The sequence below is a fragment of the Streptomyces sp. NPDC002680 genome (assembly GCF_042889145.1).
GTDB classification, from domain to species: domain Bacteria; phylum Actinomycetota; class Actinomycetes; order Streptomycetales; family Streptomycetaceae; genus Streptomyces; species Streptomyces adonidis.
Window position 1 is genome coordinate 580,796 of the sequence record NZ_JBIAQP010000002.1, and the last position, 115,343, is coordinate 696,138.

The window sequence follows — 115,343 nt, forward strand, 5'->3', positions numbered from 1 at the left end:
CCGAAAGTGTCCAGCATATCGGGAACTGGTGTGCGGGAACAGGTGTTTCCGCAGGTCGGGGCGGTTTCCTCCGCGTCGTCGGGCGACATGGCCTGATCCTATCGCTCGCCGTTCGAAGGCCCCCGAGAGTGATCCACACCGCACATTCGGCAAGGATGGGGTGACATGCCGGGGCTGATCGCGAGGATGACGCCATGAGTGACTGGGGAATCGCACTGATCGCCGCGGGATCGGCGATCGCGGGCAGTGTCGTCACCGGCTGGTACGCCCGCGGCGCGGGGATCCAGCAGGCGGCGGCCGCACGTCACGCGGGCGACCGCCAGGCGGAGGCGCTCCTCGAATCGGTACGCATGACGCTCCGCGCCGAGACGAGTCACCGCGAGTTCACCCTCCGCCGCCAGACCTACGCGGAGTTCCTCGGCGCCGCGGAGGCCAGGATCCTCACCGAACGGAACGGGCGGGGCCAGGCTGACGACGACGTTCTGCTGCAACGAGCCCTGGGCGGGGTGCTCCTGGAAGGTCCGCCGGAGGCCGCCGAGGCGGCTCAGCACCTCGTCGACTGTCTCCGGAGCCACGAGAGACCGGACGAACTGCAACGCGCGAAGCTGGCCTTCGTCTCCGTGGCGCAGCGGGCAGGCGGCGCCGAGAGCGTCAGCACTCGACATCCGTTGTGAGGTAGCCGTCCAGCTCGGTGAGGTAGGTGTCCTTGACGGCGTCGGGCAGCCAGGCGATCTCGAACGCGTTGCGCTGCAGTTGGACCAGCTCTGCCGGGGTGAGCGGAGTGGTGGCCTGCACCGCGAGAAGATTCTCGGTGACGTAGCCATTCATGTAGGCCGGGTCGTCGGAGCTGATGGTGACGCGTAGTCCGCCGTCGAGCATCTTGCGGACGACGGCCAGCCCGTCGGAGCCGCGCACGTAGCTGTTGGAGATCGGGCAGACGGTCAGGCCCAGGCCGCGCGCCTTGATCTCGTTCTGGAGGTCCTCGCTCTCCAGACAGTTCACGCCGTGGTCGATCCGGTCCACCCCGATGACGTCCAGGCACTGGCGGATGTTGTCGACGGAGTTCTCCTGGTCCACGTCGCAGTGCATCGTCAGCTGGTAGCCCTCCGCTCGTGCCCGTGCGAAGACGGCGGCGAACTTGGCCGGCGGGTTGCCCCGCTCGTCCGAGTCCAGCCCGACCCCGATGATCCACTCCTGGTAGGGAAGGGACTCCATCAGCGTGGCCATGGCGTACTCGGCGGAGAAGTCCCGCATGAAGCACATGACGAGCTGTGCCCGCACGTCGAGCAGCCGGCGCGCGTCCATCAGCGCCCGGCGAAGCCCGCGGATCACCGTGCCGAAGGTGATGCCGCGGGAGGTGTGCGCCTGCGGGTCGAAGAAGATCTCCGCGTAGCGGATGTTCTGTTCCTGCGCCTTGTTCAGGTACGCCCACGCCAGGTCGTAGAAGTCGGCCTCGGTCAGCAGGACCGACATGCCCTCGTAGTAGCAGGCGAGGAACGACGGCAGGTCGTGGAACGCGTAGCCGGCCCGCATCTCGTCCGCGTCGGCGTACGGCAACGTGACGTTGTTCCGGGCGGCGAGGGCGAACTTCAGCTCCGGTTCCAGCGTGCCCTCGATGTGCACATGCAACTCGCACTTGGGCAGATGCGAGATGAACTCAGTCAGGTCTGTCACGAGTTCTCCGTCGAATCGGGGAGGCCACGCCCCCGGGAAGGGGAACGAGTTGCCTCGGTCGGAGTCATGTGCCCGGGCGGATGTCGGGCGCGAAGCGGGCCAGGGCAACCGTCTCGATGGCCGCGATGATGTTGTAGGCAAGTGCGGATACGGCGGTGAGGACTGCGACCGAGGCCCATAGGTGGTCGTAGTCGAAGGTGGAGGAGTCCTTGAGCATGGCGTAGCCGAGGCCTTGTCCGGTGGAGAGCCATTCGGCGAGCATCGCGCCGATCAGGGCTCCGGGGACGCCGACGCGGGCGCTGGCGAAGAAGGCGGGGACCGCGCTGGGCAGCATGACCTTGCGGGCGATGGTCCAGCCTCCGGCGCCGTACGCGCGGCACAGGTCGGCCGCCTGGCGGGAGGCGGAGCGCAGGCCGAAGGTCATGGTGACCAGAGCGGGAAAGAAGACGATCAGGCCGCTGATGACGGTGGTGGCCATCAGGCCGCGGCCGAAGACGAGGGTGATGAGTGGGGTCATCGCCACCAAGGGCACGGACCGCACGACGACCGCCATCGGCAGTAGCGCCTGCTCGACGCTCCGCAGCAGGACGAAGACGACCGCCACCCCCACCGCCGCCACGAGCCCGGCGACGAAGCCGAACCCGGCATCGAGCAGCGTGCGGCCCAGACCGGAGGAGACCAAGGAGCGGTGGGCGTTCGCGTCCGCGCCCGTGAACAGGTAGTGGAAGATGTCGATCGGTGACTTGGCCACCAGCGGGTCCAGGTCGTAGACCTGCAGGAAGACGATCCACAGGACGATGACGGCCGTCATCGTCACGACCACGTTCATCAGCGGACGCAGCACGCCCGCCGTGAAGCGCAACGCGGGTGCCGTCCGCGTCTCCGTCGCGGTGCTCATGCGTGTCCGCCTTCCACTGTCGTCGTGCGCGACCACGGCAGGGCGTAGCGGGAGATGAGCCCGACCACGCCGTACGCGATGCCCGCCACCGCTCCCGAGACCAGGGCGATGCCCCAGGTGCGGGGCACGTCGAGCTGCTGCTGGGCGATGGTCATGGCGATGCCGAGGCCGCTGTCGACGCGGCCGAGGTACTCGCCGATGATCGCGCCGAGCAGCGCCGCCGGACCGGCGATCTTGAGCGCGGCCAGCGTGCTGGGCAGCGCGGCGATCAGACGGACCCGCAGCATCTGCTGCCAGCGCCCGCCGCCGTAGGCGCGTACCAGGTCCAGCGAGGCCGGATCGGCCGAGCGCAGCCCGAGCAGCGCGCCGATGAGGGTGGTGAAGAAGACCGACAGCCCGGCCATCGCCGACATCGGCTTGTCCCCGTCCAGGACGAGGGACAGGATCGGGCCGATCGCCACGATCGGCAGGCAGTAGGAGGCCACCGCGATCTGAGTGACCACCCGCTCCAGTACGGGCACCAGCAGCACCAGCACCGCCAGGCCCAGGGCAAGCGCGTTGCCGACCAGATACCCGGTCAGGGCCTCGCCCACGGTCTGCGTGACATGCGGACTGTAGAAGGTCCAGCCGTCGTCGAACACGCTCGCCACCACCGCCCAGGGGGTGGGTACGCCGTCCCCCGGGCCGAAGACCGTGGTGGACAGCAGCGACCACGCCCCGATCAGAGCCGCGATGCCGACGGCCCCGCCGGTCCAGGCGGAGCGCCCGGCGCTCATGACGCCTCCGCCGCGGGCTCGGTGTCGTCGGCGGGGGCGTCGGTGCGGCCGAACAGGAGTTCCGACAACTGGTCGGCGTATGCGTGGAACTCGGCCGAGCGCATCATCTCCGGGGTACGCGGCCGGGGCAGGTCGATGGTGACGACCTCCACGATCCGGCCGGGCCGGGGGGACATCACGGCGACGGTGTCGCTGAGCAGGACGGCCTCGTTGATGGAGTGGGTGACGAGCAGGGTGGTCACCGCGCGGGCCTGCCAGATGCGCTGGAGTTCGAGGTTGAGCCGCTGGCGGGTCATGTCGTCCAGGGCGCCGAACGGCTCGTCCAGCAGCAGCACCTTGGGGTCGACGACCAGCGAACGGGCGATGGCGACGCGCTGCCGCATGCCGCCGGAGAGCTGGGCGGGGCGGGCCTTCTCGAAGCCTTCGAGGCCGACCAGCTTGATGAGGTCGGAGATCGCCGCCGGGTCGGGCTTGATTCCGCTGATCTCCAGCGGCAGCCGTATGTTGGCGGCGACCGAGCGCCACGGCAGCAGCGCGGCGTCCTGGAAGGCTATGCCCAGGTGGTGCCGCTTGCGAGCCGCCTCCGGGTCCTCGCCGTGCACGAGCGCCGTACCGGAGGTCGGGCTGTCGAGCCCGGCGAGGATCCGCAGAACGGTCGACTTGCCGCAGCCCGACGGCCCGAGCAGCGCGAGGAACTGGCCCTCGGCCGTGTCCAGGTCGACGCCGGCCAGTGCGGGTACGTGGCGTCGGCCGAGCTTGAACTCCTTGCTCAGCCCGCGCAGGGACAGTCCGGTACCGGCACCGGAGGGTGCGTCGTCGGATGCTTCGGGAACAGCGGCGGCGGTACTCATCAGTTGGCGACCTCGGTCTGCGGTGTGCGGGTACGGGTGCGGGTACGGGTACGGGTACGGGAAGCCGGTACCGGTGGGCCGACGGAGCCGCACCGGTACCGCCGGAGCCTCAGACGAGGCTGGTGTCCTCCTTGTAGACCTCTTCGAGGATCGAGAGGTCGAAGAGCTTGTCGGCGGTGATGTCGAGGCCGCCGTACTTCAGTGTCTTGAGGTTCTCCTCGATCAGCTCCGGCGTGACCGTGAACAGGCCGTTCTTCTGGGTGTCGGCGCTCACGAGCAGCTTGTTCTGGTCCGCGGACTCAAGGGTCTGCTCCTCGGTCGTCAGTCCGAGTCCCTTGCCGTACGTCTCGGCCGCGAGCTTCGCGCCGAGCGCCGGGTCGGCGATGCTCGCCTTCCAGCCCTTGATCTCCGCGCGCAGGAACGCCTTGAGCAGGTCGCGCTGCTTGTCGATGGTGTCCTGGCGGACACAGTAGGTCTCCGAGACCAGCGGGTAGCCGGTGTCGGCGAGCAGCATCGTCGAGACCTTGAAACCCTTCAGTCGCAGCGTGTTCGGCTCGTTGGTCACGAAGGAGAACCAGCCGTCCACGGTGCCCTGGGTCAGGGGCAGCGGGTCGAACTGCACCGGCACCTTCGTGATCTTCGACTCGTCCAGCCCGGTGGCCTTGACGTACGCCGCCCACACGGACTCGTTGCCCGCCTGGACGCCTATCTTCTTGCCGTACATGTCCTCCGGCTTGGCGATCGGGTCCTTGGCCATCGACATGATGCAGAACGGGTTCCTCTGGAACTGCGCGCCGATGATCTTCAGCGGTGCACCCTTGGAGACGGCGGCGCCGGTGATGTCGGGGGCGCTGATCGCGACGAGCGCCTTCTTGGTCACGACGTCCGTCTCCATCGGCGTCGCGGACGGGCCGCCGCCGATCAGGGTGACCTTCGAGAAGCCCTCGTCCGTGTAGTAGCCCTTGCTGTCCGCGATGTAGCTGCCCGCGAACTCGACGTTCTTGATCCAGGACAGCCGCAGCGTCAGCTCACCGAAACCCTTGGAACCGGACGACGAGGACGCGCTGGAGGACGACGAGTCGGAGTCGCCGCATGCGGCGAGCAGCGGGCCGCCGAGCATCACGGCACCGCCGAGTTGCAGTCCCCGCTTGAGGAAGAGACGGCGGTCGGCGGCGGCGAACGCTCTGCCGTCGTTGCTCGAACTTCTGGTCATTGCACGCGTTCCTTTCACTGGCCGGGTGGGTACCGGCTCATGGCGGACATGAAGAACCTGGATGGGGCGGAACCCGGATGGGGCGAAGCCCGTACGTTCGCCCTCGGCAGGTAACGGAACTGCCGGGGCGAAGCGTTCGGTGTGCATCTGGCCGGGCTGCCGGCCGGCGGCGGACGCCTTGGCCATGACGTGGGTCATGAAGCCGTCGAGGGTCTTCACAGCAGGCCCCTACGCGCTGAAGAAGTGGCTCAGGCCCAGGTCCCGCAGTCCGCGCCGGTAGGCGATGGAGCTCCGGTCGGCCGGCACGCTGACGCCCACCCGGTAGGACACCAGGGGCACGTCGAGCAGGCGTACGGCGGCCGGGGCAGGCCTGGGCAGAGCAGTGGTCATGCGAAGGTCCTTCTATGAAACGCTGCCGGAACGGCCCAGCAGGCACCATGAGGCGCAGACGCCAGGACGACGGCGTCTGGAGAAGTACGTGGGGAAAGCGCGTGGCGACGAGCCGGTCCAGGGAGAGCGACACCGCGGAACCACAGACCGGGCAGGGCGATCGGCCCGGCCAACGGTGCGTGGGTCAGGCGTGAGAGCCCTCGGACGCCGAATGTGAACCGTGCGCCACGCGTCCACGCGTCCAGGCCGACTGGTGGACACGGCACCGGAGGTCCATGCAGCACTCGCTGACAAGGCTCATCGCGTTTCCCTCCGTGCTCAGCGCCGACTTCCTCCTGCCGGACGACCAAGGCGAGAGTGACCCACGGAGATTGCCCAGCCATTCCGTGTTTGTTACTTATGGATTCCATGCCTGGATTTGCCCGAGGGCGCTGGGGCGAGCTCTCCCTCGGAACCCGGCAGCGACGCCAGGGCCTACGCCCTCAGCACTCGATGATGTTCACCGCGAGGCCGCCGCGCGCGGTCTCCTTGTACTTCACGCTCATGTCCGCCCCCGTCTCCTTCATCGTCTTGATGACCTTGTCCAGGGACACCTTGTGCGACCCGTCCCCCCGCATCGCCATCCGCGCCGCCGTGACCGCCTTCACCGCGGCCATGCCGTTCCGCTCGATGCACGGGATCTGGACCAGGCCGCCGACCGGATCGCAGGTCAGGCCGAGGTTGTGCTCCATGCCGATCTCGGCCGCGTTCTCGACCTGCTCCGGGGAGCCGCCGAGCACCTCCGCCAGCGCGCCCGCCGCCATCGAGCAGGCCGAGCCGACCTCGCCCTGGCAGCCGACCTCCGCGCCGGAGATGGACGCGTTCTCCTTGAACAGCATGCCGATCGCGCCGGCGGCCAGCATGAAGCGGACCACGCCGTCCTCGTCGGCGCCCGGCACGAAGTTGATGTAGTAGTGCAGGACCGCCGGGATGATCCCCGCCGCCCCGTTCGTCGGGGCCGTCACGACCCGGCCGCCCGCCGCGTTCTCCTCGTTCACCGCCATCGCGTACAGCGTGATCCACTCCATCGCGCGGGCCAACGGCTCGCCCTCCGCCCGGAGTTGACGCGCCGACATGGCCGCGCGGCGGCGCACCCGGAGCCCGCCCGGCAGGATGCCCTCGCGGGACATACCGCGTGACACGCAGGCCTGCATCACGCGCCAGATGTCCAGCAGCCCGGAGCGGATCTCGTCCTCGGTGCGCCAGGCCCGCTCGTTCTCCAGCATCAGCGCGGAGATCGACAGCCCCGTCTCCTTCGCCAGGCGCAGCAGCTCGTCGCCCGTACGGAAGGGGTACTTCAGCGGGGTGTCGTCGAGCTTGATCCTGTCCGCGCCTATCGCGTCCTCGTCGACGACGAAGCCGCCGCCCACTGAGTAGTACGTCTTCGAGAGCAGCTCGGTCCCCGAGGCGTCGTACGCCCACAGGGTCATGCCGTTCGCGTGGTAGGGGAGTGTCTTACGGCGGTGCAGGACCAGGTCGTCGTCGAAGGAGAAGGCGATCTCGTGGTCGTCGAGGAGCCTGAGCCGGCCCGACTCCTTGATCTGCTCGACCCGGACGTCCGCGCCCTCCACGTCCACCGTGCGCGGCGAGGCGCCCTCCAGGCCGAGCAGCACCGCCTTGGGCGTGCCGTGGCCGTGGCCGGTCGCGCCGAGCGAGCCGTACAGCTCCGCCCGGACCGACGCCACCGCCCCGAGGACCTCCTCGTTGCGCAGCCGGCGGGCGAACAGCCGGGCCGCGCGCATGGGGCCGACCGTGTGGGAGCTGGACGGGCCGATACCGATCGAGAACAGGTCGAAGACCGAAACGGCCACGGTGACTCCTCAGAGAGGGCGGGGGCACACGTCGTCGGGTGCCCCCGCCAGGAAGAACTACTTGTTCAGGCCGGGGTACAGCGGGTGCTTGTCGGCCAGCGCCTTCACACGGGCCTTCAGAGCTTCTGCGTCGGCCTCCCCGAAGGGAGCGGGCGCCTTCAGGGTCTCGGCGATGACGTCCGCGACCTCCGCGAAGTCCTCGGCCGTGAAGCCGCGGGTCGCGAGGGCCGGGGTACCGATCCGCAGCCCCGACGTCACCATCGGCGGACGCGGGTCGTTCGGGATCGCGTTCCGGTTGACGGTGATGCCGACCTCGTGGAGCCGGTCCTCCGCCTGCTTGCCGTCCAACTCCGAGTTGCGCAGGTCGACGAGGACCAGGTGGACGTCCGTACCGCCGGAGAGGACGGACACGCCGTGCTCCGTGACGTCCGCACGCACGAGGCGCTCGGCGAGCAGCTGCGCGCCCTCCACCGTACGCCGCTGGCGCTCCTTGAAGTCGTCCGAAGCGGCGACCTTGAAGGACACCGCCTTCGCCGCGATCACGTGCTCCAGGGGGCCGCCCTGGAAGCCCGGGAAGACGGACGAGTTCAGCTTCTTCGCGAACTCCTGCTTGGCCAGGATGATCCCGCCGCGCGGGCCGCCCAGCGTCTTGTGGGTCGTCGAGGTGACGACGTCCGCGTACGGCACCGGGTTCGGGTGCAGCCCCGCCGCGACCAGCCCGGCGAAGTGCGCCATGTCGACCCAGAGGTACGCGCCCACCTCGTCCGCGATCCGGCGGAACTCCGCGAAGTCCAGCTGCCTCGGGTACGCCGACCAGCCCGCGATGATCACCTTCGGCCGGTGCTCCTTGGCGAGCTGCTCCAGCTCGGCCATGTCGACAAGGCCGGCCTCGTCCACGTGGTACGCGACCACATTGAACTGCTTGCCGGAGAAGTTCAGCCGCATCCCGTGGGTGAGGTGGCCGCCGTGCGCCAGGTCCAGGCCGAGGATGGTGTCGCCGGGCTGGGCCAGCGCGAACAGCGCGGCCTGGTTGGCGGAGGCGCCCGAGTGCGGCTGGACGTTGGCGTACTCGGCGCCGAACAGCTCCTTGACCCGGTCGATCGCGATCTGCTCGGCGACGTCGACGTGCTCGCAGCCGCCGTAGTAGCGGCGACCCGGGTAGCCCTCGGCGTACTTGTTGGTGAGGACCGAGCCCTGGGCCTCCATGACCGCGACCGGAGCGAAGTTCTCCGAGGCGATCATCTCCAGGGTGGACTGCTGACGGTTCAGCTCGGCGTCGACGGCGGCGGCGACCTCCGGGTCCAGCTCGTGCAGGGGAGTGTTCAGAAGCGACATGGGGTCAGTACGTCCTTACGTCCTTGGCCGGGGATATCGGCTCGGGGATCTCAGCTGCCGGAGAACGCGGTGTACTCGTCCGCGGAGAGCAGGTCGCCCGGCTCCTCCGCGACGCGCACCTTGAAGAGCCAACCGCCTTCGAACGGGGCGGAGTTCACCAGCGACGGGTCGTTGGAGACGTCCTCGTTGACCTCGGTGACCTCACCGGAGACCGGGGAGTACAGGTCGCTGACGGACTTGGTCGACTCCAGCTCACCGCAGGTCTCGCCCGCGGCCACCGTGGCACCTACCTCGGGAAGCTGGACGTACACGACATCGCCGAGCGCGTTGGCCGCGTGCTCGGTGATACCGACCGTCGAGACGCCGTCCTCGGCGCCCGACAGCCACTCGTGCTCCTTGCTGTAGCGCAGCTGCTGGGGGTTGCTCATGGCCTGAATTCTCCTGTACGCGGGGGACTGGTCATGCATGGGGTACTACAGGGACTGCCCGTGAGCAGCCATGACACGCGTTGCTCATGACGGGGTGCCGGGGCGAGAGCTACTTCTGACGCTTGTAGAACGGCAGCGCCACGACCTCGTACGGCTCGTGGCTGCCCCGGATGTCCACGCCCACGCCCGCCGTGCCCGGCGCCGCGTGCGTGGAGTCGACGTACGCCATCGCGATCGGCCTGCCGAGCGTGGGGGAGGGGGCGCCCGAGGTGACCTCGCCGATCACCCGGCCGTCGGCGACGACCGCGTACCCCGCGCGCGGGACGCGACGCCCCTCGGCGACCAGGCCGACCAGGACCCGCGGCGGCTCGTACGAGGCACGCTCGGCGGCCTCGCGCAGGGCCGCGCGGCCCACGAAGTCGCCCGCCTTGTCGAACTTGACGACCCGGCCGAGCCCGGCGTCGAAGGGGGTGAGGGAGGTGGTCAGTTCGTGCCCGTACAGCGGCATGCCCGCCTCCAGGCGCAGGGTGTCCCGGCAGGACAGGCCGCAGGGGACCAGCCCGGCGGGCGTACCCGCGTCGGTCAGCGCCTGCCACACCTTCTCCGCGTCGCCCGGCGCCACGAACAGCTCGAAGCCGTCCTCGCCGGTGTATCCGGTGCGCGCGATGAGGGCGGGGACACCGGCGACCGTGCCGGGCAGGCCCGCGTAGTACTTCAGGCCGTCGAGATCGGCGTCGGTGAGGGAGGCGAGGATGCCGGGGGACTCCGGGCCCTGTACGGCGATCAGCGCGTAGGCGTCCCGGTCGTCGCGGACCACCGCGTCGAAGCTGTCGGACCGCTCCAGCAGAGCATCGAGCACGATCTGCGCGTTGCCGGCGTTGGCCACGACCAGGTATTCGGTGTCCGCCAGCCGGTAGACGATCAGGTCGTCGAGGATGCCGCCGTCGGCCCGGCAGATCATCGTGTAGCGGGCGCGGCCCACGGCTACGGACCCGATGTTGCCGACCAGCGCGTAGTCGAGGAGGGCGGCGGCCTCCGGCCCGGTCACGGTGATCTCGCCCATGTGCGAGAGATCGAAGAGACCGGCCCGGGTACGCACCGCGACATGCTCGTCGCGCTCGGAGCCGTACCGCAGGGGCATGTCCCAGCCGGCGAAGTCGGTCATCGTCGCGCCGAGCGAACGATGCAGGGCATCGAGCGCGGTCAGACGCAGGACAGGGCTACTGCTCATCGGTTGTGCTCCCAGGGCATGACGGCGAGGTCGTTCCTCCCCATCTGTCATCGGAACCTGAGAGGTTCGCCATGAAGAACATGGCTTGCACCGTGGGTGGAGCCGCTGGTCACAGGACCGGCGGCCCGCTTTTCAGATGTGCCTCGCCCGCGCGGTACGGGGCCTGAGAGATTCAAGGGAGGGACTTGCTCCTTCGGCGCCCGGCCACCCGTAGGTGTCCGGAACTCTCCCGCGCGGATTCAAGCGGCCGGTATGCAGTTGGCGGGCACATCATCGCACGCATTGCCTCGGCACGGCAGGGGGACCCTTCACAGAGGGGGCACAGTCGTGCCACAGGCACACATACGGCCCTGTAGCAGGCCTGTTGCAGTAATCGGACCCAAACGAGAGACACCGCGTATTACCTTCTCTTTACACTCGACGGGGACGGTACTTCCCGACCCCATGGGAGGACGATCACGGTGAACAGGACCACGGCGTACGCGACGACCTCAGCCCTCGCACTGACCGACGCGCTGCCCACGCAGCCCGCCGCCCCCGCCCGGGAGGCGTGCGCCCCGCGCCCGGCACCCGTGATCCGCGATCTGCGGGAGCGCTCGGGCCACAGCCCGCACGGCCTCACCTTCGGCGCCCGCGACCTCGTCGTGGTCACCGGCCTGCCCGGCAGCGGCAAGTCCACGCTGATGCGCCGGGCGGTGCGCGGCCCCGGCATCGACTCCCAGAACACCCGCGACCGCTGGGACGCCCGTACGCCCTCCTTCCTCCCCTACGCGGTCTACCGCCCCCTCGTCCGTCTCGCCCACTACGCCGGACTGCGCCGCGCCCTGCGCTCCGGCGCCGGGGTCGTCGTGCACGACTGCGGTACGCAGGCCTGGGTGCGCGGCTGGCTGGCCCGTGAGGCCCGCCGTCGGGGCGGCACCCTCCACCTGCTCCTCCTCGACGTCACCCCGGACGAGGCCCTGGAGGGCCAGCGCGAACGCGGCCGGGGCGTCTCGCGGTACGCGTTCCTGCGCCACCGCCAGGCCGCCTCGCGGCTGCTGCGCTCGGTGGAGAAGGGGAACCTGCCGGAGGGCTGCGGCTCGGCGGTGCTGATCGACCGGGACGCGGCGGACACCCTGCGCAGGATCGACTTCGCGGACTGATGTCCGTACCCGCCGGGGCCGGTTAGGGTTTTGCCCATTAAGGGACTCAAGGCAGCGGTTCACAGCAGGCGGTAGGCAGCAGATGGACATCCCGGCGGACTTCCCCCCGGACTTTCCCGGGGGTTTCCCCGCACAGGCGCACCCCCATTCGCACGGCGGGTGGCCCGGCAACGAGCTGGAGGAGGTGCTCTCGGCCTCCCTCGGCGTCCCCGGCGCGGGCGCTCGCATCGTCGAGGTCCTCGGCCGGAGCTTCGTCTGGGTCCCCCTCCCGTCCGGCGGCGGCCCCTACTCCGGCCCCCTCGACCTGCCCACGATGGACATCGGCGGTCAGGCGTACGTGCCGGTCTTCAGCTCGGAGGAGCAGTTCCGGCAGGTCGTCGGCGGCCACCTGGCGTACACCGTGGCCCCCGCCGTCGAGTTCGCCCGGGGTCTCCCGCCCCAGGTCGGCATCGCCATGAACCCGGACGGCGTGGTCGGCGTTCCCCTGCCCCCGCCGGCCGTGGCCGAACTCTGCCGCTCCGGCCGCACCGTTCTCGACGGCGCGGGCGGCGGCCGGGTCCGCCTCTACGAGCCGAACTGGCAGGAGGATCCGGTCGACTTCCTCACCGCCGCGGCGACGGAGTTCGCCGGCACGGGCGTGGTCCGAACGGCCCGCCGCTGCCTGGCGACCATCGAAACCTCCGCCCCCGTCATGTTCATCGGCGTGGAACTCTCCCCCTGGGACCCGGTGGCCCGCACAATCCCCATGGACGCGGTAGGAAGAGCCCTGGGCCAAGTGGGCTCCCCCTGGCCGGTGAACCTGGTCTTCCTGGACGCGGCCCAGGACCCGGTGACGGACTGGCTCAGGGACCGAGTCCGTCCCTTCTATCAGCACGGCTACTGACAAACAGGCCTAGGGGCACCCCCTAGGGGCGCGGGGAACTGCGCGATCAGCCACAACGCACCCGCACTCCGCCGACAACACCAGGCCCCGAGCTCTCAACGGCCCAACCAGCGGAGCGCATAAGCTAAGAAACGCACAACCCGGTAGGGGAAACGAAGGGGCGGTAATGGTGAGCGCGTCGGGCACGGCCGCGGCCGGTCAGGTCGAGCACATGCTGCGCCAAGTCACGCCCGGGCGCTATGACGCCTACGAGGCGCTCCTGCGCGCCCTCGCGACCCCGTCCTCCGGCCAGATCTGGATGCTGCTCTGGCACGGCCAGGCCGGCTCCCCGGACGCCCAGTACGGAAACATGCAGGTCGAGGGGTACGGCTACGCCCCCTGCGTGACCTCCGCCCAGGAGCTGTCGGTCAGCGGCTGGAACAGGTCGTACGAGGTGGTCGACGGCCTCGACGTGGCCCGCACCCTCTACCCGGACCAGTACGGCCTCTGGCTCAACCCGCACTCCCCGGGCGGTGGCGTCGGCATCCCCTGGCTCGATCTGCGCCGCATCGCGACGGGCCTGGAACGCCAGCCCGCGGGGCCTCTGCGGCTGGCCGAACCCGGCATCGAGATCCCGCAGTTCTACGCCCTCCTCTCGCAGAACGCCCACCGCACCCCGGCCGTCCGCTCTCTGCGCCGCGCCTGGGTGCAGCCGGCGCTCGGGGCGCCGTATCTGGCCATCGGCCTCGATGTGTACGACACCTCGCCACCGGCCGTGGACTCGGTGCGCGCGATGATGCAGCAGTCGATCGGGGCGGTCCCGGACGGGCTGCCGGTGTCGACGGTCGCGATGTCGGACGAGCAGGACCCGGTCGTGATGTGGCTGCGCGCGAACGCCCGCCCGTTCTACGACCGCGAGGCCCACGCGATCGCCGCGCCGCCCCAGGCTCCGGCCGCGGGGTACGGGTATCCGCCCGCGCGCGGTCGTTACTGAGGGGACCATCACGCGGACGGCCGAATCCGCGCGCCACGGTCTTCGCGCGTAGATAGCGACGGATCGTCGCGATAGTGTCCGTATGTCCCTTCTGTCTCAACTGCCCCGCGTCCGACGGGCGTTACCCGCTGTTCGGATAACGGAATCCCCAGGACAGCATCACGGTTGCGCATACTTTCGCCGACAGACCTTCCGTGTGATCGCCGAATCGCTGAAGACTCGCCTGTCAGACGATGGGGGCATCGGTCCGAGTGGCCGACAACGCATGGTTAAGTCGACTAATCAGCACAGATTGTCAAGCAGGACCAGCCGGTACCCGGCGAGCAAGTGAATCAAGCCGCGGACACGCGGCAGGCGTAGGCCGGTCACCACCGGCGAGAGGGGTCGGGTCACTGTGACCGCACCGATCGAGACCACCGCAGCGGAAGCCGAGGCGCAGCCGGAGGCTGTGCTCGCCGGTGCCGGTAAGGGGCAGATCGAGGGCCGTTCCCTGGGACAGATCGCCTGGTCCCGGTTCAAGCGGGACAAGGTGGCGGTCGCCGGCGGTGTCATCGTCATCCTGCTGGTGCTGATCGCGATCCTCTCCCGGCCCATCCAGGCACTGTTCGGCCTCGACCCCAACGCCTTCAACCAGGACCTGATCGACCCCAACACCTCCCTCCCCAAGGGCGCCTGGGGTGGCATGAGCTGGGACCACCCGCTCGGTGTCGAGCCGAAGTTCGGGCGCGACATCGCCACCCGCATCCTGGAGGGCTCCTGGGTGTCGCTGGTCGTCGCGTTCGGCGCCACGATCCTGTCCAACGTGATCGGCACGGTCCTCGGAGTCGTCGCCGGCTACTACGGCGGCCGGGTCGACACGGTCATCAGCCGGCTGATGGACACCTTCCTCGCCTTCCCCCTGCTGCTCTTCGCCATCGCCATCTCCGCCACGCTCCAGGGCGGCGCGTTCGGCCTCGAAGGGCTCCCGCTCCACATCAGCGTGCTGATCTTCGTCATCGGCTTCTTCAACTGGCCCTACCTGGGACGCATCGTCCGCGGCCAGACGCTGGCCCTGCGTGAGCGCGAGTTCGTGGACGCCTCCCGGGGCATGGGCGCCAAGGGGCCGTACATCCTCTTCCGGGAGCTGCTGCCGAACCTGGTCGGCCCGATCATCGTCTACTCGACGCTGCTCATCCCGACCAACATCCTCTTCGAGGCCTCCCTGAGCTTCCTCGGGGTCGGCATCCAGCCCCCGCAGGCTTCCTGGGGCGGAATGCTCAACCAGGCGGTCGACTTCTACCAGGTCGACCCGCAGTTCATGATCGTGCCCGGTCTTGCCATCTTCGTGACCGTCCTGGCGTTCAACCTGCTCGGCGACGGTCTCCGGGACGCTCTCGACCCACGCAGCCGCTGATGCGGCCGCGGCGGGAGTTCAGCAAGTTTCCAACAATGGAGGAGAAGCAGACCATCATGCGAAGGTCAGCGCTGGCCGCGGTTGCGGCGATCGGAACTGTGAGCCTGCTGCTCGCAGGCTGCAGCAAAGCCGAAGACGATTCGACGGACAGCACCAAGTCGGCTGGGGCCAACGCAGCGACCAAGGATGTCGTCAACGCGTCCACCCAGAAGGGGGGCACGGTCACCTACGAGTACTCGGACGTCCCGGACTCCTTCGACCCCGGCAACACGTACTACGCGTACATGTACAACTTCAGCCGGCTGTACGCCCGCCCGCTGATGACCTTCAAGCCCGCCGCGGGCGACAAGGGCAACGAGCTGGTCCCGGACCTCGCCGCGAGCGCGGGCGTACCGAGCGACGGTGGCAAGACCTGGACGTACAAGCTCCGCTCGGGGCTGAAGTACCAGGACGGCACCGCGATCACCTCGAAGGACGTCAAGTACGCCGTCGAGCGCTCCAACTTCGCGCGTGACGTGCTCTCCCTCGGCCCGAACTACTTCCAGCAGTTCCTGGACGGCGGCGACAAGTACAAGGGCCCGTACAAGGACAAGAGCGCCGAGGGCCTGGCGTCGATCCAGACGCCGGACGACACCACGATCGTCTTCAAGCTCAACCGCGCCTTCCAGGAGTTCGACTACCTCGTCGCGACTCCGCAGACGGCGCCGGTGCCCCAGGCCAAGGACAAGGGCATCGACTACGTCAAGAGCATCGTGTCCTCGGGCTCGTACCAGTTCGCGAGCTACGACGAGGGCAAGCAGGTCACCCTCGTCCGCAACAAGAACTGGGACGCCGCGACCGACCCGCTGCGCAAGCAGTACCCGGACAAGATCGTGGTCAACCTGAAGGTCAACGCGGAGACCATCGACCAGGACGTCCAGGCCGGCAACGCGATCGACCTGGGTGGTACGGGTGTCCAGGCCGCGACGCAGGCCGAGGTCGTCAGCAACGCCGACAAGAAGGCCAACACCGACAACACCTACGGTGGCCGTCTCGTCTACATGGCGATCAACACCAAGCTGAAGCCGTTCGACAACGTCGAGTGCCGCAAGGCCGTGCAGTACGCGATCGACAAGGTCTCGGTGCAGACCGCCGAGGGCGGCCCGATCCGCGGTGACATCGCCACGACCGTCCTCCCGCCGGACATCCCGGGCTACGAGAAGGCGGACGTCTACGCCACCGACGGCAACAAGGGCGACGTGGCCAAGGCCAAGGAGCACCTGCAGGCCTGCGGTCAGACCACGATCAACACCAGCATCACCGCGCGCAGCGACCGTCCGGCGGAGATCGACGCGGCCACCGCGATCATCAACTCGCTGAAGGCCGCCGGCATCAACGCCACGATGAAGCAGTTCCCGTCGGGCAAGTACTTCACCGACTACGCGGGTGTCCCGAAGTGGGACGCGGACAACAACGTCGGTCTGATGATGATGCAGTGGGGTTCCGACTGGCCGTCCGGCTACGGTTTCCTGCAGCAGATCCTGCACGGTGACGCCATCGGCGCCTCGGGCAACACCAACCTCTCGCAGTTCGACAACAAGGACGTCAACGAGCTGCTGGAGAAGGCGATCGGCACGGAGGACAAGGCCGCGCGTGACGCCATGTACACCGAGGTCGACAAGAAGACGATGGACGAGGCCGCTCTCGTCCCGCTGACCTACTTCAAGGTCCTGCTGTACCGCCCGGCCAACTTCACCAACCTGGTGTCCACGGCGGCCTTCAGCGGTCAGTACGACTACCTCAACATCGGCACGACCAAGAAGTAGCCCCGGAAGGCAGGTGAAGGCATTGGTGCCCGCGGGCTTCGCAGCCCGCGGGCACCAGGCCGACCCCCGTGATCTCGTACATCCTCCGTCGGACGTTCGCGGCAGTGATCCTGCTGCTGGTCGTCACCGCGGTGACCTTCGCCATCTTCTTCCTGCTGCCACGGCTCGCCGGCCAGACCGCCGACCAGCTGGCCCAGCAGTACATCGGGAAGAGCCCGTCGGCGGCGGACATCGCTGCGGTCAAGAGCAACCTCGGTCTGGACGACCCCCTTTATCTCCAGTACTGGCACTTCATCAAGGGGATCGTGACCGGTGCCACCTATGACCTGGGGCCCACCACGACACAGTGCAACGCGCCGTGCTTCGGCTACTCCTTCAAGACCCATGTCGAGGTCTGGCCGCAGCTCACCTCCCGCCTTCCGGTGACGATCTCGCTCGCCGCCGGCGCGGCGGTGATCTGGCTGGTGTCCGGTGTGGCGATCGGTGTCATCTCCGCGCTGAAGCCCGGCTCCTTCTTCGACCGGTCCTTCATGGGCGTCGCCCTCGCCGGTGTCTCGCTGCCCATGTTCTTCACGGGCAACCTGGCACTGCTGCTCTTCACCTATCAGTGGCCGATCTTCGGTAGGACGTACGTTCCCTTCACCGAGAATCCGGCCCAGTGGGCGAACACGCTGTTCCCGGCGTGGTGTTCGCTCGCCCTGCTCTACTCCGCCATCTACGCGCGGCTCACCCGCTCGGGGATGCTGGAGACGATGAACGAGGACTTCATCCGTACGGCCCGCGCCAAGGGCCTGCGGGAGCGCAAGGTGGTCGTCCGGCACGGTCTGCGGGCCGCGCTGACGCCGATCATCACCGTGTTCGGCATGGACCTCGGCCTGCTGCTCGGCGGCGCGCTGATCACCGAGACGGTGTTCTCGCTGCACGGTGTCGGCGAGTACGCGGTGCAGGGCATCAAGGACAACGACCTGCCGCCGATCCTCGGCGTCACCCTGCTCGCCGCTCTCTTCGTCGTTGTCGCAAATCTTCTGGTGGACCTGCTCTACGCGGCCGCCGACCCGCGGGTGAGGCTCTCGTGACCGAACTGTCCAAGACCGGCGCCGCGGTGGGCGAACCCTCGCCCTCGAACGCGCCCAGCGCCTTCCTCGAAGTCCGCGACCTCAAGGTGCACTTCCCGACCGACGACGGCCTGGTCAAGTCCGTCGACGGACTCAGCTTCCAACTGGAGAAGGGCAAGACCCTCTCCATCGTGGGCGAGTCCGGCTCAGGCAAGTCCGTCACCTCGCTCGCGATCATGGGCCTGCACCGGCTCGGCGCACGTGGCAAGAACGTCCAGATGTCCGGCGAGATCTGGCTCGACGGCAAGGAACTCGTCGGCGCCGACCCGGACGAGGTGCGCAAGCTGCGGGGCCACGAGATGGCGATGATCTTCCAGGATCCGCTGTCCGCGATGCACCCGTACTACAGGATCGGCAGCCAGATCGTGGAGGCGTACCGCGTCCACCACGACGTCAGCAAGAAGGTCGCCCGCACCCGGGCGATCGAGATGCTCGACCGGGTCGGCATCCCCGAGCCCGGCAAGCGCGTCGACAGCTACCCGCACGAGTTCTCCGGCGGTATGCGCCAGCGCGCGATGATCGCGATGGCGCTGGTCAACAACCCCGAGCTGCTCATCGCGGACGAGCCGACGACCGCCCTCGACGTGACCGTCCAGGCGCAGATCCTCGACCTGATCCGCGATCTGCAGAAGGAGTTCGGCTCCGCGGTCGTCCTCATCACCCATGACCTCGGCGTGGTCGCCGAGATCGCCGACGAGGTCCTGGTGATGTACGGCGGCCGGTGCGTGGAGCGCGGCCCGGTCGACGAGATCTTCGAGCAGCCGCAGCACCCGTACACCTGGGGTCTGCTCGGTTCCATGCCGCGCATCGACCGCGAGACCTCCGACCGGCTCATCCCCGTCAAGGGCCAGCCGCCGAGCCTCATCAACGTCCCCTCGGGCTGCGCCTTCCACCCCCGCTGCCCGTACGCGGACATACCCAAGGGCGACGTCACCCGTACCGTGCGCCCGGAGCTGCAGCAGGTCGAGGGCGGGCACTTCTCCGCCTGCCACCTCTCGCAGGAGGACCGTACGCGGATCTGGACCGAAGAGATTGCGCCAAAGCTGTGAGTGATACCGAGAAACTGGAGCAGGGGTCGGCGAAAGCGGCCGATGAGCGCGAGGTGCTGCTCAAGGTCGAGGGCCTGGTGAAGCACTTCCCCATCAAGAAGGGGATCCTCCAGCGCCAGGTCGCCGCGGTGAAGGCCGTCGACGGCATCGACTTCGAGGTGCGCAAGGGCGAGACCCTCGGCGTCGTCGGCGAGTCGGGCTGCGGCAAGTCGACCATGGGCCGGGTCATCACCCGGCTCCAGGAACCGACCGCCGGCTCGATCCACTTCGAGGGTCAGGACATCACACGGCTGAACGCGGCCGGGATGCGTCCGCTGCGGCGGGACATCCAGATGATCTTCCAGGACCCGTACGGCTCGCTGAACCCGCGCCACACCATCGGCTCGATCGTCTCGGCGCCCTTCCGGCTCCAGGGCGTGGAGCCCGAGGGCGGGGTGAAGAAGGAGGTCCAGCGCCTCCTCGCGCTGGTGGGTCTGAGCCCCGAGCACTTCAACCGCTACCCGCACGAGTTCTCCGGCGGCCAGCGCCAGCGCATCGGCATCGCCCGTGCGCTCGCCCTCAAGCCGAAGCTGGTCGTGGCCGACGAGCCGGTCTCCGCGCTGGACGTGTCGATCCAGGCCCAGGTCGTGAACCTGATGGACGACCTCCAGCAGGAACTCGGCCTGACGTACGTGATCATCGCGCACGACCTGTCCGTCGTACGCCATGTCTCGGACCGGATCGCGGTGATGTACCTCGGCAAGATCGTCGAACTCGCCGACAAGACCTCCCTGTACGAGGCGCCGATGCACCCGTACACCAAGGCCCTGATGTCGGCGGTACCGGTCCCCGACCCCAAGCGCCGGGGCGCCAAGAGCGACCGCATCCTCCTCAAGGGCGACGTCCCGTCCCCGATCTCCCCTCCCAGCGGCTGCCGCTTCCACACCCGCTGCTGGAAGGCAACGGAGATCTGCAAGACGACGGAACCCCCCCTCCTGGAACTGAAGCCCGGCCAGCAGGTCGCCTGCCACCACCCCGAGAACGCCGAGGACCAGGCCCCCCAGGACACGGTGCTGCTGACGGCGGCCAGGGAAGCGGTCGAGCTGGTGACTCCGGCCGCGGAGTCCAACCCAGGGGCGCGGGGAACTGCGCGACCAGCCCCCACGGACCCGCAGCCGAAGGACGAACCGGAAGACGCCCCTCAGGAGTCAACAGACAAGTAGGGCATGACGAGTTGGCAAAGTCATGCACATGTTCGAACGGGAGAGCGCAGAGTCGTACGTGTAGGTCCTATCCGACCGTTACACGCTCGAAAGGGACGACTCATGCCGCTCTCCCGTTCGGCACGTTTAGGGGCCGTCGCCACCGCGGCGGCCTCCTTCCTCGTCATCGCCGCCTCCTCCGCCCCGACCCCCGGCGCCGACGGCGTCGGCGACTCCTACTTCCCCCAACTCGGCAACGGCGGCTACGACGCCCGCCACTACGCCCTCGACCTCGCGTACGACCCGGACACCGACCGCCTCGACGGCCGTACGACCATCACCGCCCGCGCCACCCAGAACCTCTCGTCCTTCGACCTGGACCTCCAGAAACTCGACGTCACGAAGGTCGAAGTGAACGGCAGACGCGCCCAGTTCACGCGTGAGGGCGACGAGATCCGCGTCACGCCCCGCGGCTCCCTGTCCAAGGGCCGGGAGTTCAAGGTCGCCGTCACCTACGGCGGGGTGCCCGAACCGCTCGGCGGGCCCATCGTGTTCGGCTCCCAGTACGGCTGGATGAAGACCACCGACGGCGTCTTCGTCGCCTGCGAACCCAACGCCGCCTCCACCTGGTTCCCGTCCAGCGACCACCCCTCCGACAAGGCCGCCTTCGACATCCGGATCAAGGCGCCGAAGGGGCTCACCGCCGTCTCCAACGGCCGACTGGTGTCGACGTACGACAAGGGCGGCTCGACGTACACCCACTGGCGCGAGAAGAAGCAGATGGCGACCTACCTCGCCACCGCCACCATCGGGAAGTTCGACGTGCGGACGGGGGTCACGCCCGGCGGGACGCCGATCTACGTGGCCATCGACCCGGTGCTCGCCAACAGCAACAACGTCGACGTGTACGCGGTGACCGCCGAGGCCACCGACTACTGGTCGAAGGTCTTCGGGCCGTATCCGTTCGAGGAGACCGGGGCGATCGTCGACGACATGCCGGCGGCCGGGTTCTCGCTGGAGACGCAGACCAAGCCGGTCTACTCGGCCGTGCGCAACGAGACGACCATCGTGCACGAGCTGGCCCACCAGTGGTTCGGCGACTCCGTGTCGACGGAGCGCTGGAAGGACATCTGGCTCAACGAGGGCTTCGCGACCTACTCCCAGTGGCTGTGGGCCGAGTACAAGGGCACCCGCTCGGCGCACGACTCCTTCCTCGCCGGGTACAACGCCCGCCCCGCCGAAAACCCCTTCTGGCAGACCGTCGTCGGCGACCCGCAGCGCGACACCATGTTCGCCTCGGCCGTCTACCAGCGCGGCGCGATGACCCTCCAGGTGCTCCGCGAGCGCATCGGTGACGCGGCCTTCTTCAAGCTCCTGCCGACCTGGACCAAGCTCCACCGCTACGGCAACGCGAACACCGACGACTTCGTCCGGCTCGCGGAGAAGATCAGCGGGCAGCAGCTCGACGACCTCTTCCAGACCTGGCTGTTCGCGACAGGCAAGCCCACCCTGTAGACCGTCCCCGGCGACAATACCGGGGTGATCCAGCAGCTCTTCAGCTCCTCCGTCCAGCACGCCCTCGACCTCGTCGGCATCTTCGTCTTCGCGATCTCGGGCGCCCTGCTCGCCGTGCGCAAGAACTTCGACGTCTTCGGGATCGCCGTACTCGCCGAGGTCACCGCGCTGGGCGGCGGGCTGCTGCGGGATGTCGTCATCGGGGCCGTGCCGCCGGCCGCGTTCACGGATCTCGGGTACTTCCTGACCCCGCTGCTCGCCGCCCTGCTCGTCTTCTTCCTCCACCCGGAGGTGGAACGCATCCAGGTCGGCGTCAACGTGTTCGACGCGGCGGGGCTCGGGCTGTTCTGTGTCACGGGCACGGTGAAGGCGTACGACTACGGCCTGGGCCTCACCGCCTCCGCCGCCCTCGGTCTCGCGACCGCCGTGGGCGGCGGAGTGCTGCGTGACGTCCTCGCCAACGAGGTTCCCTCGCTGCTGCGTTGGGACCGGGACCTGTACGCGGTCCCGGCGATCGTCGGTTCCGCGCTGACCGTGCTGTGCATCCGCTACGACGCGCTCACCTCGCTCACCAGCGGGCTTGCGGTCGTCACGGCTTTCGTACTGCGGCTGCTCGCGATGCGGTTCCACTGGCGAGCGCCGCGCGCGTGGAACCGGCGGTCGACGGCGCGTGAGGACGAGTAGTCCGTCCGGAAGACGTCGAGCCGGTCGTGTTCGACGTACTGCCGGTGGTCTTGTGGCCGCCCGCGTCGAACTGCTGGGTCAGCCAGCGGAACACCGTGGTGATCTGGGGCCGCCACAGCGCCATGTTGTGGCCGCCCGCGCTGCGCGGCAGATAGACGACATCCACCGTCGTCGGTGACTTCGCCACCCGCTGGAGGGCCATGCCGGCCTCGTAGCCGTCGCCGGACTCGCCGGAGACATAGAGCGAGATCGGGGGCGCGACGCGGTCGTGCTTGAGGATCAGATACGGGTTGTTCGCGGCCCGCAGCTGCGGGGTCTGCGCGGCCAGGGACAGGGGCTCGCCGATCGGGTCGTTGTAACCGGACATCGACACCCCGGCCCGGTAGCGGTCGGGGTGCGCGACCGCGAGCTTCGCCGCGCAGTGCGCCCCGGCCGAGTACCCGGCCACCGCCCAGCCGCCCGGTCCGCTTTCGGCGCGGAAGTTGTCCGTGACCATTTTCGGTACGTCGACACTGAGCCAGGTGTCCGCGTTGACCCGGCCCGGGATGTTGGCGCAGCCGGTGTCCGCGTCGGCGATGAGAGTCGTCCGCGGCGAGACGAGGATGAAGGGCGTGACCTGTCCGCTCTTCATCAGCGGCAGCAGTTGCTGCGGCGCGTGCAGGGAGCCGAACCAGGACTTCGCCGAGCCCGGGTAGCCCGGCAGCAGTTCGACGACCGGGAACCTGCGGTGCCGGTAGGCGGCCTCGTGGTACTGCGGGGGCAGCCAGACGTAGACCTCGGCGTCGACGCCCGAGACCTGGCCCTTGAGGTCGGTGACCTGGACGCCGCCGGCCGCGTGCATGCCGGGCCCGTTGGCCTCGCGGAACGTCTGCTTCACCTTCGGCAGCTCGCGCAGCGCGATACCGCCGGTGCCGTCGGCGCCGAGATCGGCGGCTGCCTGGACGTGGTCGCCCGTGCCGAGGAGGTCGCCCCAGTTGTCGTACAGGTTGTTGGAGTTGTTCACCAGCAGGAAGACCAGCGTGACCGCCGTGGCCTGGGCGAACAGCACCATCAGCAGCCGGGCGGTGCCGCGTACCAGCGCGGGCCCGCGCACCCGGGACCAGAGGGCGAGAGGCAGCAGTACGGCGACGGCGGCGAGGGCGATCGTCGTGATGAGGAACGGCGTACCGGTGAGGCTCATGTCTGGGAGGAGGGTGATCGGGCGGGCGGGGTCACGTCCTCGCGCAAACCCTTACCCAAGACATTCCGGACACTTACCAAGCGCAGGCGGTGAGGAGTTCGGCGGCAAAAGCTACCGCTTAGTATTTCTCTGTTGTACCGTTCACGCATGCCAGAAGCAGCTTCCGCCCAGGCCGCGCGGGCCACCATCGGCGACAGCGAGTTCGACCGCGACACCGCTGTCACCCGCCGCGAGACCGGCGTCTACGACATCGACCTCAACGTCGGCTGGACCATCCAGAACGCCCTCAACGGCGGCTATCTGCTGGCCGTGCTGGGCCGCGCCCTCTCGGACGCCCTCCCGCACGCCGACCCCTTCACCATCTCGGCGCACTATCTGACCGCGTCCCGTCCCGGTCCGGCCGTCGTCCGCACGGACGTGGTCCGCACCGGCCGCAGACTGTCGACCGGCCAGGCCTCGCTCCTCCAGTACGACGACGAGGGCCAGGAGGTCGAGCGGATCCGTGTCCTCGCCTCCTACGGCGACCTGGACGCCCTTCCCGACGACGTCCGGACGACCGCCGAGCCGCCCGCGATACCGCCCATGGACCAGTGCTTCGGCCCGCAGGACGCGCCCGACCGGGTCGCCGGCCGCTCCGCCATCGCCGACCGGCTGTTCCTCAAGCTCGACCCGTCCACCCTCGGCTGGGCGGTCGGCGCACCCTCGGGCAAGGGCGAGATGCGGTCCTGGTTCGGCCTCGCCGACGGCCGCGACGCGGACCCGCTCTCGCTGCTCCTCGCCGTCGACGCGCTGCCGCCGACGGCGTTCGAGATCGGCCTCTCCGGCTGGGTCCCGACGGTCGAACTGACCGTGCACGTACGCTGCCGCCCCGCCCCGGGCCCACTGCGGATCGCGATAACGACCCGCAACCTGGCCGGCGGCTTCCTGGAGGAGGACGCGGAGATCTGGGACAGCACGGACCGACTGGTCGCCCAGTCACGACAGTTGGCCAGCGTGCGGCTCGGGTGAGGTGCGTATGGCCCGGGTGAGGTGTTTGGCTCGGGCCAGGTGTACGGCTCGGGTGAGGCGTGCGGGTGGGTGACCGGCGCCTGCTTGTCGGCGCCGGTCGGGCGGCGCGGGCGGGTGGCCCCGGCCCGGTGGTGTCGGCCGGTTGTCGTCTCGGGTCCGCAACCGCGTAGGCCGTGGTGCCGACGACCGTGAGGGTCAGGGCCGTCCAGTGGATGGCTGGCGCCCGCTTGTCGGCGCCGGTTGGGTGGCCCAGTGCTGTGGCCCGGTACCGCCTCGGGCCCGCGACGGCAGTACGCCGCGGTGCTGGCGATCCGTGAGGGCGAGGGCTGTCCAGGGGTGGACCGGCGGCCGCTGTCGGCGCCGGGGCTGTGGCCCGGTTCGGTCAGTGTCTCGGGCCCGTGATCGCGTAGGCCGTGGTGCCGGCGACCGTGAGGGCCACGGCCGTCCAGGTCGCCGTTGCCGTGCCGGAGGGCAGCAGCATCCAGGTCGCCACCCGTATCGGCGTGTTCGTCGGGGGTGGGGCGACGAACGCGAGCGAGAGCCAGGCGAACGGTAGCGTCCAGGCGTACTGGGCGCCCGAGAGCGCCGCGCCCAGGGCTGCCAGGCCCATCAGGCCCGCGGTGTCCCGGACGACGAACGCGGGCGTGGCCGTCTCCCCGCCCATCGCCTGCACGGCCAGCAGCGCCGCTGCGACGACCGCACCGGCGAGCAGTACGTGCGCCGCTCTGCGGGGCACCCAGCGGATCGCGGCCGTCCGGTCCAGGGCGAGGTCCTGGCCGCCGAGCCCGATCGAGGCCGCCATCGCACCCGTGGCCAGGACGAGCACGATCGGCCGGGGATCACCGGACCCCTCGCCCCCGTCCCGGGCGAGCGCCCACACCGCCACCGTGCTGATCAGCACGGCGGTCAGCGACGCGGGCACCTGCCGTGAACGCGCGTACAGCGTCAGCCATCTCACCGGCAGCCGTGCTGTCGTCACCCCTCTCAACGGGACGCACCGCCGGACAGCACCTCGAACGCGTCGGCCTTGCAGGACAGCGCGGCGGCGCGCATCGCGTTGATCCGCGCGAGCTGTTCGGCCCGTGGCATCGCCATGAGCTTCTTCCACACCGGGCGGCTCTCGACGAGCGGGTCGCCCGAGAAGGAGTCGGTGCCGTCGAGCCGCTTGAGGTCCCCGAGGACCCAGCCCGCCGCGACGGTCTGCGCGATGTCGTCTCCCCCTACGCTGCTCCAGCCGACGGGGGAGCACCCCGGCACCATGCCCTTGGCGACCAGGGCCCGGGTCAGCTCCTCGCCCTTCGCGGCGGTGACGAGGTCGTCGTCGAAGTCGAGCAGGACGGTCGTACGGGACCACTTCGGGGTGGAGCCGTGCGGCAGTACGGCCGTGTTCTCCCGTACCGAGACCGGCGCTTCGGCGCCCAGGGCTGTGCGCAGCAGGCGCAGTGCCTCCTTGCCGGGGCCCGCCAGGTCGGCGAGCCGGTCCTGGTGTGCCTTGGTCACGCACACCGGGCCGTCGCACACCGACTCGGCGGCCGCCTTGTCGACTATGTACATCCGGCGCGGGTCGGAGGGCAGGACGAGCAGGGCGATCGCCGCGCTCGCGAGGACGGGCGTCAGGGCGGTCAGCCGGGCGCGCGGGGTGACGGCGACCAGCAGCGCGAAGCCGGTCGCGGCCATGCCGAGCAGCCAGACGGTCTGCCCGAGGTGCACGGAGGCGGAGAGCGTGACGATCACGCTGCGTACCTCCTCCACCTCCGGTGACAGCAGCGAGATCCGGTTCGGCTCCGTGATCGTGAACCCGTCCGCCGTGGGCTTGTCCGTCCGGCCCAGCGACATGTGCATGAGGGCCGTGAACACGAAGGCGGTCATGGCCAGCGCGGGCGGGGTGAGCACGGACGGCACGGCCCGCCCGGCGCCCATGCCGAGCACTGCACCGGCGACGAGGAAGCCTGCCCCGATCAGCGAGATCGGCAGCCAGCCGAGGTGCGTGTACTCGGTGTGCGCGAGCACCTGGACCCCGCCCACGAGGACGAGGAGCGCGAAGGCCGAGGCCAGCGTGAGCGCCGTCGTGCCCGCCAGCAGGGCCGCGCGGTACCGGGCGGGCCGCGGCGTGCTCGTCAGCAGCTCGGACATCTTCGAGCGGTGGTCGCGCAGGCCTTGCAGTGCCCCGAGGCCGACGGCGATCGGCCACAGGTAGAACAGCAGGGAGCGCGTCCACATGGCCAGGGACGTCCACTGGGCCGTCCACGCCGTGGTGCCCCGCCACCACGTGCCGTCCAGCAGATACAGGAACGCCAGCGCGGTCGTCAGGACCACGAGACCGGCCCAGGGGGCGACGGAACGCCTCAACTCGATACGCAGCACACGGGTGTTCACCAAGTGCCCCTTACCTGTTCGGGGTTGAGGAGCAGCGCCGAGTAGCCGCGCTCCAGTGGGCTGTCGCCCGGGTGCTCCGGGCCGCCCATCGAGGCCAGTTCGTCCGGCGGGCCCTGGAAGACCAGCCGGCCCTCGGCGAAGACCACCACGTCGGTGCAGGCGGCGGCGACGTCCTCCACCAGGTGCGTCGAGACGAGCACGCAGGTGTCCGTGCCCAACTCCTGGAGCAGCTCCCGGAATCGCAGCCGCTGCGCCGGGTCCAGACCGACCGTCGGCTCGTCGAGGAGCAGGATCGTCGGGTCGTTGACGATGGCCTGGGCGATACCGACCCGCCGGACCATGCCGCCCGACAGCGCCTTCATCCGCTCGTCGGCACGGTCCGCGAGGCCCACGCGCTCCACGGCACGCTGCACCGCCCCGGGGATCTCCGCCTTCGGCACCTCCTTCAGCCACGCCATGTACTCGACGAACTCGCGCACGGTGAAGCGCTTGTAGTAGCCGAACTCCTGCGGCAGATAGCCGATCCGACGGCGCAGCGCACGGTGTTCACCCATGCCGGCCACACCGCCCACGGACTCGCCGAGCAGCTCCAGGGTGCCCTCGGTGGGGCGCAGCACGGTGGCCAGCGTCCGGATGAGGGTGGTCTTGCCCGCCCCGTTGGGACCGAGCAGACCGTGGACACCGGTGCCCAGCGACAGATCGAGGCCGTCGACGGCCATCCGTTTCCTGCCGACCCTGACCCTCAGCCCGGTCGCCAGAATTTCCCAGGCGTAGGTGGTCGGCGCGATGTCGGCCGCGCTCACGGCGGAGGTCATGGTCGGTCCTGCCTTTCTGATGGTCATCGATGCGCTCCCAGCACGGAGTACGCGCCCCTGCGGGCGATCACGACCCCGATGCCGAGGACGAGGAGCAGCCCCCACACGGGCAGCCCGTCCGCCCGCAGGACGAGGGCCGTACGGCCGGCGGCCAGGGTCGGTGCCACGACCACGGCGGCCCATACGGCGGCCAGCGCGACGGCGGCCCGGGTCACCCCGACGACACCGCCGAGCGCCAGGGTCGTCGCCGTGAACGCCAGACAGGGCAGCAGCCACTGGGCCACCATCACCCCCGTCACCCACCCGCCCACCAGCAGCGCGGGCACGACCACACCGAGCACGGACGCGGTGCGCCGCAGCACCAGTTGGAGCCCGGCCCTGGGCACCGAGGCGGTCAGTTCGTACGCCGGGTCGAGCCCGCGCGACCAGGACGCCGCGACGCCGAGCACGGGCAGAACGGGCGCGAGCAGCAGCACAAGCGAGACGTCACCGGAGCCGGAGCCGGAGCCGGAGCCGGAGCCGGAACCCGAGCCGGAGTCCGCGAGGTCGAGCAGCAGGGCCACCAGCGTCACGGCCACGACCATGGCCAGCCACGGCACCATCGTGGGCGTCATCCACCGCGACAGCCGCCCCGACCAGCGCCGCCCGCGCGGCATCGGGGCGGTGGCCGCCAACTGCGGTTCGAGGCCGGACCACACGCTGCCGACCAGCGCCGCCACTGCGGGCACCCCGGCGCCGACGGCGGCGGAGAGCCGGTCCCGGCACTCCCGGCACATCTCCAAGTGGGCCTCCACGGCCCACACTTCGTCGGCGGCGAGGCCGGTGCCGCCGCGTGCGTACCCCTCGATGATCCGCGCCGACGCGTGTTCCACACTTTCCCCACTCATGCCAGCGCCCTCCGCATCGCGATCCGGGCCCGGCGGGCACGGGTCTTGACCGTGCCCTCGGGCAGCCCGAGCAGGACCGCGGTCTCCCGGACGGACAGCCCGTCGAGCACCATGGCCTGCAGTACCTGTCTCAACTCCGGCGCGAGGCACCGCAGTGCGTCCCCGACATCACCGCCGACGGTCTCGGCGAGCGCCAACTCCTCGGCGGCGGGCGCCACTTCGGGCCCGGAGGCGGCCGGTGGCGGCTCCGCGTGGTGGGCCCTGCGCCGGAACGCGTCGACCAGGCGCCGCGCCGCGATCGTCCACAGCCAGCCGACGGCCGTCCCACCGACCGCGGCCCCCGCGAACGCACCCGCCGCGCGCCACACCGCCAGATACGTCTCCTGCATGACCTCGGCGACGATCTGCTCGTCCGCACACCGCCGACGCAGCCGCACCGCGAGCCACGGCGACGTACGCCGGTACAACTCCTCGAACGCGCCCCGGTCGCCCTTGGCCACCAGCCGCACGAGACGCTCCTCGTCCACCTGATGCAGCGCTGCTGCCCTGACTGATCTCACACCGGCTAGACGCCCGAGCGGGCCCACGGGTTTTCCTCTGGACGTGACCCCCGTCACGCAGGGGGTGGCGCTCTCATGCTTCTGTCACGGCCCTGTACCAGCGGGTAGTTGGCCGTTGAGGAGAAAGGCCAGGTCAGAGCCGTTCTTATAGGGGCGCTTTGCCTGACGCACAGGCAGGGAACAGGGCGGGCCCAAGGAAGCGCTAGGTGCCGTTGATTCGATGCCCGCCTCGAAACTCCCTCATCTTTCCTGGAGTTGTTTCTCATGAAGCGTGTGCGTCTCGTCCCCGCCGTTGCCCTGCTGGCGCTGTCCCCGCTGGTCCTCACCGCCTGCGGTTCGGGTGACTCGTCGACCTCGACCAGCGGCAACTCCGGCACGTCCAGCCAGAGTTGCCAGGCACCCTCGGGCGCCCCGTCCGGCGCCCCATCGGGTGCCCCCAGCGGCGCCCCGACCGACGGCGCGTCAGGAGCCCCATCGGGCGCGCCGACCGGCGCGGCCCCGTCCGGCGCCCCCTCGGGCATGCCGTCGGGCGGCCCCGGCGGTGGCGGTGGCGGCCAGGGCGGCGGCGGTGGCTGCGGCGGCGGCCCGGGCGGCGGTCAGGGTGGCCAGGGCCAGCAGGCCCAGCAGCAGGGCTGACACGCCGTAGGGGATACGGGTACGACATGAGGCGGCGCGCTCGAATCGACGGGCGCGCCGCGTCCTGCTTTTAGGGGCGCGGGGAACTGCGCGACCAGCCCCCACCGGCCCGCAGCCGAAGCACCAAACTCCGCCCCGAACAGTTCACCCCAGCCAGTGCCGACGCCCGATGGCAATCAACCGCATCCGCCGCGTGGCAACCTGGGCCACCTGGTCGCGCTGCGCTGCCGGCGCGTCCAGGGTCTCCAGGAACTGCGACGCCGTCATCAGCATCTGGTCGACGTACAGCCCCGCCAGCATCAGCAGATCCTCCTCCGTCCAGCCCGCCGACTCGGGCTGTTCCGCGAGCGCGTCCCGTACCTCCTCGGCGAACCGGGCCAGCTGGCCGTGGATGGCCTCGCGGACCGGCTGGACCCCGCCGTGCCGCTCGCGCGCGATGAAGCGGACGTGCGCGGGCTGTGCCCGCACATGACCGGCGATCAGGTCGACCGCGCGGACTATGCGGTCCTCGCTGTCGCCCGACCCGGACACCGTCGTGGCGATCATCGGGTGCAGGCTGCCGAGCGCCTCCTCGACGAGGGCGACGCCCAGGTCGGCCGTGGAGCGGAAGTGGCGGTAGAAGGCGGTCGGGGCGACTCCGACGGCACGCGTGACCTCGCGCAGGCCGAGGCTGCTCAGGCTCTGGTCCTCCAACAGGGCGAGCGCCGCGTCCAGGAGCGCCTGCCGGGTCTTCTGCTTCTGGGCCTGTCGGATGCCGAGAGTGTGACTCATGCCATGCAGTTAACAACTGTTCTCTGTAATTGAAAAGCCGGGCGGCGCGCTAGACTCAAGAGTCAGTGAACAAGTGTAACTACAACCGTTCACTGAACTGTAACGAACGAAAGGGATCTCCTCCCATGTTCTTCCTCGTGGCCGTCCTTCTGCTGCTGGGCATGATGCTGGGCACCGTCGCCCACGTCCCGGTCTCGTTCACCGTCCTGGCCGCCGCCGGCATCGCCGTCTGGCTCGGCATCTTCGCGCTCCGTGAGCGCCTCGCCCGTCGGAGCTGATCACCATGCAACTCACCGCGTCGGCCACCGGCCGTACCGAGCGCACCGGCCCCCGCGACGCCGACGGCATGGCCGTCGCGTCCTTCGTCGTCGGACTGCTGGGCCTGCTGGTCCTCAACATCTTCCTGGGCCCCGTGGCCATCGTCCTGGCCGCCGTCGCCCTCTGGCGCGGTACCAAGCGGCGCGGCCGGGCCCTCCTCGGCCTCGGTCTCGGCATCGCCGACCTGGTCGTGCTCGTCACCCTCATGCAGCTCGACCACACCGTCTCGTGGAGCTTCTGACCGGGGTCCACCCGTTTCTCCGTCGGCACGGCGCCGTAGAATCACGACACCATGGCATACCTCGACCACGCCGCGACCACCCCGATGCTTCCGGAGGCGGTCGAGGCAATGACCGCGACGCTCGGCGTCACCGGTAACGCCTCCGCTCTCCACGCGGCCGGCCGCAGAGCGAGGCGTACGGTCGAGGAGGCCCGCGAGACGCTCGCCGAGTCGCTCGGCGCCCGGCCCAGCGAGGTCGTGTTCACCTCCGGCGGCACCGAGGCCGACAACCTCGCCGTCAAGGGCCTGTACTGGGCCCGCCGCGACGCCGACCCGGCCCGTACGCGCGTCCTCGCCAGCCCCGTCGAGCACCACGCCGTCCTCGACGCCGTGCACTGGCTCGGCGAGCACGAGGGCGCCGACGTCGAGTACCTCCCCGTCGACGCGTACGGCCGCGTCCACCCCGACGCCCTGCGCGAGGCCGTCGCCCGCAACCCCGACGACGTCGCCCTGGCCACCGTGATGTGGGCCAACAACGAGATCGGCACGATCATGCCGGTCCGTGAACTCGCCGACGTGGCAGCCGAGTTCGGCGTCCCCCTGCACGCCGACGCCGTGCAGGCCTTCGGCCAGGTGCCTCTCTCCTTCGCCGACTCCGGGCTCGCCGCGATGACCGTCTCGGGCCACAAGGTCGGCGGCCCGTACGGCATCGGCGCGCTGCTGCTCGGCCGTGAGTACAGCCCCGTACCCGTGCTGCACGGCGGTGGTCAGGAGCGGCACGTACGCTCCGGGACCCTCGATGTGCCCGCTGTCGCCTCCTTCGCGGTGGCCGGGCGGATCGCCGCCGAGCAGCAGGAGTGGTTCGCGCACGAGATCGGGGCGCTGCGGGACTCGCTGGTCGCGGAGGTGCGGCGGGTGGTGCCGGACGCGATTCTGGGCGGCGATCCGGCGGACCGGCTGCCCGCCAACGCGCACTTCACGTTTCCCGGCTGTGAGGGTGACTCGTTGTTGCTGCTGCTGGACGCGCAGGGGATCGAGTGCTCCACCGGCTCCGCCTGTACGGCAGGGGTGGCGCAGCCCAGCCATGTCCTGCTGGCCACGGGTACGGATCCCGACCTGGCTCGGGGGACGCTTCGGTTCTCCTTCGGCCATACCTCCACGCAGGCGGACGTGGAGGCGGTGGCGAAGGTGATTGGGCCTGCGGTGGAGCGGGCCCGGGCTGCCGGTTTGAGCTGAGCGCTCCGCTGGGCAGGCGGTTCCTTTGTCCGCGGGCCGGTGGGGGCTTGTCGCGCAGTTCCCCGCGCCCCTTTGGGGCGCGGCTCAGCTCAGGTTCGGTATCGGGTTCACCAGGGCCGCGCCAGGCGCCAGTTGGCTTGCCGCTGCTTCGCTGCTGCCCGGCCAGATTGCCGGGCAGTGGGTGTTCGGTGCCGGGGGTGTCAGGGTCGTCAGGTAGGTGTCGGTTGCCTCGCGCATGCATGGGCTGCGCCAGTACGTGATGTGGCCGACACCGTCGTACGTCAGGAGCCTTGCCTCGCGGCCCATCTGGCGGGCCGCGTTCGCCGCCCAGGCGTGCGGGGTGGCCACGTCGTAGCGGCTGTTGGTCAGCAGGATCGGTGGGGTGCCGTTCACCCGGAGCGGGTGCTGCGGGTTGGCCACCCGGTCCGTCCAGTTCTGGCAGCTCGTCATGTAGGACCAGCCGAGCGACGCCACCCGGGTGAGGGGCGCGATCCGGGCCAGCTCCGCCTTGTACCGGGCCGTCGTCTCGTACGAGGGAACGTCCAGGTCGAAGTCCTGGCACAGGACCGGGTCGTAGGTGAACGCCACCGGGGTGCCGGCCGCCGCCGTGACCGTCTCCGTGTCTGCGGTCGCCGTTGCCGGGGCCTCGGCCACCACGGTCATCTTCGAGAGGATGAAGGCGAACGTGGCCCAGTCGTCCGGGTCGTACATGTAGCTGTAGGCGGAGCTCAGGAGTGTCGAGGCGGGGAAGGGCCGGTTCGAGAGGGTGTAGATCAGGCGGCCCTCCTCGGCCGCCGCGTAGTACGCCGCGAAGAGGGCGCGCACGTCCTGGCCGTACAGATCGCAACTCGGCGTGCGCTCGCACCAGTCGGCGAACTCGCCGAACGAGGCCTCCAGGGTCTCCGTACGGGTCTTGAGGATGCCCCACGCGCCCAGGCTGTGGTCCATGTTCGAGTCCAGCACCATCGCGCGGACCCGGTGCGGGAACAGTTCGGCGTACTGCTGGCCGATCAGCGTGCCGTACGAGCCGCCCCAGTAGCTGATCCGCCGCTCGCCGAGAGCCGCGCGGATCGCGTCCATGTCCCGGGCGACGCTCTGGGTGTCCATGTGGTCGGCGAGCGGTCCCGACACCTCGCGGCAGTTGTCGGCGAGGGCGCGGTTGGCCTCGCGGAGGGTCTGGAACGAGGCCTCGTCCGTCGGGCTCAGCGCGGCCCGCCGGGCGTCCACCCTCTCCTTGTCGCAGCGCATCAACGCGCTGGCGCCGATACCGCGCGGGTCGAAGCCCACGAAGTCGAAACGGGCGGCCAGTTCGGGGGAGAAGGAGAACGGCGCGCTCAGGCCGAGGTTCACCCCGGACTGGCCGGGGCCGCCCGGGTTGAGCAGCAGCGGGCCGAGCCGCCGGTCGGGGTCGGTGGCCCGGTGCCGGACGAGGGCCAGGTCGACGGTCGTGCCGTCCGGGTGCTGCCAGTTCACCGGGACCGCGAGGGTCCCGCACTCGAACTCGCCCTCGCCGTACGGGGATTCGCAGGATTGCCAGGCTATGGAGCCTGCCGGAGAGGCAGGGACGGCCGCGGTGGCCGTGCCGGTCAGTAACTGGCCGAGGAGCGCGGAGGCCGCCACGGCGACGGCCGCGAGCCTGCGTCTGGATGTGTATGTGGGGGCTGACATGGATCACAGCATGACCTCAACTGCCCCACAGCCCAAGGAAACTGACGGATCGTCAGGAAGTTCGTCACCGGACTCGATCGAGTGTCGACACTCGGACTGATTCCTAGGGATCTCGTTCGATATCTGCGCTAACTGTCGACAGTGTGGTGCTTGTTGGTCTACCTTCCGCAGCAGGCTGCCGCCGGCACTTCCACTGCCGGCGGCAACCGTCCCAGGGGAGGCGGGAAGGTGCTAGCTGTCCATCACCATGAGGGCCGCCATCATGCCCTCGTCCTCGTGCTGAAGGAGGTGACAGTGGAGCATGTACATGTAGGTGTCGTCGGTGAAGTCCGTGAACTTCATCGCGATCTTGATGGAGCCACCGCCGACCACCTCGTAGGTGTCGAACCAGCCGAGGTCGACGCCGGTGGGTTCCTCGCCGTTGATCTCGATCAGCTGGAACGGCACGTCGTGCAGATGGAACGAGTGTTCCAGCTGGGTGGAGTTGGTGATCGTCCAGATCTCCTCGGCGTCGAGCGTGGTCATGATCGTGGCCATCGAGTCCATGGTGGTGCCCGCGGAGCCGTTGATGGTCATCAGCTGGCCGCTCTGCCCGAGGGTGATCGTGCGGGCGGCGAAGTCGGTCGTGTCGTACCGGGTGATCGTGTTGAGGGTGGTCGGCAGGTCGTCCGGGGTGTCGGAGGCGTCCGGCGTGACGGTCAGGAAGTCGTACGTGCCGCTGCCGCCCCGGATCCAGCCGGTGGTGACCACCGTCTGGAGCGTGACCGCCGCTTCGAGGTCGAGGACGAACTCGGCGCGGGCGCCCGCCACCAGCCGGATCGAGGCCACCTCGGTGGCCTCGGTGAGATAGCCCTGGTCGGTGGCGACCTGGGTCAGGGTGCCGCCGTCGCCGCGCTGGATGGTCAGGATGTCGGAGGGGGAGGCGTTCAGGACGCGGAAGCGGGTGCGCTTCTTGGTGGCGGTGAAGCCGAGGGTCGTCGCGTCCACGTTGGTGCCGTTGCACAGCAGCGGGTAGCTGTTGCCGGAGGTGAGGTAGCCGGTGATGTTGTATTTGATGTCACCGCTGGTGTCGACCGCCAGGCACTGCAGGATGAGCGGGATGTCGTCGACGCCGTACTCGCTCGGCAGCGCGGCCGAGGCGTCCGAGCTGTCCTCGACGATGATCATCCCGGCCAGGCCGTGGACGACCTGCTCGGCCGTGGTGCCCAGGGCGTGCGGGTGGTACCAGAGGGTCTTGGCCTCGTCCTTGATCTCGAAGGTCGGCGACCAGGTCTCGCCGTCGGCGAAGGCGTTCTGCGGGCCGCCGTCCATCTTGGGCGGGATGTGGGCACCGTGGAAGTGGACGCTGGTGTCGTCGCCCAGGTTGTTGGTGATGTTCAGCAGGACCGTGCTGCCGTTGGTCCACTTCATGGTCGGGCCGAGGAGCGACCCGTTGTAGCCGGCCGTCGTACTCGTGACGCCGCTGAGCACCTCGGCCGTGCCGGTCTGTGCGGTCAGGGTGAACGTCGTGGTGCCGTCGGCGGTGGTGCCCTCCAGCAGGTCCGGGATGTTCAGGGTGGTGTCGGCCGCGGAGGCCTTGAAGGTGTTGCCGTCGGTCAGCAGGGCGAAGGTTCCCGTCGCCGCGCCGACGGCCGCGAACCCGACCCCGGCCATGCCGCCGAGGAACTTCCGCCTGTGCAGGCCCTTGCGGTGTCGTTCGCCCTTGTCGCCGACCCGGTCGCGCTTCGCGTGGGCACCCTTGCGCTGCTGTTCCGTCGAGTCGACGGGCTCGTTTGTGTGGCTCATGGCAGCGGAGCCTTGGCCTAAGGACTGTGTAAAGACTGAGGCGAACCTAGGAGGTCCCGCACCAATCTGTGGAACCTGAAATCACCGGGCGGATCATCAACTCCATGAGAGGTGAGGCGAGTTGGCGTCCCGCTGGTCAGGATCGGCGGGCGGGACACTTCGGGCGGCCTGCTCTCATCAAAGGCTCATGATCCGAGGTGTGTGATGTGTGTCACGCTGATTGCCGGGTGAGCGCAGTGGTCGCCCGGGCGACGAGCCCCATGTACTTCTCCCAGTCCCAGCCCTTCCCCGGGTCGGTGTGGTCCGTCCCCGGCACCTCCACGTGCCCGATGATGTGCTCCCGGTCGACGGGTATGCCGTACCGCGCGCAGACCCTCGCCGTCAGCCGCGCCGAGGCCGCGTACATCGCGTCCGTGAAGTCCTCGGGCTTCTCCACGAAGCCCTCGTGCTCGATGCCGACGCTCCGCTCGTTGAACTCCCGGTTGCCCGCGTGGAACGCCACGTCCAGCTCGCGGATCATCTGGGTGACGTGCCCGTCCTTGCGCACGATGTAGTGCGCCGCGGCCCCGTGTGCCGGGTCCTGGAAGACCTTCACCGCGCTGTCGAAGCTGCCCTGGGTGACATGGATGATCACCCGGTCCACGGCGTAGTCGTCGGGCCGGTCCGCCATCCGCCAGTTCGCCGAGGAGGCCGCCACCCAGCGCGCCCCCGCGTAGTCGACCTCGCCCTCCTTGCGCGGCTTCGTCACACCGGGCACCCGCCACCACATCCGCCCCAGCTCGTCCCGTGCGAGCACGCCCGTGGCGACGGCGGCCACCGCCCCGCCGATGAGCAGGGCCCGCCGCCCGATCCGCCGGTCGCCGTCCTTCGCGGCGGCTCTCCGGTGACCCTCGCTGCGCGACTGGCGGGGCACGTCCTGCGGAAGGCCGCGGCCGGTCTCCCGGCGAGCCTGTGTTTCCTCCATGTGATCGCAACGGATACTCGCGCGCCCCGGTTCCCCGCGCCCCTTACCCTGGAAGGGTTATGACTCACACCTCGCAGCAGCCCCTCCGCGTACTGGCCGCCATGTCCGGCGGCGTGGACTCCGCCGTAGCCGCCGCCCGGGCGGCGGAATCCGGCCATGACGTCACCGGCGTCCATCTCGCCCTGTCCGCGAACCCGCAATCGTTCCGCACGGGCGCGCGTGGCTGTTGCACCATCGAGGACTCCCGCGACGCCCGCCGCGCGGCCGACGTCATCGGCATCCCCTTCTACGTCTGGGACCTCGCCGAGCGCTTCCGCGAGGACGTGGTGGACGACTTCGTCGCCGAGTACGAGGCGGGCCGCACCCCGAACCCCTGCCTGCGCTGCAACGAGAAGATCAAGTTCGCCGCGCTCCTCGACAAGGCCCTCGCCCTCGGCTTCGACGCGGTCTGCACCGGCCACTACGCGCAGGTCGTCACGCTGGCCGACGGCACCCGCGAACTGCACCGCGCCTCGGACATGGCCAAGGACCAGTCGTACGTCCTCGGCGTCCTCGACGACCGTCAGCTCGCCCACGCGATGTTCCCCCTCGGCGACACCCTCACCACCAAGGACGAGATCCGCGCGGAGGCCGAGCGGCGCGGTCTCGCGGTCGCCAAGAAGCCCGACTCGCACGACATCTGCTTCATCGCCGACGGCGACACCCAGGGCTTCCTCGCGAACCGGCTGGGCAAGGCCGAGGGCGACATCGTCGACGAGTCCGGCGCGGTCGTCGGCTCCCACGAGGGGGCGTACGGCTTCACCATCGGCCAGCGCAAGGGCCTGCGCATCGGCACCCCGGCCGCCGACGGCAAGCCGCGCTACGTCCTCGACATCTCCCCGGTCGACAACACGGTCACGGTCGGCCCGGCCGCCTCCCTCGACGTCGACGCCCTCACGGCGATCAGGCCCCGCTGGTGCGGAGCGGCACCCACCGGCCCCGGCACCTACACCGCCCAGCTGCGTGCCCACGGCGGCGAGACCGAGGTGACCGCCGAGCTGGTCGACGGCACCCTGGAGGTGACGTTCACCGAGCCGGTGCGCGGGGTGGCGCCGGGCCAGGCGATCGTCCTGTACGACGGCACACGCGTCGTCGGCTCGGCGACGATCGCCACGACGACCAGGGCGACGGCGGGCGTGTCCTGAGCCGACGTACGACCGGCGCCCTCATCCCCAGTGCAGGGGATGGGACAGCGTCACCCCGTGCGTGGCGAAGTCGATGGTCACGCGGTCGCGGTCGGCGATCGTGAAGCCGTGGTGGAAGCTGCTGCGGTCCGCGCCGAGGTAGACGTAGTGCACCCGGCCGGGGTGCAGCAGCGACGCGTTGGCGAAGAGCCCGGCCGTCATGTCCCGCAGCCCGTAGTGCAGGGCCTTCACCCCCGTGGTGAACGGCCCCTGCCAGGCGGCCTCCCCGTCCCGCTCGACGGTCACCTGCCCGGTGACCTGCTGCGGCGGAGTGCCCAGGAAGAGATACGGCGCGATGCCCGCGTCGCACAGCTTCGCGTACGACAGATGCCCCGCGTGCCGCTTGAACCGCCCGATGTCGGTGAGGTCGTTGCCGAAGGTGTACCCCGCGTACTTCGGGGTGCCGTCGGCGTCCCCGACGTACACGAGGACGACCTCCGCCTCCTCGGTCACCGCGACGGCGTCCTGCGGCACGCGCAGCGGCTCGCCGGAGACCTTCAGGACCTCGCCGAGCCCCTTGAAGAACCAGTTGGGCTGGGTCGGCGCCCCCGAGTCCGCCTTCACGTTGTGGGTGGCCATGAACCCGCTGACCAGCGCGTCCCCGACCGAGTCGGGCAGCAGCGGTGGCCGGAATCGTACGTCCGTCACGGCCGCGGTCACCGGCTCGCGGCCCTCGGTCAGCGCGGCGAGCAGGGCAGGGGTGTCACCGGCGGCGGCAAGAACCGCGGCACGCGGATCGACGCCGGCGAGCGGAAAGAGGGCGAGAACGGTGTCCTCGGGCCCACCGAACCCGACGTACCGCTCACCTTCGTACAAGCACTCAAAAAGGACGGTCATGGGTTGCTCTCCTCCAGGCGGAACGGATGACATGCGGGACGAGCCCACGCCCTTGATGGGCGCAGCACTCAAGGGGCGCGGGGAACTGCGCGATCAGCCCCCACCGGACCCGCGGCCGACAACCTGCTCACCGCCGGAGGCAACACGCAGCCACGACTGCCTGTCCGTCCAGGTCAGAGCAGTCCAACGCGAGGCCCGCCCGGTCAGGCGCAGACCGAATCCCGCCCCCTCGAACGGGCCGATCGTGTTGGTACGCCGGTCCACAACCGGCCACGGAGCCACAATCGCGTCCGCCTCCGCGAAGAACCGGTCGGACTGCCCGCCCTCGACAGCCAACGCATCCGGACTGCGCAGGGCCAATGCCCGACTCGCGTTGATCAACGGCCCTGTCTCGGCGACCTGCACGCCGATCTGGAAGCCCAGGCCCTCGGCACGGGCGTACTCGACCAGCCGGGCCGAGGCGAGCAACCCGCCGTTCTTGGACACCCGGACGTTCACCGCGTCGCAGGCGTCGGCGGCCACGGCGGCCCGCGCGTCCGCCGCCGTGCACACCGACTCGTCGAGCAGGACGCGGACGCTGGTGGCCCGGCGCAGAGCGCGGAGATCGGCCCAGGAGCGGCGGGGGAGAGGCTCCTCGACGAGGTCCACGCCCGCTTCGCGCAGCCGGTGCGCGTGCGGCGCGGCCGTTTCCGGCGTCCAGCTCATGTTGGCGTCCACCATCACCGGCACGTCCGCGCCGAGCCGACGCCGGATCGCGACCACCGTGCGGATGTCCCGCTCGATGTCGTCGGACGCCTTCACCTTCACGAAGTGGAAGGGCCCGCGCGTGTCCAGGAACTCCTCGACACCGATGCTCAGATCCAGCACCTGGGAGACGGGGACGGACGGCAGCTCGACGGCCCCCGGGAACACCAACTCGCCTACAGGGACGGCCAACTGACGGCACAGCAGATCCAGTACGGCCGTCTCCAGCAGGCACACCAGGTTGGTGCCGGGGGCCGTCCCCAGGGTGTGGGCGAAGAGTTCGGGGAACGTCGACTCGAAGCCGTCGGCGCGGAGTTGGGCCGCGAGGTCCGCCGGGGGCGTGGTGCACAGGCGCCCGAACAGCGCGTGCAGCGGGACGCGTTGCAGGGCCTCCGCCACACTGTCGGTCGTCTCGCCGGTGACGTACGAGCGGGGCGCGCACTCCCCGATGCCTGTCACGTCGTCGACGGTGAGGCGCAGGACCAGGCTGTCGCTGGTGCGGCGGCGGGCCGCCGGGTGGTCGAAGCCGATGCGCATCGGCAGCGCCACCCGGTACAGCCGCGCCTCAGACGCCACGGTCCAGCCCCTGGAGCAGGGTGTGCGTGGACGTCCAGTCGACCAGACTGCGGCTGACGTCCGTGTAGAAGAGATAGTGCCGGTCGGTGGGGAACTGGACGACCAGACCGCCGTCGGAGAACAGCCCCTGGAAGACCTCACGGGTCGCGTCGAGGTCGACGATGGGGTCCGTCAGCCCGGACACGAACGCGGCCGGTACGTCAGGGAGTTGGGGGCGGCCGGGGTCCAAGTAGAGGCTCTCCAGAGCCAGTAGGACCGCCCGCGACCGGCGGGTGAGGGTCCGGGCGGCCAGGTCGTCGTTGTCGATGAACTCCCGGTAGCGGGGGTCGTCCGTGAAGTCGGCCGACTTCAGCCCCGCGTCCCACGGTTCCGTGCTCGTCTCGGCGGTCAGCGCCGCCCGCTCCCCCTCGCCGAGCACCGCGTGCAGCCGGCCCAGCCAGGTCGAGCAGAAGACCGTGGCGTCGTAGCGGACGGTGAAGTCGGGGTGGTGGAGGAGTGCGGCCAGGAAGGAGCCGCCGAGGCAGTGCCCGAACAGGGTCAACGGGACGTCGTCGCCGATCAGTTCACGGGTGTGCGTGATCGCGGTGACGTAGTCGGCGACGATCGTGCCGACGTCCGGCACGTCCTGGCGTTCGCCGCCGCTGATACCGCTGCCGCGCCGGTCCAGCACGAAGAAGGCGATGTCGTTGTCGGCGAACTGCGGTCCCACGTCCCACAGCCAGCCCGCGTGGGACTGAAGCCCGTGGAAGTAGAAGACGGCGCCTTTGGTCTCCCCGCGCGGACGCCAGAGGTGCAGTGCGAGGTCGATGCCGTCGACGGAGAGTGTGATGATCTCGCGGCGCACGTTCTGCGGTGGCCTCTTCGTCTCGATCACCGGGGTACTCCCGCCCCGCCGACCAGGTCGGCGACGAAGTCGGTGTCCTTCTGGAAGGGGCTGTACTTGTACTGGGTGGCGTTGCCGAGCTGGCGCCGGGACTCGGTGTAGGCGGCGATGGTGTCGCGGCCGACCGTGCGGAACTCCAGGGCGCCGAGGCGTCCGCTGGTGCGCTTGCTCGCGTACTCGATGTTGATCGTGGCGAGCGCGCGGTCCACGGCGTCGGACAGCCGGTGGTCCAACTCGGTGCCGGGGCGCGGGACTTCGCCGACCACGACATAGTGCGGGGGCTCGGCCCAGCGGGGCCCGCAGAGATAGAGGCCGCCCGCGAGGCCGTACGCGGTCAGCGCCTGTTCGATCGCCTCGGTGACCTGGACCTCGGTGATCTTCTCGCCGGTGAAGGAGTGGAAGACGCCGTCGCGGTGCACGAAATGGACCCACGGGACACCGTCGCGGATCGTGTCCACGCGGTAGATGTCGCCGCTCCAGAGCCGGTAGAGGCCGTTGCCCTGCGTCATGATCAGGTGGTAGTCGCGGCCCGCCTCGACCTCGTCGAACAGCAGCGTGTCGATGTGCTCGCCCGCGTCCAGCAGTCTGCCCAGCTCCACCTCAGCCGGCACGAACTCGAAGAAGGCCTGGCCGACCGCGAGCGGCTGACTGTCCAGGGAGCGGTCCACGGGCAGGGTCGTGACCCCCTCCGTACCGCAGCTCATGAACGGCATCGCGCGCGCCCCGGGCAGCACCGCGTCCAGCTTCGACCGGTAGAGCCCGGCGGAGGACGACAGCCAGCAGCTGTACGCGCCCAGCGAGGGCCACACGTCGGTGAGGGTGAACTCGCCCTGGTCCAGGACGGATTGGAGGTGCCGGGCGGCTTCGGGATCCGGGTCGCCGTACGGGCGGCCCGCCAGGGTGCCGGCGGCCAGGTCGCGGACGAGTTCCGGGCCGTGCTCGGCGATGAGGTCGCGCAGCGAGATCAGGGTGCTCGGGTTGATCGCCGACACGAACCGCAGGCGTCGGCCCACGAGATGGCGGATCCGGTGGTACATCCGGCCCGCGTGCGAGGAGGGCGCCTCCAGGCCGAACCAGGGTGCCATCGCCCAAGGCGGGTTCCAGTCCCGGCTGTTGATGCGCGGATGCCGGTTGCTGATCGCCTGGTACTGCACCCCGTACAGGAAGTCGTCGACGTTCTCGTGGACGGTCTGGGTGTCGAGGGTGGCGTACGGATCGTCGAGGATCGCGGGGTGGAGGTCCAGGTAGGTGCCCCACATCGCCTGCATCGCCGGAATCCGGTACGTGAGCAGCCAGTGCAGGGTGTACGGGACCCGCTTGGGCGACCCGGTCGTCCCGCTCGTCTTCAGCCAGCGCAGGACCGGGCTGCACGACAGGACACCGCCCTTGGTCCGGGTCTCGCGGTCGATCTCGGCCGCGAAGTCGTCGTAGCGCCGGACCGGGAGGACGTCCCGGAAGCTCTTCGGGTCGGACTCGACGGTGTCGTAGCCGCGCTCCTTCCAGTGCAGGGAGTTCCGGCACACGTCGACGATGTCCGCGAGGACCCGCCGCTGGGCCGCCCCCGGGTCCCCGAGGTCGCCCAGCAGCGCCGCCCGGGCCCGCCGGCACTCCTCCTGGAAGGGGACACGACGCCTGTTCCAGTGCTCTTCCCAGTGCTGCGAACCGCCCACGACTTCAGCATCTCCCTAAGCTTGTCGGCTAGTTTCGAGAACCTGTGACACCACCGGGATCGCCGGTAGCGGGGATTGGGGGGATTGGGGGGCGCAGCCCCCCTTCAGGGGCGCGGGGAACTGCGCGACCAGCCACGACGGCGCCGCAGCGAACTGACAGCACCAGCGGAGCTACACGGCGAGCCCGCGGAAGCGCCCCGCATGGAAAACCAGGGGCGCCGCCGCCCCCGTAAGCGCCCCCTCGATGACGGCGGCAACGACCAGTTCGTGGTCGCCCGCCGGATGGATCACGGAGATCTCGCAGTCGAGCCACCCCAGCACCCCCGCGGGGACGGGATGACCGGCCCGCGTGTACGCCCACTCCCGACCGGAGAAACGATCCGCCCCGCGCTCGCTGAACAGCCGGCACAACTCCGCGTGCCCCTCGCCGAGAATGCCGACCGCGAACCGCCCGGCCGCACGGATGCCGGGCCAGGTGGTCGAGGAGCGGCCCGCGCACAGGGCGACGAGCGGCGGCTCCAGCGACACGGACGTGAACGAGTTGACCGCCATGCCCACCGGGCCGTGCGCCGCCTGCGCGGTGACGAGCACGACGCCGGTGGTGAAGCGGCCGAGAATGTCGCGGAACGAGCGCTGATCAAGGGGTACGGAGGTCGGCGCGGACTGTTCCGGCATGCGATGTCTTCCCCTCGGTCAGGACCTGGGAGCCGGCTACTTCGCCCGCTGGGCGATCGCCCAGTCCACGGCCTCCTGCGGACGGGCGGCGGCACCGGTGATCCGCGGGGCCACCTGCCGGGCCAGCAGCTCCAGACTCCGGTTGGTGTTCTCGTACGAGGTCCAGTCGGCGACGTACACCAGCAGCGAGCCGAAGCCGCCGGTCGCCTCCTGGATGCGGCGGACGCCGTCCACGACGTCGTCGACCGAGCCGACCAGCGCGCCGCCCGCCTCCACCCGGGCCTCCAGGGCGGTCTCCCGGGAGGCGCCGGGCGCCAGGACGTCACGGCCGGCCGCCTTGGCGAAGTACTCGAAGAGCCAGCGGTCGTAGCCCTCGCGGACCTCGGCGAAGGCCTGCTCGCGGGTCTCGGCGACATGGACGGGCAGGGCGACCCGCCAGTCCTCGCGGCGCAGCGTCTGCCCGTACTCGTCGGCCGCCTCCTCCGCGTGCTTCCACTGCTGGGCCAGGCCCATGTGCTCCGGGGCGCCCGGCGTCAGCAGCGCGAACGGCAGCGCGAACGAGGTCATGCTGAGCCCGTAGCGGCCGATCAGCCGGGGGCTGGTCACCGAGGTGCCGGAGGTGGCCAGGGCGACCTCGATCGGGCCGGGGCCGAAACGGGGCAACTGGAGCTTGGCGTCGACCAGTTCGTACCAGTCGGTCTTCTGCGTGACCCGCTCCTCGCCGTTGACGAGTTCCAGCAGGGTCGGCAACGCCTCGTCGAGCCGCTTGCGCTGCTCCTTGCCGTCCAGGCCGAACATCGTGGCGTCGAACGGCACCCCGGGGCCGACGCCCAGGATGTAGCGGCCCCGGGTGAGGTGGTGCAGATGGACGGCACGGCTGGCCACATGGAAGGGGTGGTGCCCGGAGAGCGGTACCACCCCGTGCGCCAGCCTGATCTGCCGGGTGCGCTGGCTCGCGGCGGCGATCAGGGTCTCCGGGGCGCCGACCAACCCCCAGCCCAGCGTGTGGTGTTCGCCGAACCAGGCCTCGTCGAAGTTGAGCCGGTCGGCCAGTTCGACCAGGTCGAGGTTGCGGTGGATCGCCAGATGCGGATCCTGGCCCGTCTCGTGAACGGGGGACAGGAAGAGGCCGATACGGCTGTGCACTGTGTTCCTCCAGAGAGCCGGTACAGGTCAGTTCACTTGGTAGACCGCGTCCTTGAGGGCGCGTGCCCGCTCGTAGTCGGCGTCGAGCAGGGTGTCGTCGGGGGAGGTCAGATAGATCCGCAGGGCGGCTGTCATCAGGTCGTTCGTGGGCCGGATCCGGGACCCGGGCCTGTACTTGACCGCGGTGACGACCGTGCTCGGCAGCGCGTCGATCGCCGCCACCGTCTCCTGGTCCACGGCCGACACGACGCCGTCCAGGACGGTGGGCGCGTTGTAGGTGTAGGCGGACTGGAGCTTGCGGTACACGCCGTCGCCGTACCGCTCGACGAACTCCGCCGGGCGGATGTACGCCAGCGCGGACAGCCCCGCCTGGTTGTGGCCCAGACACAGGTCCTGGAAGGCCGGGTTCAGGTTGCCGTTGAGGCGGGTGGCGATCTCCACCAGGACCGGGCCCTCGTCCGTGACGATGACCTCCGCGTGCGTCGGCCCCCAGCGCACGTCGAGCGCCGCGAGGACCTCGGTGACATAGGTGATCAGGGCCGGCACCGGGTCGGCGTCCGGGGCCACCAGGATGTCCCGGTTGTAGATGTTGCGGCCGGTCGGCAGCAGCGTCTTCTCGTACTCCCAGACCCCGCACACATACTGGTGACCGTCGGCGCTGACCGTGTCGACGATGTACTCGGTGCCCTTGAGGTACGACTGGACCAGCGCCTCGGTGTTGGCGTTGCCGAAGATGGTCCGCCCGGCGAGCACGCTCTCGGCGGCGGTACGCGTCTCGGCGGCGTCCTGGCACACGAACACCGCGTCCGAGCCGGCCGAGTCCAGCGGCTTCACGACCACCGGCCAACGCCCCTGGTCCTCCGCCCACTTGACGATCAGTGAGGCGTCGTCGCTCTTGAACTGGTCGGCGCAGCGCACCCCCGCCCGGCGCAGCGCCTCGATCATCTCGTACTTGTCCCGGCGGGCCACCGACAGCGCGGTGCCGTTGGACTTCACCCCGAGCGCCTCACTGAGCCGGTCGGCGGCCCGTACGGCGGACTCCTGGCCCGGCACCACGGCCGCCGGGGCGTGGGCGCGCAGCAGCCCGGCCAGCTCGGTCTCGTCGGTGCTGACGAGGTTCTGCTCGTACGCCGTCAGGTCGGGCGCGAGCATCGTCGGGATCAGTTCCGCCGTGGTCTGCGCATGGATCACGCGGGCGCCGAGGGCGGTGAACGCGGCCGGGTAGAAGTTGCCGGCGGAGTAGCCGTCGACGACCACGGCGACGGTCGCGACGGCCTCGGCACCGTCAACTGCGCCTGTGGCCTGGGAAGTTGCTGCCTGGGAAGCGGGGGTCTCGGAAACGCTCATGCCTGTCCTTCGGATGGTTCGGGTATCTCGCGGGGAGTTGCCGCGACAAAGCGTGCCAGCCTGGCGATGCCCTCCCGAATCGCGTCGGGAGCGAGGTTGCTGAAACCGAGCCGGATCTCGCGGTCGCCGCCGCCTTCGAGGTAGAACATGCTCATCGGCGCCCAACTCACCCCGAAATCACGGGCGGAGCGCTCCATGGCCGCCAGGTCGGCGGTGAACGGCACCTTCAGCACCAGGAAGAAGCCGCCGCGCGGGGTGTTCCAGGTGACGCCGTGCTCACCGCCGGCCGGGAACTCCGCCGCCAGCGCGTCCAGCACCGCGTCCAGCCGCTCCAGGTAGACGGCCGCCAACTCCCGGGTGGCCGACCGCAGATCGTAGTTCTGCTCGACCAGGAAGCCGCCGATCACCGCCTGCGAGAGGGTGGAGGAGCCGACGCTGTACATCGCCTTGGCCTTGGACAGGGTCTGCGCCAGCGTACGAGTGGTGACGCCGGTGTCGGTGGCCTCGGTGACCTCCTGGTCGGCGACCAGATAGCCGAGCCGGGCGCCAGGGAACGCCGACTTCGCGAACGAGCCGAGGTAGAGCACCCGGCCCCGGGCGTCCAGGGACTTCAGGGTGGGCATCGACTCGCCGTCCCGCGCGAACAGCCCGTAGGGGTTGTCCTCCAGGATCAGGAAGTCCTCCTCGGCGGCGACCTCCAGCAGCTTCTCGCGTGCCGCGAGCGGCAGCACCGTGCCCGACGGATTGGAGAAGTCCGGCACCAGATACAGGGCGGCCGGCCGCTTTCCCTCGGCGCGCACGGCACGGGCGGCGGCGCGCACCGCCTCGGGGTCGAGCCCCTCGGGGCCCTCCAGGACGCCCCGTACGGGGATGTCCAGCATCCGGGCGGCGCCCAGGATGCCGACGTACGCGGGGGACACCGACAGCAGGACGTCGTAGGGGGAAGCGAACAGGCCGCGCAGGGCGACCAGGGCGGCCTCCTGGAAGCCGTGTGTGATCATGATCGCCTCGGGCGGGACGTCGATGCCCTCGTCCTGCTTCAGCATCAGGGCGACCTCGTCCTGGATCAGGCCGTTGACAGGCCCGTACTGGAACAGCAGCCGGGTGATGCGATGTTCCGGTACGCCCTTGTCGCGCAGGTGCTTGATATAGCGCTCGGTGTAGAAAGTGAGATTGGCCAGATCGTGGTTTCCGTCGTAGGGCGCTCCCGAGGAGAATGAGAGAGCTTCGGGGAAGCGCAGTGCCGTCTCGCTGAGGATGCGCATGGAGTCCATGCCCGGATCGGCAATTCCGGCGTGCAGCGAGTCGAGGGTGAAATAGACCTGGGTCATATCAGTGGGCTCCCTCAACGGCCGGAACTTCCTCGGCCGACGCGATTGTTGACGCATTCTTTGCCGAGTTCACCGCGGAGATCCAGCTCCCCTTCCCCGGTTCCCATTCCTGAATTCGGGTCCTGGCCACCACGCCACCCTTGACATAGGGCTCCTCGTCGAGAATCCGCTGGAGTTCTTCGCGGGATTCCACTTCGTACACCAGAAGCCCGGAGTTCTCACCGACGAGCGGTCCGCCGAGCAGCAGGACACCGTTGTCGGCCAGCCGGTAGAGGTTCTCGGCATGCGCCGGATGCAGGCCCTGGCGGCCGGCCCGGTCGACGTTGTACTCGAATTCGACGACAAACTTCGCCACACCCAGCTCCTTGCGGTGAGAATCAGGACTGACGCGCGTAGCGCGACCTCACATGTAGAGGCCGCCGTTGATGTCGATCACGGCCCCGGTGGAGTAGCCGGCGCTCTCGGAACACAGGTGCAGCACACTGCCGACGGCCTCGGCGACCGTGCCGTAGCGCCCCATGGGCAGCCGCCCGAGGACGTCTCTCTTCGACTCCTCGGTACGGCGTTCGAACGCGCCGGCGACCCGGTCGGTGGCGATCGGCCCGTGCGCGACCACGTTCGCGACCACTCCGGTGCCGGCCAGTTCGTACGCCAGCTGCTTGGTCATACCGATCACGGCGGCCTTCGCGCCGACGTACGCGGCGTTGTTGAAGTGGCTGTATGTACGTCCGCCGGCCGAGGCGAAGTTGACGATGCGGCCGTAGCCGTCCTCCGCCATCCGGGGTGCGCAGACCTTGACCGCGATCCAGGTGCTGATCACGTTCTCCAGATGGGTCTGTTCGAAATGGCTCCGGTCGAGGTCCGCGTAGCCGATGACCCGGGTGTCGCCACCGACGCCGTTCACCAGGACCGACGGCGCGTGCCGGGCGACGATCTCCGTCAACTGCCGCTCGGCGGCCGGGATGTCCGTGATGTCACCGACGACCGCCTCGGTCTTCGTCACCTCGCCGAGTTCGTCGGCGAGGCGGGTGACAGTCTCCTCGTTCCTGTCGAAGAGGACGAGGGAATTCCCTTCCTTCGCGAGACCTCTGGCCACCTCCGAGAGAATCCCCCCGGCGGCACCGATCAAAAGCGCGGTACGAGCAGTCACTTTGCTTTTCACCCAAACTTTACTGAAGTCGGCGGCCCTGAACGAGCAGGGCCCTGGTGAGGGAAGCTCGGTAGAACGCCACGCCAAGCGGCCCGAATCGTGATCGGGCTGCGGGTGGCGATGGTGTGTGCTGATTCGCATTCGAAGTGTGCTGTGTCGCAAGTACGGATCGCGGTGTCGCGCCGACGTACGCAACAAACTGGCACAGAAGGGTGGCCGCCCCCTCGGCACCTCCCAGAGGCTCACATCTGTCTTCGGTCGTTGTCAACGAGTTTCGGAAATTCCGTTGCCCGCTTGCCGCGACACACGGAAACCAGGGACCCTTGTACCCGGACCGCACCGACCGGGTACTGTCCATCGGTCGTCCGGGCACTTCGGAAGTATGCTGCACCGCTCGGCCAAGTACTGTGAACAGTCGATGAAATGGCGTCGGGAACCTGGGAAGCGAACCGGTTCCGGCGCCATCCTCTAGGGGTGCTCTTCGGCCACACCGAAGAGGAAGAAGCGGAACGGGGGCAAGAGTGAACAATCTTCTGGCGGGTGTTTTCCGGCCAAGACGGCGCGGAATTGCGCCCTTCTTCTGGAGCGCGGCGGATCCGCCGGCCGGCCGGGCCGTACGACGGCAGACGCCACGGCCGAACACGCCGCGCCGGTAGGTGCCCGGGAGCTCCCCCACCCGCTCCCGCCCCGCCGCGCGCCCTCTTTCCGCCTTCTCCCGACCCCACCGGACGAACGGATCATGCGACCCGACTCCCCATGGCGGACAGCCGATTTCCGCACGCTGTTCACCGCATCCGCGCTCAGTCAGCTGGGCAGCAACGTCAGTTATGTCGCCGTACCCCTGGTCGCCGTGGCCGCGCTGGACGCCGGACCCGGCCAGGTCGGCGCCCTCGCCACCCTGAGCACGATCGCCTTCCTGGTCATCGGCCTGCCGGCCGGGGCCTGGGTGGACCGGCTCAGTCACCGCCGGGTGCTGATCGCCGCCGACCTGTGTCGCGCCGCGCTCTACGCCTCGGTGCCGCTGGCCTGGTGGCTGGACGCGCTCACTCTCGGCCAGCTCTACGCGGTCGTCCTGCTCAGCGGCTGTGCGACGGTGTTCTTCGACGTGGGTTCACAGAGCGTGCTGCCCCAACTGGTCGGAAAAGAAGCGCTCGTTCAGGCCAACGCCGACATCAACACGCTCATCGCGGCGGGCAACGTACTGGGCCGCAGCGCGGGCGGTGGGCTCGTCTCGCTGCTCACCGCACCCGTGGCCGTACTGGTCTCGGCCGGCACCTATCTGGGCTCCGGTCTCGGCCTCGTCGCGATCCGGCGCACCCCGCCGGCCGCCTGGGCGAAGACCGGCACGGGCAACCGGCTGCGCGCCCAGATCGCCGAGGGCGTACGGCATGTCTTCGGCAACCGGGAGCTGCGGGCACTCGTGCTCACCGCGGCCCTCGCCAACCTCGGCTCGTCCGTCATCAACACCATGCTGCCGATCTGGTTCGTCCGCGAACTCGACCTGCCCGGTGCCGCGTTGGGCCTGTTCTGGGGGGCCGGCGGGATCGGTCTGCTGATCGGCGCCCGCAGTGCGCGGCCCATCGCGGCCCGGCTGGGATTCGGCCGTACACTCGGCCTGGCCGGACTCTGTCTGGCCCCGGCCGGCCTGCTCGTACCGCTGGTCGACCGGGGTCCATGGCTGTTTCTCGCGGGTGCGGGATGGTGTTTGGCCATGTTCAAGGTGGGCATGGACAACGTGCTCGGAGTCAGCCTGCGGCAGCGGATGACCCCCGGCTCGCTGCTCGGCCGGATGAACGCGACCTTCCGGTTCCTGCTGACGGGCGCCCTGGCGGTCGGTGCCGCGATCTCCGGTGTGCTCGGCGAACTCGTGGGCGTCCAGGCCACCTTGTGGGTGGGCGGCGTGTTCGTGTCGACGGCCTTCCTGCCCGTCTTCCTCTCCCCGGTCCGGGCCCGCAGGGTCCTGCCCGACCCCGTGCCCGAGCCACCCCGCACCCAGGACGCCCCCGCTTCACCCGCGTGAATTCGCGCGTACATGAGGCGTTCCCGTGTTCGGCCGCCGCGAGGCAAAGAGATATCAACCCGCGGCCGTTATTCGCTTATTTTTTCAACAAAAGGTTGACCCTGTGGGTGACCGCCTGTCAGGATCAACCACGCACCCAGGCACAGACCTTTCGTGCGCCGATATCTCCCGCCCGACCGGGCGATCGCGTATCAGGCGCCTCAGATCCCTGACCTAGAGGAGTGCGATGGCAGCCATCGACAATGGCTACCGGACCGAAGGCATCGCCGATTACTCGGATCCCCGCGAAACCATGCGCGCCCTGCCCCGGTTCACGCAGTACCCGCTCACCCTTTTCACCGGAAAGGCATTACCGGGCCAGAGACCCATATCCTGGTGGACGCCAGGCTTTCATCTTCTGACCGCTTATCTCTCCATGGCCCTCGGTGTCGCCGCCGGCTGCACCGGACTGGGCCTGGGCGGCGCCTGGCTGCTGCTGGTGCCGGCGGGCTGGGCCGTCACCCTGCACGGCATGCGCAACCTGCGCATGATGGTCTACCACCAGTGCTCCCACCGGAACATGTACCGAAGGCGACGCCTGGACACCGCGATCGGCCGGCTCACCTCCAGCGTCCTGGTCATCCAGAACTTCGTCCGCTACAGCCGCGAACACGTCAGCGACCACCACGCCGCCCACCACATGACCCTGCGCGACCCCACCGTCCAGGCCTTCCTGATCAGCCTGGACCTGCACCCCGGGATGACCCGCCGGCAGATGTGGCTGCGGGTCCTCGGCAAGCTGGTGTCGCCCTGGTTCCACCTGAACTTCCTGGTGGCACGCGCCCGTTCGTTCTGGCACGGCTCGGCGCGGACCGAGAAGGCGACCTTCGTCACCCTCTACACGACCGCCGTCGCGGCCACCGTCGCCACCGGCACCTGGCCGGTCCTGCTGATCGTCTGGTTCGTCCCGCTGATCCCGCTCTTCCAGATCAGCAACACCCTGCGGCTGTGCGTCAAGCACACCTTCCCGGGCCGGGACCTCACCGTCCGACGCGGCAAGGAGTACTTCGGCGGCCTCACCAACGCCATCTTCATCGGCGAGGCGGCACCCACCCCCGAGCTGCCGCCGCTGCGCCGGGCCGCCGCCTGGGGAGTGTGGACCCTGCGCATGCTGTTCGTGCACGCGCCGGCGCGCTATCTCGTCCTCACCGGCGACACGGTCGTCCATGACTTCCACCACCGTTATCCGTCCACACCGCAATGGCCGAACTACATATTCGAGCGCCAGGCGGACCTGGAAAAGGGCAGCCCCGGCTGGCCGCCCTACACCCACGCCTGGGGTCTCGTACCCGCGATCAACCTGGTCTTCGACTCGCTGTCCACCGCCGATCCGGAGGAATTCAATGTCGCCCGGCTGCGCGAGGTCAGCAAACGGGAACTGTTCGCCGCATTCGACGACTGAATGCGGGTGACTGGCTTTCGACGTCCGTTCAACGATTCCGTCCGAAGACCCCGGGGGCTCTCCATGCGGCAGAACACAGAAACAGCAGCAGAGAAAGAAATCCGTACCGTCATTCTCGGTGTGGCGGCCAGCGACAGCCATGTCGTGGCCAATCACCTCATCGCCCACGCACTGCGCGCCGACGGATTCGAGGTCGTCAATCTCGGCGCCTGCACCTCGATCGCCGAGTTCGCCGAAGCACACGCCGAACACCCCGAGGCCGAGGCGGTGATCATCGGCAGCCTCAACGGCCACGCCCACGCCGACCTCCAGGACCTGCCCGCCGCCCGCGCCGCAGGCCGGCTGCGCTGCCCAGTGATCCTCGGCGGCAATCTCTCCGTGGGCAGCTACAAGGGCGCCGCCGACCACGAACGGCTGTACGCGCTCGGTGTCGACGTCGTCCTCGCCGACCTGGACGAACTCTCCCCGGCACTGGACGAGTTGCGGACCCGCAGCGCCACGGCCGCGCCGGTCGCCGCATCATGAGCGACTCGGATCCGCCGCTCCCCGAACTCGCAGAATCCGTGGCCTACGTACGGGAGTTGGGCAAGCCCACCGTCGCCGATGTTCTGCGGGACGCGCGGGCGGCGGGGCGGTTCGCACTCCAACCCCGTTGCGGGGTCGGCTCGCACGTCCAGATGACGACGCTGCTCCAGGACCTGGAGCGGCATGCCCGGCCCGACATCCTCACGCTCACCATCGACTCGTACACCCGGCTGAAGCAGTTCGACAGCGCCCGCAGGGTCCTGGAGCGCAACCCCGCCGATCTGAACGGCTATCCGCTGGTCACCCACGGCTGGGTGAAGGGGCGTCAGCTGAACGAGGCGGTGGCGGCGCCGCTGGAGATCCGGCACGGGACGCCCGACGCACGGCTGCTGTTCGAGGTCACGGTGGCGTCCGGCATCACCTCGTTCGAGGGCGGCGGGATCTCGTACAACCTGCCGTACTGCAAGGACGTCCCGCTCGCCGAGTCGCTCGCCGCCTGGCGGGACGTGGACGCCCGCTGCGGTGAACTGGCCCGGCACGGACTGGTGGTGGACCGCGAGACGTTCGGCACCCTGACCGCCGTACTCGTGCCGCCGTCCATCTCGCTGGCGATCAGCGTGCTGGAGGCGGTGGCCGCGGCCCGCGAGGGGGTGCGGTGCATCTCGGTGGCGTATCCGCAGGGCGGCCACTTCGAGCAGGACGTGGCCGCGCTGCGGGCCATCCCGGAACTGGCGGCGCGCTATCTGCCCGACGACATCGAAGTCCACGCCGTGCTCCACGAGTTCATGGGCGTCTTCCCCAGACAGCGGCCCCACGCCGAGGACCTCATCCTCTACGGCGCCCTCGTCGCCCGGCTCGGCGGCGCGAGCAAGCTGATCAGCAAGACGTACCAGGAGGCGCACGGCATCCCCGACACCCGCGCCAACATCGACGGACTGCTGCTCGCCTCGCGCGCCAACTCCCCGCTCCTGGACTTCATCACGCTCGACGAGGACCGCATCGGCACCGAACTGGAGTGGATCCTGCGGGAGGTGGCCGAGATCGTCGAACCGATCCTCTCGACCTCCGATCTCCACAAGGAGATTCCGGCCGCGTTCGAGGAAGGGCGGCTCGACATCCCCTTCAGCGCCAGCCGTTCGGCGCGCTCGGAGATCATTCCGCGCCGCGCGGGCGACGGTGCCATACGCTATTTCGCCTCGGGATCACTGCCGTTCTCGGCCCGCACCCGCAGGCAGAACGAGCGGGCCCTCGCCGTGGGCGGGGAGTCCCGGCTCGGGGACATGGTGAAGGGGCTGACGTCGGACATCAACCATTTCCTCGGCATCTTCGGCGAGAGCACGAGCCGCAGCGCATGACCTGAACCGCAGCGAACCGAACCCGACCGCACCCAACTGCCCCGCACGACCCAGGAGTGGGAAGAGAACCATGCAGTCCATCCGCGTCACCCGGCCCGGCGACCCGTCCGAACTCCGCCTGGAGCAGACCGAGTCGCCGGTTCCCGGCCCCGGTCAGGCACTGGTCCGCAACACCGCCGCCGGCGTCAACTACATCGACGTCTACTACCGGAACGGCACCTATCCCGCCGAACCCCCGTTCACCCCGGGCCAGGAGGCCGCCGGAGTGGTGGAGGCCGTGGGGGAGGGCGTGAGCGCCTTCGCACCGGGTGCGCGGGTCGCGTACGCCTCCCAACTGGGCGCCTACGCCGAGTACACGGTGGTCCCCGAGGACAAGCTGATCCCGGTCCCCGACGGCGCCGACCTGACCGAGGCCGCGGCGGTGACCCTCCAGGGCCTCGCCGCGTACTACCTCACCCACGAGACGCACCCCGTCGCCAAGGGCGAGACCGTGGTCGTCCTGGCGGCGGCGGGCGGCCTCGGCAGGCTCCTGGTCCAGCTGGCGGTGGCTCGCGGGGCCACCGTCGTGGCGGTCGCCTCCACCCCGGAGAAGCAGGAGGTCGCCCGAGAGGCAGGCGCCCACCACACCTTCGGCTACGACGAATTCGACGCCGCCGTACGCAATGTGACGGACGGTCAGGGTGCGCAGGTCGTCTACGACTCGGTCGGCGCCACCACCCACCTCACCAGCCTGCGCAGCCTCGGCCGCCGGGGAACCCTCGCCCTGTGCGGACTGTCCAGCGGTCCCGTACCCCCGCTGGACATCGAACTCCTGCGTGGCGGCGGCTCGTTGTTCCTGACCCGCCCCACGATGAAGGACTACGTGTACGACGCCCGGACGCTCCGCGCGGCGGGCGGCGCCGTCTTCGACCACCTGGCGACCGGAGTGCTGAAGCCGCTCGTCCACGCGGCACTCCCACTGGCGGACGCGGCCGAGGCCCACCGCCTCCTGGAGAGCCGCGCCACGACGGGCAAGCTCCTCCTGGCGCCCTGACCGGCACCGTCCTCGCAGTTCCCAACACCCCACCACCGCCCACAACTTCACCATCCCGGGAGCAGACATGGCCGAGGCGAGCAGCCCTCACCTCCTCTTCGTCGGCGGCGCAGGAGACGCCACCCTCGCCGTGGACGTCGTAGAGAACGCGCTGCGGCAGGCCCGAGCACGCGGCCTGACCGTCCACCTCACCAACCAGGAAGCCACCCTGCCCGACACCCCCACGGTCAACGCCCTCGCCGACACGGTCTCGGCGGTCGACTTCTCGGTGCGCGGCGCCAGCGCCGAGTGGGCACGCGAACGCACCTCGTCCGGTGAGCGCTACGACGTCGTCTTCGGCGTACGGGAGATGGCACAGGAGGCGGTCGCCGAGGTCGCCGACGCGCTGGGCCTGCCGGGCAACGCGCCGGACGCCGTCCACCGGGTCCGTACGAAGGACGAGGCGCGCGCCCACCTCGCCGCCGCCGGATTCCGCCAGCCCCGCTTCCGGGTCTGCGCGACGGAGCCGGAGGCCCGCGAGTTCCTGGCCGGCTCGACTGGCCCGTGGGTGGTCAAGCCGCGCGACGCGATGGGCAGCGAGGGCGTGACCCGGATCGACAGCCCGGAGGAGCTGGCGGCGGCCCTGGACTTCCTGCCGTCCGGGCAGCACGGCGGGTTCATCGTCGAGGAGTTCGTGGAGGGACCCGAGTACAGCGCGGAGGGTGTGTTCCTCGACGGCGCCCCGCACATCCTCGCCCTGACCTCGAAGGAACTGCTGCCGCCGCCGAACTTCTTCGAGATCGAGTACGTCATCCCGGCGATCCTGCCGGAGTCGACGGCAGCAGAGATCGAACGGCAGGTCGTGGCCGCGTTGACAGCCCTCGACCTGCGCTTCGGGCAGTTCCATGTCGAGCTGTGGTGGACCGAGCACGGCGTGGTGCTGGGCGAGGTCCATGTGCGCAACGCGGGCGGCTGGATCCACCGCATGCTGCCGCACGTCATCCCCGGCCTGGAGTGGTTCGGGCTGGTCTACGACGACGTCCTGGGCAACCCGGTGGACCGGGCCGCGCTGAAGCCCGTACGCGGCTCGGCGATCCGTTTCCTGACCCCGCCGCCGGGCCGCCTGGTGGCGATCGAGGGCTGGGACGAGGTGCTGGCCCACCCCGCCGTGCTCCACGCGGAACTGGCCATCGCCGTCGGCACCGTCGTCGAACCGCACCGCTCGGTCGAGAACAGGGTCGGCCACATCGCGGTCGGCGCGGACACCCCGGAGGAGGCGCAGGCGCTGGCCCGGAAGCTGGAGGCGGGGGTGCGGTTCGTGACGGAACCGGTGGAGCAGGGCTCGGGGGCCTAGACGGTCTCCACTTCGTATTCGTAGAAGCAGAGGTGGTCCTTGATCTGGGCAACCTCGGGCTTCGGCTCGGGGTACGCCCAGACGAGGTCGGCGGCGTTCGGGAGGGACCAGTAGGACGCCGTGCCCTTGAAGGGGCAGTACGTGTGGGTCTCGGAGGGGGTCAGCAGGTCGAGGCGGACGTCCTCCGCGGGGAGGTAGTAGCGCGGGGGACAACCGGTCTCACGCAGGACGAGGGCCCGCTCGCTCTCGGCGAGCACCTCGCCGCCGTGGACGACCCGTACGCGGTCGTCGGTCTGCTCGATGGTGATCGTGTGTCCTTCAGCCATACAGGCAAAGCGTTCGGGAAGCCCGGGATGTTCCCGCGTACGGTGACGGCATGAACATCTGTGTCTTCCTCTCCGCCGCCGACCTGGACGACCGCTACACGCGCCCCGCGCGGGAGTTCGCGAAACTGCTGGGCAAGGGCGGGCACACCCTGGTCTGGGGCGGCTCGGACGTCGGTCTGATGAAGGTGGTCGCGGACGGGGTCCAGGAGGCGGGCGGCCGACTGCTGGGCGTCTCGGTGGACTTCCTCGCGGCGAAGGCGCGGCCGGGCGCGGACGAAATGGTGATCGCGGGGGACCTCGCCGAACGGAAGCGGCTGCTCCTGGAGAAGGCGGACGCGGTCGTGATCATGGTCGGCGGGACCGGGACGCTCGACGAGGCCACGGAGATCCTGGAGCTGAAGAAGCACGGCAAGACGGACAAGCCGGTGGTCCTGCTGAACACCGCGGGCTTCTACGACGGCCTGAAGGAACAGTTCCGCCGCATGGAGACCGAGGGATTCCTGCCCCGACCGCTCACCGACCTGGTGTTCTTCGCGGAGGAGCCGGTGGGGGCGCTGGCGTACCTGGAGGAGTCGGCGGGCACGGTGTGATGCGAGCATGGCGGGCATGGCTACACATGTGATCACCGGGGCGGGTTCGGGTATCGGGGCGGCGGTCGCGCGGCGGCTGCACGCGCGCGGAGACGAACTCGTGCTGCACGCGCGTGATGCGGGGCGGGCGAAGGAGTTGGCGGCGGAGTTCCCCGGGGCTCGGACCCTGGTGGGCGACCTGGCCGACCCGGACCGCCTCTCCTGGGCGTTCTCGCACCAGTCGCTGCCCGACCGGGTGGACTCCCTGCTGCACATCGCGGGCGTGGTGGACCTCGGCCCGGTGGGCGACCTGACCCCGAAGACCTGGCGCCACCAACTGAACGTCAACCTGATCGCCCCCGCCGAACTGACCCGGCACCTCCTGCCCCAACTCCGCCTCTCCCAGGGGCAGGTGATCTTCGTCAACTCGGGCGCGGGGCTGAGCGCGGGGGCCAACTGGTCGGCGTACGCCGCGTCGAAGCACGGTCTGAAGGCGCTGGCGGATTCGTTGCGGCAGGAGGAGCGGGGTTCGGGGGTGCGGGTGACCACGGTCTATCCGGGGCGCACGGCGAGCCCGATGCAGGCGAAGGTCCACCAGCAGGAGGGCAAGGAGTACGACCCGTCGAAGTGGATCGACCCGGAGTCGGTGGCGTCGACGATCCTGCTGGCACTGGACCTGCCCCGAGACGCGGAAATCAACGACGTGACGGTACGCCCGGGCCGCTGAGGGATTGTTCTCGCCCCCGCCGCCCCTACCCGTCCCATCCCTGGGGGCTGCGCCCCCAGACCCCCCTTTCGGCCTGAACGGCCTCGTCCTCAAACGCCGGACGGGCTAAAGAACAAGCCCCGGCCGGCGTTCGAGGACAACCGCCCGCTCCCACAGCGCTTCAGCACGAGCCTGGGTATTCCAGCCCGTCCGGCGTTTGAGGACGAGCGCGTTCAGCGCGACAAGGGGGGTCTGGGGGCGCAGCCCCCAGGGATGGGAATGGGTAGGGGCGGCGGGGGCGGAGAAACTACGTACGCTTCCCCACGTGAACGCGAACCCCAGCTTCGGCCCCGCCACCGGCATCGGTTCCCTCCCCGGCGGTGACGCCCGGGAAGCCGTGAAGGCGGCCACCGGGTCCTTCGACGACTTCCCCTTCCTGCCCGAACTCCCCGCCCGAGGCCCCGGCGCCGACATGATCGGCCGCACCGCCGGACTCCTCGTCGAGATGTACGCGCGCGTGGAGCCCAGCGGCTGGAGACTGGGGGACCGGCCGGGGCGCGACACCAAGCGCGCCCGCTCCTGGCTCGGCGAGGACCTCGACGCGCTGGAGGAGTTCACTCAGGGGTACGAGGGGCAGGTGAAGGTGCAGGCCGTCGGGCCCTGGACCCTGGCCGCAGCCATCGAGCTCAGGAACGGCGAACTCGCCCTCTCCGACCCCGGCGCCTGCCGCGACCTCGCCGGCTCCCTCGCCGAAGGCATCCGCCTCCACCTCGACGAACTCCGCCGCCGCATCCCCGGCGCCCAACTCGTCCTGCAACTCGACGAACCCTCCCTCATCGCCGTACTCCGAGGACAGGTCAAGACCGCCAGCGGATACCGCACCCACCGTGTCCCCGACCGCCAGGTCGCCGAGGCGATCCTCCGGGACGTCATCGGCGTGCACGACGGCGGGCCCGTCGTCGTCCACTCCTGCGCGCCGGACGTGCCCTTCGCCCTCCTCCGCAGGGCCGGCGCCGCCGCCGTCTCCTTCGACTTCTCGCTTCTCACCGAGCGTGACGACGACGTGATCGGTGAGGCCGTCGAAAGCGGTACGCGGCTCTTCGTCGGTGTCGTGCCGGGGACGGACGGCCCATTGTCAGACCCTGCCGGTAGCGTCAGTGGTGTCAGGACGCTGTGGCGCAGGCTGGGGCTGCATCCGGGACTTCTCACGGAGGCGGTCACGGTGACCCCGTCGTGCGGACTCGCGGGCGCTTCCCCGCAGTACGCACGCAAGGCGCTCGCCCACTGCGCCCAGGCGGCGAGATCACTCGCGGACAACCCAGAGTAACGGGAGGACAACACGGTGGCCGGCGAACAGCACGCACAGACCACATCGGTGCCCGCCGAGGCGCGCGACAGGCACGCCCAGCTCGCCGAGCGCATCGAGGAACACCGCTTCCGGTACTACGTGAACGACGCTCCGGTCGTGAGTGACGCGGAGTTCGACAAGCTCCTGCGCTCACTGGAGGCGCTGGAGGAGGAGTATCCGGAGCTGCGCACCCCCGACTCCCCGACCCAGAAGGTCGCGGGCGCGTACGAGACGGAGTTCACCTCCGTGGAGCACCGCTCACGGATGCTCTCCCTCGACAACGCCTTCGACGACCTGGAACTGGCGGCCTGGGCGGAGCGAGTCCACAAGGACGTCGGCGCCTCCGAGCACCACTTCCTGTGCGAGCTGAAGGTCGACGGCCTCGCCGTCAACCTGACGTACGAGAACGGCCGTCTCACGCGCGCGGCGACCCGCGGCGACGGCCGCACCGGCGAGGACATCACGCCCAACGTGCGCACGATCGCCGAGATCCCGGACCGGCTGACGGGCGACCGCGTCCCGGAGCTGGTCGAGATCCGTGGCGAGGTCTTCTTCCCGATGGACAAGTTCGCCGAGCTGAACGCCCGGCTCGTCGAGGGCGGGGACAAGCCCTTCGCCAATCCCCGTAACGCGGCGGCCGGTTCGCTCCGCCAGAAGGACCCGCGCGTCACGGCCACCCGCCCGCTGCACATGGTGGTCCACGGCATCGGGGCCCTGGAGGGCTTCGACCCGCTGACCCGCCTCTCCGAGGCGTACAAGCTGCTGCACGAGTGGGGGCTGCCGACCACGCGGTACGCGAAGGTGGTCGACGACCTCGACGGCGTACGGGCGTTCATCGCCAACTACGGCGAGAACCGGCACTCCGTGGAGCACGAGATCGACGGCGTCGTCGTCAAGCTCGATGAAATTCCGCTCCAGGGCAGACTTGGCTCGACCTCGCGCGCGCCGCGCTGGGCCATCGCGTGGAAGTACGCGCCCGAAGAGGTCAACACCAAGCTCATCAACATCCGCGTGGGCGTGGGGCGTACGGGCCGTGTCACGCCGTACGCCCAGGTCGAACCGGTCACCGTCGCCGGCTCCGAGGTCGAGTTCGCCACCCTGCACAACCAGGACGTCGTCAAGGCCAAGGGCGTACTCATCGGCGACACCGTGGTGCTGCGCAAGGCCGGCGATGTCATCCCGGAGATCCTCGGCCCGGTCGCCGACCTGCGCGACGGCACGGAGAAGCCCTTCGAGATGCCGGCCGAGTGTCCCGAGTGCGGTACGCCGCTGCGGCCCATGAAGGAGGCCGACATCGACCTCCGCTGCCCCAACGCCCGCACCTGCCCGGCCCAGTTGAGGGAGCGGCTGTTCTATCTCGCCGGGCGCAAGAGCCTGGACATCGAGAACTTCGGCTATGTGGCCGCCGCCGCGCTCACCAAGCCGCTGGAGCCCGCCGAGCCGCCGCTCGCCGACGAGGGCGACCTCTTCGACCTCACCATCGAGCGGCTGCTGCCCATCAAGGCGTACGTCCTGGACCAGGACAGCGGGCTGCCCAAGCGGGACCCGAAGACCGGCGAGGAGAAGATCGCCACGGTCTTCGCCAACCAGGAGGGCGAGCCCCGGAAGAACGCGGTCGCGATGCTCGCCAACATCGCCGCCGCCAAGGACCGTCCGCTCGCCAGGGTCCTCACCGGGCTGTCGATCAGGCACGTCGGTCCGGTCGCCGCCGAGGCGCTGGCCCGTGAATTCCGCTCGATCGAGCGCATTGAGCAGGCCTCCGAGGAGGAGTTGGCCACCACCGACGGGGTCGGCCCGATCATCGCGGCCTCGCTCAAGGAGTGGTTCGCGGTCGACTGGCACCAGGAGATCCTGCGCAAGTGGCGGGCCGCCGGGGTCCGGATGGAGGAGGAGGGCTCCGGCGAGGACGAGGGACCGCGCCCGCTCGCAGGGCTCACCGTCGTGGTGACCGGCACCCTCGAACACCACACCCGGGACGGCGCGAAGGAGGCGCTGCAGAGCCGTGGAGCAAAAGTGACCGGTTCTGTTTCGAAGAAGACGTCTTTCGTGGTTGTGGGTGACAATCCTGGTTCGAAGTTCGACAAGGCGATGCAGTTGAAGGTCCCTGTTCTGGACGAGGACGGCTTTGCCGTCCTGCTCGAACAAGGACCGGAGGCCGCTGCCGAAGCGGCACTTCCGACCGAAGCGGCACTTCCGTCAGAGGAGTAGCGGTTGAAGACCACCCGATCGGCGCATACCAGATGCATACGGGTGGCCGGGTCGCATTCAGGCAACCGTCGGCGACCGCTGCCCGTGGAAGCCTTCTGCGGCCTACTGTTGACGTATGCGCCTGCCGTGCCCGGATACGGTTCGGACGCGGTCCCGTCGACTGTTGACGGACATCGGACCGCGTGGCGTGGGCACCGCCGGCTGTGAGAGGGACGGGAATGGAACCGACCGATAGCGCCGCCCCTCCTTCACGGCTGCGCGGAAGCCGGATATCCGGCGCCTGGCGCCGGGGTTCCGCCCTCCTCAAGGGCCGCCGCCCCGAACCCGGCCGGGAAGAGGGCATGGCCCGCCGCACGGCACGGTTCCTGGAACGGGCGGGCGTCGGCGGACGTACGGCCGGACCGGTGAGCGGGACCAGCGGCACCGGGCAGCGCATCGTCGCCGACAGCAGGGTCACGCCCCAGCTGTCGGCCCACCTCACCGCCGAGCAGCGCGTCGCACAGCTGCACGCCCAGGACCCCGAACGCCAGCTGTCCTGGCCCGCGCTGCCCGCCGCGGTCGTCGCGTCGGCCGGGTTCGTCCTCGGCGCCGGCTTCTACCGCGGCTTCACCGGCCACAACGCGCTCTTCCCGTCCGGCACCGTCGGCTGGGCCCTCGCCGTCCTCACCGGCGTCATCGTCGGCCACCTCGTCGCCCTCGGCCGCGCCCGCTGGTGGGGCGGCACCGGATCGGGCGCCGCCCTCACCCTCGCCGTACTCCTGCTGTACGGATGGGTACCGGCCGGCATGGTCAGCCTCACCGTCGTCGTCCTGGTCGGCATAGCCCGGCGCCACCGCTGGCGGCAGGGCCTGCTGGCCGGCGCGGTGGACATCCTCGGCATCGGCGCCGGCGCGCTGGTGCTCGCCGCGTTCGGCCGGGTCCCGTCCGTCGAGACCCCGTGGAACCCCCAGACCTGGAGCGTCTACACGGCACCCGAGGTGGTGCTGATCGCGATCACCTACCTCGGGGTCACCCGCACCCTCCTCTGGTATCTGCACACCCCGCGCGGCGGACTGCCCACCGTGGCCCGCTCCGCCCTGGTCAGACAGGGCCTGGTCGCGATCGCGCTGCTCGCCATCGCACCGCTGATCTGCGTCGTCGCCGTCGCCCTGCCGGTCCTGCTGCCGCTGTTCGCCATCCCCCTCATCGCCCTCGACTCCACCCTGTGGATAGCCAGGGCCCGGGCCGAGGAACAGCTGCGCGACCCGCTCACCGGACTGCCCAACAGACAGTGGCTCCTGGAGCGCACCTGGACGGCCCTCGACGATGCCGAACGCATCGACGCAAGGGCCGCGTTGATGCTCATAGACCTCGACCGCTTCCGCTCCGTCAACGACACCCTCGGCCACCTCGCCGGTGACCGGCTCCTCCTCCAGATAGCGGACCGGTTGCGGCTCGCCCTGCCGCGCGGCGCGGAGGCCGCACGGCTCGGCGGCGACGAGTTCGCCGTATTACTGCCGGTCGTCGACTCCACGACGTCGGCCACCCGCGTCGCCCGCAACCTGGTCACCGTGCTCGGCTCCCCGCTCGACCTCGACGGACTCACCCTCGTCCTGGAGGCCAGCGCGGGCCTCGCCGTCTTCCCCGACCACGCGCTCGACGCGGAGGGGCTGCTGCGGCGCGCGGACGTCGCCATGTACCAGGCGAAGCGGGACCGCACGGGCGTAGAGGTGTACGAGTCCAAGCGGGACTCGAACACCCCGGACCGCCTCGGACTGCTGGGCGACCTGCGGCGCGCGCTCGACGCGCACGAGGTCGAACTGCACTACCAGCCCAAGGTGCGCTTCGACGGACAGGTCGCGGGACTTGAGGCGCTGGTGCGCTGGGTCCACCCGGAGCGCGGGAAGGTGCCGCCGGACGAGTTCATAGCGATCGCTGAGTCGTCCGGGCTGATGCCCCACCTCACGGAGTACGTGCTGGAGACGGCGCTGGAGCAGGTCGCGAAGTGGCGCGCCCAGAAGCTGTTCGTCCCGGTCGCCGTCAATGTCTCCCCGCGCGACGTCCACACCCCCGGCTTCGCCGGTTCCGTCGCCGCACGCCTGGCCAGGCACGGGGTCCCGGCGGGGTCGCTGCAGCTGGAGATAACGGAACACGTGCTCCTGGAGGACCCGCAGAAGGCCGCGGACACCCTGGCTGCGCTGACCGGGCACGGCGTGAAGATGTCGCTGGACGACTTCGGCACCGGGTACTCGTCGCTGGTGCATCTGCGGCGGCTGCCGGTGAGCGAGCTGAAGATCGACCGGTCGTTCGTGGCGCGGCTGGCGGTGGACACGGAGGACGCGGAGATCGTGCGGTGCACGGTCGATCTCGCGCACTCCCTGGGGCTGCTCGTAGTCGCGGAGGGCGTCGAGGACGACGAGACGTGGGAGCGGTTGCGGGATCTCGGGTGTGACGCCGTGCAGGGGTGGCTGGTCGCCGCCGCGATGCCTCCCGAGGAGGCCACCGCGTGGTTGCTGGCGCGCGGGACCCGTGGCTGGCAGCGTCCGCGGGCGGCTCTGCCCGCCGCGGAATAGAGGCGGAACCGGAGCCGGGAGAGAAGGCGGAACAGGGGGAGAACTCCCACCCGTGGCAAACCCGTGCGCGGGTTGTCTCCCCTGCCCCCTAGGATTGGGGCCAAAACCACACCGCACTCACCCCAGAGGATCGCTGCATGCCTGGCATCACGCGCGAGGAGGTCGCCCACCTCGCACGGCTGGCGCGTCTGGAGCTGAAGGGCGAAGAGCTCGACCACTTCGCAGGCCAGCTCGACGACATCATCGGCGCGGTCGCCCGCGTCAGCGAGGTCGCCGACCAAGACGTACCGCCGACCTCGCACCCGCTGCCGCTGACGAACGTCATGCGCGTGGACGAGGTCCGTCCGTCGCTCACCCCCGAGCAGGCGCTCTCCGGCGCCCCGGCCCAGGAGCAGCAGCGTTTCAAGGTGCCGCAGATCCTGGGGGAGGACTAATCACCATGACGGACCACAGCAGCATCATCCGGCTCACCGCCGCCGAGACCGCCGCGAAGATCGCCTCCGGCGAGCTGACCGCCGTAGAGGTCACCGAAGCGCACCTCGCCCGGATCGAGGCCGTCGACGAGAAGGTGCACGCCTTCCTGCACGTCGACCGGGAGGGCGCCCTCGCCCAGGCCCGTGCCGTCGACGCCAAGCGCGAGCGCGGGGAGACGCTGGGCCCGCTGGCCGGCGTACCCCTGGCGCTGAAGGACATCTTCACCACCGAGGGGATCCCGACCACCGTCGGTTCCAAGATCCTCGAAGGCTGGATCCCGCCGTACGACGCGACCGTCACCCGGAAGCTGAAGGCCGCCGACGTCGTCATCCTCGGCAAGACCAACATGGACGAGTTCGCCATGGGGTCGAGCACCGAGAACAGCGCGTACGGCCCGACCGGCAACCCCTGGGACCTGACCAGGATCCCCGGTGGTTCCGGTGGCGGGTCGAGTGCCGCCCTCGCCTCCTTCCAGGCGCCGCTGGCCATCGGCACGGACACCGGCGGTTCCATCCGCCAGCCCGCGGCCGTCACCGGCACGGTCGGCGTCAAGCCGACGTACGGGGCCGTCTCGCGGTACGGCATGGTCGCGTTCTCCAGCTCCCTGGACCAGGGCGGGCCCTGTGCCCGTACGGTCCTGGACGCCGCGCTCCTCCACGAGGTCATCGCCGGGCACGACCCGCTCGACTCGACCTCGATCGACGCGCCGGTCCCGCCGGTCGTCGAGGCCGCCCGCAACGGCAGCGTCGCGGGCATGCGCGTCGGCGTCGTCAAGCAGTTCCGCGGCGAGGGCTACCAGGCCGGTGTCATCCAGCGCTTCGACGAGTCCGTGGCCCTGCTGAAGGACCTCGGGGCCGAGATCGTCGAGCTGGACTGCCCGTCCTTCGACCTGGCGCTCTCTGCCTATTACCTGATCGCGCCGAGCGAGTGTTCGTCGAACCTCGCCCGCTTCGACGGCCTGCGCTACGGCCTCCGTACGGGCGACGACGGCACGCACTCCGCCGAGGAGGTCACCTCGCTCACCCGCGCGGAGGGCTTCGGCCCCGAGGTCAAGCGCCGCATCATGCTCGGCACGTACGCGCTCAGCTCCGGCTACTACGACGCGTACTACGGCAGCGCCCAGAAGGTCCGTACGCTCATCACGCGGGACTTCGAGAAGGCGTTCGAGTCGGTAGACGTGATCGTCTCCCCGACGACGCCCACCACCGCCTTCCCGATCGGCGAGCGCGCCGACGACCCGATGGCGATGTACCTCGCGGACCTCTGCACCATCCCGACCAACCTGGCCGGCAACTCGGCCATGTCCCTGCCCTGCGGTCTCGCACCCGAGGACGGGCTGCCGGTCGGGCTCCAGATCATCGCCCCGGCCCTCCAGGACGACCGTCTTTACAAGGTCGGCGCCGCTGTCGAGGCCGCCTTCGTGGAAAAGTGGGGGCACCCGCTGCTAGAGGAGGCACCGTCGCTGTGAGCGCCATGGCCAAGAAGGCGAAGAACTTCAAGAAGTCGAAGACCGGGCTGTACGTGTCGCTCGGCAGTACCGCGTTCGGCGCGATCAGCGTCGCCAAGCAGGTCAAGCTGGCCCGCGACGACGGGGACACCCTCCGTCTGATCGACGCCGCCGTATCCGCCGCCGCCATCGTCACCGGCCTCGCCATCCTCTACCGCGAGCTGAAGCGGCTGGGCGACGACGACGTCCTGCTGGGCTGAGAGGGAAGTTTTCACCGTGACCACCACGACCGACGAGTTGGTGTCGTACGAGGACGCCCTGGCGACCTACGACCCCGTCATGGGCCTCGAAGTCCACGTCGAACTCGGCACCAAGACCAAGATGTTCTGCGGCTGTTCGACCGAGCTGGGCGCCGAGCCCAACTCGCAGACCTGCCCCACCTGCCTCGGCATGCCCGGCTCGCTCCCGGTCGTCAACGCGACCGGCGTCGAGTCCGCCATCAAGATCGGCCTCGCGTTGCACTGCGAGATCGCCGAGTGGTGCCGCTTCGCCCGGAAGAACTACTTCTATCCGGACATGCCGAAGAACTTCCAGACCTCCCAGTACGACGAGCCGATCGCCTTCAACGGCTACCTCGACGTCCAACTGGAGGACGGCGAGACCTTCCGCGTGGAGATCGAACGCGCCCACATGGAGGAGGACACCGGCAAGTCGCTGCACGTCGGCGGCGCGACGGGCCGTATCCACGGCGCCTCGCACTCGCTGCTCGACTACAACCGGGCCGGCATCCCCCTCATCGAGATCGTCACCAAGCCGATCGAGGGCGCCGGCGAGCGCGCTCCCGAGGTCGCCAAGGCGTACGTCGCCGAGCTGCGCGAACTCATCAAGGCGCTCGGGGTCTCGGAAGCCCGCATGGAGCAGGGCCAGATGCGCTGCGACGTCAACCTGTCGCTGCGCCCGCACGGCCGCGAGAAGTTCGGCACCCGCAGCGAGACCAAGAACGTCAACTCGCTGCGTTCCGTGGAGCGGGCGGCCCGGTTCGAGATCCAGCGGCACGCCGCCGTACTGAACTCGGGCGGGACGATCATCCAGGAGACCCGGCACTTCCACGAGGACACCGGGTCGACGACCTCGGGCCGCGTGAAGGAGGAGGCCGAGGACTACCGGTACTTCCCCGAGCCGGACCTCGTACCGGTCGCCCCCACCCGCGAGTGGGTCGAGGAGATCCGCGCCGGACTGCCCGAGCTGCCGCTGGTCCGCCGCAACCGGCTGCGCGAGGAGTGGGGCATCAGCGCCACCGACATGCAGTCGATCCTCAACGCCGGTGCGATCGACCTGATCGTCGCCTCGATCGAGGCCGGCTCCGACGCGGCCTCCGCCCGCAAGTGGTGGATGGGCGAACTCGCGCGCAGCGCCAACGAGTCGGGCACCTCGCTCGACGAACTGGCCATCACGCCCGAGCAGGTCGCCCGGGTCACCGCGCTGGTCACCTCCGGCGACCTGAACGACAAGCTGGCCCGCCAGGTCATCGAGGGCGTCCTCGCGGGCGAGGGCACCCCGGACGAGGTCGTCGAGAAGCGCGGCCTGAAGGTCGTCTCCGACGACGGCGCGCTCACCACCGCCGTCCAGGAGGCCATCGCCGGCAACCCGGGCATCGCCGACAAGATCCGCGGCGGCAAGGTGGCCGCCGCCGGTGCCCTGGTCGGCGCGGTCATGAAGGCGACCCGCGGCCAGGCCGACGCGGCCCGCGTCAAGGAACTCATCCTTGAGCAGCTGGGCGTCAGCGAGGGCTGAGCCACACGACAAGGCTGAGGGGCGCGTCGGGATTCCGACGCGCCCCTCAGCCGTTGCTTCACCTGATCACGTACGACGGCCCACGACCCGTACGAAGCCCAGGGACCGGCCCTGGTCGGCGTGCATCAGCTCCACCTGCTCGCGGGCCATGTTCGCCATGAACTCCTCGGTGCTCTCCTCGGCGCAGACCTCGCTCCACAGCAGCCAGTCCCGCCAGCCGTCGGGCTGCCAGTCGGCGGCCTCCACCGTCACGGCCCCACTGCGCGTCCACTGACGCCGCCACCAGGCGGGGGAGTGGAACGCCCAGAAGCCCGGGTCCCAGAACGGCTTGAGGTGCTCCGGCGGTTCGACGCCCTCCGGCTCCTCGCGCAGCGCCGGCATGACGACACCGATCCGCCCGCCCGGCTTCAGCAGCCGGGTGAGGGTGGGCAGATACAGGTCGTTCGTGCCGAAGTACTGGTAGGCGTCGATGCTCACGATCGCGTCGAACGACTCGTCGCCGAACGGCAGTTGATGCGCCTCCGCGAACACGGGCAGCACCCGGTCGGCGACGCCCGCCTCGGCGATCCGGCGCGCGTTCTTGCCGGGCTCGATCCACAGGTCGGCGGCGGTGACCTGGGCGTCGTACTCCTTGGCGAGGAAGACCGAGGTCATGGCCTTGCCGCAGCCCAGGTCGAGCACCCGGGCGCCCGGCGGGAGGGTGTCGAGACCGAGGGCGGGGGCCAGCCACTCCAGCAGCCACAGGGCGTGCGGGCCCATCTGGTTGTCGATGGTCCAGCGGGCGTCGTAGCGGCTGCTGCGCGGGTAGTCCGGGTGGTTCAGGCGGTCAGTCCTGGAGGTGATGTCGGACATCGGTGAACGGGCTCCTTGAGTTCTGCGAAGACGAAGAACGGGACGCTTCGGAGCTCGGTCGGACCTTCAAAAAATGCACCCACTCGGGTCGCCGGCGAAGCCGGACACGGACAGTCGACGGCCGGACGCTAGCAGTGGGCTTCCGCCGCCCGCATCCGAATTCTCAGGTGGGCGCGCTACGCTCCCGCGCCATGGACGTGCACGAGAACGTGGGTGACGACGGGGAGGCGCAGGAGGAGTACGAGGACGACGAGCTGGACGCGCGGCGCGCCCGCTGGACGGCGACCGGAACCGGTGCCCTGCTGGCCCTCGTAGGGCTCGCGGCCTCGACGCTCCGCCTCACGGGCTCGGCGCCCGCGCTCGTACCCGGTGCGTACGCCTTCGGCGCCGCCGTCTGTGCGCTCGCGTCGGTGCTGGGCGCCCGGGGGCGTACCCGGCGGGCGCTGTGGCTGCTGATCGTCGGCGTGATGGTGATGGCACTCGGAGACCAGTTCGACTGAGATCGGCCGAGTTCGGCCGGGGTGCTTATGCCGCTTTTACTGGGGCGACAGAGTTCATCTGATTGTCCTGTGATGTGACTCGCAGTCTTGTGAGTAAGGGCACGAACGTCTCAAACGATCATCACCGCCTGCGACAGTGGTTTGGCATCGCCCTTGCCGTTTTTCGTTTCTTTGCGGGCCGTTCTGTTCATTCACGACTGTTCCCGGTCAAAGAACCACATGTCATCCCGGGAGCACGTCTGTGGCAGTCCTCGCACGCTGGTGTGTCAGGCACCGTCTCGTCGTCGTACTCATCTGGCTCGCCGCCTTCGCCGGTGTGACCGCCGCCGCGGCCGTCGCCGGCTCGGCGTACTCGAACGACTACGAGGCACCCGGCACCGAGTCGGGCCGCGCCACCCAGCTCCTGGAGGACGGCTTCCCCGGTCTCGGCGGCGACACCGACACCGTCGTCTGGCACACCGGCTCCGGCACGGTCCGTGCGGCCGACGTCGAGCAGACGATGAGCGACACCCTGGACCGGATCGACGACCTGCCCGGCGTGGCCTCGGTCGTCAGCCCGTACGAGGGCCGCGGCGGCAGCCAGATCAGCGGCGACGGACGTACGGCGTACGCCACCGTCACCTTCGAGAAGTCCGCCGAGGACATCGACGCGGGCGAGGCGCGGGCCGTCGTGGACGTGGCTGAGGCCGCACGGGCCGACGGGCTCCAGGTGGAGCTGGGCGGCAGCGCCATCGCGCTCACCGAGTCGTCCGGCGGACACCTCGCCGAGGCTCTCGGGGTGGTCGTCGCGGCCGTCGTGCTGTTCCTCGCGTTCGGCTCGCTCGCCGCCTCCGCGCTGCCCATCGCCACCGCCCTGGTGAGCGTCGGCACGGCGTACGCCGGGATCGTGCTGCTCGGCCACACGATGACCGTCGCCGACTTCGCGCCCATGCTCGGCCTGCTGATCGGGCTCGGCGTCGGCATCGACTACGCCCTGTTCATCGTCACCAGACACCGGCGCGGCCTGAAACGCGGTCTGTCCGTCACCGAGGCCGCCACCAACGCCGTCACGACCACGGGACGCGCCGTAGTCTTCGCGGGTGCGACCGTTTGCATAGCCCTGCTCGGGATGCTGATCCTGCGCCTCGGCTTCCTCAACGGAGTCGCCATCGCGGCCTCCCTGACGGTGATCCTGACCGTCGCCGCCTCCGTGACCCTGCTGCCCGCCCTGCTGTCCTTCACCGGGCCACGCGCCCTGAGCCGACGCGAGCGGCGCAGACTGGCCGAGCACGGGCCCGAGCCGGAGCTGCCCACCGGGTTCGCCGCCCGCTGGTCCGCGTTCGTCGAGCGCCACCCCAAGGTGCTCGGCGCCGCCGCCCTGGTCGTCATGGCGCTGCTCGCCCTGCCCACCCTCTCGCTCCACCTCGGCACCTCCGACCAGGGCAACAACCCCGGCACGACGACCACACGCCAGGCCTACGACCTCATCGCCGACGGCTTCGGCCCCGGCGTCAACGGCCCGCTCACCCTCGTCACGCCCGTCTCCGACGCCGAGGACAAGCTCGTCCTCGACAACCTCGCCGCGACCCTGAGGACAACCGAGGGTGTCGCGTCGTCCTCGCCGGTGACCTACAGCGCGGACGGCTCCACCGGGTACCTCACCGTCGTACCGACGTCCTCGCCGCAGTCCGCGAAGACCAGTGACCTGGTGGAGCGGCTGCGCGAAAAGGTCCTCCCGCGCGCGGAGACCGGCACCTCCCTCGACCTGCACGTCGGCGGGGTCACGGCGAGCTACGACGACTTCGCGGATGTGATCGTCGGCAAGCTGCCGCTGTTCGTGGGTGTGGTGATCGGCCTGGGCTGCCTCCTGCTGCTCCTCGCGTTCCGCTCGATAGGCATCCCGCTCAAGGCCGCCGCGATGAACGTCGCCGCCGTCGCCTCCGCGTTCGGTGTCGTCGTCGCGATCTTCCAGTGGGGCTGGGGGAGCGAACTCCTCGGCCTGGGCAGCGCGGGCCCGATCGAGCCCTTCCTCCCCGTGATCATGGTCTCGGTCCTCTTCGGGCTCTCCATGGACTACCAGGTCTTCCTGGTCAGCCGGATGTACGAGGAGTGGCTGGAGACCGGCGACAACCGGCGAGCCGTACGGGTCGGCCTCGCCGAGACCAGCCGCGTGATCAACTCCGCGGCGGTCATCATGATCTCCGTCTTCCTCGCGTTCGTGCTGAGCGGCGACCGCGTGATCGCCATGTTCGGCATCGCCCTGGCCGCCGCCGTCGCCCTCGACGCCTTCGTCCTGCGTACGCTCCTGGTGCCCGCGCTGATGCATCTGCTCGGCGGCGCCAACTGGTGGCTGCCCCGCTGGCTGGACCGGCGCCTGCCGCGCATCAGCATCGAGCCGCCCGAGTGCCGCGTGCCCACCAGTCAAATGCCGGGCGTCGACGAGGCCGCCCGTGCGAGCATTCCGGGGCCGCGCGCCACGGACGGCGCGCAGACTGACGTACTGGTGAAGGAGCGACCGCAGGATGTACGCGATATCCCTGGGTGACGACGGCGCCGAACTGCGGCCCCTGGAGCCCTGGCACGCCGAGGAGTTCCTCGCGCACCTCGACCGGGGGCGGGACTTCATCACCCGGCACGTCCCCTTCGGCATGAACACCACGGACGTCGACTCCGCGCGGGAGCAGCTCCAGCGGTACGCCGACCAGCGAGCCGCCGACACCGGCTCGCTGCACGGGATCTGGCTGGACGGGAAGCTCGTCGGCGGCGTCCTGTTCCTCAACTTCAGCGCGGAGCACGGCAACTGCGAGGTCGGCTGCTGGCTGGAGCCGGCCGGTACCGGACGCGGTCTGATCACGCGCGCGATGCGGGTCCTCATCGACTGGGCGATTGACGTACGGGGCATGCACCGTGTGGAGTGGCACGCGTCGTCCGTCAACGAAGCGAGCATCAACGTGGCGCGACGGCTGGGCATGAGCCGTGAGGGACTGCTGCGGGAGAACTATCCGCACCGGGGGGTCCGCGCGGACACCGAGATCTGGTCGGTACTCGCGCCCGAGTGGCAGGCCGCACGCGCGCGTGCCGCTCAAAAGGATCATTAAGAAACTTCTCAGACGACGTCCGTACGGTGCGAGGCATGGGAACCAAGACAGCAGACGAGACCGGCGCCGAGACCGGTACCGAGGCGAAGAGCGACGACGCGAAGAGCGGCGGGGAGACGGTGGACATCACCAAGGACGACCAGCAGACCGAAGCCACGGCTGAGGCCGAGGCCGAGGTCGAGGTCCTGGGCGACGCGGACGAGTACGAGGGCGAGGACCTGGACGACGCGGACCTCGCGCCCGAGAAGGAGGGCCCCTCAGGCGTGGGCCAGGGTGCCGCCGCCGTCGTGTCCGCCGTGCTCGGCTTCGTCTCGCTCAGCGGCAGCTGGCTGGGCACGGTGGCCGGCGCGCGCGAGGGGATCAACGGCCAGCTGGAGATGCAGGCCGCGGCGTCCGCGAGCGTCGCCGCCCAGGTCAAGGCGATCTACGGCGACGCCTGGCAGGCCACCGCGCTGTGGGGCGGCATCTTCGCGCTCGCCGCGCTGCTCGTCGGTGTCGCGGCCATCGCCCGGCCCGCGTTCGGCGCCCCGGGCAAGCCGCAGGCCGGCTGGATCAGGTCGGTCTCCTGGGCGGGCGTCGCGCTCGGCGTCGTCGGACTGCTTCTCGCGGTGCTCAAGTACACGAACGTCATTCTGGACGTGCCCTCGGCAAGCTGACCCCGGGCGGAATCACCGCAGGTCATGAGGGGCCTTAGGCCGGTCGTAAGCACCTTACGGCCCGTCTGAGGCCCCTCACCCGTTTCTAAGGCCCCCACCCCCTCGGAAGATGCGGAACTCTCCCGATGTGGCGGACCCCCCTGGGAGACGAAGGTTGAGACATCGCAGAAAGCGAAGTCCGGCCGATCTCGTCAGAGACCGGAGACCTGAGGGGTACCAGATGTTCGAGTACGAGCTCCAGCAGATCCGTTCCGCCGAACTGCGCCGCGAGGCCGCGAACGAGCGCCTCGCCCGGGAAGCGGTCCGCGGCGCCCGCGCCGCCAGCCGCGAGGCAGCGGGCCGGGCCGCCGAGGGCGAGGTGCATACCGACCACCGGCGCCGGCACTGGTTCACCCGGGCCGCGTGAGCACCGGGGGACGGGCGGACGGTCGTACGGCGGAGCTCCTCCCCGAGCACGCCGCGACCGTCCGCCCGACGGTCCCCACCGCCCCCACGGCCGATCCGGCGGACGGCCCGATAACCAGTCCCCCGATGTCAGAGCCCTGTGCGATGCTCTGGCCCGTGGAGACCAGGTCCGTCAGTCCGGTGTTCGTCGGTCGCGACGACGAGTTGGGGGTGTTGCGCGACGCGCTCGACCGTGCCGACGCCGGTGAGCCGCAGGCGCTGCTGCTCGGCGGGGAGGCCGGGGTCGGGAAGACGCGGCTGGTCGAGGAGTTCGCCGGGGTCGCCGACGGTCGCGGTGCCGTCGTCGTGCTCGGCGGCTGTGTCGAGATCGGCGCCGACGGCCTGCCCTTCGCGCCCTTCTCCACCGCCCTGCGCGCCCTCCTGCGGGCGCTGCCCGACGAGTTGGCCGCCGCCGCTGCCGGACAGGAACAGGAACTGGCCCGGCTGCTCCCGGAGTTGGGCGAGACCGGCGCCGGGCGGCACGACGAGGAGGGCATGGCCCGCCTCTTCGAACTCACCGCGCGTCTGCTGGAACGCGTCGCCGCGGACCGTACGGTCGTCGTCGCCCTCGAAGACCTCCATTGGGCCGACGCCTCCACCCGCCACCTCCTCGCCTACCTCTTCCGCACCTTGCGCACAGGCCGTCTCGTCGTCCTCGCCACCTACCGCGCCGACGACATCCACCGCCGTCACCCCCTGCGTCCCCTCCTCGCCGAACTCGACCGGCTCCGCACGGTCCGCCGGATCGAGCTGGGCCGCTTCAACCGGGCCGAGGTGTCCTGCCAGATCGCCGGCATCCTCGCCGCCGAACCCGAACCGGCCCAGGTCGACGAGATCTTCGACCGTTCCGACGGCAACGCCTTCTTCGTCGAGGAACTCGCCGTCGCCGCCCACGAGGGCTGCCGCACCCGGCTCACCGACACCCTCCGCGACCTGCTCCTCGTCCGTGTCGAAAGCCTGCCCGAGAGCGCCCAGCGGGTCGCCCGGATCGTCGCCGAGGGCGGCTCCACCGTCGAGTACCGGCTGCTCGCCGCCGTCGCGGGCCTCGCCGAGGACGACCTCATCGAGGCCCTGCGCGCAGCCGTCGGCGCCAACATCCTGCTCGCCACCCCGGCCGGCGACGGCTACCGCTTCCGCCACTCCCTGGTCCGCGAGGCCGTCGGCGACGACCTGCTCCCCGGCGAACGCTCCCGCCTCAACCGACGCTACGCCGAGGCCCTGGACGCCGACCCGACCCTCGTCCCCGCCGACGAACGCGCCATGCGCCTGGCCAGCTACTGGTACCACGCCCACGACCCGGCCAAGGCCCTGCCCGCCGTCCTGGACGCCTCGGTCACCGCCCGGCGCCGGTACGCCTACTCCGAGCAACTGCGGCTCCTGGAACGGGCGATGGAGCTGTGGGACACCACCCCCGACGCCGTACGCGCCACCCTCCGCCCCGTCGACTACACCGAGGTGTACCCGCCCTGCGGCTGCGACCCGGCCACCACCGCCCTGCGCTATCTCGACCTCATGGCCGAGGCGGCCGTCGCGGGCCGGCTGTGCGGGGAACGCGAACGCGCCCTGAAGATAACCAAGCGCGCGCTGCACCTCCTGGAAGACGGCAGCGACCCCCTGCGCGCCGCCTGGTTCTGGTGCCAGCGCTCGCGCCTCGTCCAGGCCCTGTCCCGGGGCGACGGCTGGCAGGAACTGGCCACCGCCCAGGACCTCGTACGGGGCCTGCCGCCCTCGGAGGTCCACGCCGAGGTCCTGTCCGGCGCCGCCGTCTGGTCGATGCTGCACTGCCCGGGCCCCGACGCCCTCGCCGCCGCCGAACAGGCCGTCGAGTACGCGCGGATGGTGGGCGCCCACGAGACCGAGATGGGCGCGCGGATCACCCTCGGCGTCCTCATGGCCCAGTCGGGCGGTATCGAACGGGCGCTCGCGGAGATGCACGAGGTGAAGGAGCGCGCGGTCGAGGGCCACATGCCGTTCGTCGTGGGCCGCGCCTATGTGAACCTGCCGGGCTCTCTCGAGGGAGTCGGCCGTTCCCGGGAGGCCGTTCCGATCCTGGAGGAGGGGATCGCCTACACCCGGAAGTTCGGGCTGCTGGACTCCGAGGCCTGGGTGTGGGGCAATCTCTCCGAGTCGCTGTACTCCCTCGGCCGCTGGGACGAGGCCGTCGAGGCCGCGGCGAACGCGCTGCAGCGCGGCCAGAGCGACAACCCTCAGGGGGCCAGCGCCATCTGCCTGGCCCATCTCGCGCTGAGCCGGGGGGACGTGACCGAGGCGGCGGACCGACTGGCCGCCGCCCGGGCCCACTTCGGCTCCCACGACCGCATGCCCCAGCACTCGCTCCCGCTCGCCCGTATCGCCCTCGGCGTCGCCGCCGCGGAGGGCCGCCTCCTCGACGCCCGCACGGAACTGGGCCAGGTCCTGGACGCCGGCTTCCCGCCCGGCACCCACAGCTACGCCTGGCAGCTGCTCCTCGCCGCCGCCACCGCCGAGGCCGACGCCCGCGAGCTGCCCGCCGCCGGGCCAGGCCGCAGCGAAACCCTCGAACGCATCCTCGACACCGTCAAGACGCTCACCACGGACGCCCCCGTCTGGCTCGCCCACGAGCAGTGGGTCCGCGCCGAACTCCAGCGCGCCCACGGCACGGCCGGCCCCGACACCTGGTCGCCGGTCGTCACCGCCTTCGAGACCCTGGACCGCCCGTACGACCTCGCCCGCGTCCGCCACCGCCTCGCCGAGGCCCTGCTGACGGACGGCGCCGACCCCGACGACCGCGCCCGTGCGACGGACCTCCTCCGCCTGTCCGCCGCCGTCGCCGACCACCTGGGCGCCCGCCCCCTCGCCGACGCCGTCACCCTTCTGGCTCAGCGCGCCCGCCTCACCCTGACCGGCGCCCCGGCCCGCCCGGCCCTCGACCCGGCGGACTCCCTGGGCCTGACCAGCCGCGAACGGGACGTCCTGCGCCTGGTCTCGGCCGGCCGCACCAACCGCCAGATCGCCGAGGAACTCTTCATCTCCCCGAAGACAGCGAGCGTCCACGTCTCCAACATCCTGGGGAAACTGGGCGTCTCGGGGAGGGGAGAGGCGGCGGCGGTGGCGCATCGGCTGGGGCTGTTCCCCCCGGGTGCGGTCGCCGCCCGGACGGCCGGGTGAGGGCGAGAGTTACGCTGCAAGGGACTCAGGCCCAGGGGAGGCCCCGTGTTCAACATGTTCGAGGAGCTCTTCGCACCGGGACGCAAACACACCCGCGACGAACAGAACCGCCTGGAACTGACCCGCGAGGACGTCGGCGACGGTGACCCGGGACGCGGGCCGATAGACCTCGCGTCCGGAAAGGTCGTCGTACGCCGGTCCGAGCAGCCTGAAGAGCCGGAGCCGACCGAGCAGCCGGATCCCCCTCACGACACCTGAAGCTCCAGAATCCGATCGTCCCCCTCCTTCGGCGACCCCCGCCCGTCCGTCGCGCTCGTCACCAGCCACAGTTTGTCGCCGCCCGCCGACACCACCGTGCGGAGCCTGCCGTACTCGCCCTCCAGGAACGCCTGTGGGTCGGCCGCGGCCTTGGTGCCGTCCAGCGGGATGCGCCACAGGCGCTGGCCCTTCAGCCCCGCCATCCAGATCGAGCCCTCGGCGTAGGCGATACCGCTGGGGGACGCGTCGTCCGTGTGCCACTGGGCGAGGGGGTTGTGGAAGGCGTCGTCGTCGCTGTCGCCCTCCGCCTCGGGCCAGCCGTAGTTGTCGCCCGGCGCGATCTGGTTCAGCTCGTCCCAGGTGTCCTGGCCGAACTCCGACGCGAACAGCCGCTGCTCGGAGTCCCAGGCGAGGCCCTGCACATTGCGGTGGCCGTACGAGTACACCACCGAGTCGGGGAAGGGGTTGCCCGGCGCCGGTTCGCCCTCCGGGGTCATCCGCAGGATCTTGCCGCCCAGCGAGGACTTGTCCTGCGACAGCCCCGTGTCACCGCTCTCGCCCGTGCCCGCGTACAGCATCCTGTCCGGGCCGAAGGCGATCCGGCCGCCGTTGTGGATGTAGCCCTTCGGGATGCCCCGGAAGACCGTGTCCGGGGCGCCCAGCTGCTCGCCCGCCGGCTTCTCCTCCTCGTACAGCATGCGGGCGATGCGGTTGTCCGACTCCGTCGTGAAGTACGCGTAGACCATGTGGTCCGACGCGAAGGAGGGGGACAGGGCCAGGCCCATCAGGCCGCCCTCGCCCGCCGGGGAGACTCCGGGCACCTCGCCCAGCTCCGTCTTCTTCCCCGTCTCCGTGTCGACCCTGGTGATCGTGCCCTCGTCACGGGAGGAGACCAGCAGATCGCCGTCCGGGAGCGGGGCCAGGCCCCAGGGGCTCTTCAGGTCCTCCGTGACCGTCCGCAGCACCTTCACCGTGCCCTTGGCGGGCGGGGCCTCCGCGGTCGCCCGCTCGGAGGGCGAGGACGTGGACGGCGTACGCGTACCGCTCGGAGACGTACTCTCGTCGCCGCTTCCTCCTCCCTCGTCGGAGGAGCAGCCGGCCGTGAGCAGGAGCGTGGCTGCGGCCAGTAAGGCCGTCACAGCTCGACGTTGCACGATCATGGTCCCTTCGACGCGGCACGTTCTCCTTGTCATACACCGCTCGGGCCCCACGAGTTCCCGATCCGCGCAGCCTGATTCCCCGGACCGGTCCGTCTCAGTCCCACGACCCCTGCGCCCGGGGCAGACCCGCGACCTCCGTCAGATCCGCCGCCGACAGCCGCAGCTCCGCCGCCCGCGCGTTCTGCGCCACCCACCGTTCCCGCTTCGCCCCCGGTACGGGCACCACGTGCCGGCCCTGCGCGAGCACCCAGGCCAGCGCCACCTGGGCCGTCGTGACCTCCGGGCCGAGGCGGGCCGCCACCCGGCGCAGACCCGCCACGATCGGCTGGTTCGCGGCCATCATCTCGGCCGTGAAACGGGGGTGGCGGGCCCGGATGTCCTCCGGCTCGAAGCCACCGCCCGGCGTCAGCGTCCCGGTCAGAAAACCGTTGCCCAATGGCATCGCCGCCAGAAAACCCACCCCGCGCGCGGAGCACCACGGCAGCAGCGACTCCAGCGCCTCCGTCGACCACACCGACAACTCGGCCTGCACCGCGCTGACCGGAAACACCTGCTGCACCCGCTCCAACTGACGGATCGTCGCGTCGTACAGCCGCGCCTGCGACCGGCGCCCGGTCCGCGCGCCCATCGCGGACAGCCCCAACGCCCGTACCTTTCCGGCCTGTACGAGTTCCGCCAGCGCGCCCCAGGTCTCCTCGACGGGAACCTCCGGGTCCGCGCGGTGCAGCTGGTACAGGTCGATGACGTCCGTCTGGAGCCGGCGCAGCGAGGCGTCGCACGCCCGTCTCACGTATCCGGGGCGGCCGTTGGCCACGATGTGCTGATCGCCCACCAGCAGACCGACCTTCGTCGACACGAAGGCGTCCGGGCGCCGCTCCTTCAACACCCGCCCCACCAACAGCTCGTTGGTGAACGGGCCGTACATGTCGGCCGTGTCCAGGAGCGTCGAGCCCTCGTCCAGGGCCCGGTGCACGGCCCGCACCGACTCCTCGCCGCGCTGCCGGGACGCGCTGTACGCCCAGCTCATCGGCATGCACCCGAGGCCCACGGCCCCCACTTCGAGCGCCGCCGCGCCGATCGTCCTGCGCTCCACCTGGTCGTGAACCTCTCTCTCCCTGCGCCCCAAACCTAACCTCTGTACGCACACCGGTTCGCAAAGCGGTTCGCTTAGCCTCGTGACCATGACTGTTGACGTATGGCTCCCCATCCCCCCGGAGGAGATCGAGGGCCTGCCCGAAGGGCCGAACCACCTCTTCTGGAACGGCGATCACGACTACCCGGGGGACCCGGCCGACTGCGCGTTCTACGTGGTGCCGTACATGAGGCCCGTCGAGGTCTGTGTACGTCCCCTGCCGGAGATGACCGGCGTCCAGGTGGTCCAGACGCTGTCCGCCGGCGTCGACAACATCCAGCCGGGGCTCGGGCAACTGCACCCGGGCGTACGGCTGTGCAACGCGCGCGGTGTGCACGAGGCGAGCACCGGCGAGCTGACCCTCGCCCTGATCCTGGCCTCGCTGCGCGGCATCCCCGACTTCGTGCGCGCGCAGGCCAAGGGGGAGTGGCTGGGCGGGTTCCGGCCGGCGCTCGCCGACAAGAGCGTCCTCATCGTCGGGTACGGCTCGATCGGCGCCGCGATCGAAGACCGGCTCGCGCCCTTCGAGCTCGCGCGGGTGGCGCGCGTCGCGCGCTCTGAGCGCACCACGGCGCGCGGACCGGTGCATCCGCTCACCGAACTGCCCGCCCTGCTGCCCGAAGCCGACATCGTGATCCTCGCCACGCCCCTCACCGATCAGACGAGAGGACTGGCGAACGGCGACTTCCTGGCCCGTATGAAGGACGGCGCGCTGCTCGTGAACGTGGCCCGCGGCCCCGTCGTCGACACCAAGGCACTGCTGGCCGAGCTGGAGTCCGGGCGTCTCACGGCCGCCCTCGACGTCACCGATCCGGAACCGCTGCCGCCGGGACACCCCTTGTGGCAGGCGCCCGGCGTGCTTATCAGCCCTCATGTCGGCGGCCCCACCTCCGCGTTCCGGCCACGCGCCGAGCGGTTGCTGGTGGACCAGTTGACTCGTTTCATGAACCGGGAACCGTTGCGGAACGTGATCCTTACGACGGGGACGATCGACGCGTAGTCCGGTTCGGGCACCCTCCGCATTCCCCCGGATGCGAGGTGTGTCCGTATTGCCGCTGGTCGTCACGGAGAGTAGAGGAACTATGTCCCTGAGTGACGAGACTGGTGTATCGTCCCGACAGGGGCTGCGCCGCGAACCGTTCGGCGCCGGGGGCGGACATTTCAGACTGTGAGGGGGGCGACGGGCGATGCACGGCCTATGGGCGAACGATCCGACGCGGCGGGGCCGCCGACGGCGACCCTGGCGCACGGCCGCGCGCAGACGCGGCCACTGCAGCCATCACCACCACCGCCGGCACAGCGGTCGCCGGAGGCACACGCACGCCTCGCCCCAGGCACCCGGCGCGCACCCGGCGCACCGGGTCGCGCGGGACGCGGGAGCGGCGCGGGTCCGGAGGGTCCGGTGAGTTCCCCGGGGGCGCTGTTGAGCCGCCGCCGGCCGCTCTCCGGCGGGGGGACGAGCCTGGTCTCGCAGCTCGTACTGGCCCTGGTGTGCGCGGGATACGCCGTCGGTTCCGCGCTCGGCTGGGGCTCCCCCCGACTCGCCCTGATCATGGGCGACTTCGGGCTGAGCGCGGCGGCGGCCACCGCGGCCGTGTCCTGCTTCCTCTACGCCCGCAGCCGTATCCGCTTTCGACCTGCCTGGCTGCTGTTCGCGCTGTCGTCCGCCATGGCCTCCCTGGGCAACCTGGTCTGGGGGTGGTACGAGGTAGTGCTCGACGTGGACGTGCCCAGCCCCAGCCTCGCCGACCTGTTCTTCCTGTGCTTCGCCCCGCCCGCCATCGTGGGACTCCTGGTCCTCGCCAAGCGGCCGGTGACGAAGGCCGGCTGGGTCTGCATGGTCCTCGACGCCTGGCTGATCGGCGGCTCGCTGCTCACCCTGTCCTGGAGCCTCGCCCTGGCGCAGACGGCGAAGTTCGACGGGCCGAGCGTCGCGCACACCGCGCTGTCACTGGCGTACCCGCTGCTCGACATCGCTCTGGTCAGCATGGTCCTCGCGCTGCACTTCCGGCGCTCCACCGTGAACCGCTCCGCGGTGAACACGGCGATCGGCGCCCTCGCCCTGACCGTGGGCTGCGACGCCCTGTTCACCTCGCCCCTGATGCACAACAACTACCACTCGGGCCAACTGCTCGACGCGGGCTGGTTCGCCGGCTCGCTGCTGCTGGCGTACGCGCCATGGGTGGGCGCCGGCCACGAGGGGCCCGGTGAATCCGGCGGGCACACGCGCGTGGTGCACGAGCACCTCCCCGGACAGCAGCGCCCGGGCGGCCGTCCCGGCGGCCACCAGCACCCGTCCCACACACCGCACACGCCTCGCCAGGGCCACCCGTCCGCTCCGGGGCAAGGGCATCCGCCCGCACCGGGCGGTGATCACAGCCGGTATCCGGCCACCCGGCCCATCACCGGCTCGCTGGCCGCGCTCACGCCGTATCTGGCCGCCGCGGTCTGCACGCTGGGCATCCTCTACAACGTCCTCAACGGCCGCAGCCCCGACCGCGTGGTGCTCATCACCGCGGGCGCCGTGGTCCTCGCGCTCGTCGTGCGCCAGGGCATCATGCTGCTCGACAACATCACCCTCACCCAGGAACTGGCCCAGAAGGAGAACCACTTCCGTTCCCTGGTCCAGGGCTCCAGCGACGTCATCATGATCGCCGCTCCCAACGGGATGCTGCGGTACGTCAGTCCGGCCGCCGCCGGGGTCTACGGCCGGCCCGCGGAGGAACTCGTCGGCACCGAACTGGCCCATCTCATCCACCCGGAGGACCTGGGCTGTGTGGTGCACGAGGTGCGCCGCTTCCTCGCCGCCAGCCCCGGTGAGGAACCCACGACCCGTATCGAGTGCCGCTTCAAGTCCGGTGACGGCGGCTGGCTGAACGTGGAGTCCACGGTCAACCGGCACCACGGCGGCCTCATCTTCAACAGCCGGGACGTCACCGAACGGGTGCGGCTCCAGGCCCAGTTGCAGCACAACGCCGAGCACGACCCGCTCACCGACCTGCCCAACCGCGCGCTGTTCACCCAGCGTGTACAGCAGGCACTGTCCGGCCGCCGCTCCACCGACCGCGGCACGGCCGTCCTCTTCATCGACCTCGACGGCTTCAAGGCCGTCAACGACACCATCGGCCACCAGGCCGGGGACGAACTGCTGGTCCAGGCCGCCCGCCGACTCCAGGACGCGGTCCGGTACGGGGACACCGCCTCCCGCCTCGGCGGCGACGAGTTCGCCGCCCTGATCGTCGGCGACGGCACCCGGGACCGTACCGCCCGCGAGCGCCACATAATGGAACTGGCCGACAGACTGCGGCTCACCCTCTCGCAGCCGTACGACATCGACGGCAACGACGTCCGGGTCAACGCCTCCATCGGCGTCGCCTTCGCCGAACCCGGCCTCGGCGCGGGCGAGTTGCTGCGCAACGCCGATCTGGCGATGTACCGCGCCAAAGCCTCCGGCAAGGGCCGCGTCGAGCTGTACGCGCCCCAGATGCAGCAGGACGTCGTACGGAAGGCGGAGCTGGCCACGCGCCTGCGCGCCGCACTGCACGACGGCGAGTTCGCGCTGCTGCACCAGCCGGTGGTGGCCCTGGAGAACGGCCGGATCACGTCGGTCGCCGCCCAGGCACGCTGGCGCTCCTCCCAGGGCGTGCTGTTCACGCCCGCCGAGTTCCTGCGGGTCGCCGAGGACAGCGACAAGACCGCCGAGCTGGACCGCTGGATGCTGGAGGAGGCCGTCGAACAGGCCGCCGAACGCGCCGCGACCGGGCTCGCCGTACCCGTCGCCGTCCGGATGAGCGCCCGGCGGCTCCTCGACCGCTCCCTGCCCCTGGGGTCGATCGAGACGCTGCTGACCCGGCACGGGCTGCCCACCGGCGCCCTGGTGATCGAGCTGGCGGACACCGATCCCCGGGTGTCCCTGGACGAGCTGGAGCGGCGGCTGAACGCCTTCAGACGGCTCGGCGTACAGATCGCGCTGGACGGCTTCGGCAGCGGCTATGCGGCGATCACGGCACTGCGGCGGCTCCCCGTCGACGTACTGAAGCTCGACCGCGGGCTGGTCGAGGGCGTCGTCGAGTCCGCGCGGCTGCACAAGATCACCAGCGGGCTGCTGAGAATCGCCAACGACCTCGGGCTTCAGTCCGTGGCCGACGGCGTGGACCTGCCGGAGCAGGTGATCGCCCTGCGCGCGATGGGCTGCACACATGGGCAGGGCATGGCCTTCTCCGGGCCGCTGGACGAGTACCGGCTGCGCCGGGCCCTGTCCACCGGCCGCTATCCGGTGCCCAATGGTCCGGCCGAGCCCGCGTTCGCGGGGGGCGGCTCCGGGGTGTACACAAGTACGGGTGTGTCCGCCGGTACAACTGTGTCCGCGAGTGCGGCCGTGCCCGCCGTTCTCGGGGGCGGAACGGCGCTCCGCTCACATAATGAGACTCCCGTCCCACCCACTTGACAGTCGGTGTGCGCCGGGGAGAGGGTCGACCTCATGCGCACCCGAATTCTCGTACTTGGAAAGCGCGTCGGCTGACGCTGGTGAACGTTTCGGACGGACCCGGAACACCCAGCGACCGCACCCGGCGCGCTCCCCTCGCTTGCCTCACGGCACGAGGGGTTTTTTGTTGCACCGACACCAGTCGGACCGCGACAAAAAAGCAACGCACACCGCACAAAACTCGCAAAAACCCTCAGCATCGAGAAGAGAATGCCGATGACCGAGCAGGCCACCGGGGCCCATCACCCGCAGCCGCGGCCCCGTTCCGGAGGACAGCAGTCCGCCCCCGAGCACGTCACGGGTGCGAAGTCCCTCATCCGCTCGCTTGAGGAGGTCGGGGCCGAGACGGTATTCGGCATTCCCGGCGGTGCGATCCTTCCCGCGTACGACCCGCTGATGGACTCCACGCGGGTGCGGCACGTGCTCGTGCGGCACGAGCAGGGTGCGGGTCACGCGGCCACCGGTTACGCGCAGGCCACCGGCAAGGTCGGCGTCTGCATGGCGACCAGCGGCCCCGGTGCCACCAACCTGGTGACCCCGATCGCCGACGCGCACATGGACTCGGTGCCGCTCGTGGCGATCACCGGGCAGGTCGCGTCCAAGGCGATCGGCACGGACGCCTTCCAGGAGGCGGACATCGTCGGCATCACGATGCCGATCACCAAGCACAACTTCCTGGTCACCAAGGCCGAGGACATCCCGAAGACCATCGCGGAGGCCTTCCACATCGCCTCCACGGGCCGCCCCGGTCCCGTCCTGGTCGACATCGCCAAGGACGCCCTCCAGGCCCAGACCGTCTTCCAGTGGCCGCCGGCCGCCGACCTGCCCGGCTACCGCCCGGTGACCAAGCCGCACGCCAAGCAGATCCGCGAGGCCGCCAAGCTGATCACCGCCGCCAAGCGGCCGGTCCTCTACGTCGGCGGCGGTGTCATCAAGGCCAAGGCCACCGCCGAGCTGAAGGTCCTCGCAGAACTCACCGGAGCGCCCGTCACCACCACCCTGATGGCGCTCGGCGCATTCCCCGACAGCCACCCGCTGCACGTGGGAATGCCGGGCATGCACGGTGCGGTCACCGCCGTCACCGCGCTGCAGAAGGCCGACCTGATCGTCGCCCTCGGAGCCCGCTTCGACGACCGCGTCACCGGCAAGCTCTCCAGCTTCGCCCCGTACGCCAAGATCGTCCACGCCGACATCGACCCGGCGGAGATCGGCAAGAACCGCGCCGCCGACGTCCCGATCGTCGGGGACGCCCGCGAGGTCATCGCCGACCTGGTCCAGGCCGTGCAGAAGGAGCACAGCGAGGGCCAGACCGGCGACTACAGCGCCTGGTGGAAGGACCTCAACCGCTGGCGCGAGACCTACCCGCTCGGCTACGAGCAGCCCGACAACGGCTCGCTCTCCCCGCAGCAGGTCATCGAGCGCATCGGTCAGCTCGCCCCCGAGGGCACGATCTTCGCGGCGGGCGTCGGCCAGCACCAGATGTGGGCCGCGCACTACATCCAGTACGAGAAGCCCGCGACCTGGCTGAACTCCGGCGGCGCCGGGACGATGGGGTACGCGGTCCCGGCCGCGATGGGAGCCAAGGCCGGCGCCCCGGACCGTACGGTCTGGGCGATCGACGGCGACGGCTGCTTCCAGATGACCAACCAGGAACTCACCACCTGCGCGCTCAACAACATCCCGATCAAGGTCGCCATCATCAACAACGGCGCCCTCGGGATGGTCCGCCAGTGGCAGACCCTGTTCTACAACCAGCGGTACTCCAACACAGTGCTGCACTCGGGCCCCAATGACGTCAATCCGGACGCCAAGGGCACCCGTGTCCCGGACTTCGTGAAGCTGTCCGAGGCGATGGGCTGCTACGCGATCCGCTGCGAGTCCCCCGACGACCTCGACAAGGTCATCGAGGAGGCGAACTCGATCAACGACCGCCCCGTCGTGATCGACTTCATCGTCCACGAGGACGCCATGGTGTGGCCGATGGTCGCCGCCGGCACCTCGAACGACGAGATCATGGCCGCCCGGGACGTCCGCCCCGACTTCGGCGACAACGAAGACGACTAAGAGAGAGCCTTGTCAACGCCATGAGTAAGCACACCCTCTCCGTCCTCGTCGAGAACAAGCCAGGTGTCCTCGCCCGGATCACCGCCCTGTTCTCCCGGCGCGGCTTCAACATCGACTCGCTCGCCGTCGGCGTCACCGAGCACCCCGAGATCTCCCGCATCACCATCGTGGTCAACGTGATCGAGGCACTTCCCCTCGAACAGGTGACCAAGCAGCTCAACAAGCTCGTCAACGTGCTGAAGATCGTCGAACTGGAATCCGGCTCGGCCGTTCAGCGTGAACTCGTTCTGGTGAAGGTGCGCGCGGACAACGAGACGCGTTCCCAGATCGTCGAGATCGTCCAGCTCTTCCGCGCCAAGACGGTCGACGTCTCCCCGGAGGCCGTCACCATCGAGGCCACCGGCAGCAGCGACAAGCTGTCGGCGATGCTCAAGATGCTGGAGCCGTACGGCATCAAGGAACTGGTGCAGTCCGGCACGATCGCGATCGGGCGCGGCGCGCGCTCGATCACGGACCGGTCGCTGCGCGCGCTGGACCGGTCGGCCTAGACGACGGATCCGGGCGGTCGGGGTACACCGGCCGCCCGTATTGCGAGACCCCCGAACTTCACTTCCCCCCGCCGTCATACGGTGGGACGCAACACCTGCACTCAAGGAGAGAACCCAAAGTGGCCGAGCTGTTCTACGACGCCGACGCCGACCTGTCCATCATCCAGGGCCGCAAGGTCGCGGTCATCGGTTACGGCAGCCAGGGCCACGCCCACGCGCTGTCGCTCCGTGACTCGGGTGTCGACGTCCGCGTCGGTCTGCACGAGGGCTCCAAGTCCAAGGCGAAGGCCGAGGAGCAGGGCCTGCGCGTGGTGACCCCGGCCGAGGCCGCCGCCGAGGCCGACGTCATCATGATCCTCGTCCCGGACCCGATCCAGGCCCAGGTCTACGAGGAGTCCATCAAGGACAACCTCAAGGCGGGCGACGCGCTGTTCTTCGGCCACGGTCTGAACATCCGCTTCGACTTCATCAAGCCCCCGGCCGGCATCGACGTCTGCATGGTCGCCCCCAAGGGCCCGGGCCACCTCGTCCGTCGCCAGTACGAGGAGGGCCGCGGCGTTCCGTGTATCGCGGCCGTCGAGCAGGACGCCACCGGCAACGCCTTCGCGCTGGCCCTGTCGTACGCCAAGGGCATCGGTGGCACCCGCGCCGGCGTCATCAAGACGACGTTCACCGAGGAGACCGAGACCGACCTGTTCGGTGAGCAGGCCGTTCTCTGCGGTGGTACGGCCGCGCTGGTCAAGGCCGGTTTCGAGACGCTGACCGAGGCCGGCTACCAGCCGGAGATCGCGTACTTCGAGTGCCTGCACGAGCTGAAGCTGATCGTCGACCTGATGTACGAGGGCGGCCTGGAGAAGATGCGCTGGTCGGTCTCCGAGACCGCCGAGTGGGGCGACTACGTCACCGGTCCCCGCATCATCACGGACGCCACCAAGGCCGAGATGAAGAAGGTCCTCGCCGAGATCCAGGACGGCACCTTCGCGCGTGAGTGGATGGCCGAGTACCACGGCGGTCTGAAGAAGTACAACGAGTACAAGCAGCAGGACGAGCAGAGCCTCCTGGAGACCACGGGCAAGGAGCTGCGCAAGCTCATGTCCTGGGTGAACGACGAGGCGTGACGCCGTCGGTCGGGCCGTGACGCCGGTGGTTCACCGGTGTCACGGCCTGGCTGTGTGCCCGGGGTCCCGCTGGATTCAGCACGTGCGGGTGATCCTTCCGCGCAGGCGGGAGAACGCCCTCGCCGCGCCACTACACTGCCGTACTACATTCGCGTCAGGCCCACAGCGTCGTGCGTCTTCCACGCGGTAGCCCCTCCACCGCCTGCGGCCGTCGGGACGGCCGTCCGCAAAGGACTGAGTGAGGACTCACGTGAGCTCGAAACCTGTCGTACTCATCGCTGAAGAGCTGTCGCCCGCGACCGTCGACGCGCTCGGCCCGGACTTCGAGATCCGGCACTGCAACGGAGCGGACCGAGCCGAACTGCTCCCCGCCATCGCCGACGTCGACGCGATCCTGATCCGCTCGGCCACCAAGGTCGACGCGGAAGCGGTCGCCGCCGCCCGGAAACTGAAGGTCGTCGCACGAGCCGGCGTCGGCCTGGACAACGTCGACGTGCCGTCCGCCACCAAGGCCGGCGTGATGGTCGTCAACGCACCCACCTCCAACATCGTGACCGCCGCCGAACTGGCCTGCGGTCTCCTGCTCGCAACCGCCCGCCACATTCCGCAGGCCAACGCCGCGCTGAAGAACGGCGAGTGGAAGCGCAGCAAGTACACGGGCGTGGAGCTGGCCGAGAAGACCCTCGGTGTCGTCGGCCTCGGCCGCATCGGTGCGCTCGTCGCGCAGCGCATGTCCGGCTTCGGTATGAAGGTCGTCGCGTACGACCCGTACATCCAGCCCGCGCGGGCCGCGCAGATGGGCGTCAAGGTCCTGTCGCTGGACGAGCTGCTCGAGGTCTCCGACTTCATCACCGTCCACCTGCCCAAGACCCCCGAGACGGTCGGGCTCATCGGCGACGAGGCGCTGCACAAGGTCAAGCCGAGCGTCCGGATCGTGAACGCCGCGCGCGGCGGGATCGTCGACGAGGAGGCGCTGTACTCGGCGCTCAAGGAGGGCCGCGTCGCCGGTGCCGGTCTCGACGTGTACGCGAAGGAGCCCTGCACGGACTCCCCGCTGTTCGAGCTGGACCAGGTCGTCTGCACCCCGCACCTCGGCGCGTCGACGGACGAGGCGCAGGAGAAGGCGGGCATCGCCGTCGCCCGTTCCGTCCGCCTCGCGCTCGCCGGTGAGCTGGTCCCGGACGCGGTCAACGTCCAGGGCGGTGTCATCGCCGAGGACGTCAAGCCGGGTCTGCCGCTCGCCGAGAAGCTCGGCCGGATCTTCACCGCGCTCGCGGGCGAGGTCGCGGTCCGCCTCGATGTCGAGGTGTACGGCGAGATCACCCAGCACGACGTCAAGGTACTCGAACTCTCCGCGCTCAAGGGCGTGTTCGAGGACGTCGTCGACGAGACCGTGTCGTACGTCAACGCCCCGCTGTTCGCCCAGGAGCGCGGCGTCGAGGTACGGCTGACGACCAGCTCGGAGTCGGCCGACCACCGCAACGTGGTCACCGTGCGCGGCACGCTCGGCACCGGCGAGGAGGTGTCGGTGTCCGGCACGCTGGCCGGTCCGAAGAACCACCAGAAGATCGTCGCGGTGGGGGAGTACGACGTCGACCTCGCGCTCGCCGACCACATGGTCGTGTTCCGGTACGCCGACCGTCCCGGTGTCGTCGGCACGGTCGGACGCATCTTCGGCGAGGCGGGCATCAACATCGCCGGGATGCAGGTGTCCCGGTCGGTGGCGGGCGGAGAAGCGCTGGCTGTCCTGACCGTCGACGACACGGTTTCCCCCGGGGTGCTGACGGAGGTCGCCGAGGAGATCGGCGCGACGTCTGCTCGATCGGTCAACCTGGTCTGAGGTGACCGTCGGTCTGGGGGCTGCCGCCCCCAGACCCCCGCTACGGCCTGAACGGCCTCGTCCTCAAACGCCGGACGGGCTGAGATGCCCACCCCGGCCGGTGATTTCGAGGGCGAGGCCCGTTCAGCCCGCCCACCCCGGCCCGGCACCACCCAGCCCGTCCGGCGTTTGAGGACGAGCGCGTTCAGCGCGATACGGGGGTTCGGGGGCGGAGCCCCCGAGGATGGGAACGGGTAGGGGCGGCGGGGGCGAGAAAAAGCGCGACGAGCCGAGCCCCCTCACTCGTCCGGTGTCTTCAACTTCAGCGCCACCCCCGCCGCCCCCAGCAACACCACCACCCCCGCGACCGCAGCCGCCTGCATCCCCTGCGCGTAAGCCTCCCGCGCCGCCACGACCAGCGCGTCTCCCGTGCGCGCCGGGAGCTGCTGGGCCACCGCCAGCGCACCGCCCAGGGTTTCGTGGGCCTCGGCAGGAGCCGAGGCCGGGATCCCGTGGCGGTAGACCGCCGTACCGATCGAGCCCAGTACGGCCATGCCCAGCGCGCCCCCGAACTCCGCGCCCGTCTCCAGCAGGGAAGCCGCGGCGCCCGCCCTGTCGACCGGGGCGGTGCTCAGGCCCAGGTCCATCATCTGGGACATCACGGTGACGATCCCGGCCGCGAGAACGCCCGCGCCGGCCAGGACCAGCCACAGCGAGTCGGTGCCCACCAGGACCAGCAGCCCGTATCCGCACGCCGCCGTCACGAAGCCGCCCGCGACGACATGGGCGCGCGGCACGCCCCGCTGGACCAGGGCCGCGGCGACGGGGGCCGCGACACCGACCAGGACCGTCGGCAACAGGCCCCACAGTGCGGCCTCCAGGGAGCTCTTGCCCAGCACCGACTGGAGGTACTGCGTGGTGAAGTACGCCGAACCCATCATCCCGAACGCCGAGATCAGGTTCAGGGAGACGGCCGGGCCGAAGCCCCGCCCCCGGAACAGCGCGGGGGAGACGAGCGGTGAGGCGGCCGTGCGCTGGCGCTGGACGAAGAGGTACGCGAAGAACAGGCCGACGGTGACCGAGACGACGTACTCCGAGTGCCAGCCCTCCGCCGCGATCTCTTTCAGGCCGTAGATCACGGGGAGGACCGCCACCATCGACAGGGGGACGCTCAGCAGGTCGAAGCGGCCGGGGTTCGCGGACTTCGACTCGGGGAGCAGGAGCGGGCCCAGGACCAGGAGCAGGGCCATCGCGGGCAGGTTGACCAGGAAGACCGAGCCCCACCAGAAGTACTCGACGAGCAGTCCGCTCATCACCGAGCCGAGGGCGACGCCGCCGGTCATCACCCCGGACCACATGCCGATCGCCTTGGCGCGCTGGCCGGGGTCGCGGAACATCGTGCGGATCAGGGCCATCGTCGACGGCATCAGGGTCGCGCCGCCGATGCCGAGGACCGCGCGGGCCGCGATCAGGGTCTCGGCGCTGTCCGCGTACGCGGCGAGGAGCGAGCCCGCGCCGAAGGCGGCGGCGCCGATGAGGAGGAGCCTGCGGCGGCCGACGCGGTCGCCGAGCGAGCCCATCGTCATCAGCAGGCCGGCCAGGACGAAGGCGTAGATGTCGAAGATCCAGAGTTGCTGGGTGCCGGTCGGGGCCAGGTCCGCGCTGATCGCGGGAACCGCGAAGTAGAGGACGGAGACGTCCATCGAGACCAGCAGCAGCGGCAGCATCAGCACGCCGAGCGCGGTCCATTCGCGGCGGCCGGCCCGGGGGCCGGGGGAGGTCGTCGTGCAGGTCGGGTTCGTCATGGCGAGCAATGTACGAGCGTTTTAAACGTGTGTCTAGAACGGTCGTATAAATCGGCCGTATAAATCGGTTGTCTAGGACGGTTGTATGGATCGTGGGTAGGGTGGTCGCATGGGACACCGTGAGGATCTGCTCGAAGGCGCCAAGCGCTGCCTGCTGGAGAAGGGGTTCGTGCGCACGACCGCGCGCGACATCGTCAAGGAGTCGGGGACCAATCTGGCGTCCATCGGCTACCACTACGGCTCGAAGGACAAGCTCCTCGCGGAGGCGTACGTCGCCCTGGTGGAGGGGCTCTCCGACGACTTCGACCCCGCGACGGGGGTGGCCGGTGACGCCGAGCCCGGCTCGCTCGACCGGTTCCAGGGGGTCTGGTCGAACATCATCGGCACCATGCGGGGGCCGGGTTCGTTGTGGCGCCTCAGTGTGGAGATCGTGGCCATGGGGGACCAACTGCCCGCGGTCCGTGACCACTTGGCGCTGGCCCAGCGCGAGGCGGGGCGCGGTCTCGTCTCGTTGTTCCTCGGGATGCGCGAGGAGGACGTCCGGGAGGAGGACGTGGACTCCGCCGGCGCGTTCTACAACACCCTGATGACCGGGCTGATCTGCCAGTACGTCTTCGACCCGACGACGGCACCGGACGCGGAACAGCTCACCGAGGGGCTGCGGCGGGTCATCGGGGCGTCGGCGGAGGCGGCGGGCTGATCCCGAACGGCGGGCTGGCCGGAACCCGATGACCGGGCGGCGGATCTCGACCGGTGGCTGTCCGAACCGACGGAACGCCGACGGGCGGGGCCGGCCGAGTGGCCTCCGGTCACAGCCGCACCCCCTTCAACACCATGTGCAGCAACAGCCTGTCCTCGCCGTCGTCCAGATCCAGCCCCGTCAACCGCTCCACCCGCGACAGGCGGTAGTACAGGGTCTGGCGGTGGATTCCCAGGGTCGTCGCCGTGCGTGTCGCCTGGCCCGCGCAGTCGAGGTATGTCTCGGCCGTGCGGGCCAGCTCGCGGTTGGTGGGGGAGAGGAGCGGGGTGACCGACGGGTCGTGGGTCGCGTCCGGGGGGAGGGCCGTCAGGAGGCGGTACGGGCCGATCGTGCGCCACTCCGCGACCGGGCCGAGGCCGGGCTCCGCGCCCACCGCCCGCGCCGTCGCCGACGCCTCCCGCCAGGCCACCCCCAGCTCCGCCAGACCGACCCGCCCCGCCGCGACACCCGCCCCGCCCCGCTCACCCGCCCGCTCCAGCAACCGCCCCGCCGCTGTCGTCGCCGGCGTCAGCGTGTCCGGTGCGCGCAGCCGGAGCAGCACCGCCAGGGCCTGGGCCGACGTCCCCCACGGCATCGTGCACAGGGCCGTCGCGCCCTGCACCGTACGCACGGAGGGCGCGTCGGACGACGGCCAGGGGGCCACACAGATCAGCGTGTGGGGCGCGTCGGCCCGCGGTCCGAGCGCCGTACGGAGTTCCGCGACCGCCGTGTCCCGCTGCCAGTCGCGCTCCGCCGTGAGGACGGCCCGCAGCTCACGGGTCAGATCCGCGCCGTGCTGCGCCTCGTCCGCCAGCAGCGCGCCGATCCGCGCCGTCACCGCCATGGCCGTGGCCAGCTGAGCGTCCGACGGCCCCGGATCGTCGTCCAGCAGCCAGACATAGCCGAGGACGACACCCCGATGGCGTACCGGGAGACAGATCCGGCCCCGGTACACGCCCGCCTCCGGGGTGGGCGGGATGCGCACCGGCCCCGTCGCCCGGGTGATCCCGAAGCCCTCGAACCACTCCCGGACCACCGTCGTCGAGCGCCGGGTCAGGATCGAGCGCGTGCGCACGGGGTCCAGCGCCGACTCGTCCAGCTCACCCTCACTGTCGTACGCGCCGAACGCGATCAGCTCGAAATCCCGGTTCTCCAGGGTCGCGGGCGCACCCAGCAGCTCCGAGATCTCGTCGACCAGGTCCTGGTAGTCACCGGCGTGGTTGGAGGATGCGGCGTCGGCAGTCACCCGCCCATTCTCCCCTGCTCCCCGGCCACCTTCATACATCTGTCTGAGATCTGCGGCACGGATGCGTGACAGCTGTCGATGGCTCACGATCGGAGGGATCCTTAGGTTTCACGGTGGTTCTCCGTTTACCGGCCCTTTGTGGAGGTGCCCCGTGCTGGGTCCCGTGATTCTCGCCGCCTCGCGCAGCGACCGGATGCGCCGAGTGATCTCGGCCGCTCCGGTGACCAGGCCGGTCGTCGACCGCTTCATCCCGGGCGAGACGGTCGACGACGTCGTACCGATCGTCCAGGACCTCACCGACCGGGGCCTCGAAGTCACCCTGGACGTGGTCGGCGAGGACATCACCACCCCCGAGCAGGCCGCCGCCGCCCGGGACGCCTACCTGGAGCTGATCGAGCGCCTCGGCGATCTGGACCTCGGCACCCGCGCCGAGATGTCCGTGAAGCTGTCGCTCTTCGGCCAGGCACTGCCCGGCGGCCATGAGCTGGCCCTCGCCAACATCCGGCCCGTCGTCGAGGCGGCAGCCGAGATCGGTACGACGGTCACGCTCGACGCGGAGGACCACACGACCCTGGACTCGATGTTCGCCATCCACGAGGAACTCCGGAAGGACTTCCCGCAGACCGGCTGTGTCATCCAGGCCTACCTGTACCGCACCGAGTCCGACGCCCGCCGCCTCGCCGACAGCGGCAGCCGCGTACGGCTCGTGAAGGGCGCGTACAAGGAGCCCGCCGAGGTCGCCTACCAGCAGAAGTCCGAGACCGACAAGGCGTACGTCCGGATCCTCCGCATCCTGATGGAGGGCACCGGGTACCCGATGATCGGGTCCCACGACCCGCGCCTCATCTCCATCGCCCAGGAGATCGCCCGCCGCGCGAGCCGCAAGCCCGACGAGTACGAGTTCCAGATGCTGTACGGGATCAGGAGCGACGAGCATCTGCGGCTCGCCGCCGAGGGCCACCGGATGCGCGTCTACACGGCATACGGGACGGACTGGTACGGGTATTTCATGCGGCGGCTGGCGGAACGTCCCGCCAACCTCCTCTTCTTCGGCCGCTCGATCCTCACCAAGGGCTGAAACCCGCCCGCTCGCAAAGGAGTTACGGACACCATGGACGCCGTCACCCAGGTCCCCACCCCCGTCAACGAGCCGGTGCACGGCTACGCCCCCGGTTCGCCCGAGCGCGCGCGGCTCGAAGCCAAGCTGAAGGAGCTGGCCGAGAACCCCGTCGACCTGCCGATGACCATCGGCGGCGAGCGGCGCATGGGCGGCGGCGAGCGGATCGACGTCGTACAGCCGCACAACCACAAGGCCCGCCTCGGCACGTACGCCAACGCCACCCAGCAGGACGCCCAGGACGCGATCGACGCGGCCCTCGCAGCGGCCCCCGCCTGGCGCGCGATGGCCTTCGACGACCGCGCCGCGATCATCCTGCGCGCCGCCGAACTCCTGGCAGGACCCTGGCGCGAGACCCTCGCCGCGTCCACGATGCTCGGCCAGTCGAAGACCGCCCAGCAGGCCGAGATCGACTCCGCCTGCGAACTGATCGACTTCTGGCGCTTCAACGTCAAGTACGCCCGTGACCTGCTCGCCGAGCAGCCGCCCGCCAACTCCCCGGGCGTCTGGAACCGCCTCGACCACCGCCCCCTCGAAGGCTTCGTCTACGCGATCACCCCCTTCAACTTCACGGCGATCGCCGGCAACCTGCCCACCGCGCCCGCGTTGATGGGCAACGTGGTCGTGTGGAAGCCGTCCCCGACCCAGACCCACGCCGCCGTGCTCCTCATGCAGCTGCTGGAGGAGGCGGGCCTCCCCAAGGGCGTGATCAACCTGGTCACCGGTGACGGCATCGAGGTCTCCAAGGTGGCCCTTGAGCACCGGGACCTGGCCGGTATCCACTTCACCGGCTCGACCAAGACCTTCCAGTACCTGTGGAAGACGATCGGCTCGAACATCGAGAAGTACCGCTCGTACCCGCGTCTCGTCGGCGAGACCGGCGGCAAGGACTTCGTGGTGGCCCACCCGAGCGCGGACCGGGCGGTGTTGAAGACGGCCCTCACACGCGGTGCCTTCGAGTACCAGGGCCAGAAGTGCAGCGCGACCTCCCGCGCCTACATCCCCGCGTCGATCTGGAACGACGGCTTCCGCGAGGAATTCGCCGCCGAGGTCGACTACTTGACCATGGGTGACGTCACCGACCTCGCCAACTTCGTCGGCGCCGTCATCGACGAGCGCGCCTTCGCCAAGAACAAGGCCGCCATCGACCGCGCGAAGTCCGACCCCACGTGCACGATCGTGGCGGGCGGCGAGTACGACGACTCGGTCGGCTACTTCGTCCGTCCGACGGTCGTGGAGTGCACGGACCCGGCCAACGAGGTCTTCACGACGGAGTACTTCGGCCCCTTCCTCGCCGTGCATGTCTACGAGGACGGGGCGTACGACGAGATGCTGGCCCAGATGGAGTCGGTGTCCGACTACGCCCTGACCGGCTCGGTCATCTCAGGCGACCGCGCGGCAGCCGCGTACACGATGGAGAAGCTGCGCTACGCGGCCGGCAACTTCTACATCAACGACAAGTCGACGGGCGCGGTCGTCGGCCAGCAGCCGTTCGGCGGCGGCCGAGCCTCCGGCACGAACGACAAGGCGGGCGCCCCCCAGAACCTGATGCGCTGGACGTTGACCCGCGCCATCAAGGAGACCCTGGTCGCCCCGACCGACTACACGTATCCCCACATGGGCTGAATCTCCCTCGTGCAACAGGTCATGGGCCGGGCAGACTTCGGCCCATGACCTGGACGGAGCGTGTGCTGACCAGTGACGGGGTCGGGCTGTGGGCCTGCCGATCCGGGCGCGGCGAGGAGCCGCTGGTGCTCTGCCACGGTGGGCCCGGGCTGTGGGACATGTTCGAGGACGTCGCCGAACTCCTCGGAGACCTGGCCTCCGTGGTCCGCTGGGACCAGCGCGGCTGTGGGCGCTCGGAGCCGTCCGACGGGCCCTGGACGAGCGAGCGGGCTGTCGCCGATCTCGACGCCGTACGACAGCACTTCGGCCTGGAACGGATGACCCTGCTGGGCCACTCCTGGGGCGCACAGCTCGCCCTCACCTACGCGCTGACTCATCCCGAGCGAGTCCGAGCCCTCGTCTATGTGAGCGGTACGGGAATCGGCCCGGACGCCGACTGGTTCGACACGTACCGGCACAACTTCCGTGCCAGGCTTGCCGAGGCGCCCGAACTCCTCGCCCGCTGGACCGAGTTGACGGACCGCCGGTCGGATCTTTCCGAGGCGGAGGCGCGCGAGAGTGCCGTACTCCAGTGGTCGGCCGAATTCCCGGACCGGGAGCGGGCGTTGGAGCACGCCGGGCGGATGGCCGAGCCCTGGTTCGGCGTCAACTTCGCCTGCAACCAGGCCTTCAACGCCGAGCGGAAGCGGACCTGGGGCACCCCTGATCTGTACGACCGTTGCCGGGCGCTCGACCTCCCCGTGGTCATCGTCGACGGGCCGGCCGACATCCGCCCCCGCACGGCGGTCGACTCCCTGGAGCTGGCCCTGCCGAACGTCGCGCGGGTGGTCCTGCCGGAAGCCGGGCATCTCCCCTGGGTCGAGGACCCGACCGGCTTCCGGCAGGCGATCGCATCGGTGCTGTGACCGGTCTCAGTTCTCGCAGGTCGTACGGCCCGGATGCCAGCGGCAGGCCAGCGCGGCGAAGCCGCCGTCCGCGATTACGGGTACGGCGATGGTGGCGCCGCCCTTGGCGACCTGCGTCCCGCGCACCAGGCCCGCCGAACCGTCCGTCACCGTCTCCACCAGCCAGCGCCCGGCGCCGAGCCGCAGCGGTATGTCCGCCGTGTGCGCCGCGCCCGCGAACGTACCGCCGATGAACCACCGCCCGTCCGCCGCCCGTCGGGCGAGTACGGCGGCCCGGCCCGGGTCACCGGTCAGCAGCCGTGTCTCCTCCCAGCGCGCCGGCAGCTGCTCCAGATAGCCGCGGGCCTCGGGACGTGCCTCGTACGACTCCGGAGTGCCGGCGAGGTTCTGGATGCCCGACTCGTACAGCACCGTCAGCCCCAACTCACCCGCGTCGGAAGCCACGTTGGGGCGGAACGGGCGGTGGAAGGCGCCCGGGGTGAAGTCCATCGAGCCGATCACATTGCGGGTGAAGGGCAGCGAGGCCAGCTGCTCGGCGGTGTTGTTGCGCTTCTCCTCGCCGCCCACGCCCTCCATCGTCATGACCTGGGGCCAGGTGCGCTGCATGCCCTTGGGGATCGTGGAGCCATGGAAGTTGACGAGGAGGTGGTGCCGGGCCGTCGCCTCCAGGGCCTCGTCGTACCAGCGCATCCGTTCCTGCGACTCCGAGTCCATGAAGTCGATCTTCACGCCCTTGACGCCCCAACTCGCCAGCGTGCTCAGCCACTTCTCGCGTTCCACCGGGTCGGTGAGGAGCGTGTAGTGCAGCCAGACCTGGACGCCGACCCCCTTCGCCGCCGCGTACCGCACCAGCTCCGGCATCCAGCTGTTCGTCTGCCAGTCGGGGTCGATGACGTCCCACTCGCCGGGCTTGTAGTACCAGCCCGCGTCGACGACCTCGTACGGCCACTTCCGCTCGGCCGCGTAGTCGACATACCCCTTCTGCGCGGCCAGGCTCTGCCCGGCCTCCTTGCCGCCCGCGAGCCAGGTCCACAGGGCCGGGCCCGGCCTGATCCAGGACGTGTCCCGGACCTTGGAGGGCGGCGCGAGATCGTCGACGAGCGTCGACTCCGTCACGGTCGTCAGATCACCGGTGACGATCGTGCGCCAGGGCGTCTTCAACGAGCCTTCGACAGCGATGGGTTCGTCGTTCCAGAGGCTCACCTTGTACGTCGGTGAGTTCGCCTCGTGCGTCAAGTGGGCGCCCGCGTAAGAGCCGTTGAGGTCCGACTCGGCGATCAGCGCGTAGCCGCCGGGCGTGTTGAAGAGGGCCTGCATCGAGTACGAGCCCGCCGGGGCCGTCGCCGCCGACTCGTAGCGTTTGAAGGGGAGTTCGTTGTCGGCGCGGTAGGCGTTGATGACCGCCTGGCTGTCCGTGGGGAGCGTGAAGGCGGAGGTCTCGCGCAGGACGTTCCCGGTGCTGCGCGGCAGGACGTAGCGGTAGGCGACGCCGTCCCGGGCCACCCGCACCAGCAGGTCGAGCCGGGCGCCCTCGGCGGTACGGAAGCGGAAGCGGGCCTCGGTCATCCGGGCAACCCGCTCACGGGACTTGCCCGTTGTGGACGTATAGCGCTCGGTGACCGTCCGGGTGGTGCGGCCCGTCAGCTCCAACCCCTGGGAGAGATCGGCCTGTTCGGTGACCAGACCCAGTGGGGAGGGGGCGAGGACCTGTTCGTCGGCGCGTCTCACGGTGAGGGTCGGGTGGCCGTCGGCCGGATCCAGCGCGACGACGGCCGTGGGGGAGGAGCCGGGCGGGGCCTTCACCTCCCAGGCCGCCGCCGAGCCGCCGGTATGCGCACCCGCCGGGAGAGCCGTCACCGCGGTGGCGAGTAATGCGGAGCAGAGAGTCAGCGCGATCGACATGAAGTACCCCTTCAGCCGTTCAGTCATCCGATGACTGTGAGGCTGCTGGGTGGGATTGGGGCTGTCAAGGTGTCGCGCAGCGCTATCTGCGTGTTGGAGGTCGGATCAATCAGGTCTGGAAGTGTCGGTGAACATCCTGCGACGGCTCGGGATACTGGACCCATGGCCCCCACCCTGCGCACCGCTCACACGGCCGACCTCGCCCCCGCCGAACTCGCCGCCGCCCGTGACCTCATGGACGCCGCCTTCGACGGAGGCTTCGCCGACGAGGACTGGGAACACGCGCTCGGCGGCATCCACGCCCTCGTCCACGACGAGACGGGCCGCCTGCTCGCCCATGGCTCGGTCGTCATGCGCCGCGCACTGCACCGGGGCCGCTGGCTGCGCGTCGGCTATGTGGAGGCGGTCGGCGTCCACGCCGAGGCCCGCCGTCGCGGCCTCGGCGGGCTGGTGCTGGGCGAGCTGGAGCGGATCGTCGACGGCGGCTACGACTTCGGCGCGCTCTCCGCGAGCGCCGACGGTGCCTCCCTCTATCTCGCCCGGGGCTGGCAGCTCTGGCCGGGCCGGATCAGCGCCCTCGCTCCGGACGGCGTGGTCCACCTCCCGGACGAGGAGGGCGATGTCTTCGTACGCCCGGCCGCTGTCGGTTCGCTGGACCCCTTCGACGGTCTGATCTTCGACTGGCGGGACGGTGACGTGCTGTAGGGCGCGCAGCCAAAAGGCCAGGTCAGGCGGGTGTGACCCAATCGGCCGTCTCAGATAGTAGGAAGTCCGACTAATTGTGGAGACAGATGCCCTGTCCTCGCCTAGTTTTGTAGAAGCCGAACGTGTCGCTGGACCAAGCGAATGACGGTAGTGAGCCGGAGCCCCATGCAGGCAACCCCTGCGGCACCGAGTTCCCCGTCCGACCCGGCGTCTCGAATCCCCCCTCCCTAGGAGTCGATTTCCCATGGCCGAGACGACCGTCCGCCGCCGAGTCCGCCACATCTCCCCGACGAGCGAGTCCGACCGCAAGAACGCGGCGGCGGCCCTTCAGCGCGCCCTCGACCGCAGGGACAACGGCGGCCAGACAGGCCACTGAGCAGGCGCGTTACGCCCGCCGCACCTCGAAGTGGTCGATCCGCTCCCCGCTCTCCGCCAGCGCGGACACCTTGAGCCGGGGAGCCGCGCCCGGTGCGCCGGCCTCCGCCTCCACCGAGAGGAACGAGTAGCCGGTGTAGCGCACCCGCGACCACTCCACGGTGTCCTCGTGCCGCTCCTGCGACTTGGTCCAGTAGTAGCTCTCCACCGACTCCCGGTCGACGATCTTCCCCTCGAAGCTGTCCTTCACGCCGACCGGGAAGCTGTACAGACTCCGGCCCGCGCCGCCCGCCGTGACGTACACGGTCCCGTCACGCGTCGGATCGGTCGACGCCCCGACCGGCACCTTCCTGCCCACCCGGCCGCCCCGCAGTGCGTCCGTCCGCTCGTACACATGGTTGTGGCCGTTGATCACCAGATCGACCTGGTGCTTGTCGAAGAGCGGCAGCCAGGCGTCCCGTACCCCGCCGTCGGAGGCGTGGGTGGACGTCGAGTACGTGCAGTGGTGGAAGAAGACCACGATGAAGTCGATCCCGTCCGACGCGCGCAACTCCGCCAGCCGCCGGTCCAACCACGCCGTCTGACGGCCGTCCGTGTGCCCCAGGTTCGCGGGGATCTCGTACGACACGTCGTTCGCGTCCAGCGCCACGACGCCGACATTGCCGTACGTGAACGAGTAGGCGCCCGGGGTGTTCCGGGCGTCGAAGCCGTTCTCCGGGAGCGACCAGCGGGCCGACTGGCCGCCGTAGCCGTTCGGTGAGTACCAGGCCTCCATGTCGTGGTTGCCGGTCGTCACCATCCACGGCACCGACTTCGCGACCGTCTCCGTCTGCTTCAGGAACAGGTCCCAGGCGGTCGGGTCGTACGTGTCCGACTTCTCGCCGTGGCCGGTGACGTCCGCGTAGCAGATGTCGCCCGCGTGGAGATGGAAGGCGGGGTCGAGGCCGAGGATCAGCTTGTCGTTGGCGAGCGCGTCGGGCGTCACGCCCTGGTCGCCGAAGGCCGTGAACACAAAGCTCGCGGGCGCGGTCGCGGGGGCCGTGCGGAACGCGCCCAGGGTGGACCGGTGCGCGCTCGACGCCGGGTCGAAGCCCTCGTGGCCGACGCCGTAGTAGTACGTCGTCCCGGGGCGCAGCCCGTCGAGCGCCGCGTGCACGTAGTACTGGTCCAGATCGAGGCGGATGCCCGTCAGGCCCGGCGTGTGCAGCGCACGGACCTCGGCCTCGATACGGCGGCCCAGGTCACCGGGGGCGAGCCCGACCCGTACGAACGGCTTCCTGACCGCGAACGGCACCTGCCACGAGACCCGCATCATCGTCTTCGGGTCGGCGCCGAAGGCCAGATGGCGGCCGAACGGCGTGACGGCGGAGCCGGGCACCTTGCTGGTCGCAGGGTTCGCCGTGCCCGTGCTCGACGAGCAGCCGGTGAGCAGACCGCCGCCGGCCAGCGCGCCCGCCGTCACCAGCGCACGGCGCCGCGTGAACCGCGTCCGCAGATACTCGTACTGCTCCGCCATGCTCATCCGGCGGGCGAGCTGTGGCGGAATGCCGACGTTCGGGGTGTCCATGGATGGGAACTTCCCAGCAATCCCCAACGTCCGCCACACATACGGGTGAACGGCAGTCGAAGAGCGGTCGCCGCGGCACGCCCTCGTGTCCGTATCGCGGACAAGGCGTGTCATCCCATGGGACCAGGAGTACGGTGCCGTTATGTCTCGCAGCATCAATCTCGCAGTGATTCCCGGTGACGGCATCGGCCAGGAGGTCGTGGCCCAGGGGCTCAAGATCCTCTCCGCCGTCCTTCCGCAGGATGTGAAGCTGGAGACCAAGGAGTTCGACTTCGGTGCCCGGCGCTACCACGCCACCGGTGAGACCCTCACCGAGGCCGACCTGGACGCGCTCAAGAAGCACGACGCCATCCTGCTCGGCGCGATCGGTGACCCGAGCGTGCCGTCCGGCGTCCTGGAGCGCGGCTTCCTGCTGAAGCTCCGCTTCGCCTTCGACCACCACGTCAACCTGCGTCCGTCGAAGCTCCTCCCCGGTGTCGCCACCCCGCTCGCCGGGCAGCCCGAGATCGACTTCGTGGTCGTCCGCGAGGGCACCGAGGGCCCGTACACCGGCAACGGCGGCACCATCCGCAAGGGCACCCCGCACGAGGTCGCCACCGAGGTCTCCGTGAACACGGCCTTCGGTGTCGAGCGAGTCGTCCGTGACGCCTTCGCCCGCGCCCAGGCCCGCCCCCGCAAGAAGCTGACGCTGGTCCACAAGAACAACGTGCTGACCTTCGCGGGCCACCTCTGGACGAACATCTTCAACAAGGTGGCCGAGGAGTTCCCCGAGGTCACCACGGACTACATCCACGTCGACGCGGCGACGATCTACCTCGTCACCGACCCCGCCCGCTTCGACGTGATCGTCACCGACAACCTCTTCGGCGACATCATCACCGACCTCGCCGCGGCCGTCTCCGGCGGCATCGGCGTCGCTGCGAGCGGGAACATCAACCCGTCCGGCGAGTACCCCTCGATGTTCGAGCCCGTGCACGGCTCGGCCCCGGACATCGCCGGTCAGGGCAAGGCCGACCCCAGCGCCACCGTCCTGTCCGTCGCCCTCCTGCTGCGCCACCTCGGCTACGAGACCGAGGCCGTCCGCATCGAGGACGCCGTCACCGCCGACCTCGCGGAGCGCGGCACCACGACCCGGACGACCGACGAGATCGGCGACGCGCTCGCCGTACGAGTAGCCGGCTGACCCGCCGCGCCTCCTCGAACACTTTCGAAGCCGCCGGGTCGCATATGCACCCGGCGGCTTTTCTTATGTCCCCGCCGGGTGTCACCATCATCCCCTGGGTCGCATTCACGCCCTTTTCGTCCATGGCCCCGCCCACGCGATAATCGAACGCGGAGCCGCGGACTGAGGGAATGCTCGGACGTCCTACCACTGGCCACTGGCAGTAGAGGCGTGAGCGCGGCCCGTCACACACAAAACCGGTGAAGGACACCCACTCATGACGACGCCCACGATCGAGCTCAAGCCCTCGGCCTCGCCACTTTCCGGCGCGGAGCGCGAGGCGATCCTGGCCAGCCCCGGCTTCGGCCGCCACTTCACCGACCACATGGTGACGATCAAGTGGACCGAGGGCCGCGGCTGGCACGACGGCCAGCTCGTCCCGTACGGCCCGCTCTCCCTCGACCCCGCCAACATGACCCTGCACTACGCGCAGGAGATCTTCGAGGGACTCAAGGCCTACCGCCGTCCCGACGGCTCCGTCGCCACCTTCCGCCCGGAGAAGAACGCCGAGCGCTTCCAGAACTCCGCGCGCCGGCTCGCGATGCCCGAGCTGCCCGTCGAGACGTTCATCGAGGCCATCGACGCGCTGGTCCAGCAGGACCGCGACTGGGTGCCCGCGCACGGCGGCGAGGAGTCCCTCTACCTGCGCCCCTTCATGATCGCGACCGAGGTCGGGCTCGGCGTCAAGCCGGCCAACGAGTACCTGTTCCTGGTGATCGCGTCCCCCGCCGGCGCCTACTTCCCCGGTGGCGTCAAGCCCGTCTCCATCTGGCTCTCCGAGGACCGCGTCCGCGCCGTCCCCGGCGGCATGGGCGACGCCAAGACCGGCGGCAACTACGCGGCCTCCCTGCTCGCCCAGGCCGAGGCCGCCGCACAGGGCTGCGCCCAGGTCTGCTACCTGGACGCCGTCGAGCACAAGTGGATCGAGGAACTCGGCGGTATGAACCTGTACTTCGTGTACGGGGACCGGATCGTCACCCCCTCCCTCACCGGCTCCATCCTGGAGGGCGTCACCCGCGACTCCCTCCTCACCGTCGCCCGCGACCTCGGCTACACCGCCGAGGAGGGCCGTATCTCCATCGACGACTGGCAGCGCGACGCCGAGAACGGCTCCCTGACCGAGGTCTTCGCCTGCGGTACGGCGGCCGTCATCACCCCCGTCGGCACGGTCAAGCGCACCGGCGCCGAGTGGCAGCAGAGCGGCGGTGAGCCCGGCGAGGTCACGCTGCGGCTGCGTGAGGCGCTGCTCGACATCCAGCGGGGTACGGCGGACGACAAGCACGGCTGGATGCACGTTCTCGGCTGAGGGCTCGGCAGGGTGGGCGGTTCTTTGGCTGCCGGCCGGTGGGGGCTTGTCGCGCAGTTCCCCGCGCCCCTGAAGGGGCGCGATTCGCCCCCGGCATAACGCGTTCCCCCGGTGGGTATCCACTCATTCCACCGGGGGAGGGGGAACACATGACCGTACGGCCGCCGCGCCGGTCCCGGCTGCGTGGGCTCCTGCGTGAATTACGCAAACCCCGGCGCCCGCAGAGCCTCTCCGTGCTCGTCCTGCTCGCCGCCGTGGCCGGGCTGCTGCTCTGGAACAGCTCCGGCATGGACAACTACGGCGAGAACCTCGCCCTCAACCTCGGCACCGACATCCTCGGTGTCGCCGTCACCGTCTTCGTGATCGGGCCGCTGATCAGCCGCGCCCAGGAGGGCCGGGTGCGCGAGCACACCCGGCTCGACTACGAGTGGTTCAGCGCCCAGGTGCACGGCTCGAACTCCAACGTGAAGATCCTCGACACCTTCTCGAACGTGTTCGGCCCGCAGTTCTCCGAGCGTCTCTTCCGCGGCATCCGCTCCGCCACCGCGCACGGCGCCCGCGTACAGATCCTGCTCCTCGACCCCGACTCCCTCGCCGTCCTCCTGCGTGGCCAGGAACTGGGCGAACGGCACGCCGACATCCGCCGGGACATCCTGCGCAACCTCCGCACCCTGCACTCCTTCCGGGACCGTCTCGACGACCACGCCCGGACCCTGCTCGACGTACGGCTGTGCTCGACCTCGCCCGGTGTGACCCTCTACCGCTGGGACGGCCGCTCCCTCGTCTCCTTCCTCACCGTCGGCCGCCTCTCCGGCGAGGGCGTCCAGCTGGAGGTCGCCGTCCGCTCCCCGCTCGGCGCGTTCGTCGAGCAGCGGTTCGACGAGCTGTGGCAGCAGAGCAAACCCATGGAGCGCTTCACCCACATGCCGGTCACCCTGGTCGACGCGGCCGCCGCCCGACGGGAGTTCACCTGCCGGTTCGTGGTCGTCGACGAACGGTGGTACGTCGCCGGACACGACCTCGTGTCCTACCTGGCCCGCCACCGCCTCGACCAGCTCTCCGCGTACAGCGACGCCCTGGGGACGCCCTCGGCCGCGTACGAGGTGATCGTGGTCGACGACGAGACCGAGCTGTACACGCAGCTCACCGCGTACTACGCGGAGAAGTACGATGCACCGGCGGCGGCCTTCGTCTGGCTGCGCCCGCCGGCCCTCGTGACGGAATGACGGAATAGAGGCCCTTGCACAGCATGAGCTCAGCGCACGACCCGGCCCCGCGCGGCGGCCCGAGATTCCGCGCTCTCACCCCTCGTGACCTGGACGGTCTGCTCCAGCGCGTCGGCTCCTTCGCGCCCGCCGACCGGCTGGCGCTGCGCGCGGTCGCGACGGTGCTGCCGTTCCGTACGAACACCTATGTCGTCGACGAGTTGATCGACTGGTCGGCCGTGCCCGACGGCGACCCGATCTTCCGGCTCACCTTCCCGCAGACGGGCATGCTCCCCGCGCCCGACGTCCGCGAGATGGCGAATCTGCTGGCCACCGGCGCCCCCGCCCGCGAACTCCAGCGCGCGGCCCACCAGATCAGGATGCGCCTCAACCCGCACCCCTCCGGCCAGCTGGACGCCAACGTGCCCGTGCACGAGGGCGTCCGCCTGCCGGGCCTCCAGCACAAGTACCCCGAGACGGTGCTGATCTTCCCGCGCCAGGGCCAGACCTGCCACGCCTACTGCACGTACTGCTTCCGCTGGCCGCAGTTCGTCGGCGAGTCCGAACTCCGCATCGCCACCGACGACATCACCACCACCACGGCCTATCTCCGCGCCCACCCCGAGGTCAGCAGCGCGCTGATCACCGGCGGCGACCCGCTGGTGATGAGTACGGAGGTACTGAGCCGGTACGTCGACCCGCTGCTGGAGATCGACAGCATCCGCTCGATCCGCGTCGGCACCAAGTCCCTCGCCTTCTGGCCGTACCGGTTCACCACCGACCGGGACGCCGACGACCTGCTGCGGCTGTTCGAGAAGGTCGTGGCGAGCGGCCGGCACCTCGCCCTCATGGCCCACTTCACGCATCCGCAGGAACTGCGCCCACCCGTCGTACGGGAGGCGATGCGGCGCGTGCGCGACACGGGCGCCGTGATCCGCTGCCAGGGGCCGCTGGTGGCCGGGATCAACGACAACGCCGACGCCTGGGCCGAGTTGTGGGACACGACGACGACACTGGGCGCGGTGCCGTACTACCAGTTCGTGGAACGGGACACGGGCCCGCAGGGCTACTTCGGCGTCCCGCTCGCCCGCGGTCACCAGATCTTCCGGGACGCCCACTCCCGGGTCTCGGGCCTCGCCCGTACCGTGCGCGGCCCGGTGATGTCGGCGATGCCCGGCAAGGTGTGCGTGGACGGCATCGCGGAGGTGGCCGGCGAGAAGGTCTTCGTGCTGCACCTCATCCAGGCGCGCGATCCCGCCCTGGTCGACCGCCCGTTCTTCGCCGCGTACGACGAGGACGCGACCTGGTTCACCGACCTCAAACCGGCCTTCGGGGCAGCGGAGTTCCTGCCCGGCCTCGAAGCGGGGTGACAACAGGTCTCCCGGAATCCCTCCCCCTCAACTGCCGGGCGTGGCATGGTGAATATGCCCTACTGCGGGGCATTCCGGCGCGGTTCGGGGGAGATGGTGCGGCGGATGGAAGCACTGGACTTCCAGGTCGAGATCGGCCGCGGCTCCGGGCACGGCTACGAGGTGACCTGGCGTGCGCCCGACGGCAGTGAGACCTCCGGCCTGACCAGGATCTCCGTCTCCGCCGACGAGTTGCGCGCGCTGACCGCCCGGGTGCCGGAGGCGGTCCTCGCCTCCTCCGCGCAGGTGCGGCGCAGCGCCACCCCGGAGGAGCGGCCGATCCAGGAACTCGGCCGGCTGCTCTTCGACGTGCTCCTGCCGGACAACGGAAGGGCGTTGCTCGCGGCGGCCCGGCATCGAGCGGTGCACGAGGAACGCAGACTCCGGGTCGTCCTGCGGGTACGCCCGCCCGAACTCGCCCGTCTCCCCTGGGAGTTCCTCTTCGACGAGGCCCAGAACGACTACGTCTGCCCGACCACACCCCTCATCCGCCACCCCCAAGTGGCGGCGCCACAACGCCCGTTGAGAGTACGGCCGCCCTTGCGCATCCTGTGCATGGCCGCCGCCCCCGACGACCAGGAACCTCTGGCCGTCCGTGCCGAACAGCAGCGCCTCAGCAGCGCGTTGTCGGGACTGGAGAGCGAGGGGCTGATCGAACTGGGCTGGACGGCCGGCGACACCTGGCGCGATCTGCGCACCGCTCTGCGCCGGGGCGGCGACGCCGGCCAGTGGCACGTCTTCCACTTCATCGGACACGGCGGCTTCGACGCCACCGCCCAGGAGGGCGCCCTGCGGCTGAGCGCGGAGGGCGGCGGCAGCTACGACCTGGGCGCGGAGAACCTCGCCATGGTCCTGGAGGGCAGACCGTCCCTGCGCCTGGTCGTCCTCAACGCCTGCGAGACGGGCCGCTCCAGCGCCGCCGACCCGTTCTCCAGCGTGGCGGGCGCCCTGCTGCAACGGGGCGTGCCGGCGGCCCTGGCCATGCAGTTCCCGATCTCCGACCGGGCCGCCGAGGAGTTCAGCCGCACCTTCTACGAGGGTCTCGCACACCGTCTGCCCGTCGACGCGGCCGTGACCGACGCCCGCCAGGCGATCCGCCTCGCCCTGCGCGGCACCCTGGAGTGGGGCACGCCGGTCCTCTACATGCGCTCCCTCGACGGCCTCCTCTTCGACCTCACCGACCGGGGCGGCGCCCGCTCCGGCACGGCCCGCCGGGACACCGGCGAGATACACGACATGTACGTCCAGGGCCTGGCCGCGCTCTACACCGAGCGCTGGGACGACGCGGTGTCCGCGTTCCGCGCGGTGGTGGCCCAGGACCCCGGGTACCAGAGCGGCAGGGTGAAGCTGGACGAGGCGATACGGGGCCGCCGCCTGGCCTCCCTGTACGCGGCCGGCACAGGCGCCGCGGATCACGGCCACTGGGACGCGGCCGTGGAACACCTCGGCGCGGTGGTCGCGGCGGAACCCGGCTACCGGGACGCCGCCCACCGCCTGCGGCAGGCCCGGTACGAACAGGCGGTCGCCGCACTCCGCAAGGAGATCACGGACCTGCACAGGGTCTCCCAGTGGCAGGCGGTACTCGCGGCGGGTGCCCGCCTGGCCGCGCTCTCTCCGACGGACCCGGATCCGGACGGGCTCGTGGAGCAGGCGCGCCGGGCGGTGCAGGGGGAGAAGACCGCGGGGGAGACACCTGACACGGCCGAGGAGGAAGTCGCCCAGCAGGACCGCCCGCCCGAGCCGCCGGACGAGGGGCAGGTGCCGCAGGGACCCGGGCCGGACTCGGCCTGGCCGCCCCCGATGGCCAGGGGCTCGGCGGACTCGGGCTCGGCGGGCATACGGCGGGACCCCTGGCCGGAACTGGCGGGGTCGCCGTCGGCAGGGGCCGGCCCGGAGTCCGTACGGCGCGACCCTTGGGCAGAGCAGGCCGAGCGGCCCGACCCTTGGGCAGAGAGGGCTGAGCGGCGCGACCCTTGGGCGGAGGAGGCCGAGCGGCCCGAGTCGGGCGGCTCGTCGCCGTCGGACGCCGGTTCGGAGGCTGCCGCCGGCCTCGGGAGACCGCCCGCCGACCGGTCCGGAGCCCCTCCCCGGCCGTCCTCCGACTCCGCCCACCACCAGACCGTCTTCTTACCCGAACCGCGCGACTTCCCCCTCCCGCCCGACCTCACGCTTCCGGCCGACACCTTCCTCACCGGCCCCGGCGCCCAGGAGGAGAACCCCCTCCCGCCCACCGTCTCCGGCCCTCTCTGGCGTACGCCCTCGTGGGTGGCGTCGTACCCGCCGAGGCCCGTCATGCCGCCGAGCGTGGGGCGGCGGCCGGAGCCGGCGCGGGACGGGGACGTCCGGGTGTCGGAGGAGCCCGGGGCCCGGTCCTTCGGATTCAGCCGGGACGGGAGCCGGGTGGCCGTCGGGTATCAGAGCGGGCGCGCGGACGTGCTCGACCTCGGCGGGCATGTCGTCGCCACCCTGTCGCACACCCCCACACGGGCCGCGCGGCTGCTCGGCGGCCGTCAGGGCGATGGCGTGACCTGTGTCGCGTTGACGCCGAACGGCGCCCAGCTGGCCACGGCCCAGCACGGGACCGTACGGATCTGGAGCGTCACACGGGGCGTCGAGCTACGGCAGATGCGGCTGCCCGACGACGTGTGCGCGATGGGCTTCAGCCCGCTCGGGCACAAGGCCGTCTTCGTCACCACGGCCGCGTCGGCGTACATCTGGGACACGGGCGAGCCGGCCGCCCGCCGCCGACGGCTGCGGCTGGACGTCCGCCCGTACCGGCTGGCCTGGTCGGCGGACGGGCTGCGCTTCGCCACCGCGGGGCCCGCCGGGGCGCGGGTGTGGTCCATCGTCACCGGGGACTTCAGCCTGGAAGTGGCCCGGAACTCCGCCGTCCTCGACGTCGACGTCAGCCCGTACGGAGCACGGCTCGCCATCGCCCACGGAACCGACGGCGCGCGCGTCCTCGACGCCCGCTCCGGTGTCGAGGTGCGCCGGTTCGGCTCGCTGGGCCCGGTCTCCCTCGTGGCGTTCAACGCCGACGGCACCCGGCTGGCGACCGCCGGCCGCAGCGGCGTGGACGTCTGGGACACCCGCACCGGCGAGCGCGCCGCCCACCGGCGGTTCGACTCCCGCTGGTTCACCGAGGCACTGCTGTTCGGCCCGGACGGGGCCGCCCGCGCCGTCGTACGGGAACCGGAATCGGCCTGGCTGATCCGGATCGGCGAGGACGAAGCGGACTGACACACCACCTGACCGACACACCACACGGGGGAGGAAGGCCATGGCCGACCACACGACCTACGACCGCACAGCCGAGGAGACACCACCCGCCGCGGACGTCTACATCGGCGCCCGCGAGGCCCCCGGTACGGAGTCCGACGTCGTCGCCGCGCTCGCCGCCCTGGGCTTCACCGTACGGGTCAAGGTCTGGCCCGTACGCCGGGCCGTGGCCGAACTCCACTGGCTGCTGCTCGTCGCCCTGCCCCTCCACTCCTTCCTCGGCGGCCTCGGCAGCAGACTCTCCGACGACCTGTACCGGAAGCTGAAGGAGACGGTACGACGCGGACCGGAACCCGCGTCCGCCGCCGAAGAGCCCCGCCTGATCGTCCTCCAGGACACCGACACCGGCGTACGGCTGCTGCTGGGCCCGGAGTCCGACGCCGCCGCCCTCGCCGGCCTCCGCGATCTCGACCTCACCCGCTTCCGGCACACGACCCTGCGCTACGACCCCGACGCGGCCCGCTGGGCGCCGGTTCCCGGAGCCGACGAGGACCACACGGACGCGTGAACCCTCGTCCAGGTTGTACGCAATAAGACCGATTGACCCTTACCGTGAAGGTGCGTTTGCATCGCAGTGAGCCCTCGGCACGGGGCCGGGGGAGCAGTGCACAGGGGGAAATGTGCACCGGGGGAAACGGGGAGACACATGACCAGCAGAGCCATGCGGTTCGTGCGTGCGACGACCATCGCCGCACTCGCCGCCGGCACACTCGCACTTCCCATGACCACGGCGTCGTCGGCGCCGGGGAAGGCACCACGACCGGGCGTCACCGAGCGAGTCACCGTGTCGGCCAAGGGCGTGCAGTCCGACGGAGACTCGGGCGGACCGACCCTCAGCGACGACGGCCGCTTCGCCGCGTTCGCCACCTTCGGCGCCACCATCGTGCCGGGCGACACCAACGGCGACTCGGACGCGTTCGTGCGCGACCTGCGCACCGGAAAGGTGACCCGCGTCAGCGTCGCCTCGGACGGCACCCAGTCCACGGGCGGTGACACGCACACCGCGCGCATCAGCGGCAACGGCCGGTACGTCGTCCTCACCTCCGACGCGACGAACCTCGTCGACTGGGGCGGAAAGCCGCCCACCGGCTTCTCCCACGAGGACGTGTACGTCCACGACCGCCGCACCGGCCGCACGGAACGGGTGAGCACGACACCCGACGGCGGAACCGCCAACGCGTACGGCAGCGTCGGGATCTCCGACGACGGCCGGTACGTCGCCTTCAACGCACCGATCGCCCGTATGGAGGGCGGCACGAGCTACTACCTCGCCGCGTACGTCACGGACCGCCGCACCGGCAAGGTCACCCGGATCAGTCACGAACACCCGGAGTGGACGGTCTACAGCACCGGGATCAGCGGCAACGGCCGCTATGTCGAGTACAACATCCGCCACCCGCGCGGCGGCCGGAGCGAACTGATGGTGTTCGACCGCCGGACCGGCAAGGAGGAGCAGGCCAACGTCGACAGCGCGGGCTCGCCGTCGCAGGCCGACGCCAGTGCCGTCGGTGGCTCGCTCTCGGACGACGGCCGGTACATCGCCTTCAGCTCCCTCACCGACCTGGTGGGCGACCCGACCCCCAACGGCTTCTACCTCTACGTACGCGACCTGCGCACGGACGTCACCCGGCGCATCCAGCACGACGGCCCGGGGGAGCGGAGCCTGAGCGGCAATCTCCTCAGCGGCGACGGCCGGTACCTGGCGTACAACTTCCCGGTGCGGACCCCGGCCGGCGACTTCGTCGACAACGTCTATCTGCACGACCTGCGCACCGGAACCACCCGCCTCGTCAGCAAGACGGTCACGGGCGGCATCGCGACCGAGCCGACCGGGTACAGCGCGCCCTCGTCGCTCAGCCGCGACGGCAGGCTGGTGGGCTTCCTGTCGTCCGCGACCGACATCGTCAAGGGCGACACGAACGGCCACTCGGACGGGTTCGTCCGCCGTATGCGCTGAGCACCCGGGGTTCGCATGCTGAGACACCCGGGAGCACGGGGACGGTCTGTGCCAGACTGCCCCCGTGCTCTCGTTCGCCACGATTATTGGCAGCAGGCGCGCCGGTCCGCAGTGACCGCCTCGTACGACCAGGTACGGGCGGCCACCGTCGTCTTCGACCCGCGCGCAGACCTCTCGCACCCGCGAGGGGTTTTTCGCTTTTCTGGCCCACCTTCAGCCGGAGAAGGAGCGCGAGGGATCATCGGAGGACGGTGGAGCCGGTCATTCCGGTACAGACCGAGATCGACATCCCAGGAGCCTTGAGACCATGACGGAACCCAGCGAACTCGACGACTCGTTCCACGTCTTCGACACCACCCTGCGCGACGGCGCCCAGCGCGAGGGCATCAACCTCACCGTCGCCGACAAGCTGGCCATCGCACGGCACCTGGACGACTTCGGCGTCGGCTTCATCGAGGGCGGCTGGCCGGGCGCCAACCCGCGCGACACCGAGTTCTTCGCCCGCGCCCAGCAGGAGATCGACTTCAGGCACGCCCAGCTGGTGGCCTTCGGCGCCACCCGCAGGGCCGGCGGCAAGGCGAGCGAGGACCCGCAGGTCAAGGCGCTCGTGGACTCCGGCGCCCCCGTCATCACCCTGGTAGCCAAGTCCCACGACCGCCATGTCGAACTGGCGTTGCGTACGACCCTCGACGAGAACCTGGAGATGGTCCGCGACACCGTCGCCCACATCCGCTCCCAGGGCCGCCGTGTGTTCGTCGACTGCGAGCACTTCTTCGACGGCTACCGCGCCAACCCCGAGTACGCGAAGGCCGTCGTCCGGGCCGCCTCCGAGGCCGGCGCCGATGTCGTCATCCTCTGCGACACCAACGGCGGGATGCTCCCGGCCCAGGTCCAGGCGGTCGTCGCCACGGTCCTCGCCGACACGGGCGCCCGTCTCGGCATCCACGCCCAGGACGACACGGGCTGCGCGGTCGCCAACACCCTCGCCGCCGTGGACGCGGGCGCGACCCACGTCCAGTGCACGGCGAACGGCTACGGCGAACGCGTGGGCAACGCCAACCTGTTCCCGGTGGTCGCGGCCCTGGAACTGAAGTACGGCAAGAAGGTGCTCCCCGAGGGCGCGCTGCGCGAGATGACCCGCATCTCCCACGCGATCGCCGAGGTGGTCAACCTGACGCCTTCGACCCATCAGCCGTACGTGGGAGTCTCCGCGTTCGCCCACAAGGCGGGCCTGCACGCCTCGGCGATCAAGGTCGACCCGGACCTCTACCAGCACATCGACCCGGAGCAGGTCGGCAACACCATGCGGATGCTGGTCTCCGACATGGCGGGCCGCGCGTCGATCGAGCTGAAGGGCAAGGAGCTCGGCGTCGACCTGGGCGACGACCGCGAACTGGTGGGCCGGGTAGTGGAGCGCGTGAAGGAGCGCGAACTGAAGGGCTACACGTACGAGGCGGCGGACGCGTCCTTCGAGCTCCTGCTCCGCGCGGAGGCCGAAGGCAGGGCCCGTACGTACTTCGAGGTCGAGTCCTGGCGCGCGATCGTCGAGGACCGCCCCGACGGCAGCCACGCCAACGAGGCCACGGTCAAGCTCTTCGCCAAGGGCGAGCGCATCGTCGCGACGGCGGAGGGCAACGGCCCGGTGAACGCCCTCGACCGCGCCCTGAAGGTGGCCCTGGAGAAGATCTACCCGCCGCTCGCCAAGCTGGACCTGGTCGACTACAAGGTCCGCATCCTGGAGGGCAAGCACGGCACCCAGTCCACGACCCGCGTCCTCATCTCGACGTCGGACGGCAAGGGCGAGTGGTCGACGGTGGGCGTGGCGGACAACGTGATCGCCGCGTCCTGGGAGGCCCTGGCGGACGCGTACACGTACGGGCTGCTGCGGGCGGGAGTGGAGCCGGCGGAGTAATGGCAATGGTGGGGGTGGGGGGCGGGACCTAACCCCCGCCCCCCACCTCCACCCCCACCCCCCACTCCGGGGGTGTCCGTTTCCGCCCGGCTTCGGGTAGCTTCGAAGATATGAAGGCCGTACTGGTCCGTTCTCTCGTACGCCTGCTGCTGGTGCCCTTTGTAGCGACACTCGCGGTACTCGCGCTGCTGACGGCCGCCGCGCCCGGCGCCCAGGCGGCCACCGACCTCTCCAAAGTCGCCGAGGCACTGCGAGCGGACCCGGTGTACGTGGACCCGGAAGCCTCCGACGTCCTCTCCGCCGCCGACGCGGACGCGCTGGCGGCCAAAATCAAGGACGCGGACAAACCGCTGTTCGTGGCCGTTCTCCCGGCCGACTACCCGGCGGAGAACCTCTTCACGAACCTCCGTACGGAGACCGGCATCACGGGCCTCTACGCCGTACGCCTGGGCGACCTCTTCAGTGCACGGGCCGACAGTGGCGTGCTGAGCAGGTCGGCGGTGGGCAACCTCGTGACGGCGGTGGAGCGAGAGGGTGACGCGAAGGCCCAGCTGAACGACTTCGTCGACGCGGCGCTGCGCGGCGGTGTCGGCGGTTCGGCACCGGCCACCTGGAGCGGCGGCGACTCCGGTGGCGGGGTGGACGCGGGTGCGCTGATCACGGTCGGCGCGGTGCTGGCGATGGGCGGCGCGGGCGCGTACGCACTGGTCCGGCGCAACCGGCGACGGCACGAGGAGGAGAGGCGCGCCGCGCTGGCGAAGCTGACGGTCGTGGTCGACGAGGACATCACGGCGTTCGGCGAGGAACTGGACCGGCTCGACTTCCACCCGGCCGAGGCGGGCGCCGACGACGCGATGCGCGCGGACTACGAACGAGCGCTGGACGCGTACGAGAAGGCGAAGTCGCTGATGGCGGCCACGAGGCGCCCGGAGGAAGTACGCGCGGTGACGCAGACGCTGGAGGACGGCCGCTTCTCGCTCGCGCAACTGGCGGCCCGCCGCGAGGGCGGTCCGCTGCCCGAACGCCGCGGCCCCTGCTTCTTCGACCCGCGCCACGGCCCGTCGGTCGCCGACGCGACCTGGACCCCGGCGGGCGGCGCACCCCGCGAGGTCCCGGTCTGCGCGGCCGACCGGGCCCGCCTGGCCGACGGCCAGGACCCGGCGATCCGCGAGGTGGAAACGGCCTCGGGCCCCCGCCCGTACTGGGACGCGGGCCCGGCGTACGGCCCCTGGGCGGGCGGCTACTTCGGCGGCGGCATCCTGCCCGGCCTCCTGGTCGGCACGATGCTCGGCAGCATGATGGCCACCCCGTCCTACGCGGCGGACTACGGCGACTTCCGTGACCCCGGCGGCTACGAGGGCGGCGACATGTCCGGCGCGGACTTCGACTCCGGGGACTACGGGGGCGGGTTCGGGGGTGGGGACTTCGGAGGTGGCGGGGACTTCGGCGGAGGCTTCTGAACCAACGAGGCCAGACATCACCCAGCCCGTCCGGCGCCTTCCCACCATCCCCTCGCCCCCGCCGCCCCTACCCGTTCCCATCCCTGGGGGCTGCGCCCCCAGACCCCCCTTTGTCGCGCTGAACGCGCTCGTCCTCAAACGCCGGACGGGCTGGATGGTGCCGGCCGAGGCTGGATGGTGCTGGCCGGGCTGGGTGGTGCCGGCCGAGGCTGGAGGGTGGTCGTCGGGGCTGGAGGGGTGGCCGTTGAGGCTTGATCTTTCAGCCCAGCCCAGGAATTTCAGCCCGTCCGGCGTTTGAGGACAAGGCCCGTTCAGGGCCGGAGCGGGGGTCTGGGGGCGCAGCCCCCAGAAGGATGGGAACGGGTAGGGGCGGCGGGGGCGAAAAACTCCCCACGACGTACGGGCACAAGCACGGGCCCGGTGCAGGAGAGCACCGAGCCCGTGGACGTCGTACGGAGACAGATACGAAGGACCGTCAGAGAGTCGCAGCCGCCGCGGTGATCGCCGAGGCGAACGTCGAGACCTCGGAGTACACACCGGGCGCGTTGGCCCGGGCGCAGCCGATACCCCAGCTGACGATACCGACCTGCACCCACTCGTTGGCGCTGTCCCGACGGAACATCGGACCACCGGAGTCACCCTGGCAGGTGTCAACCCCACCGGATGCGTACCCCGCACAGATCTCGTCAGCCGCGACAAGCCCGCTGTAGCCGCTGTAGGAACGACACGTGGCGTCACTCACGAACGGCACGGTCGCCTTGAGCATGTACCGCTGCTGGGCACCACCCTCAGAGGCCGAACCCCACCCGGCGATGGTGAAGG

The 115,343-nt window shown here is 70.2% G+C and carries 99 protein-coding genes and 1 riboswitch (1 of these 100 cut by a window edge); of the genes, 60 read left to right on the top strand and 39 right to left on the bottom strand.

Translation table 11 applies throughout. The features are described 5' to 3' along the window. Positions 1-194 precede the first annotated feature (194 nt). Entirely contained in the window at positions 195-674 is a 480-nt protein-coding gene (locus tag ACFYXF_RS09130) for a hypothetical protein (RefSeq protein ID WP_389348903.1), read from the top strand. Here the strand turns inward: ACFYXF_RS09130 and add are convergent. The 10 genes from add to gcvT form a co-directional block, all read right to left on the bottom strand. Beyond that, positions 652-1,674 (bottom strand): adenosine deaminase, encoded by a 1,023-nt coding sequence (gene add / locus ACFYXF_RS09135; RefSeq protein ID WP_389348904.1) that lies wholly within the window; start codon positions 1,672-1,674, stop codon positions 652-654. The genes ACFYXF_RS09130 and add overlap by 23 nt on opposite strands. Before the next feature lie 64 nt (positions 1,675-1,738). Beyond that, the gene (locus ACFYXF_RS09140) at positions 1,739-2,572 is read right to left on the bottom strand and encodes an ABC transporter permease (protein ID WP_389348905.1); all 834 of its coding nucleotides are present in this window, start codon (positions 2,570-2,572) and stop codon (positions 1,739-1,741) included. Further along, positions 2,569-3,348 (bottom strand): ABC transporter permease, encoded by a 780-nt coding sequence (locus ACFYXF_RS09145; protein ID WP_389348906.1) that lies wholly within the window; start codon positions 3,346-3,348, stop codon positions 2,569-2,571. Before ACFYXF_RS09145 ends, ACFYXF_RS09140 begins: the two co-directional genes overlap by 4 nt. Next, positions 3,345-4,199, bottom strand: a complete 855-nt coding sequence (locus ACFYXF_RS09150) for an ABC transporter ATP-binding protein (RefSeq protein WP_389348907.1) — start codon at positions 4,197-4,199, stop codon at positions 3,345-3,347. Before ACFYXF_RS09150 ends, ACFYXF_RS09145 begins: the two co-directional genes overlap by 4 nt. Positions 4,200-4,308: 109 nt before the next feature. Beyond that, the gene (locus ACFYXF_RS09155) at positions 4,309-5,412 is read right to left on the bottom strand and encodes an ABC transporter substrate-binding protein (protein WP_389348908.1); all 1,104 of its coding nucleotides are present in this window, start codon (positions 5,410-5,412) and stop codon (positions 4,309-4,311) included. 228 nt (positions 5,413-5,640) lie between these two features. Then, a complete protein-coding gene (locus ACFYXF_RS09160; RefSeq protein ID WP_389348909.1) occupies positions 5,641-5,802 on the bottom strand; it encodes a hypothetical protein in 162 nt (53 codons plus the stop codon). Between the two features lie 482 nt (positions 5,803-6,284). Next, positions 6,285-7,652: an L-serine ammonia-lyase gene (locus tag ACFYXF_RS09165; protein WP_389348910.1), complete on the bottom strand. Its 1,368-nt coding sequence runs from the start codon at positions 7,650-7,652 to the stop codon at positions 6,285-6,287. 57 nt (positions 7,653-7,709) lie between these two features. Continuing rightward, positions 7,710-8,987, bottom strand: a complete 1,278-nt coding sequence (glyA, locus tag ACFYXF_RS09170) for a serine hydroxymethyltransferase (RefSeq protein WP_389348911.1) — start codon at positions 8,985-8,987, stop codon at positions 7,710-7,712. A gap of 50 nt (positions 8,988-9,037) precedes the next feature. After that, complete coding sequence (gcvH, locus tag ACFYXF_RS09175; protein WP_389348912.1) at positions 9,038-9,415, bottom strand: glycine cleavage system protein GcvH; 378 nt, start codon at positions 9,413-9,415, stop codon at positions 9,038-9,040. 109 nt (positions 9,416-9,524) lie between these two features. Next, positions 9,525-10,646, bottom strand: a complete 1,122-nt coding sequence (gene gcvT, locus ACFYXF_RS09180) for a glycine cleavage system aminomethyltransferase GcvT (RefSeq protein ID WP_389348913.1) — start codon at positions 10,644-10,646, stop codon at positions 9,525-9,527. Between the two features lie 142 nt (positions 10,647-10,788). Beyond that, positions 10,789-10,888, bottom strand: a riboswitch (glycine riboswitch). A gap of 213 nt (positions 10,889-11,101) precedes the next feature. Here gcvT and ACFYXF_RS09185 point away from each other — a divergent pair. The 10 genes from ACFYXF_RS09185 (at position 11,102) to ACFYXF_RS09230 (ending at position 22,386) form a co-directional block, all read left to right on the top strand. Next, complete coding sequence (locus ACFYXF_RS09185; RefSeq protein WP_389349018.1) at positions 11,102-11,788, top strand: AAA family ATPase; 687 nt, start codon at positions 11,102-11,104, stop codon at positions 11,786-11,788. An 82-nt stretch (positions 11,789-11,870) separates the two neighbouring features. Beyond that, positions 11,871-12,671, top strand: a complete 801-nt coding sequence (locus tag ACFYXF_RS09190; RefSeq protein ID WP_389348914.1) for an enhanced serine sensitivity protein SseB — start codon at positions 11,871-11,873, stop codon at positions 12,669-12,671. 169 nt (positions 12,672-12,840) lie between these two features. Continuing rightward, complete coding sequence (locus ACFYXF_RS09195; protein WP_389349019.1) at positions 12,841-13,644, top strand: enhanced serine sensitivity protein SseB C-terminal domain-containing protein; 804 nt, start codon at positions 12,841-12,843, stop codon at positions 13,642-13,644. Positions 13,645-14,038: 394 nt separating this feature from the next. Beyond that, positions 14,039-15,037, top strand: a complete 999-nt coding sequence (locus ACFYXF_RS09200; RefSeq protein WP_389348915.1) for an ABC transporter permease — start codon at positions 14,039-14,041, stop codon at positions 15,035-15,037. Between the two features lie 35 nt (positions 15,038-15,072). Continuing rightward, the gene (locus tag ACFYXF_RS09205) at positions 15,073-16,842 is read left to right on the top strand and encodes an ABC transporter substrate-binding protein (RefSeq protein ID WP_389348916.1); all 1,770 of its coding nucleotides are present in this window, start codon (positions 15,073-15,075) and stop codon (positions 16,840-16,842) included. Between the two features lie 68 nt (positions 16,843-16,910). Further along, on the top strand, positions 16,911-17,918 hold the full coding sequence (locus ACFYXF_RS09210; protein WP_389348917.1) for an ABC transporter permease: 1,008 nt from the start codon (positions 16,911-16,913) through the stop codon (positions 17,916-17,918). Beyond that, complete coding sequence (locus tag ACFYXF_RS09215) at positions 17,915-19,006, top strand: ABC transporter ATP-binding protein (RefSeq protein WP_389348918.1); 1,092 nt, start codon at positions 17,915-17,917, stop codon at positions 19,004-19,006. Before ACFYXF_RS09210 ends, ACFYXF_RS09215 begins: the two co-directional genes overlap by 4 nt. Next, positions 19,003-20,208, top strand: a complete 1,206-nt coding sequence (locus ACFYXF_RS09220; protein WP_389348919.1) for an ABC transporter ATP-binding protein — start codon at positions 19,003-19,005, stop codon at positions 20,206-20,208. The genes ACFYXF_RS09215 and ACFYXF_RS09220 overlap by 4 nt, the downstream gene beginning before the upstream one ends. 102 nt (positions 20,209-20,310) lie before the next feature. After that, entirely contained in the window at positions 20,311-21,702 is a 1,392-nt protein-coding gene (locus tag ACFYXF_RS09225) for a M1 family metallopeptidase (RefSeq protein WP_389348920.1), read from the top strand. 24 nt (positions 21,703-21,726) lie between these two features. Further along, complete coding sequence (locus ACFYXF_RS09230; RefSeq protein WP_389348921.1) at positions 21,727-22,386, top strand: trimeric intracellular cation channel family protein; 660 nt, start codon at positions 21,727-21,729, stop codon at positions 22,384-22,386. On the opposite strand, the gene ACFYXF_RS09235 is transcribed toward ACFYXF_RS09230, so the two are convergent. Beyond that, on the bottom strand, positions 22,292-23,566 hold the full coding sequence (locus ACFYXF_RS09235; RefSeq protein WP_389348922.1) for an alpha/beta hydrolase: 1,275 nt from the start codon (positions 23,564-23,566) through the stop codon (positions 22,292-22,294). The two genes, ACFYXF_RS09230 and ACFYXF_RS09235, sit on opposite strands and share 95 nt — an antisense overlap. Before the next feature lie 147 nt (positions 23,567-23,713). On the opposite strand from ACFYXF_RS09235, the gene ACFYXF_RS09240 reads away from it, so the two are divergent. Then, the gene (locus ACFYXF_RS09240; protein WP_389348923.1) at positions 23,714-24,574 is read left to right on the top strand and encodes a thioesterase family protein; all 861 of its coding nucleotides are present in this window, start codon (positions 23,714-23,716) and stop codon (positions 24,572-24,574) included. A gap of 382 nt (positions 24,575-24,956) precedes the next feature. On the opposite strand, the gene ACFYXF_RS09245 is transcribed toward ACFYXF_RS09240, so the two are convergent. From ACFYXF_RS09245 to ACFYXF_RS09265, 5 genes are read right to left on the bottom strand one after another with little or no spacing between them, the layout of a single operon-like run. Beyond that, positions 24,957-25,532: a hypothetical protein gene (locus ACFYXF_RS09245; protein WP_389349020.1), complete on the bottom strand. Its 576-nt coding sequence runs from the start codon at positions 25,530-25,532 to the stop codon at positions 24,957-24,959. Positions 25,533-25,558: 26 nt separating this feature from the next. Continuing rightward, positions 25,559-26,950: a hypothetical protein gene (locus ACFYXF_RS09250; RefSeq protein WP_389348924.1), complete on the bottom strand. Its 1,392-nt coding sequence runs from the start codon at positions 26,948-26,950 to the stop codon at positions 25,559-25,561. Beyond that, entirely contained in the window at positions 26,947-27,765 is an 819-nt protein-coding gene (locus ACFYXF_RS09255; protein ID WP_389349021.1) for an ABC transporter ATP-binding protein, read from the bottom strand. The genes ACFYXF_RS09250 and ACFYXF_RS09255 overlap by 4 nt, the downstream gene beginning before the upstream one ends. A 23-nt stretch (positions 27,766-27,788) precedes the next feature. Then, positions 27,789-28,652, bottom strand: coding sequence for a zf-HC2 domain-containing protein (locus tag ACFYXF_RS09260; protein WP_389348925.1), 864 nt, complete (start codon positions 28,650-28,652; stop codon positions 27,789-27,791). Further along, positions 28,649-29,152, bottom strand: a complete 504-nt coding sequence (locus ACFYXF_RS09265; RefSeq protein ID WP_389349022.1) for an RNA polymerase sigma factor — start codon at positions 29,150-29,152, stop codon at positions 28,649-28,651. Before ACFYXF_RS09265 ends, ACFYXF_RS09260 begins: the two co-directional genes overlap by 4 nt. 324 nt (positions 29,153-29,476) lie before the next feature. On the opposite strand from ACFYXF_RS09265, the gene ACFYXF_RS09270 reads away from it, so the two are divergent. Beyond that, positions 29,477-29,848: a hypothetical protein gene (locus ACFYXF_RS09270; protein ID WP_389348926.1), complete on the top strand. Its 372-nt coding sequence runs from the start codon at positions 29,477-29,479 to the stop codon at positions 29,846-29,848. A gap of 144 nt (positions 29,849-29,992) precedes the next feature. On the opposite strand, the gene ACFYXF_RS09275 is transcribed toward ACFYXF_RS09270, so the two are convergent. Next, positions 29,993-30,619, bottom strand: coding sequence for a TetR family transcriptional regulator (locus ACFYXF_RS09275; protein WP_389348927.1), 627 nt, complete (start codon positions 30,617-30,619; stop codon positions 29,993-29,995). Between the two features lie 125 nt (positions 30,620-30,744). On the opposite strand from ACFYXF_RS09275, the gene ACFYXF_RS09280 reads away from it, so the two are divergent. The 3 genes from ACFYXF_RS09280 to ACFYXF_RS09290 are packed head-to-tail and all read left to right on the top strand — an operon-like array spanning position 30,745 to position 32,393. Next, positions 30,745-30,897: a hypothetical protein gene (locus ACFYXF_RS09280; RefSeq protein WP_369032394.1), complete on the top strand. Its 153-nt coding sequence runs from the start codon at positions 30,745-30,747 to the stop codon at positions 30,895-30,897. A gap of 5 nt (positions 30,898-30,902) precedes the next feature. Continuing rightward, positions 30,903-31,178, top strand: coding sequence for a DUF4190 domain-containing protein (locus tag ACFYXF_RS09285; protein ID WP_389348928.1), 276 nt, complete (start codon positions 30,903-30,905; stop codon positions 31,176-31,178). A 51-nt stretch (positions 31,179-31,229) separates the two neighbouring features. Next, positions 31,230-32,393 (top strand): cysteine desulfurase family protein, encoded by a 1,164-nt coding sequence (locus ACFYXF_RS09290; protein ID WP_389348929.1) that lies wholly within the window; start codon positions 31,230-31,232, stop codon positions 32,391-32,393. Positions 32,394-32,477: 84 nt separating this feature from the next. Here the strand turns inward: ACFYXF_RS09290 and ACFYXF_RS09295 are convergent, their stop codons facing one another. The 3 genes from ACFYXF_RS09295 to ACFYXF_RS09305 all read right to left on the bottom strand — a co-directional run bounded on the left by ACFYXF_RS09295 (position 32,478) and on the right by ACFYXF_RS09305 (position 36,810). Further along, complete coding sequence (locus tag ACFYXF_RS09295) at positions 32,478-34,061, bottom strand: alpha/beta hydrolase (protein ID WP_389348930.1); 1,584 nt, start codon at positions 34,059-34,061, stop codon at positions 32,478-32,480. A gap of 231 nt (positions 34,062-34,292) precedes the next feature. Continuing rightward, entirely contained in the window at positions 34,293-35,846 is a 1,554-nt protein-coding gene (locus tag ACFYXF_RS09300) for a multicopper oxidase family protein (protein ID WP_389348931.1), read from the bottom strand. Positions 35,847-36,057: 211 nt separating this feature from the next. Then, positions 36,058-36,810 (bottom strand): N-acetylmuramoyl-L-alanine amidase, encoded by a 753-nt coding sequence (locus ACFYXF_RS09305; protein ID WP_389348932.1) that lies wholly within the window; start codon positions 36,808-36,810, stop codon positions 36,058-36,060. Positions 36,811-36,869: 59 nt separating this feature from the next. Between ACFYXF_RS09305 and mnmA the strand changes: the two genes are divergently transcribed. Continuing rightward, positions 36,870-37,994 (top strand): tRNA 2-thiouridine(34) synthase MnmA, encoded by a 1,125-nt coding sequence (gene mnmA / locus ACFYXF_RS09310; RefSeq protein WP_389348933.1) that lies wholly within the window; start codon positions 36,870-36,872, stop codon positions 37,992-37,994. A gap of 21 nt (positions 37,995-38,015) precedes the next feature. Here the strand turns inward: mnmA and ACFYXF_RS09315 are convergent, their stop codons facing one another. From ACFYXF_RS09315 to ACFYXF_RS09360, 10 genes are all read right to left on the bottom strand, one after another. Further along, positions 38,016-38,870 (bottom strand): FAH family protein, encoded by an 855-nt coding sequence (locus ACFYXF_RS09315; RefSeq protein ID WP_389348934.1) that lies wholly within the window; start codon positions 38,868-38,870, stop codon positions 38,016-38,018. Between the two features lie 93 nt (positions 38,871-38,963). Continuing rightward, entirely contained in the window at positions 38,964-40,190 is a 1,227-nt protein-coding gene (locus tag ACFYXF_RS09320; RefSeq protein WP_389348935.1) for an enolase C-terminal domain-like protein, read from the bottom strand. Further along, positions 40,180-41,064: an alpha/beta hydrolase gene (locus ACFYXF_RS09325; protein WP_389348936.1), complete on the bottom strand. Its 885-nt coding sequence runs from the start codon at positions 41,062-41,064 to the stop codon at positions 40,180-40,182. Before ACFYXF_RS09325 ends, ACFYXF_RS09320 begins: the two co-directional genes overlap by 11 nt. Continuing rightward, complete coding sequence (locus tag ACFYXF_RS09330; protein ID WP_389348937.1) at positions 41,061-42,743, bottom strand: GH3 auxin-responsive promoter family protein; 1,683 nt, start codon at positions 42,741-42,743, stop codon at positions 41,061-41,063. The genes ACFYXF_RS09325 and ACFYXF_RS09330 overlap by 4 nt, the downstream gene beginning before the upstream one ends. Positions 42,744-42,914: 171 nt before the next feature. Beyond that, positions 42,915-43,418 carry a flavin reductase family protein gene (locus ACFYXF_RS09335; protein WP_389348938.1) on the bottom strand — a complete coding sequence of 168 codons (504 nt, stop codon included), beginning with the start codon at positions 43,416-43,418 and terminating at the stop codon, positions 42,915-42,917. 36 nt (positions 43,419-43,454) lie between these two features. After that, positions 43,455-44,564, bottom strand: coding sequence for an LLM class flavin-dependent oxidoreductase (locus tag ACFYXF_RS09340; RefSeq protein ID WP_389348939.1), 1,110 nt, complete (start codon positions 44,562-44,564; stop codon positions 43,455-43,457). Between the two features lie 27 nt (positions 44,565-44,591). Continuing rightward, positions 44,592-45,911, bottom strand: coding sequence for an ATP-grasp domain-containing protein (locus tag ACFYXF_RS09345; RefSeq protein ID WP_389348940.1), 1,320 nt, complete (start codon positions 45,909-45,911; stop codon positions 44,592-44,594). Beyond that, positions 45,908-47,242 carry a PLP-dependent aminotransferase family protein gene (locus ACFYXF_RS09350; RefSeq protein ID WP_389348941.1) on the bottom strand — a complete coding sequence of 445 codons (1,335 nt, stop codon included), beginning with the start codon at positions 47,240-47,242 and terminating at the stop codon, positions 45,908-45,910. The genes ACFYXF_RS09345 and ACFYXF_RS09350 overlap by 4 nt, the downstream gene beginning before the upstream one ends. A gap of 1 nt (position 47,243) precedes the next feature. After that, complete coding sequence (locus ACFYXF_RS09355; RefSeq protein ID WP_389348942.1) at positions 47,244-47,597, bottom strand: YciI family protein; 354 nt, start codon at positions 47,595-47,597, stop codon at positions 47,244-47,246. Between the two features lie 48 nt (positions 47,598-47,645). Beyond that, positions 47,646-48,404: an SDR family NAD(P)-dependent oxidoreductase gene (locus ACFYXF_RS09360; RefSeq protein ID WP_389348943.1), complete on the bottom strand. Its 759-nt coding sequence runs from the start codon at positions 48,402-48,404 to the stop codon at positions 47,646-47,648. A 727-nt stretch (positions 48,405-49,131) separates the two neighbouring features. Between ACFYXF_RS09360 and ACFYXF_RS09365 the strand changes: the two genes are divergently transcribed. The 6 genes from ACFYXF_RS09365 to ACFYXF_RS09390 all read left to right on the top strand — a co-directional run bounded on the left by ACFYXF_RS09365 (position 49,132) and on the right by ACFYXF_RS09390 (position 56,099). After that, on the top strand, positions 49,132-50,412 hold the full coding sequence (locus ACFYXF_RS09365; protein ID WP_389348944.1) for an MFS transporter: 1,281 nt from the start codon (positions 49,132-49,134) through the stop codon (positions 50,410-50,412). Between the two features lie 226 nt (positions 50,413-50,638). Next, complete coding sequence (locus tag ACFYXF_RS09370) at positions 50,639-51,853, top strand: fatty acid desaturase (protein ID WP_389348945.1); 1,215 nt, start codon at positions 50,639-50,641, stop codon at positions 51,851-51,853. A gap of 63 nt (positions 51,854-51,916) precedes the next feature. Beyond that, a complete protein-coding gene (locus tag ACFYXF_RS09375) occupies positions 51,917-52,378 on the top strand; it encodes a cobalamin-dependent protein (RefSeq protein ID WP_389348946.1) in 462 nt (153 codons plus the stop codon). Then, positions 52,375-53,733, top strand: a complete 1,359-nt coding sequence (locus ACFYXF_RS09380) for a methylaspartate mutase (RefSeq protein ID WP_389348947.1) — start codon at positions 52,375-52,377, stop codon at positions 53,731-53,733. The genes ACFYXF_RS09375 and ACFYXF_RS09380 overlap by 4 nt, the downstream gene beginning before the upstream one ends. A gap of 70 nt (positions 53,734-53,803) precedes the next feature. After that, positions 53,804-54,766, top strand: a complete 963-nt coding sequence (locus ACFYXF_RS09385) for a quinone oxidoreductase family protein (protein ID WP_389348948.1) — start codon at positions 53,804-53,806, stop codon at positions 54,764-54,766. A 67-nt stretch (positions 54,767-54,833) separates the two neighbouring features. Next, the gene (locus ACFYXF_RS09390) at positions 54,834-56,099 is read left to right on the top strand and encodes an ATP-grasp domain-containing protein (protein WP_389348949.1); all 1,266 of its coding nucleotides are present in this window, start codon (positions 54,834-54,836) and stop codon (positions 56,097-56,099) included. Here ACFYXF_RS09390 and ACFYXF_RS09395 read toward each other — a convergent pair. Next, positions 56,096-56,425, bottom strand: a complete 330-nt coding sequence (locus ACFYXF_RS09395; RefSeq protein ID WP_389348950.1) for a DUF427 domain-containing protein — start codon at positions 56,423-56,425, stop codon at positions 56,096-56,098. The genes ACFYXF_RS09390 and ACFYXF_RS09395 overlap by 4 nt on opposite strands. 50 nt (positions 56,426-56,475) lie before the next feature. Between ACFYXF_RS09395 and ACFYXF_RS09400 the strand changes: the two genes are divergently transcribed. The 9 genes from ACFYXF_RS09400 to gatB all read left to right on the top strand — a co-directional run bounded on the left by ACFYXF_RS09400 (position 56,476) and on the right by gatB (position 67,523). Next, positions 56,476-57,015 (top strand): TIGR00730 family Rossman fold protein, encoded by a 540-nt coding sequence (locus tag ACFYXF_RS09400; protein WP_389348951.1) that lies wholly within the window; start codon positions 56,476-56,478, stop codon positions 57,013-57,015. A 7-nt stretch (positions 57,016-57,022) separates the two neighbouring features. After that, positions 57,023-57,721: an SDR family oxidoreductase gene (locus tag ACFYXF_RS09405; protein ID WP_389348952.1), complete on the top strand. Its 699-nt coding sequence runs from the start codon at positions 57,023-57,025 to the stop codon at positions 57,719-57,721. A gap of 304 nt (positions 57,722-58,025) precedes the next feature. After that, a complete protein-coding gene (locus tag ACFYXF_RS09410; protein ID WP_389348953.1) occupies positions 58,026-59,027 on the top strand; it encodes a methionine synthase in 1,002 nt (333 codons plus the stop codon). Between the two features lie 15 nt (positions 59,028-59,042). Then, positions 59,043-61,256 (top strand): NAD-dependent DNA ligase LigA, encoded by a 2,214-nt coding sequence (gene ligA / locus ACFYXF_RS09415; protein ID WP_389348954.1) that lies wholly within the window; start codon positions 59,043-59,045, stop codon positions 61,254-61,256. 218 nt (positions 61,257-61,474) lie between these two features. Beyond that, positions 61,475-63,808, top strand: coding sequence for a putative bifunctional diguanylate cyclase/phosphodiesterase (locus tag ACFYXF_RS09420; RefSeq protein WP_389348955.1), 2,334 nt, complete (start codon positions 61,475-61,477; stop codon positions 63,806-63,808). 137 nt (positions 63,809-63,945) lie between these two features. Then, positions 63,946-64,242, top strand: a complete 297-nt coding sequence (gene gatC, locus ACFYXF_RS09425; protein WP_037622623.1) for an Asp-tRNA(Asn)/Glu-tRNA(Gln) amidotransferase subunit GatC — start codon at positions 63,946-63,948, stop codon at positions 64,240-64,242. 5 nt (positions 64,243-64,247) lie between these two features. Then, complete coding sequence (gene gatA / locus ACFYXF_RS09430; RefSeq protein WP_389348956.1) at positions 64,248-65,750, top strand: Asp-tRNA(Asn)/Glu-tRNA(Gln) amidotransferase subunit GatA; 1,503 nt, start codon at positions 64,248-64,250, stop codon at positions 65,748-65,750. 5 nt (positions 65,751-65,755) lie between these two features. After that, positions 65,756-65,989 carry a hypothetical protein gene (locus ACFYXF_RS09435; RefSeq protein WP_369034887.1) on the top strand — a complete coding sequence of 78 codons (234 nt, stop codon included), beginning with the start codon at positions 65,756-65,758 and terminating at the stop codon, positions 65,987-65,989. 16 nt (positions 65,990-66,005) lie between these two features. Beyond that, on the top strand, positions 66,006-67,523 hold the full coding sequence (gene gatB, locus ACFYXF_RS09440; RefSeq protein ID WP_389348957.1) for an Asp-tRNA(Asn)/Glu-tRNA(Gln) amidotransferase subunit GatB: 1,518 nt from the start codon (positions 66,006-66,008) through the stop codon (positions 67,521-67,523). Positions 67,524-67,589: 66 nt separating this feature from the next. On the opposite strand, the gene ACFYXF_RS09445 is transcribed toward gatB, so the two are convergent. Next, positions 67,590-68,375 carry an SAM-dependent methyltransferase gene (locus tag ACFYXF_RS09445; RefSeq protein ID WP_389348958.1) on the bottom strand — a complete coding sequence of 262 codons (786 nt, stop codon included), beginning with the start codon at positions 68,373-68,375 and terminating at the stop codon, positions 67,590-67,592. 191 nt (positions 68,376-68,566) lie between these two features. Between ACFYXF_RS09445 and ACFYXF_RS09450 the strand changes: the two genes are divergently transcribed. From ACFYXF_RS09450 to ACFYXF_RS09480, 7 genes are all read left to right on the top strand, one after another. Beyond that, complete coding sequence (locus ACFYXF_RS09450) at positions 68,567-68,875, top strand: hypothetical protein (protein WP_389348959.1); 309 nt, start codon at positions 68,567-68,569, stop codon at positions 68,873-68,875. Positions 68,876-69,116: 241 nt separating this feature from the next. Beyond that, complete coding sequence (locus tag ACFYXF_RS09455) at positions 69,117-71,399, top strand: MMPL family transporter (RefSeq protein WP_389348960.1); 2,283 nt, start codon at positions 69,117-69,119, stop codon at positions 71,397-71,399. Further along, positions 71,377-71,952 (top strand): GNAT family N-acetyltransferase, encoded by a 576-nt coding sequence (locus tag ACFYXF_RS09460; RefSeq protein WP_389348961.1) that lies wholly within the window; start codon positions 71,377-71,379, stop codon positions 71,950-71,952. Before ACFYXF_RS09455 ends, ACFYXF_RS09460 begins: the two co-directional genes overlap by 23 nt. 35 nt (positions 71,953-71,987) lie before the next feature. Then, positions 71,988-72,608, top strand: coding sequence for a hypothetical protein (locus ACFYXF_RS09465; protein WP_389348962.1), 621 nt, complete (start codon positions 71,988-71,990; stop codon positions 72,606-72,608). A 220-nt stretch (positions 72,609-72,828) separates the two neighbouring features. Beyond that, positions 72,829-73,014, top strand: a complete 186-nt coding sequence (locus tag ACFYXF_RS09470; protein ID WP_389348963.1) for a hypothetical protein — start codon at positions 72,829-72,831, stop codon at positions 73,012-73,014. A gap of 143 nt (positions 73,015-73,157) precedes the next feature. Beyond that, on the top strand, positions 73,158-76,199 hold the full coding sequence (locus ACFYXF_RS09475; protein WP_389349023.1) for an AAA family ATPase: 3,042 nt from the start codon (positions 73,158-73,160) through the stop codon (positions 76,197-76,199). A gap of 45 nt (positions 76,200-76,244) precedes the next feature. Continuing rightward, the gene (locus tag ACFYXF_RS09480) at positions 76,245-76,457 is read left to right on the top strand and encodes a DUF6191 domain-containing protein (RefSeq protein WP_389348964.1); all 213 of its coding nucleotides are present in this window, start codon (positions 76,245-76,247) and stop codon (positions 76,455-76,457) included. Here the strand turns inward: ACFYXF_RS09480 and ACFYXF_RS09485 are convergent. After that, a complete protein-coding gene (locus ACFYXF_RS09485) occupies positions 76,445-77,650 on the bottom strand; it encodes a PQQ-dependent sugar dehydrogenase (protein ID WP_389348965.1) in 1,206 nt (401 codons plus the stop codon). The two genes, ACFYXF_RS09480 and ACFYXF_RS09485, sit on opposite strands and share 13 nt — an antisense overlap. A gap of 61 nt (positions 77,651-77,711) precedes the next feature. Then, positions 77,712-78,710, bottom strand: a complete 999-nt coding sequence (locus ACFYXF_RS09490) for an aldo/keto reductase (RefSeq protein ID WP_389348966.1) — start codon at positions 78,708-78,710, stop codon at positions 77,712-77,714. 88 nt (positions 78,711-78,798) lie between these two features. Here ACFYXF_RS09490 and ACFYXF_RS09495 point away from each other — a divergent pair, with 88 nt between their 5' ends. The 6 genes from ACFYXF_RS09495 to serA all read left to right on the top strand — a co-directional run bounded on the left by ACFYXF_RS09495 (position 78,799) and on the right by serA (position 88,805). Further along, positions 78,799-79,749 (top strand): 2-hydroxyacid dehydrogenase, encoded by a 951-nt coding sequence (locus tag ACFYXF_RS09495; RefSeq protein WP_389348967.1) that lies wholly within the window; start codon positions 78,799-78,801, stop codon positions 79,747-79,749. Positions 79,750-80,151: 402 nt separating this feature from the next. Next, positions 80,152-83,196 (top strand): putative bifunctional diguanylate cyclase/phosphodiesterase, encoded by a 3,045-nt coding sequence (locus ACFYXF_RS09500; RefSeq protein WP_389348968.1) that lies wholly within the window; start codon positions 80,152-80,154, stop codon positions 83,194-83,196. 249 nt (positions 83,197-83,445) lie between these two features. Next, a complete protein-coding gene (locus tag ACFYXF_RS09505; RefSeq protein WP_389348969.1) occupies positions 83,446-85,299 on the top strand; it encodes an acetolactate synthase large subunit in 1,854 nt (617 codons plus the stop codon). A 20-nt stretch (positions 85,300-85,319) separates the two neighbouring features. Next, positions 85,320-85,847 carry an acetolactate synthase small subunit gene (gene ilvN, locus ACFYXF_RS09510; RefSeq protein WP_053739835.1) on the top strand — a complete coding sequence of 176 codons (528 nt, stop codon included), beginning with the start codon at positions 85,320-85,322 and terminating at the stop codon, positions 85,845-85,847. A 119-nt stretch (positions 85,848-85,966) separates the two neighbouring features. Further along, positions 85,967-86,965 carry a ketol-acid reductoisomerase gene (gene ilvC / locus ACFYXF_RS09515; protein WP_389348970.1) on the top strand — a complete coding sequence of 333 codons (999 nt, stop codon included), beginning with the start codon at positions 85,967-85,969 and terminating at the stop codon, positions 86,963-86,965. Between the two features lie 250 nt (positions 86,966-87,215). After that, positions 87,216-88,805 carry a phosphoglycerate dehydrogenase gene (gene serA, locus ACFYXF_RS09520; protein WP_389348971.1) on the top strand — a complete coding sequence of 530 codons (1,590 nt, stop codon included), beginning with the start codon at positions 87,216-87,218 and terminating at the stop codon, positions 88,803-88,805. Between the two features lie 278 nt (positions 88,806-89,083). Here the strand turns inward: serA and ACFYXF_RS09525 are convergent, their stop codons facing one another. Beyond that, a complete protein-coding gene (locus tag ACFYXF_RS09525; RefSeq protein ID WP_389348972.1) occupies positions 89,084-90,589 on the bottom strand; it encodes an MFS transporter in 1,506 nt (501 codons plus the stop codon). A 109-nt stretch (positions 90,590-90,698) separates the two neighbouring features. Between ACFYXF_RS09525 and ACFYXF_RS09530 the strand changes: the two genes are divergently transcribed. Further along, positions 90,699-91,289 carry a TetR/AcrR family transcriptional regulator gene (locus tag ACFYXF_RS09530; protein ID WP_389348973.1) on the top strand — a complete coding sequence of 197 codons (591 nt, stop codon included), beginning with the start codon at positions 90,699-90,701 and terminating at the stop codon, positions 91,287-91,289. Between the two features lie 109 nt (positions 91,290-91,398). Here the strand turns inward: ACFYXF_RS09530 and ACFYXF_RS09535 are convergent, their stop codons facing one another. Further along, entirely contained in the window at positions 91,399-92,613 is a 1,215-nt protein-coding gene (locus ACFYXF_RS09535; RefSeq protein ID WP_389349024.1) for a PucR family transcriptional regulator, read from the bottom strand. Positions 92,614-92,725: 112 nt separating this feature from the next. Between ACFYXF_RS09535 and ACFYXF_RS09540 the strand changes: the two genes are divergently transcribed. Genes ACFYXF_RS09540 through ACFYXF_RS09550 form a run of 3 tightly spaced genes read left to right on the top strand, consistent with a single transcriptional unit; the run spans position 92,726 to position 96,222 of the window. Beyond that, positions 92,726-93,652 carry a proline dehydrogenase family protein gene (locus tag ACFYXF_RS09540; RefSeq protein ID WP_389348974.1) on the top strand — a complete coding sequence of 309 codons (927 nt, stop codon included), beginning with the start codon at positions 92,726-92,728 and terminating at the stop codon, positions 93,650-93,652. Positions 93,653-93,685: 33 nt separating this feature from the next. Further along, entirely contained in the window at positions 93,686-95,317 is a 1,632-nt protein-coding gene (pruA, locus tag ACFYXF_RS09545) for an L-glutamate gamma-semialdehyde dehydrogenase (protein WP_389348975.1), read from the top strand. A gap of 44 nt (positions 95,318-95,361) precedes the next feature. Further along, the gene (locus ACFYXF_RS09550; RefSeq protein ID WP_389348976.1) at positions 95,362-96,222 is read left to right on the top strand and encodes an alpha/beta fold hydrolase; all 861 of its coding nucleotides are present in this window, start codon (positions 95,362-95,364) and stop codon (positions 96,220-96,222) included. Positions 96,223-96,228: 6 nt separating this feature from the next. Here ACFYXF_RS09550 and ACFYXF_RS09555 read toward each other — a convergent pair whose 3' ends face one another. Further along, positions 96,229-98,151, bottom strand: a complete 1,923-nt coding sequence (locus tag ACFYXF_RS09555) for a glycoside hydrolase family 97 catalytic domain-containing protein (RefSeq protein WP_389348977.1) — start codon at positions 98,149-98,151, stop codon at positions 96,229-96,231. 135 nt (positions 98,152-98,286) lie between these two features. Here ACFYXF_RS09555 and ACFYXF_RS09560 point away from each other — a divergent pair, with 135 nt between their 5' ends. Together ACFYXF_RS09560 and ACFYXF_RS09565 are read left to right on the top strand one after the other, a co-directional pair. Beyond that, the gene (locus tag ACFYXF_RS09560) at positions 98,287-98,829 is read left to right on the top strand and encodes a GNAT family N-acetyltransferase (protein WP_389348978.1); all 543 of its coding nucleotides are present in this window, start codon (positions 98,287-98,289) and stop codon (positions 98,827-98,829) included. 244 nt (positions 98,830-99,073) lie between these two features. Beyond that, a complete protein-coding gene (locus tag ACFYXF_RS09565) occupies positions 99,074-99,205 on the top strand; it encodes a hypothetical protein (RefSeq protein ID WP_389348979.1) in 132 nt (43 codons plus the stop codon). 9 nt (positions 99,206-99,214) lie between these two features. On the opposite strand, the gene ACFYXF_RS09570 is transcribed toward ACFYXF_RS09565, so the two are convergent. Continuing rightward, the gene (locus tag ACFYXF_RS09570; RefSeq protein ID WP_389348980.1) at positions 99,215-100,771 is read right to left on the bottom strand and encodes a purple acid phosphatase family protein; all 1,557 of its coding nucleotides are present in this window, start codon (positions 100,769-100,771) and stop codon (positions 99,215-99,217) included. A 142-nt stretch (positions 100,772-100,913) separates the two neighbouring features. Between ACFYXF_RS09570 and ACFYXF_RS09575 the strand changes: the two genes are divergently transcribed. The 9 genes from ACFYXF_RS09575 to ACFYXF_RS09615 all read left to right on the top strand — a co-directional run bounded on the left by ACFYXF_RS09575 (position 100,914) and on the right by ACFYXF_RS09615 (position 114,521). Then, entirely contained in the window at positions 100,914-101,954 is a 1,041-nt protein-coding gene (locus tag ACFYXF_RS09575; protein ID WP_389348981.1) for a 3-isopropylmalate dehydrogenase, read from the top strand. Between the two features lie 256 nt (positions 101,955-102,210). After that, complete coding sequence (locus ACFYXF_RS09580) at positions 102,211-103,299, top strand: branched-chain amino acid aminotransferase (protein WP_389348982.1); 1,089 nt, start codon at positions 102,211-102,213, stop codon at positions 103,297-103,299. A 149-nt stretch (positions 103,300-103,448) separates the two neighbouring features. Continuing rightward, on the top strand, positions 103,449-104,525 hold the full coding sequence (locus ACFYXF_RS09585) for a hypothetical protein (protein WP_389348983.1): 1,077 nt from the start codon (positions 103,449-103,451) through the stop codon (positions 104,523-104,525). A gap of 23 nt (positions 104,526-104,548) precedes the next feature. Then, positions 104,549-105,874, top strand: a complete 1,326-nt coding sequence (locus ACFYXF_RS09590; protein ID WP_389348984.1) for a KamA family radical SAM protein — start codon at positions 104,549-104,551, stop codon at positions 105,872-105,874. A gap of 105 nt (positions 105,875-105,979) precedes the next feature. Further along, positions 105,980-109,153 carry a CHAT domain-containing protein gene (locus ACFYXF_RS09595; protein ID WP_389348985.1) on the top strand — a complete coding sequence of 1,058 codons (3,174 nt, stop codon included), beginning with the start codon at positions 105,980-105,982 and terminating at the stop codon, positions 109,151-109,153. Between the two features lie 40 nt (positions 109,154-109,193). After that, the gene (locus ACFYXF_RS09600; RefSeq protein WP_389348986.1) at positions 109,194-109,700 is read left to right on the top strand and encodes a hypothetical protein; all 507 of its coding nucleotides are present in this window, start codon (positions 109,194-109,196) and stop codon (positions 109,698-109,700) included. Between the two features lie 138 nt (positions 109,701-109,838). Continuing rightward, complete coding sequence (locus ACFYXF_RS09605; RefSeq protein WP_389348987.1) at positions 109,839-111,149, top strand: TolB family protein; 1,311 nt, start codon at positions 109,839-109,841, stop codon at positions 111,147-111,149. Between the two features lie 307 nt (positions 111,150-111,456). Further along, complete coding sequence (gene cimA / locus ACFYXF_RS09610; protein ID WP_389348988.1) at positions 111,457-113,061, top strand: citramalate synthase; 1,605 nt, start codon at positions 111,457-111,459, stop codon at positions 113,059-113,061. 110 nt (positions 113,062-113,171) lie between these two features. Further along, positions 113,172-114,521 carry a hypothetical protein gene (locus ACFYXF_RS09615; protein WP_389348989.1) on the top strand — a complete coding sequence of 450 codons (1,350 nt, stop codon included), beginning with the start codon at positions 113,172-113,174 and terminating at the stop codon, positions 114,519-114,521. 475 nt (positions 114,522-114,996) lie between these two features. Here the strand turns inward: ACFYXF_RS09615 and ACFYXF_RS09620 are convergent, their stop codons facing one another. Continuing rightward, positions 114,997-115,343, bottom strand: partial view of a trypsin-like serine protease gene (locus ACFYXF_RS09620; RefSeq protein ID WP_369034844.1) — the final stretch only. 439 nt of this gene lie beyond the right edge of the window; the window shows 347 of its 786 coding nt (coding positions 440-786); the start codon falls outside the window, past its right edge; its stop codon occupies positions 114,997-114,999.

Bases quoted from the DNA above. Each gene is read 5' to 3' on its own strand.
- ACFYXF_RS09240 (WP_389348923.1), top strand. From the start codon at position 23,714: ATGCCAGAAGCAGCTTCCGCCCAGGCCGCGCGGGCCACCATCGGCGAC.
- ACFYXF_RS09130 (WP_389348903.1), top strand. From the start codon at position 195: ATGAGTGACTGGGGAATCGCACTGATCGCCGCGGGATCGGCGATCGCG.
- ACFYXF_RS09290 (WP_389348929.1), top strand. From the start codon at position 31,230: ATGGCATACCTCGACCACGCCGCGACCACCCCGATGCTTCCGGAGGCG.
- ACFYXF_RS09505 (WP_389348969.1), top strand. From the start codon at position 83,446: ATGCCGATGACCGAGCAGGCCACCGGGGCCCATCACCCGCAGCCGCGG.
- ACFYXF_RS09385 (WP_389348948.1), top strand. From the start codon at position 53,804: ATGCAGTCCATCCGCGTCACCCGGCCCGGCGACCCGTCCGAACTCCGC.
- ACFYXF_RS09555 (WP_389348977.1), bottom strand. From the start codon at position 98,151: ATGACTGAACGGCTGAAGGGGTACTTCATGTCGATCGCGCTGACTCTC.
- ACFYXF_RS09535 (WP_389349024.1), bottom strand. From the start codon at position 92,613: ATGTATGAAGGTGGCCGGGGAGCAGGGGAGAATGGGCGGGTGACTGCC.
- ACFYXF_RS09465 (WP_389348962.1), top strand. From the start codon at position 71,988: ATGGGAACCAAGACAGCAGACGAGACCGGCGCCGAGACCGGTACCGAG.
- gcvT (WP_389348913.1), bottom strand. From the start codon at position 10,646: ATGAGCAGTAGCCCTGTCCTGCGTCTGACCGCGCTCGATGCCCTGCAT.
- ACFYXF_RS09420 (WP_389348955.1), top strand. From the start codon at position 61,475: ATGGAACCGACCGATAGCGCCGCCCCTCCTTCACGGCTGCGCGGAAGC.
- ACFYXF_RS09525 (WP_389348972.1), bottom strand. From the start codon at position 90,589: ATGACGAACCCGACCTGCACGACGACCTCCCCCGGCCCCCGGGCCGGC.
- ACFYXF_RS09380 (WP_389348947.1), top strand. From the start codon at position 52,375: ATGAGCGACTCGGATCCGCCGCTCCCCGAACTCGCAGAATCCGTGGCC.
- ACFYXF_RS09615 (WP_389348989.1), top strand. From the start codon at position 113,172: ATGAAGGCCGTACTGGTCCGTTCTCTCGTACGCCTGCTGCTGGTGCCC.
- ACFYXF_RS09345 (WP_389348940.1), bottom strand. From the start codon at position 45,911: ATGAGCGTTTCCGAGACCCCCGCTTCCCAGGCAGCAACTTCCCAGGCC.
- ACFYXF_RS09370 (WP_389348945.1), top strand. From the start codon at position 50,639: ATGGCAGCCATCGACAATGGCTACCGGACCGAAGGCATCGCCGATTAC.
- ACFYXF_RS09190 (WP_389348914.1), top strand. From the start codon at position 11,871: ATGGACATCCCGGCGGACTTCCCCCCGGACTTTCCCGGGGGTTTCCCC.
- ACFYXF_RS09460 (WP_389348961.1), top strand. From the start codon at position 71,377: ATGTACGCGATATCCCTGGGTGACGACGGCGCCGAACTGCGGCCCCTG.
- ACFYXF_RS09280 (WP_369032394.1), top strand. From the start codon at position 30,745: ATGTTCTTCCTCGTGGCCGTCCTTCTGCTGCTGGGCATGATGCTGGGC.
- ACFYXF_RS09550 (WP_389348976.1), top strand. From the start codon at position 95,362: ATGACCTGGACGGAGCGTGTGCTGACCAGTGACGGGGTCGGGCTGTGG.
- ACFYXF_RS09585 (WP_389348983.1), top strand. From the start codon at position 103,449: ATGACCGTACGGCCGCCGCGCCGGTCCCGGCTGCGTGGGCTCCTGCGT.
- ACFYXF_RS09580 (WP_389348982.1), top strand. From the start codon at position 102,211: ATGACGACGCCCACGATCGAGCTCAAGCCCTCGGCCTCGCCACTTTCC.
- gatA (WP_389348956.1), top strand. From the start codon at position 64,248: ATGACGGACCACAGCAGCATCATCCGGCTCACCGCCGCCGAGACCGCC.
- ACFYXF_RS09575 (WP_389348981.1), top strand. From the start codon at position 100,914: ATGTCTCGCAGCATCAATCTCGCAGTGATTCCCGGTGACGGCATCGGC.
- ACFYXF_RS09435 (WP_369034887.1), top strand. From the start codon at position 65,756: ATGGCCAAGAAGGCGAAGAACTTCAAGAAGTCGAAGACCGGGCTGTAC.
- ilvN (WP_053739835.1), top strand. From the start codon at position 85,320: ATGAGTAAGCACACCCTCTCCGTCCTCGTCGAGAACAAGCCAGGTGTC.
- ACFYXF_RS09565 (WP_389348979.1), top strand. From the start codon at position 99,074: ATGGCCGAGACGACCGTCCGCCGCCGAGTCCGCCACATCTCCCCGACG.
- gatC (WP_037622623.1), top strand. From the start codon at position 63,946: ATGCCTGGCATCACGCGCGAGGAGGTCGCCCACCTCGCACGGCTGGCG.
- ACFYXF_RS09605 (WP_389348987.1), top strand. From the start codon at position 109,839: ATGACCAGCAGAGCCATGCGGTTCGTGCGTGCGACGACCATCGCCGCA.
- ACFYXF_RS09405 (WP_389348952.1), top strand. From the start codon at position 57,023: ATGGCGGGCATGGCTACACATGTGATCACCGGGGCGGGTTCGGGTATC.
- ACFYXF_RS09335 (WP_389348938.1), bottom strand. From the start codon at position 43,418: ATGCCGGAACAGTCCGCGCCGACCTCCGTACCCCTTGATCAGCGCTCG.
- ACFYXF_RS09275 (WP_389348927.1), bottom strand. From the start codon at position 30,619: ATGAGTCACACTCTCGGCATCCGACAGGCCCAGAAGCAGAAGACCCGG.
- ACFYXF_RS09300 (WP_389348931.1), bottom strand. From the start codon at position 35,846: ATGAGCCACACAAACGAGCCCGTCGACTCGACGGAACAGCAGCGCAAG.
- ACFYXF_RS09305 (WP_389348932.1), bottom strand. From the start codon at position 36,810: ATGGAGGAAACACAGGCTCGCCGGGAGACCGGCCGCGGCCTTCCGCAG.
- ACFYXF_RS09285 (WP_389348928.1), top strand. From the start codon at position 30,903: ATGCAACTCACCGCGTCGGCCACCGGCCGTACCGAGCGCACCGGCCCC.
- cimA (WP_389348988.1), top strand. From the start codon at position 111,457: ATGACGGAACCCAGCGAACTCGACGACTCGTTCCACGTCTTCGACACC.
- ACFYXF_RS09155 (WP_389348908.1), bottom strand. From the start codon at position 5,412: ATGACCAGAAGTTCGAGCAACGACGGCAGAGCGTTCGCCGCCGCCGAC.
- ACFYXF_RS09365 (WP_389348944.1), top strand. From the start codon at position 49,132: ATGCGACCCGACTCCCCATGGCGGACAGCCGATTTCCGCACGCTGTTC.
- ACFYXF_RS09560 (WP_389348978.1), top strand. From the start codon at position 98,287: ATGGCCCCCACCCTGCGCACCGCTCACACGGCCGACCTCGCCCCCGCC.
- pruA (WP_389348975.1), top strand. From the start codon at position 93,686: ATGGACGCCGTCACCCAGGTCCCCACCCCCGTCAACGAGCCGGTGCAC.
- ACFYXF_RS09600 (WP_389348986.1), top strand. From the start codon at position 109,194: ATGGCCGACCACACGACCTACGACCGCACAGCCGAGGAGACACCACCC.
- ACFYXF_RS09145 (WP_389348906.1), bottom strand. From the start codon at position 3,348: ATGAGCGCCGGGCGCTCCGCCTGGACCGGCGGGGCCGTCGGCATCGCG.
- ACFYXF_RS09470 (WP_389348963.1), top strand. From the start codon at position 72,829: ATGTTCGAGTACGAGCTCCAGCAGATCCGTTCCGCCGAACTGCGCCGC.
- ACFYXF_RS09150 (WP_389348907.1), bottom strand. From the start codon at position 4,199: ATGAGTACCGCCGCCGCTGTTCCCGAAGCATCCGACGACGCACCCTCC.
- ACFYXF_RS09140 (WP_389348905.1), bottom strand. From the start codon at position 2,572: ATGAGCACCGCGACGGAGACGCGGACGGCACCCGCGTTGCGCTTCACG.
- ACFYXF_RS09390 (WP_389348949.1), top strand. From the start codon at position 54,834: ATGGCCGAGGCGAGCAGCCCTCACCTCCTCTTCGTCGGCGGCGCAGGA.
- gcvH (WP_389348912.1), bottom strand. From the start codon at position 9,415: ATGAGCAACCCCCAGCAGCTGCGCTACAGCAAGGAGCACGAGTGGCTG.
- ACFYXF_RS09485 (WP_389348965.1), bottom strand. From the start codon at position 77,650: ATGACAAGGAGAACGTGCCGCGTCGAAGGGACCATGATCGTGCAACGT.
- ACFYXF_RS09450 (WP_389348959.1), top strand. From the start codon at position 68,567: ATGGACGTGCACGAGAACGTGGGTGACGACGGGGAGGCGCAGGAGGAG.
- ACFYXF_RS09595 (WP_389348985.1), top strand. From the start codon at position 105,980: ATGGAAGCACTGGACTTCCAGGTCGAGATCGGCCGCGGCTCCGGGCAC.
- ACFYXF_RS09495 (WP_389348967.1), top strand. From the start codon at position 78,799: ATGACTGTTGACGTATGGCTCCCCATCCCCCCGGAGGAGATCGAGGGC.
- ACFYXF_RS09400 (WP_389348951.1), top strand. From the start codon at position 56,476: ATGAACATCTGTGTCTTCCTCTCCGCCGCCGACCTGGACGACCGCTAC.
- ACFYXF_RS09530 (WP_389348973.1), top strand. From the start codon at position 90,699: ATGGGACACCGTGAGGATCTGCTCGAAGGCGCCAAGCGCTGCCTGCTG.
- ACFYXF_RS09590 (WP_389348984.1), top strand. From the start codon at position 104,549: ATGAGCTCAGCGCACGACCCGGCCCCGCGCGGCGGCCCGAGATTCCGC.
- ACFYXF_RS09205 (WP_389348916.1), top strand. From the start codon at position 15,073: ATGGAGGAGAAGCAGACCATCATGCGAAGGTCAGCGCTGGCCGCGGTT.
- ACFYXF_RS09235 (WP_389348922.1), bottom strand. From the start codon at position 23,566: ATGAGCCTCACCGGTACGCCGTTCCTCATCACGACGATCGCCCTCGCC.
- ACFYXF_RS09255 (WP_389349021.1), bottom strand. From the start codon at position 27,765: ATGACCTCCGCCGTGAGCGCGGCCGACATCGCGCCGACCACCTACGCC.
- glyA (WP_389348911.1), bottom strand. From the start codon at position 8,987: ATGTCGCTTCTGAACACTCCCCTGCACGAGCTGGACCCGGAGGTCGCC.
- ACFYXF_RS09260 (WP_389348925.1), bottom strand. From the start codon at position 28,652: ATGAGTGGGGAAAGTGTGGAACACGCGTCGGCGCGGATCATCGAGGGG.
- ACFYXF_RS09375 (WP_389348946.1), top strand. From the start codon at position 51,917: ATGCGGCAGAACACAGAAACAGCAGCAGAGAAAGAAATCCGTACCGTC.
- ACFYXF_RS09270 (WP_389348926.1), top strand. From the start codon at position 29,477: ATGAAGCGTGTGCGTCTCGTCCCCGCCGTTGCCCTGCTGGCGCTGTCC.
- ACFYXF_RS09475 (WP_389349023.1), top strand. From the start codon at position 73,158: ATGCTCTGGCCCGTGGAGACCAGGTCCGTCAGTCCGGTGTTCGTCGGT.
- ACFYXF_RS09395 (WP_389348950.1), bottom strand. From the start codon at position 56,425: ATGGCTGAAGGACACACGATCACCATCGAGCAGACCGACGACCGCGTA.
- ACFYXF_RS09295 (WP_389348930.1), bottom strand. From the start codon at position 34,061: ATGTCAGCCCCCACATACACATCCAGACGCAGGCTCGCGGCCGTCGCC.
- ACFYXF_RS09445 (WP_389348958.1), bottom strand. From the start codon at position 68,375: ATGTCCGACATCACCTCCAGGACTGACCGCCTGAACCACCCGGACTAC.
- ACFYXF_RS09160 (WP_389348909.1), bottom strand. From the start codon at position 5,802: ATGACCACTGCTCTGCCCAGGCCTGCCCCGGCCGCCGTACGCCTGCTC.
- ACFYXF_RS09570 (WP_389348980.1), bottom strand. From the start codon at position 100,771: ATGGACACCCCGAACGTCGGCATTCCGCCACAGCTCGCCCGCCGGATG.
- mnmA (WP_389348933.1), top strand. From the start codon at position 36,870: ATGACTCACACCTCGCAGCAGCCCCTCCGCGTACTGGCCGCCATGTCC.
- ACFYXF_RS09315 (WP_389348934.1), bottom strand. From the start codon at position 38,870: ATGACCGTCCTTTTTGAGTGCTTGTACGAAGGTGAGCGGTACGTCGGG.
- ACFYXF_RS09350 (WP_389348941.1), bottom strand. From the start codon at position 47,242: ATGACCCAGGTCTATTTCACCCTCGACTCGCTGCACGCCGGAATTGCC.
- ACFYXF_RS09225 (WP_389348920.1), top strand. From the start codon at position 20,311: ATGCCGCTCTCCCGTTCGGCACGTTTAGGGGCCGTCGCCACCGCGGCG.